Genomic DNA, 102,425 nt, shown 5'->3' with positions numbered 1-102,425 from the left:
CGGCAAGAGCGCGAGCCATCTGGCTCAGTGCTTCCTGATGCTTCTCGTGCTTGATGCTTGCGAAGTTACGCGCAAGTTCCAGGCACATACGCTGACGCGCATTGAGCTCGGTTTCCTGATTGCCTTCCAGGCCTTCATAGAAATAGCTTACCGGAACGCCTAGGACCTGGGAGATCTCATAAAGGCGACCAGCAGAGATGCGGTTAATGCCGCGCTCGTATTTGTGAGCCTGCTGATAGGTAACGCCAATCAGATCCGCCATTTGCTGCTGGGAAAGGCCCAGCATGATGCGACGTTCGCGGATGCGCTGACCAACATAACGGTCAGTGTCTGTGGCGCGGTTTGCGCGTTTCGGTTCTTCGTTTTGAGCATTCTCAGTCATTTTATAATCCGTTATCAACCGCCAGTTATTATTCCCCACTTCGGATGCTGTCGGGTTCGTTGTTTTTCCCGATATGTCACACCCATCGCGGCACCTTTCAGGCACTGCGATTTTGATGACCTGTACCTGAACATTGGTCAGATAATCATTACAGCTTTCCGCCAGAAGCTAGCTATATAGGTCAATCGAGCTGTCTTTGTCTAGTGCAGAAGGCGAAAAAAAGACGTTCGTTTCTACGCTGTCTGGTTTGTGATGAAGCGCATAGCTGGCATGCGCAGACTGAATGACCGGCGGTTGCAAAAGGTTTTCCTGAGGTAGGATCTGACCCAGAAGCTGGGTCCAGAATGCTGCACTGCCCACAAGATCATGGGGTTGCAGCCACGCGCCACCACCCTGCGCAATTTTTTCCACAGGTGAAAATTGCGTCAGTTGCTCGATCCCGATCCCGGCAGGACCATCGGTTCCACTGCTCGCAGTTTCGGTCCTGCGGGCCGGGAGCATGGAAATCGGTGTAATCGCGGTCATGTGTTTTTCGGTTTATTGGGTCATTGTTGCCTGTGTATTTCGGGACTCCGTGGGTTTTGGTGCGCGGTCATGGCATTCACCCGGCAAAAATTGCCGCCTTTCGGCGGTGCCGGGCGTTCTGAAAGTGTTAACGAAAAATTTATGCAGGATTGGTGCCGGACGGCTTGGGTGTTCGACGGGCATTGTTTGCCGCCCGGCCAAACATCTGATGCGGGCATGAAAAAAGGCGAAGTGCGCTATGGCAGCTTCGCCTTTTTGATCTCAGTGCCCGGGATGCGGGCCGGGTGCCTTATTTGCCGGACTTGCCACCGGCAAGATTGTTAAGCTGCGCCTGCATGGCTTCAAGCTGGCTTTTCAGCTCATCAAGCGAAGCATCGGATTTCGCAGCACCGGGTGCTGTTGGCTTTTTCGGGCCTTCGCCGGTCGGCTCACCATTTTCATCCTGCATGAAGGGCGAGAACATCTTCATCGTCTGTTCAAACAGCGCGATGTTCTGTTTGTTCATTTCCTCGAACTGGCCAAACGGGAACATGCCCTGCATGGTGCCCTGCATATATTCGCGCATCTGTTCCTGATTATGGCCAAAGGCGCGCATTGCCTGTTCAAGGTAGCTCGGCACCAGCCCCTGAAGGCTGTCGCCATAAAAACCGATCAATTGGCGCAGGAAGCTGATCGGCAGAAGGTTCTGCCCCTTGTTTTCTTCCTCGACAATAATCTGGGTAAGGACCGGACGGGTGATGTCTTCACCCGATTTCGCGTCATAGACAACAAAGTCGGTATTGTCTTTGACCATCTGCGAAAGGTGATCAAGCGTCACATAGGAACTGGTCGCCGTGTTATAGAGGCGGCGGTTCGCATATTTCTTGATAACGATGCGGTCCTGATCATCTGATTTCTTGTTGGTCATGGCGTCTTTCCTGCTTCCCTGTTTCCCGGACGTATGTCTGGCGAACCTTCTGGTGGTGTCGTTCCACCTGCTTTGCGCCCCGGCAATTCACATTGTTGCGTTTACGATGTTGCGCAGCATTTTCGATTTTGCATTCGCTCAGAAGACTGTGAGAGTGCCGCGAATTTTCCAATGTGTCCAGTATTCAACGCGAAGTGCAGTGCGAAAAACAACTTTGGATACGGTTTGTTGCGCCACAGCACGGGAATTCGTTTTCCCGCGACCCTCAACCTCCTATAGTGGTCGCCAACAGATATGCGTCGCATCTGAACAATACTGGGAACAATAAGGGTATCGCCGATGGCCAAGGCTACGAACGACCCCGACCAATCACAAACCACAGGGTCTTCGTCATCAGACGCCGATGACGAACGGCTTGACCAACTTGCCCGGCAGTTTCTTGAACTCTGGCGCCAACAGGTCGCCGCAACGGCTGATGGCGCCCATGCCGCCAGTGCCATCGGACGTCTTTACGCATCCCTTGGTGCCGATACCACCCGCATGGGCGAAGGCTTTGAAGCCTGGGGCAAGCTGATCGGTCAAATGGCGATGGGCCAACACCCTGCCGCCGGGCCCGGAAATCCAATCAATAACCCGATGGGCGATGCCATGGCGGCCGCCAACCCGTTGCAGGCGATGATGGATCAGATGGCCAAGGCCGCACGCGAACTGCCGGCATCCCCGTTCGCGGGCATGCCGTTTGCGTCCGATATGTCGGCGATGGCCGGTATGGCCGGGATGACACCCAAACCAGACACGGCAAAAGCCGAACCGGATGCTGCCGGTAATGCGGATGGACAGACATCCGATAAAGACAGCGCGCAGACATCCGCCGCCGATGAAGCCAACAAGACTTCCAAAACCAAACGTGCTGCAAAAAATGCTGCAAAGGGGCAGGGGAAGAATGATCAGTCCGCCAAAACAAAAACCGCTTCCGCCAAAACGCGAAAATCAGAGGCGGGCCGGGCCAAGACCGCTTCCGATGCATCTGGCAGTCGAGATGACGAGCTGGCTCAGCTCGCGCGCCGCATTGCCGATCTTTCTGAAACAATTGCTGCCCTGGAAGCCGGAACTGAAGGATCAGGCGGAAAGTCTTCTGGCTGAGCTTGAGGCCTATCACCCTGATGACGTCGCCCAGGCGCTTGACCGGGTCGCCTTTGATCGCCATGCCGGGTTCCATGACGGGGTGCGCGCCTATCAACGCCATCCCTATCGCCGCCCACGCGATCAGGACCGCAAAGATATCCCGACCGTCTGGGAAGAGGGTTCGACGCGGGTGTATGACTATGGCGCAACTTCTGACAACAAGGCGGCGAAAACCGGCGAAGTCGTCCTGCTTGTGCCGTCGCTGGTCAATCGCGGCTATATCCTTGATCTCAATGAAAAGCGAAGCTTTGCGCGCTATCTCGCCAAATGCGGCTATCGTCCGCTTCTGGTCGAGTGGGGCTATCCCGGCATGGATGAAGCTAACTTTGGCCTGGATGATTATGTCGCTGGCCGTCTGGTCACCATCCTTCAGGATGTCGCCGATATCAATGGCGGGCCGGTGCCGGTGGTGGGCTATTGCATGGGCGGAGTTGTTGCCCTTGCGGCGACACTTCTCGATCCGGCACAGGTCTCAAAGCTTGTCCTGCTGGCAACCCCTTGGGACTTCATGGCCGCCGGTCCCACCCAGTCACGCATTGCTGCGGCCTTTGCGCCCTCTTTACCGCAAATGCTGGCAATCCATGACACGCTTCCGGTCGACGTGCTGCAAAGCCTGTTTGCCAGCCTCGATCCCTTCATGATGGGCGAGAAATTCCGGCGTTTTCAGGCCATGGCAATGGACTCAACCAAGGCGCAGGATTTTGTCGCCCTCGAAGACTGGCTGAATGATGGTGTTCCGCTTCCGCGCCGGGTCGCGGTCGATTGCCTGATCGGCTGGTATGTCGAAAACCGCCCGGCCAAGGGCCAGTGGCAGATTGACGGCATTGATATCAACCCGGCGGACTTGTCGTGCCCGGTGCTGGCCGTGATCCCGGAAAATGACCGCATCGTCCCACCCGAAAGCGCGCAGGCGCTTTTTGATGCCTGCCCCGAAGATCTCCGCACTGAACTTCATCCCTCTGCCGGGCATATCGGCATGATGGTCGGATCACGTGCGGAAAAATCCACCTGGAAGCCGGTGGTTGATTGGCTTGCAGGCTAACCCGAAAGCCCGCTTTTAATCGGGGCTTTCGGTTGCAAGTTGGGCGCGCTCTGGCGCCCAGCGCAGGGTCAGGCGCGCCAGAAGGGCGATGATGATCAGGGTCAGGATCACACGTCCGACAAACAACACCCGGGTGATCCGAGTTAAGTGCAAGTCGGTCAATGTAGGTTCACCGCGCAAAGGATAAATTGTCAGTTTGTATTTCTATTCTTGGGTGTGGATGCTGATTTAACTTTATGGGGGCTACATTGATATTGGTTATTCGTCATTGTTTGGCGTGTATGCAAATGCTAATCGAACAAGCTTTGACTATCAAATTTGCCTGAGTGGGCGCATTTTTTATCTAGCGAAGAAAGTGCAAATTTGTTTACACAAGTGGATGTTAAAAAAATGTATTTTTCTGTATCGCTTGCAAAGTGAATTGTTTTCTCTGCGCATGCACTAATTTGGGCAGGGAGCGAAAATTATGAAGGTAACTATAAAGGAAAAGCTGTGAACGGGAAAATCCTTGTAACTGGTGCAGATGGCTTCATTGGTTCCCATCTCGTGGAGGAGCTTGTTCGTCAAGGTCGCGAAGTTAAAGCTCTTGTCCTATACAATTCGTTTGATAGTTGGGGATGGCTGGATCAGGCGCCACAGGAAATTAAGGATGCAATCGAAGTCGTTTCTGGCGACGTTCGTGATCCGATCTGCGTAAGAAATGCGATGACAGGTTGTGGTGCCGTCATGCATTTGGCGGCCTTGATTGCAATTCCATATTCCTACGTTGCTCCACATTCCTATGTTGACGTGAACGTTGTGGGAACGCTTAACGTCGTCCAGGCGGCTCGAGACTTGGGTGTCGAGAAGATTATGCATACTTCAACCAGTGAAGTGTACGGAACAGCCCAGTTTGTCCCAATTACAGAAGAGCACCCACTGGTTGGGCAATCGCCATATTCAGCGAGCAAAATTGGCGCGGACCAAATTGCCATGTCTTATTGGCGCTCGTTCGAAGTTCCGGTGGCTATTGCCCGACCATTCAATACATACGGCCCCCGTCAATCCGCACGTGCGGTAATTCCGACAGTAATTACACAGATCGCTGGTGGCAAAAAAACAATTGAGCTTGGCGCGCTCAGTCCAACCAGGGACTTCAACTTTGTGAAAGATACCGTTCAAGGAATGATTGCTATTCTTGACGGGAAAGCATCTGTCGGCAAAGTTATCAATATCGGTAGTGGCTATGAAATTTCGGTGGGTGATATGGTTGAGCTGGTTGCCGAAATCATGAATGCAGAAGTGGAAATTATTTCCAAGAATGAACGTATTCGTCCGGAAGCGAGTGAAGTAGAGCGTCTGCTTGCGGATGCCTCAGTAGCCAAATCGTTATTGGATTGGGAGCCCAGAATTGGTGGTCGGGAAGGTTTGAAACAGGGACTTGCCGAGACAATTACGTGGTTTTCATCGCCCGAAAATCTCGCACAGTATCGCATTGGTCAATACACAATTTAACGAGGAGATGCGAGTTTGGACACGTCGTTGACAGCTGCAACGATCCAGAAACTGGTCGGTGCTCTGCGTTCAGTGCTGCCCATTGATCAAGAAGTCTTCCCTTTGCATGAGCCGGAATTTCGGGGGCGGGAATGGGAGTATGTCAAGTCTTGCCTAGACGAAGGGTGGGTTTCTTCCGTTGGTGCTTTTGTTGATCGATTTGAGAATGAGCTAGCGGACAGGTGCGGGGTTCGTCATGCGATAGCAACAGTAAATGGTACAGCTGCACTACATGCTGCTTTCATGGCAACAGGTGTTCGTCCAAATGACGAGGTTTTTGTGCCAGCATTGACATTCGTGGCTACTGCTAATGCCGTTTGCCATGCTGGAGCCGTGCCACACTTCGTCGATTGCGATAAAGATCGTCTTGGCGTAGATGTGCAAAAATTGGCAAGATATCTCGAAGAAATAGCAGTAGCGGATGGCGAGGGATCAAATGGCCCAGTATTCCGAAATCGCCAGACAGGGCGGGTGCTGCGTGCCATTGTGCCAATGCACGTATTTGGTATCCCTATGGATATTGAGGCTTTGGTTGATCTTGCTAGTAAATACAATCTGCTCATTATTGAAGATGCAGCAGAGGCGCTGGGATCTAAATATAAAGAAAGACCAGTCGGATCGTTTGGAAATGCAGCAGCGTTAAGTTTTAACGGTAATAAAATCATCACCACCGGTGGTGGTGGGGCTGTCTTAACAAATAGCGACGAGGTTGCTGAGCGCGCCCGCCATCTTTGCACCACGGCGAAGCGTCCCCATCCGTGGCTGTATGAGCATGATTGTGTTGCCTATAACTATCGGCTCCCGAACATCAATGCGGCTTTGGGGTGTGCTCAGCTGGAACAACTGGACACAAGGATAGAGCTAAAAAGGAAGTTGGCTAAGGCTTATGGAAATATCCTGAAAGATGTTTCTGATATCGATTTGTTGGTGGTTCCAGAGGACTCAGTGTCGAACCACTGGTTAAATGCGATCGTTTTGAAACCAGGGACGTCATTTGAGCAGCGAGATGGAGTTCTGGAAGCTCTTAATAAGGCAGGCCTTTGGTGCCGTCCCGTTTGGAATTTGATGCATACATTGCCAATGTTCACTGAGAACCCCCGAATGGATTTATCATGTGCTGAAGACATGGCAGCTCGTGTCATCAATACGCCCAGTAGTTCTTACTTGGCGGAGGGGAGGGATGACATATAAGCGTAAGATTTGCGTTGTCACTGGGACACGAGCTGAGTACGGAATTCTATCTAATTTAATGAGCCAGATAGCTTGCGATGACGAGTTGGCGCTTCAAACGATAGTTACCGGTTCACACCTTTCGGAAGAGTTTGGTTATACCTATCGGTATATTGAAGAAGATGGTTTTCATATTAATGCGAAGGTTGATATGTCGCTGACTGGCGACACGCCCGTAAGTATCACTAAATCGACAGGGAGGGCGGTCATAGGTTTTGCCGATGCATATGACCTGCTGAAGCCAGATATTGTTGTGCTGTTAGGTGATCGATATGAAATTCTTGCTGCTGCTCAGGCGGCAATGTTGATGAAGATACCTCTGGCGCATATTCATGGAGGCGAAACGACAGAGGGCGCCGTTGACGAGAGTATTCGACACGCAGTGACCAAAATGGCGCACCTTCACTTCACCGCTGCCGAGTCTTATCGGCAGAGGGTAATCCAAATGGGGGAAAATCCGAGAAATGTATTTGCGTTTGGTGCACCTGGATTAGATAACTTCGCGGCAATGGATTTACCTGATCGCACTTCTTTGGAGTTAAGCTTAGGTATTGAGCTAAAGGCTCCCTTATTTCTTGTGACATTTCATCCTGAAACCCTCGCAAATCAAGAGCCTAGTGCCGCAGTTCAGCCTTTGCTAGAAGCTTTAGCCGCTTTCGATGACGCAACCTGTATTATCACTAAAGCGAACGCTGATGCTGGAGGGCGAGCTATAAATGCCGAGTTGGATGCTTTTGCAAAAAAATATCCAGATAGAGTTTTGGTTACCACTTCTCTTGGTCAGGCGCGTTATTTGGGGCTGTTGAAGCTTGTCGATGTGGTAATCGGGAATTCCTCAAGTGGTATTATCGAGGCACCAGCTGCAGGTGTTCCCGCCGTCAATATTGGTGATCGCCAGAAAGGTCGCTTGCGCGCCCCATCTGTTTTAGACTGTGTAAACGTACCTCTAGATATAACGAAGACTATAAATATGTGTATGTCGAGAGATTTCCTCGAATCAGTGTTTTCTTCTGAGAATCCATATGGCCAGCCAGGACAGATTTCAAAAAAAATAAAAGAGATTCTTAAAGGTATTAACCTTGATCATATATTGGTTAAACACTTCTTCGACGTAGACGAAGATAAGGAAAATCAGCGGAAATGAATAAAGTTTATATTATAGCTGAAGCTGGAGTTAATCATAACGGATCACTGCAAATTGCTAAAGATTTGGTTGAAGAAGCAGCCAGAGCCGGGGCAGATGCGGTTAAGTTTCAAACTTTCTTTTCAGAAAATTTGGTTACGAAATCAGCTCCTAAGGCGCGTTACCAAGAACGAAATAGCAAGTCAGACAGTTCTCAGTATGACATGTTAAAAGTCCTAGAGTTAAGTCGAGATGCCCATTTTGAACTTAAAGATTATGCCGAAAACGCGGGGATAGAGTTCTTGTCTACTCCCTTCGGCTTGGAGGAACTCGACTTTCTTGTTCGTGACGTAAAGGTTCAAAAACTTAAAATGTCCTCTGGTGAGATAACAAATGGGATGTTGTTGTTAGAGGCTGCGCGTTCTCAGCTACCTATCATTTTCTCGACAGGCATGAGCACGGTAGAAGAAATCTCCGATGCATTGGGGGTTCTCGCATTCGGATATCTTTCATCTCAGGGCGAAAGTCCCAGGATGGAAGCATTTCGAGCCGCCCGTGAAAGCGAGCGCGGGATAGAAATGTTGGAGAAGAAAGTTACAATTCTACACTGCACAACCCAATATCCAACACCTTTTGATCAAGTCAATTTGCGCGCAATGGGGACGCTAGCCAAGCATTTTGGTTTACCTGTTGGGTACTCGGACCACACTGAAGGAATTATGGCATCAATTGCCGCAGCGGCCAATGGAGCAACTGTTATTGAAAAACACTTTACGTTAGACCGTGGGATGGAAGGACCAGACCACGCCGCATCCATTGAGCCTCATGATTTGCAAAAATTAGTTGCTGGGGTTCGTGATGTCGAACGTTTGATGGGACTGCCAACGAAGGTTTGCAACGATGCCGAAGGCGAAAACTTGAACGTTGTTCGTAAAAGCTTAGTGGTAAAACGTAACATAAGGTCAGGTGAAGAATTTACAGCAGCTGATGTTACTGCCAAGCGGCCCGGTGGAGGGCTTTCGCCTATGGCTATCTGGGATATTCTTGGGCGCAAGTCAAACCGTGATTATCTCGAAGATGAGATGATAGATACTTCAGTATTGGAAGACCAAATTTGATGCAGGATATATCAGAAATTGTTTTAGAGCCTGAAGATGAAGTTAAGCTGGCGATCGCGATTTTAGATCGTCACCCTGCAAGAATTGTCCTCATTGTCAGCCCTGAACACGAACTGTTAGGAACTGTTACTGATGGAGATATTAGACGCGCTATTTTGAATGGTATGCCTTTCGATGCTCCGGTCTCACGGGTGATGAACTCTAAGCCAACTACTGCCAACTTGCTTGATGACAAGGAGCACCTCTTGAGCATGATGGTGAGCAGGGTTTTGAGACACGTTCCTATTTTGGGGCCAAACGGAAAATTGGTTGGGCTTGAAACCCTTGATGGACTTTTGAACCAAGAGAAGATTCCAAATACTGCTGTAATTATGGCTGGTGGTCGAGGAAAGAGACTTCGCCCATTTACGGATTCTGTTCCCAAGCCGATGGTTCATGTCGCAGGTAAGCCCATGCTTGAAATCATACTTGATAGACTTGCTAGTGAAGGGTTTGTCAATATTGTAATATCGCTGAATTACAAAGGTGAAATGATTAAAGAGTATTTTGGTGACGGGCAATTCAAAGGATTAAATATTAGTTATGTTGAAGAGAAAATGCCTTTAGGTACTGCAGGGGCTCTTTCTTTGATAAACCAAGACATTAAGGATCCGTTTTTAGTTATGAATGGCGATGTGTTAACGCAGGTTAACACTCGGAACTTGATAGACTTCCATCACACCCATCCTTGTAAAGCGACCATGTGCGTGCGCGAACACTCTTATGAAGTGCCTTTCGGTGTGGTTAATGTCGATGGATACAAAATTTTACAAATTGAAGAAAAACCAACATCAACCTATTTGGTGAATGCGGGAATTTATCTGCTTGAGCCAGATGTTTTGAATTTTGTGAAGCCAAACCAGTATTTGGATATGCCAACTTTATTTGAAATTATCAGGGAGTCGAATTATCCGACTCACGTCTTTCCTATTCTCGAAGCTTGGAGGGATGTTGGTAGACCAGATGATTTAGAGCTCGCGAATGAAGAGTATTCGGATAAGTAAATTTAAGATCTAAGATTTTTGGAAGTCGTACGAGATGATCTCAAAAAGCAAAAAAAGACTAATTGCGCGCTTGGACGTTAAGGCACCGAACTTAATCAAATCTATAAACTTAGAAGGGCTCAGAAAACTGGGAAACCCGGCTTCATTTGCTGAAGAGTACTATAAGCAAGGCGTTGACGAGATCATCTATATGGATGTTGTCGCGAGTCTTTATCAGAGAAATGGTCTTGGCGATATCGTCCGATCTACAACGGAGAATGTTTTTATTCCTATTACAGTTGGAGGGGGGATTCGCTCTGCTGATGATGTCGGGGAAATGTTGCGATGCGGTGCTGATAAAGTAGCTATCAACACTGCCGCTGTGAGACGACCAGATCTGATTTCTGAACTGGCAAACATTTATGGGTCTCAGTGCATCGTTTTGTCAGTTGAGGCAAAGAAAGTGGGCCCAAGGACATGGGAAGCTTACACGGATAACGGCCGTGAGAAAACAGGTTTGGACGTTGTCGAATGGGCGAAAAAAGCAACGGCCCTTGGTGCAGGCGAAGTTCTTATTACTTCTGTTGATAGAGAAGGTACACGCAAAGGATTTGATATTGAGTTGATCCAGGCAGTTTCCTCCACGGTTGATGTTCCAGTTATCGCTAGCGGAGGGATGGGGGATACAAATGACATGATTGCTGCCTTTGAACTAGGAAAGGCTGAGGCGGTCGCTATGGCTGACGTTCTGCACTACAAACGCATGTCGGTTGAAGATGTGCGCGCTAAAGCGTTGGAAGCTGGTATCCCGGTGAGGAAAATTTGATGACTGAACTCTTAATTGTTAATTATGACGCAGGGAATATTCGAAGCGTTGAGAGAGCCGTTTCTGTTTGCGGAGCAACTCCTGTTTTATCAAGTGATCCAGAAGCAATTTTAAATGCGAGGCTGCTGATTCTGCCTGGAGTCGGTGCTTTTGGGAAATGCATTTCTTCGTTGCGTGGAAAGAAACTTGATCTGCCCGTTTTGGAATATATTAAGAGCGGGAAGCCAATTCTGGGTATTTGCGTGGGTATGCAAATGCTCATGGAAGGTAGTTGCGAGTTTGGTTATCATAAAGGCTTGGGGCTGATCCCAGGAGAAGTTCGGAAAATTCCTGATAAAGGGGGCGATGGCTACCCACATCGCGTGCCTCACGTTACCTGGGAAGGACTAGAACCGAAGAAGCAAGCTTGGGAAGGCACTGTATTGGACGGAATCGTTCCAGGTGCTGACTGTTATTTCATCCACTCGTATGCTGCATATCCTGAGAGAGAACAAGATGTTTTAGCCACATGTTCATACAACGGGGTAGAGCTATGCGCTGCAGTGCGCAAAGAAAATCTATATGGGTTGCAGTTTCACCCTGAAAAGAGCGGCCCTATTGGATTGAAAGTTATTTCAAACTTTATTTCCCTGGGCGATCGCTCTTGCTAAGTTCAAACTCTTCTGAAAACTATGAAAATCCATGTGGAGCAGCCGTGAACAGTAAATCTGTCTATTTAGTTGGAGCGGGCCGTATGGGAAGAGCTCACGCTCAGGCCGCTGTAGACCTAGGGATGTCTTTAAAAGCGATTTGTGACACTAGGAAAGAGGTTCGAGACAACCTTGCTGATGACTTTGGTGTCGCTAAATCGAACTGCTTTTCTGATGCTCAAGAGATGTTTGATTCTTTAGGGGGCGCCGAATTAGTTATTGTTGCGACAACAGCTGATACGCATTGCGAATTGGTTTGTCTCGCTGCAAGCTCATCTTCCAAAGCTGTCCTGTGCGAGAAGCCGATGGCTGTCTCGGTGGAGCAATGTGACAGGATGATTGATGCCTGTGAAAAATCAGGAACTGCTCTTGCAGTGAACCACCAGATGCGCTTTATGCCGCAGTATGCATTGGTGAAGAAGGAGCTCGAGCGTGGTGAATTGGGTCTCCTTGCTTCCATGAATGTTGTTGCAGGGTGTTTCGGACTGGCAATGAATGGATCCCATTACATTGAGGCATTCAATTATTTAACCGGGACATGGCCTTCAAGAGTTTCTGGCCATTTCACAGGTGAGCCATTTCAGAATCCTCGAGGCCCTCGTTACTTTGATCAGGCAGGAGAATTTCTTTTTATTTCTGAAAATGGTCAAAGGTTGAAGTTGAGCATAGGTCATGATCAAGGGCACGGAATGACGTCAATGTATGCGACCCAATTTGGTCACGTATTTGTTGATGAGTTGCAGGGCGAGATGATCGTTACAGCGCGCCTCTTGGAGCATCAAAGTCAACCTATGACCCGATACGGGATGCCATGGGATAGAAAAACAATAGCATTCCCGCAGGCAGATAACGTTGGGCCTACCCGTGAGGTTATGTCAGCGTTGTTGCAAGGGGAGAATTATCCGTCCGGTGGGAACGGAAAGAAAATTGTCGCATCTTTAGCCGCAGCTTACGCTTCTGCACAAAAGAGCTCGGTCCTTGTCAGTATCGGGTCAAACGATAACTCTGATGACCAAGTTTTCCCTTGGGCATAGATTTTTGCAAAAGGTGAGTGTTGATTAATTGCCTTAATCTTAAGTGGGCGCTTGAATAATGTTGAATGGGAAAAGGGTCGTTTCTCTCACTCCTGCTAGAGGGGGAAGTAAGTCGATTCCTTACAAGAATCTTTGTGATCTGGGGGGTAAGCCTCTGCTAGCGTGGCCTGTTGATGTTGCTTTTGCCACGCCCGAAATTGATGAAGTGTTTGTTTCCACAGATGACGAGAAAATCGGTACGGTTGCAGCAGATCTAGGAGCAAAGATTCACTGGCGACCGGACGAACTTGCAACGGATTCTGCTCTTGTGGTCGATGCTGTGCGGCATTTCTTTAGTCAGCAGCAGCAAGAGGGTAAAGCTCCCGACATCATTGTGCTGCTCGAAGCGACATCTCCGTTTCGCACTCCTGAGATGATCTTAAATTGCCTGAGAAGAATGCTAGATGAAGAATTAGATTCAATTGCGACTTTTCATAGTGCGGAGATCAATCCGGAAAGATGTTGGAAGATTGAACAAGGTATCCCAAAGCCTTTCATCGATGGTGCAATTCCATGGAAACCCCGTCAGGAACTTTCCGCCGCTTATCAGCTGAACGGTGCTGTTTACGCTTTCCGAGCCGATAGACTTCCGACAAACGGACCCAATATTCTGTTTGGTAAGATCGGGGCTGAGATTATCTCTAAAGACAAAGTGATAGATATTGATGATAGAAAGGATCTTATAATTGCAAACGCCATACTCGAATCCTAAAGAAGCGCGCAGCCTAAACGACCTTTTGTCATTAAAAGGTCGAGATGCGCTAGTTATCGGTGGTGCTGGTCTTCTTGGTGGTGAGATCTCGTACACTCTTGCAGAGCTTGGTGCTCGGGTAATTGTCGCTAGCCGCGACAAGGGAAAGTGTCAGACATTTGTGAAACAGTTGTCTGAGAGGTTCAAGGGTGATCACCAAGCTTTGGGCGTGGATATTACGGATCGAAATTCAATCCGAAAACTTTGTGAAGAGGCGTCGAAGGTTACAGAGGGCGGACTGGATATCTTGGTCAACACCGGGTGGTCAGGTCGCAAGAATACATTTGAGTCGATTTCGGATGAGGATTGGGATCTGGATATCGAAGTATGCTTGAATGGTGTTTTTCGAACTATTAAATCGGCCGTTCCGCTCCTGTCTCCGAGAAGCGGTGTTATCCTGAATATTGCATCGATGTACGGTCACGTCGCACCAGATTATCGGATGTATGACAGTGAACGTTTCGCAAACCCACCAAGTTACGGGGCGGCTAAAGCTGGGGTTATACAGCTTTCTAAATATTTGGCGAGCTTCTTGGCGCCTCAAGGTATCAGGGTCAATTGTATTAGTCCTGGCCCCTTTCCGTTCGAAAGCACGCAGTTAGAAAACCCGGATTTTATCGAGAGGCTTAAAGCAAAAAATCCCATGGGACGTATCGGTATCCCAATTGATATTAAAGGAGCTGCTGGGCTGCTATGCAGTGACGCTGGTGCCTATATTACGGGGCAGAACATATGTGTTGACGGGGGATGGGCAGTATGGTGATCCGTACTGGCATCATTGGCTTCAGCGAGGGAAACGGTCATCCGTTTTCCTTTTCGGCGATCGTAAACGGCTATGATCGCAAAGCATTTTCTGAGGCCGGATGGCCAGTTATTCTTGATTATCTAAGTCGCCAGCCTGCTGACAGGTTTGGGGTTGGCGACGCGAGAATCTGTTGTGCGTGGACGCAGGATCACTCCTTGACTCAGAAGCTATGCGCAGCTTGCAATATTGAGCGGGCAGTTAAAGCGCCTGAAGAAATGCTGGGGCAAATTGACGCTTTAATTATTGCCAGGGACGATTGGCAGACGCATGCGAAATTTGCAATGCCATTCCTAGAAGCTGGTATCCCTGTCTTCATTGATAAACCTTTGAGTCTGGATATTTCAGAACTGGAGGCCTTCCAGCCATATCTCAAGGCTGGCTTGCTGATGTCAACCTCTGGCCTTCGTTATGCGATCGAACTTGAAGAATATACACAGAATAAGGATAAAATTGGCGATATTCGATTTGTATCTGCGACGGTGGTGAATGACCTTGATAAGTACGGCATTCATATCTTGGATGCTCTCTCTGGACTTGGATTCAGTAAGCCGAGATTTATTTCTCGGGCGGATACCGGCTACGAGTCTTATGATATCCGCTACGACAATGACGTTGCGCTTCGCTTGGATTGCCTCGGAAAGGTTGCTAAGACTTTTCGAATAAACATTTACGGAGAAAACGGAAATTTGCACTTGGAGTTAGCCAATAACTTTATGGCATTCCGGCGAACTCTTGAGCGCTTTTTTAATATGGTTGTCGATCGTAAACCTCCAATAGCACCAGACAGCGTTATCGGTACGATGAATTTGATTCGACTGGCAAAATCGATGCCCCCATCTCAGATGCTTGAGGTCTCCAATGCATAAACACTTTGACCTGACGGGAAAAACTGCACTAGTTACGGGCGGTGGAGGTATTTTAGGCAAGGGGTTTTGCAAGGTACTCGCCGAGTATGGTGCTTCAGTAGTGCTTGTCGATATAACCATTGAGCGAGCTAAAAAGGCCTGTGAGGACATTCTCCAAAATGTTCCAGGCGCTCAGATAATGCCTTTGGCATGTGATGTTGCGGACAAGGATAGTGTGACATCAATGGTAAATTCTGCCGTTAGACAATTTAGCTCTATCGATGTTTTATTGAACAATGCAGCAAGTAAAGCAGACGATCTCAATGCCTTTTTTGCTCCGTTCGAAAGCTATGACCTTGATCTTTGGCGTAAGGTGATGTCGATAAACATCGACGGCGCATTTCTGGTCGCTCAGGCCGTAGGCGCACAAATGGTCAAGCAGGGGAACGGGGGGAGTATAATTAATACGTCCTCAATTTACGGTGTATTGGCGCCTGACCAAAGGATTTATGAAGGCTCTGAATACATGGGGGTGGCAATTAACACACCCGCAGTCTATAGCGCCTCAAAAGCAGCCTTGATAGGTCTTTCTAACTATCTCGCAACATATTGGGCAGAAGCAAACATTCGTGTGAACGTTTTGTCTCCGGGAGGAGTTGAAAGTGGGCAAAACGAGACCTTCAAAAAAAAGTACAGCGCACGCATTCCACTAGGGCGTATGGGTAGGGATGACGAACTGCACGGAGCCATTTTGTTCTTAGCGTCAGACGCTTCAAGCTATTTCACCGGCCAAAATGTGATGGTCGATGGAGGTCTATCGGTTTGGTGATTCGTCGCTCTAAAGGTTGGTGTTTAAGGGTAACTTGGGAAACGTCTGCCTTTTTCTTGCCGTCGCTGAGCATTCGATATTACTAGCTCACAAGACTCTGAGCCGCATTGGAGTCCTTTCCCTCCTCATACAGGTTGAAGGTGGCTTCAAAATCAGTTACTGCAGAGCTAAATTTGTACCTATTGGATAGCTTGCCTAATTTAACTCATCATGACCGTCTGCAACCAGATTAGACTGCCGACATCTGAATGATGTTGTTCTGAGTCGTAGCCAAAGTAAAGCCGCGAGAACGCTGCGGCGACTAATGCCTATATAGGTCGCTATGAAGCCCCAAAAAACTGCCCTTTGTAGCGAAACAGTAACAACAGGATAGCATTATGGAACGCATTCCGTACCCAAAGCCCGTAGATTTGTCGCAATACGCCGCAGATGTTTCAGATGCCAAGCCGTTTTATGGCCTGCCATCTAACGTGAAGTTCTGCAAATCGTGTACGTATAGCAACCAGAAGCCAAACTCCGAAAAGGAGTACAAACATACTAGGGCTTCAAACAAGCCGACTGTTGACTTCGACGATGAAGGTGTGTGCGCCGCTTGCAGAATTGCTGAGAAAAAGAAGAATATTGATTGGGTTGAGCGTGAACAACGGCTCCGTGAACTATGTGACAGATATAGACGGAACGACGGCGGATACGATTGTCTTGTGCCCGGGTCGGGAGGCAAGGATAGTTTTTTTGCTGCTCACAAGCTCAAGTATGAATATGGAATGAACCCACTGACTGTTACTTGGGCCCCCCATATATATACTGATTGGGGCTGGCGAAATTTCCAAGCTTGGATGCATGCAGGGTTCGACAACTATCTTTTCACTCCCAATGGACGTGCTCATAGGCTTCTAACGCGTTTGGCGTTGGAGCAGATGTTCCATCCGTTCCAGCCGTTTATTATGGGACAGATGTACTTCCCCCCTAAAATGGCTGCTCAGCTTGGCATCCCGTTGGTGTTTTATGGCGAGAATCCGACGGAATATGGCAATTCGTCTGCTGCCGATGACAAAGCGACAAAAGACTGGGAATTCTTTTCTAGTCCAGACCAATCCCAAATTTACTTGGCGGGAACCTCCGTTGCTGAGCTCAAAAGCTCATTTGGTCTGAGTGAGCACGATTTGAAGCCATATATGCCACCAAATCCAGAGTTACTGAAGCAGGCAAACGTCGACGTGCACTATCTTGGTTATTACATTCCGTGGCACCCGCAAGAATGTTACTACTACTCTGTCGAGCATGGTGGTTTTGAGGCCGCTCCTGAGCGTTCTGCAGGAACCTACAGCAAATATAGCTCCATTGACGATAAGATTGATGACCTGCACTACTATACTACTTTCATCAAGTTTGGTATTGGGCGCGCAACCTATGATTCTTCGCAAGAAATTAGGAATGGCGAAATTGATAGAGATGAAGCAATTAGTCTAGTGCGTCGATTTGATGGGGAATATTCCGAAAGGTTTGAGAAGGAAAACTTCGATTACCTGAGTATTAGCCCAAAAGATTTTCCTGTAGCATCGAAAATGTTTGAGCACCCGGAAATGAATAGAGAATACTTTGATAGGTTAACTAATACTTTTCGTTCACCACACCTTTGGAAGTTTGAAGGGAATCAATGGCAATTAAGGCGCACTGTTTGTGACGACGCCTAGTGAAAAGCTTAAATATGCAGAACGTGACGAGTAGGGTTACATGTCAAAACTGCTAAAACTTCTAAGGCTAACTTTGTCTCCCGTTGGGCTAGACTTTGTGGCAGCTGAAATATCTGTTCGCTGGGCTCAATTTTTTGGCTTTGTCGTTCTAAGCTTTGTTGCTGCACTTATAGAAATGACAGGGGTGGGGTTGGTGTTCCCGCTCCTAGTCGTTATAGTTGCACCTGACAAAATTGCCAATATTCCGTATCTTCCTCAAGTAGTCGACTTTGTTGGAATTGAATCAGACACTACATTGTCGATAGCTATTATTGGACTGATTGGGCTAGTTTTGCTTGGTAAGAACGCTTATATGCTCATGTTCAATTGGATGCAGATGCGTTCTTTAGCGCAATGGAAGGGAGATCTTTCAAAGAGATTGATGAATATTTATCTCTTCTCTGACTATAGCGTTCACTTAGCCAAGTCTAGTTCAGAAATCATTCGAAATATGGCGTTGACGGCCGCTGTATATGATCAATTTATTGCGCCTTTTATTAATTTACTAGTTAATTTCGCAATATTAATTGGGCTTTGTATTCTACTAACTTTTGTTTTGCCTGTAGAAATGTTGCTTAGCTTGTTGCTAATCGCTTTCGTTTCTTGGGCACTTTACGCTTTCATGAGAGGGCCTTTTAAGAAAATCGGGGCTGAGCTGAACGATCTTTTCAAAGTTCGCCAAAGTATAATGCGTCAGTCTATTGGTATGATTAAAGAAACAAAATTAACTGCAAAAGAAAATTTCTTTTTAGATGCATATGCGAAAGTGGAGTTTAGAAACTTTGGAAGGCAAGCCCATTATAACTTCATGGCAACTATTCCTCCTCTGGTAACAGAGGGAGCGGTTATCGTTGGCATATTGTCGGTCGTGACCTATGTGATGTTTTTTAGCACTCAAGAGCAGCCAGGACTAGCTATTTTGGGTCTCCTTGCGGCGTCGTTTTTTCGCCTGACACCGGTAATAAACCGAATTTTAGGTTCGCTACAATTGATGAACATCAGTAACAATGCAGTGGATATAATTGCTGACGAATTCCATCAGCTTGAGCGAGGAATATTTAAGCCTGTAACTGAGCCTGATCCTTTACCCTTCAAGTCAAAAATTACTTTCAAAGATGTTTCATATTGCTACCCAGAATCACAGGCTTGCGCGGTGGAGAGCGCGGATTTTGAGATCTTCAAGGGAGAAACTATTGGGATTACGGGTGCCTCAGGAGCTGGGAAAAGCACTCTAGTTGCCCTTCTTATGGGTTTGGTTGCGCCCAAAAATGGGACAATTTTGGTTGATGATGTGCCTCTTAGCGAGCAAAAAAACTTGCGTGCTTGGCACAAACATATCGGTTTTGTTCCTCAATCGGTTTTTATTATCGAAGATACGGTGGCTCGTAATGTGGCCTTCGGCGAAGCTTCGGAAGATATTGATGAGCAGAAAGTTTGGGAAGCCCTCGAGATAGCTCAAATGAAGGAATTTGTAAGCACCCTCCCAAATGGGATTCACGAGTTCGTAGGAGAGGATGGTTCCCGTTTTTCCGGTGGGCAAAGACAGCGTTTGGGGATTGCCCGCGTGCTTTATGAGAGACCAGATTTTTTGGTTTTTGATGAAGCGACTTCCGGCTTGGACTCGGCTAATGAAAAGGCATTCAGTGATGCCCTTTGTGAAATCAGGAAAAACTCCACAATCATAATGATTGCTCACCGGCTCAGTACATTACGTGATTGCGATAGGATTATTATGCTTGATAGTGGGCGTATACTGCAGACAGGAACGTTTGAACAACTTTATAATGAGTGTCTACAATTCCGATCCCTTGTTGATCTCTCACAAATGGCTCCTTCGAAGTAGTTGGTGAACATGGAAGAAGAAAACGCGAAAGTTGTCGCAATAATACCGGCTCGCGGGGGCTCAAAGGGAATTCTGCGAAAAAATGTAAGATTACTATTGAACAAACCGCTTGTGGTGTACTCAATTGAGGCAGCTTTGAGTGCTAAAGCAATAGACGCAGTCTATGTGTCTACTGACGACATCGAAATAGCTACTTGCGCTGCAGCTGCTGGGGCCAACGTAATTGAAAGGCCTAGTATACTAGCATCAGATACTGCCCAAAATCACGAAGTAGTTATCCACGCATTGCGGACTTTAGATAGTCAGGGTGTTCACCCAGAAACTGTGGTCTTGTTGCAACCGACATCTCCATTGAGGACAGCGGAAAATATTGACGAATGTATTAGCGCGTATGAAAACGCCAACGGGGCTTCGGCAATGAGCATTTGTGAAGTGGCTGTGCATCCCGGGAAAACGGTTCTCATTGAGAATTCAGAAATTCGCCCGTTTACAACTGACCGGGACATGGAAGCGCGCAGACAAAATATGACTGACGTCTACCAGCAGAATGGCGCTATATATGTAGTAAATGCAGACATTTTTAGAGCTGAACAAAGATTCTATTGTAAACCAAGCGTCCCTTATTTGATGAGTAGAATTGATAGCGTGGATATTGACGACGAATTTGATTTCCAGTTGGCTGAACTAATTTTGAAGGCTCGTAAGGAGGCATATTTTGAGTAATGCAACCTACAGAAATCATCAGCATTACATAGATGAAGGTTGGAGTAATGAGCCGAAGGAGACGTTTAAGTCGCTACTAAACATCCTAAAGAAGCGCATTGGTGAGGATTGTTCTAGTGTTTTGGATGTAGGCTGTGCCGCTGGCGAATTACTTGGATTCTTGTCGACGGAATTTAAAGAGTGTGAACTAGTTGGTGTTGATGTAACTCAGAGCCTTTTAGATGTGGGATCAAGGCTTCTCCCTGAGGCGCAATTTACGCGTGCCTCAGCGCTGGAGTTACCCGCCTCTTTGTTTGAAAAATTTGACCTCGTTACCTCAATAGGCTGTATGTCTATTTTTAATGAGTTAGAAATAAATGCGTACTGGGACAATCTCTATCGAGTTACTAAACCGGGGGGGTTAATTGTCGTCTTATCTCCTCTGAACGAGTTTGGTGTTGACGCGATGATACGTCATCGTAAGCGACCTGATGGTTCTCCGGGTTCTTGGGAGACTGGTTGGAATATATTCAGTAGGGAGACCATTGAAGAATTAGTGGCGGACCTGGGGGCAAGGCTCGAGCTACAGCGTTTCCAGATACCGTTCGATATTCCAAGACGGGAGGATCCAATAAGAACTTGGACAATGCAGACGCAATATCGAGATTTGCAGCTAACCAATGGCCTTAAGATTATGATTGATCACTATTTTATGATCGTACACAAGCCCCAAAAATAAGCTATAGCGGTGCGTCTTCTATCCCGACTACGTGCTTTTGCCCTACGTAAAATTAATGGGTGAACTTTAATTTGCCGGGATAATAGCTACCCGAGAGGTGCTGGGATATACTGTTTGTTGTAGCCTCACGATCGCCTTGGTTTAATTTTTTGGATCGATTGTTGAACATGATGTCTTTTGACGTATTTTGTCACCATCGTACGAAATAGCTAGGTTGCGAAAGCTATGTGGTGAATTACGAAGTGTGTTGGTTGAAAGTGCACAAGTGTGATTCTGCGTTTTAATTCGTTTTTGAGAAGGGGTTCCGTCTACTGTAAACTTCTCGAAGAAGTTGTTTAAAACGGAGTATACATTAAGAACGAGCACATTCTCAATCGTACAAAGCAGAAGCTCTGGGGCGTGATGGAAAACGCCCCAAGCGTGGCTTTGCCAAAATTAACTGAATAAAGTCAAGCATCTGATCTCGGCTTTCCAACAGATAAACTAACGTTAAGGGTTATTTCGAATGGTGCATTCTTTTTCGCTGGGCGGATATGAGCTCAACTCGGAAGATAAGCCACCGGTGTTTTTAGCGGAAATCGGGGGTTTTTTTGGTCAAGATGTTGAGTTGGCTTCAGAAATGGTCCAGCGGATAATTGGCATTGGGCAATCAATCGCTGAACAGCCAATGGTACTAAAAACGGAAATTCTCCACGATGCGGAGATATGTTTGCCTGGTGACACACTTGAAACTTATGCATCTAAAGATGGCCGAGTACAGCAGGAAAACTACAGAGATTTAATAGAGCGTAAGGTACTCTCACTCAACAGCTACGAGAAGATCTTGCGTAATTGTAGTGATGCAGGGGCGCCCTTTATTGTATCTGTTTACGACTTCAAAGGAGCAGACTTTGCGCATGAAATAGGAGCTTGCTCCTTAAAGATAGCCTCAGCAAATTTGGTGCATATTCCACTAATTCGGCACTGCGCTACTAAGGGGCTGCCTCTTGTAATAGATACTGGCCGTGCAACTCTCTTGGAAGTCGAAATGGCGGTCAAAGCGGCGAGGGAGGCCGGATGTAATGACATTGTTGTCGAACACAGTCCCGATGGCCATCCAGCATTGCCAAAAGCGCATAACCTGAGGATACTTCAAACCTACAGGGAGAGGTTCAATCTGCCTGTAGGCCTGTCTGATCATCACACCGGCATTGAAATGCTCTATGCAGCAATAGCTCTCGGAGCTGCTGTTGTCGAAAAGGGGGTGCATGTCGATCCTGATGATCTCGATATTGATATTTCACACACCATGGATCTTGATGATCTGCCAGAAGTCCTGCGTTCGGTACATAATGTTTGGTTATCTCTCGGTAATTTCGAACGAGACATAGGGATTCCGATTGAGGGAGTGATAGGAACTTCACAGCGGCAGTGCCTGGTGGCGGCCAAAGATATGAGTGTTGGCGACCCTATTGATTTCGGTAACGTGCGTTTTGCATTTCCGTGTCGCGGCATCCCAGTTCAAGACTGGGATAGTGTTCGCGGTCGGAAACTCTCGAGAAAAGTGTTGGCTGGGCTGCCGATTCAGTGGGCCGATGTCGCCCAGTAACTTTAGTATTCGCCCACCAGCTTGGGAAGGGCTAGAGCCAGCGATACCAGGTTGGGAGGTCGCTTCCAAAGATATCGCTTTCCAAATAGCAAAAGTTGTTGGTTCCGAAGGGAAGTTCTGGGCAGCAAAGTTTGGTGACGTTGTGTCTGATCGAATGTTTAGGCTCGACGAGCCAGACGGCCGGAAATTCATTTTTAAAATATTAGAAGACAGTGAAGTATGTCAATCAGAAGAGGCAGAAAAAGCCAGCGCGTGGCTCGCTTCTAACAAAGTTCCTGTAGTTGTTGCGTCAGGTCAGTACCGACTGCCGAGTGGCGAAGTCATCGTCAAAATGCCCTATCTTGAGGGGCGTCGTGTTGGGTTAGCTGTAGATGAGCTTTTTGCATTTGGTGTTAGCCTTGCTAAGTTGCATAAGGCTCTAAGGAACGTGCCTCATCGTGAACGTTGGAGGCTTAGGACTGCGCAAAGATTAAAGGCCTTATCAAAAACTCGACAATATATTGTGAGTAGTGGAGTGGAACTAGGCCCCTATCCGCAACGTCTTTTAAACTTAGCGAACGACGCAGAACTTGATTTTGAGAGATCTCAATGGTTCACACAGCCTTTGCATGGGGACGTTAACCCCGGTAACGTGCTGATTTTGAACAACACTCCTGTTTTTATGGATTTTGAAGATACTGCTCATAGCGTTCTTCCTGTTGAATACGAGGTTTTATTTGCAATTGAGCGTTTTGTTTTAGTTCGTGTAGACAACGATTTGGAAGCAAGCCGATTAGGAAAGGCGTTCCTGCATGGATATAGATCTCAAATAAAGACAGAACTACAAAGCGTCTATATTGAACCTGTTCAAGTTCTTAGATCCCTCGCACTTCGATCATTGATGGTTCTTGTCAATGGAGAGCTTTCCGGGTCAAAAGTTTTAGAAAGTGAATGGAAAAAATTCTTCTTTCTTGAGAAAATGTCCCGTTATCGCGCTGAAGTGATTCTAAATATTTTTAAGGACTAATATCTTTGAAATACAAAATACTTCTTACAGCAAGAGATCCTGCAGCAGCTCTTCATCTAATCGAAATAGCTAAGTGTTCTAGGAACTTTGATGACCTTCATATCGATATCGTTACGCAGCAGCCGGCGAGCAGGTATTTTGATGAGGCAGGCTTTCTAACCACCGTAGTGGATCTTCCGCCCGCTAAAGAAATGCCTTCGGTTGAAGGGGAAAATCTACTTCAAAAATCGCGGGATCTGATCGATTCTTTGAAGCCAGACGCTGTTTTGAGTGGATTGTCTACTCCATTTGATGGGGGGCTGGATGAAGCAATTACAGCTGTTTTCAAGGGGCCAAAATTCGTTATGCAAGACTTCTGGGGGGAGGCTAACCAGTTTTTTGGGGCCCGAGCTCAGCTATATTTCGCCCTGGACGATGAGGCTGTGCGTCTAAGCGAAAACCGTCATGGGCTTAATGCTGTCAGTGTGGGGTCCCCTCGGCACTCCGCCTACCAAAGCATGGATATTAATGCGATTAGAGAAAAAGAAAGAAGGCGAATTGGTGCATCCAAAGAAACAACTGTCGTTGGGTTTTATGGGCAGGCATTGCACTGGGTTAAAGGATACAGGAATACTTTGAATGCATGGGTCGATGCAATGATCGCTCAAAAGGGAGAATACAAAGCGCTATACCGACCACATCCCAGAGAAGATAAAGGCGATATACGTTGGACCGTTCAGCGTTTTGCGGATGCTGGGATGCCATGTGTTATCTGCCAGGGGCAAGATGTCGAGCACTCTCTTTTGACGTGTGATGTCGTATGTAGCGCATTTTCAAATTGCACCTATGATGTTGCCTATTTGAACTATTTTTCTGAGGTTCCACTTATCACACCGGTCTCCTTGTTTTTTGATCCAGAGATTATCGATTATTTCCACAAGATGGTTAAACTCGATGAATTTCCGTACTTAAAATCGGGCTTGGTCCTGGCAATTAACGACGTTCGAGACCTATCGAGTGTTTTGGCGTTGGCCGGTTCTAAGCGGGTTAAAGAGAAGTATTGGTCTGCAGCAAAGCACTTGCCAAGTCCTATTAAAGCCCCTGAAATCGTTCTTAATCACATTCATAGTTCTCTTGTAGCAACCAATGCACGCTAAGGTACTCCCCAATCCAAGTCACGAAGAGGTAAACTCGCGATTTATTCGTCTAGACAATAATCCTGTAATTCTTGAGACTTCATTCCGCGGTTGGTGGGCATGGCCGATAGTTAAAGAGAGACTATGGCTATACTGTCTCAACAATTCGGTTGCTATTGAAGGGGGGAGCCGGATAGCGTTCTCGGAGGTTGTCCTTAGAATATCTTCAGGCTTATGGCAGGTTGTCGCCAACTTGTCGTACCCCTCTCATAAGAGTGGCGCTGTATTCTATGAGGCGCGGCCTGTATTATTGCCAAGTGGTCAGAAACTTCACCCTCATCTTGGAAATCTTGAGCGAATAGAACGAAATCGATCATGGATACATTATCGCTTTCCTTGGGGGCGTGCAGGAAAGCGGTTTCCTTTTCCCGGGGAAATTGAAGATTATGGAATTAGTTCGGTAGTTGCGGTTTTTGCGAGTGTCCTCAGAAAAAGAGAGAAGGAACAAAAAATTGCTAAGCTTCTATCCGATGAGCTCTTAAAAGAATTCCCACATCTTGATGTGAACGAGGTATTTAATCTAATTTCTGACCAACTAGCTCGCTTTTGCTGTAGATTTTTATTTACTAGGTGCCTTTTGGCTCGTTCTCGGGTCAGTAAGGTCATCGTCTTAGACGCCGACGGAAAAGTTCCCGAACTTGCTGCCGCAAAATCTTTGGGGATCCATGTAACTGAAATCCAGCACGGCATGTTTAGTACAAGGGAGCCAGACTACTCTTGGAGTAAACGCCACAGGTATGTGCCTTTCATGCGGGCGATCCCAGATTCCCAAGTAGTCTTTGGGGAGGTATGGGCAAGGCAATTACGCCAAGCCGGATACTGGTCACCAGAAAACATCCTTGTCGCGCGAAATCCTCTGATTGAAGAGTATCGGCAACTGTGGTCGCAGCAAAGGAAACTTGAAAAACCGGGTGGCCCTAGACCATTAAAGTTACTATTCCCCACTCAAGGTTACGTCCGGAGAGATGCTATTAGTTTCTGGACGAATGTGCTTGAAGGCATGACAAGTGCACAAAGTAACCTGTTCCATTTAAGTATAAAAATTCACCCGCTTGAGCGGCAAAGCGCGCGAGAATACCGCAAATTAGCCAAGAAATATCCCAGCACTGTTTCGGTTGTGCCTGATGACGTTGAGGCTTTCGATGCAATCATAGCCTCAGATGTAGTTGTTGGATACACTTCATTGATGATGGTTGAAGCAATCGGAATCGGGTTGTCGGTAATTGGGCTGCAAGAGCGTAATAGTGGAATGGGGATTGACGAGACCTTTAGAATGCCAGAGTTGGCGGAATTCGTTGTTCCTTGCTTTGACAAAAGCGAATTTTTCCAAATAGTTGGGAAGTTTAACAAAGAGCTTAATAGCGATGTTTCTGATGTTTCCAATTCATATTTGACTGCTAAAGTCGGTATATATAGCGTTGATGCGCCTTCAGTTGAGGATTTAGTGCTTTGAAGATAAACCATAAGGCCTCTTCAGGCAGGGCTCTTCTTGTTTCTCAGAGACCATCAGACTATGTCGAAATGAGGAGATGCGCTAAAACTTTGAAAAATAAAGGTTGGGAAATTCATTTCCTGTATTTTCATGGGGAAACCGGAAGTGATACTGATATCATTGCTTCCATTAAACAAGAGGAGAATGAAGGTGACTTCTCTCACGTTGAGTTACGCCAAATTGGTATGGGAAGGCGTTCTAAAACAGAAGCATCGTCAGATAGATTATCTAGTTTCACAAGATTATATGATTATCTTCTAGCGCTCTCTAAAAGAATTTTTTTGGGAAAAATAAAGGAGTTTTTGACAAAATATACGACTTTATTGATTCTGTATAATTCGGTTAGAATTGTTTGTTTTTATTTATCTGAAAAAAGAGCGTTGAAGGGGGTCGTCAAAACATCAAGTCCAGATGTTATCATCGTTCCTGAAGATGTAGTTGGGTATATATCTCCGCTAATAATTAAAGCTGGGCATGAGTTAAATATACCGACAGTAATAATTCCATACACGATTGCAAATGAACAAGAGGCATTCAAGAGTTTATGTGGAAATGCGCATTATCATTTGAAAGGAATCTGGAACCGCGCAATGGGAAAACTATTCCCGAATTGGGTTATGAGCCAAGATGGGGTATCTTTGGTAAGAATGCCAGCTCCTTATATTCTGGGGCAGATTCTCACTAAAACCTCTCCGCCAAATCCTTGGATGATGAATTCGGGTTTTGCAAACGTGATCGCGGTCGAAAATTTGGCAATGAAACATTATTATCTGCAGTCCGGAATTCCGAAAAAAAAAATAAGAGTGGTTGGGTCAATTTCGGATGATCATCTGGCACAGTTTAAAAATAATAAAGCACAAGAAGTGAGCAGATTGAAGGGCGACCTGCATATCGAGGGGGATAAGCCTATATTGGTTGTTGGGGGATGCCCTGATCAATCCGGTTGTTGTCCTTCCGGTTTCGAATACAGCGACTTCCACCAGTTCATTGTTCGCTTGGGAACTCTCCTTAAACCTCTCACGAATGTTTATGATGTAATTTTCCGCCCGCACCCCAATAATTTGGAAATGGGAATCGGGCTCGAAAAGTATGGGATTATTGTTACTGAATTTGATACAGCTAGGCTAGTAGCTTTGTCTGATGTTTATTTGGCTTTTGCTTCGGCTACGATCAGGTGGGCCATTGCTTGCGAAGTGCCCGTTGTTAACTATGACCTTTTCCACTACGACTATGACGATTTCAAGGGGGTGCCGGGCGTGCTTACCGTTGCCTCAGAGGATAGTTTCAAGAATGCGCTTGAAAGCCTAAGGCCTAATTGTGACAAGTTTCGGGATCTTCAGCGTGATGCAAAGCTGGCCGCCCATCGTTGGGGGATGCTGGATGGGAAGTCTGCAGATCGAATTGTCGCCCTTATTGAAGAAATGTGCGCATACGAGGACGTTGTTAGAGCTTCTGAGTAATGCGGTGTTAGATAGCTGCTGTTAGTTGTGAGAGGTTAAATGATTAATGTGGCAATAGTCGGCGCAGGGTCGATGGCAAAGGAGCACATTCGGGCTTTTAGTGCTCTGAATGGTGTGCAAGTTACCGGGATCTACAGCAGGACCCGTGCGAAAGCCGAAGCTCTGGCACAAGAGCACAACTTTGGCAATGTCTGCGACAACATTGCGGAGCTAAAGGAAAAAAGTGCTGCACATCTGGTGGTAGTTGCTGTTCCTGAGCTCGCAGCAAATGCTGTCGCTAAGGAGGTCTTCGTTCATGATTGGGCCGTTTTACTAGAGAAACCTGCTGGCTACGACTTGAGTGATGCAGAAGATATAGCTGCTGCGGCAAAAGGGCGAGATAAACCTGTTATGGTCGGGTTTAATCGCAGGTTTTACAGCAGCTTGCAAAATATTCTTCTCGATGTTGAACAACGAAATGAGCACCGCTACGTTCATGTTCAGGATCAACAAAATTACGAAGAGGCTCGCTTGCATGGGCATCCTGAAGAGGTTGTGCAGAAATTTATGTATGCCAATTCTATTCACGTCATTGATATGATGCTTTGCCTATGCAGAGGGAAAGTTACAAATGTTCAGCCTGTTATGCCTTGGAAGGGTGCAGATACTGAAGTGGTTCTGGCTCACATAAACTTTGATAGTGGTGATAGCGCTTTATATGAAGGGATTTGGAAGGGGCCTGGGCCATGGGCTTGTGCTTTGAGTACTCCAAGCCGCCGGTGGGTAATGCAACCACTGGAAAAAGCAGCTTACCAAAATGTGAATGAACGCGTTCAAAATCCCGTGGAAATTGATCCGATTGATGTTGAGTTTAAGGCCGGTTTTTTGCGTCAGGCCGAGGCTGTCATCGCTCGGGTGAGGGGGGAGGAAAGTCACGCGGTTAGCCTTGAAGATAGCCTTCATACGATGCGGCTCATCAACCAGATTTTTGGTGTTTGACAGTTGTTTTCGCGGTTTCGCCCGGTCATCAGCCGAGAAACTATCTCGGGAGCGTGTTGTCTCACTGGTTTTGGAAGGCCTTTTGGATTAGCTGCAGATCTGCAGGGAAGATATTACGTTGCAGACATGGATTTGCATTGTATTTTTCGGTTCGATGCGAAACTCGAATATTTTCAGTGGCTAGACAATGTCGCCGGGTGGTCATCCCCAGTCGAAGTGCTAAATGGTCGGGTGCAATCACACAAGCGTCGAAAACCTTTGGACTTTAATGGCCCGCATTCGATTGCAGTTGCGGCTGATGGTGCGATGTTTGTTACCACATATTATGATCCCGGCGTCATTATGCTCTCTTCGGAGGGGAGCCTCCTTAAAGTATGGGGGAGAGGAGAGGATAATGAGCCTACTTTGGCTGGACCCGCCACCGGGGTTTTAGGTGCAAATGGTCTTCTTTGGGTTACTGAGTATCGCTTGAACGCAGTGTTTGCATATGACACTTATACAATGTCACTGAAAGGCGCACTTGGGGGCGGGAGGCCTGGGTTTAGAGAAAGTGAAGGTTTCATGCCTGGAAGTGGTGCTTGTTTCTTTGATCGGCCGCATATGGCAAGAACTGATCATGAAGGAAACCTGATCGTTGTCGATACATGGAATCACCGGTTGCAGAAATTTAGCCCTGACGGCGAATTTATCGGATGTCTTGGAGGTGAGAAAAAGGGGTGGGTACGTACTGCAAAGTCCGTGGAAGCGTCAAAGAGCCTCGGAGCTTTTTACGCACCTGTATCGATAAGTTTCGATAGCCACGCAAACTTAGTCGTTACCGACTGGGGGAACAGTCGATTGCAGTGGTTCGACGCCGAAGGGCGCTTTGTGGCTGATGATTACAGTCTCCCGCTTGAGAACCCATATGATGCACAAATATTTGATGGTAGATGCGTAGTGGCAAACTCAGCAAAAGGCGAAGTTTACGTAAAGAGTTTACTTTAAATGGATAGTCTAGTAGTTGCCGGTGCTTCTGGTCATGCTCGCGTTATTGCATCTGCGGCACAGAAATCCGGGAAATTTTCCGTCCTTGGATACCTTGACAACAACTTACCTGCAGGACTTCTTGTAGACGGGCTGCCCATTCTCGGTGGAGACGATATACTTACAAATCTCAAGAAAAGTATAGCTGATTTAAAGGTGATTGTGGGGATTGGAGATAACGCTTTACGACAATCGGTCGCAGCTAAGATTAGTATAACAGACTTTGCAACCGTAGTTCATCCTAATGCTGTTGTGGCCGACGATGTGCAGATTGGCGATGGTTCGTTCGTTGCTGCCTCCGCAACAATAAATGTAGGTGTCCGGATTGGATGTCATGTCATTGTTAATACAAGCTCATCTATTGATCATGACTGCGATATCGCGGATTTTTCCTCGATATCTCCCGGAGCAATACTGACGGGTGGTGTTTCTTTGCGGCGCGGTGCTATGATTGGCGCGGGCGCAGTAATTTCTCCGAATCTAGAGGTAGGCCAACACGCTGTCGTTGGAGCAGGGACAGTTGTAATCCGATCTCTTCCACAGGATACCTGTTGGGTAGGTGTTCCTGCTCGCCAGATCGCTAAATCCCCTAAACAATAAGGTTTGGAAGATGTGTGGAATTGCTGCGCTTATTTCACAAACTGCAAGAAGCCAAGCACATGACTTGGTGAAAATGTGCGATGCGATCGTTCATCGGGGGCCCGACGGTCAAGGTTATGCTTTTTTCAGTCAAGATGGCCGACAGAAACTTACTTGCACTCGCAAAGAGGCACTTCAACTGAAGTCAGAGAGAACAAGAGTCGCTCTAGGACACAGGCGGTTGGCGATTACTGATGTGTCCAGTGCCGCGAGTCAACCAATGAGTTTTGGATCTCAAAGACGATACTGGATCACATTCAATGGCGAGATATATAACTTCAAGGAACTTCGAGCAGAGTTGGAGGTTAAAGGTTACGGATTCACTTCGGACTCTGATACCGAAGTCCTAATCTGCGCCTACGCTGAATGGGGGAATGATTGCCTACGTCATCTTAACGGCATGTTTTCATTTGTTATATTTGACTCGATTTCCGAAACCATCTTCGCTGCTCGTGACCGATATGGGGTCAAGCCTCTGTACTGGTGGCGTCCGGATGCTCAGTCTCTGGCTCTAGCTTCTGAAATAAAACAATTTACCTTTCTATCCAATTGGGCTCCCAAGTTGGAACGCAAGGCTGCATTCGATTATTTGAACTGGGGTTTAACCGACCATACTTCAAAAACCTTGTTTGAAGGTGTTTGGCAATTGCCTGCGGGCCATTACGTTCAATGCAATATTGATGAAATAGCTTCCGCGTTACCAATAAAGCAGTGGTATGAGTTACCTCAAAAGTGTTGGAGGCAGCCTTATAAAGACTCGGTTGTGAATTTTAGAAACGTCTTCGTTAATGCTGTAAAACTTCGGCTAAATGCAGATGTTGAAGTTGGTGCTGCCTTGTCAGGGGGGCTAGATTCCTCATCTATCGTTTGTGTGGCGGATGTGCTTAATCGAGAAAGCGACGCTAAAACAATGCACACGTTCTCAGCCAGAGCTGTCGACAAACGATTTGATGAAGGCGATTTTATTGATTCTGTCTCATCAAAAACATCAACCGTTCAACATATGATTTATCCTGATAATGATGGCTTGCGGCGTGATTTGGACATGCTTATCTGGCACCATGATGAGCCTTTCGGATCGACCAGTGTCTACGCAGAGTGGAGAGTCTTCAAGGAATCAAAAGAGGCGGGGATAAAGGTCGTGCTTGACGGTCATGGTGCTGACGAAACCCTTGCAGGATATAAGAGTAATGTTGGTTTTTTCCTATCCTCCCTTCTCACCAGAGGAAAATTTGGGCAGTTCTTGAAAGAGTTTTCAGCGCAAAGAAAATATCAGAACAAAGCTCTTCTTTTTCTACTTGTCGAGATACTTGATAACCTGGCTCCTAATTGGTTACGGCAATTTGCTAGAAAATTAAGCGGGCGCTCAGTGTCTTGCCCTTCGTGGATCAACACCGAGTTATTGGGAATTATGCCTGTCGATCCGATGCAGAGCCTTCAAAAGCGACAGGAACCAAATCTCTCAGGTTTGTCTCGCGCTCAGTTAACTGCGACCAGCTTGCCGATGCAGTTAAAGTGGGTGGATCGGGACTCTATGGCGCATTCCATAGAAAGTCGGGCACCGTTTATGGATTATCGTCTTATTGAGTTAGTGCTCAGCATGCCGGATGAATATAAGTTTGATGGTGGGGTATCTAAGAGAATTCTGCGCTCCGCAATGAAGCAGTTGCTGCCGGAAAAGGTTCGAAACCGAAAAGATAAGATGGGGTTTGTAACGCCGGAGGAAATTTGGGTGTGTAAGGACAGTCCTGCCGATTTCAAAAGGATGCTCAAAGATGCCGTAGAAAACTCTCAGGGGATACTGAAAGAAGAAGCGTTCAACATTGGCTCGGCGATGATTGATGGTGATCTTCCATACAATTCTAGGCTGTGGAGAATGATTTGCTTTGGGCTGTGGATGAAACGATTTAAAGTTCGGGTATAGAGATGATTACCGTAGTGAACTGGGGGGCAGGAAATATTGGTTCTATAACCAATATGCTAAACTATCTCGGGATCAAGGCAGAGATAGCGACCGACTGGAAACAGATAAAAACTGCCGAAAAGATTATCCTGCCGGGTGTGGGAGCATTCGATCACGGTATGCGAAGCCTAAACGAGCTTTGCTTCACAGAGGCACTAAATGAAGCTGTTCTGGATCGCAAAGTGCCTGTTCTTGGTATCTGCCTCGGAATGCAATTGTTGTGTGATGGTAGCGATGAAGGCGACCTTGCTGGCTTGGGGTGGATTCATGGCAGGGCAAAGCGTTTTGACCTTCAAGATAATGCTCAAAAACTGCGGGTTCCTCATATGGGGTGGAGCGAGTTGAAACTCGTTCGAGGTGGTCGTCTGTTTGATGACACGGCAGATCAAAACAGATTCTATTTTGTGCATTCTTATCATGTCGTCTGTCATAAGGCTGAAGATGTGATAGGGACTGTGTGGCACGGCTCCGACATAACAGCGGTTGTGGAACGAGGAAACATATTTGGCGCACAGTTCCACCCGGAAAAAAGCCATCGTTTCGGCATGAAGCTTTTTGAGAGGTTTTCAGGGCTTGAAGCAGGATGAAAACTAGAGTGATTCCTTGCCTCCTGATCGCTGATGGAGGACTTGTTAAGACAACGGGCTACAAGAGACCATCTTACGTGGGTGATCCGATTAACGCTGTCCGGATATTTAACAGTAAAGAAGTCGATGAATTAATGGTGCTTGATATATCGGCAAGCAAGCAAGGAAGAGCTCCTGACTTTAATGCCATTGGTGAGATCGTAAGCGAGGCATTTATGCCGGTTGCATATGGAGGAGGTATAACAACCGAGAGGCAGGCTGGTGAGTTGCTTGCCCTGGGAGTGGAGAAAGTCGTTCTCAACAGTATTCTTGCCGATGATCCTGGCTTGGTCAGTATTTTGGCTAAGCGCTTCGGGTCGCAAAGTGTTGTCGTTTCAATCGATGTAAAAAAGCAAGGGATTACGAGGCAATATCATGCGATGACCCATGGTGGCACGCGGAAGACCGGGCAAAAGCCGAAGGACTTCGCACAGGAAATGGTTATGCGCGGAGCAGGGGAAATACTTCTGAATGCAATTGATCAAGATGGAACTCTATCGGGATATGATTTGCAGCTGATTAATGAGGTTGCAAGTTGTGTAGACATTCCGATAGTGGCTTGCGGTGGTGCTAGAGATATCGCAGATTTTGAAAAAGCAACGAAAGCTGGCGCATCTGCCGTGGCTGCCGGAAGCTTCTTCATTTATCACGGCCCTCATCGTGCCGTGCTGATATCGTATCCGAACCGTAGTGAACTTGAGAATGTCTTACCGTAATGAATGATCGCACTTTAGACAGCCAAATTTGTTCGAAATGTGTAATGGACACCTCAGATCCCGAAATTTCGTTTGATCAGTTTGGGGTATGTAACCATTGCAAACAGGCAGAGTTGAGCCTGGCACAGGTTAAACTAACACCAGACGAAACTCGGCAGAAGATCGGTCAACTGGTGGATAGAATTCGCAGCTACTCAGCTGATCGGAAATACGATGCAGTTGTAGGTATGTCTGGCGGGGTAGACTCATCTTACGTTGCATTGCTCGCTCATAAACTTGGTTTGAGAGTCTTGGCGGTGCATTTCGACAATGGATGGAATTCCGAAGTTGCTGTGAAGAATATTAAGACCCTAGTCGATGCTTTCGGATTTGACCTCGAAACCTACGTAATTAATTGGCCTGAATTCAGGGATTTACAACGGAGTTTTATCCGTGCCGGTGTCGTCGACATAGAGATGCTCTCCGACCACGCAATTATGGCGTCAATGTTTGATTTAGCTAAGCGTCATAACGTTCGGTATGTTCTTTCGGGCACCAATATTGCCACAGAACACGGTATGCCTAGAACTTGGGTGTGGAACAAGAATGACCTTACGAATATTGAAGACATCCACAGAAAATTTGGCGAAATTAAGCTAACGTCATTTCCTCGTATGGGTTTATTAAAGAGTACAATTCGGCGAAAATTCCACATGGGGTTCGAGTTTGTCGAAATTCTTAATCTAGTTAATTTTCGCAAAGATGCTGCTATGAAAGTTTTGAGTGAGGAAACTGGATGGACATATTATGGAGGAAAACACTACGAATCGATATTTACGAAATTCTACCAAGCGTACATTTTACCGGTCAAATTTAATATTGATAAACGAAAAGTCCATCTGTCAGCTTTAGTTAGAAATGGTGAGCTCACACGAGCGCAAGCGCTGTTGGAGCTCGAAAAACCTTTGTACCAAGAAGATGAACTTCGCAGAGATCAAGCCTACGTCCTTAAAAAGCTTAATCTAAGCCAGGGAGAGTTTGATACTGTCATGGCGGCAGACCCTGTTCCCCACAGTTGCTACCGCACGGATAAGAATATTCGCATTATAATTAAGGATATAGCGGAAAAATTGGGGCTATGACGCAGGTGGCTACCAAAAAATATCGTCTGGCTTATCTCAGTCCTGAGCCTAACAGAGAGGGCCATGCGTCCTATACGCATGTTCACGAAATTGTTCGCCATCTTAGGGATATAGGGTGGCAGGTTGATCTGTTTTGTCCTGATTATGAGCAGAGTAGGTTGCCCGGGGCTTTGTCTCGGGTGGCGGGGATTGCTCGTAGTTTAACGCTTATTATTTTCAGGAGGCAGCCAGACATTTATTACATGCGCTGGCATTTCGCGGCTTGGCCATTGGCGCTTTGGGCTAAAATAGGCGGTGTTCCAACCGTTGTAGAAGTCAACGGCCCAATAGATGATTTGTTTATCGCCTGGCCACATACAAGAAGATTCAAGGCATTCTTCTCTTGGTTGATGAAGAGTCAACTCAATTGGTCGGATGCTGTGGTGGCTGTTACGCCCGGTCTGGTAAGTCTTTCCAAGAAAATCTGCGGAGAAGAGAAGTTTGTCTCGTTAATCCCAAACGGCGCAAATACAGATGTGTTTTCTCCTGAGGCTGCCAAAGAAGTGAACGGTTTAACAGAAATATTGCCTAGAAGGTTTTTGATTTTTTTTGGCACCATGGCTCGTTGGCAGGGTATTCGAACTATCCTAGAAGCAATCGAAGAACCTGCTTGGCCAGCTGGGATGCATGTGGTTTTTGCGGGTGATGGCGAAGATCGTGAATTTGTCGAAATGGCAGCAGAACGTCTAGACCACGTGCACTATTATGGCCGGGTGCCTTATCAGACATTAGCTACAATTGTTGCGCGCGCGACAGGGGCTTTAGTCTGCCCCGAAAACTTGGAGGGACGGGCAGTCACAGGGTTGGCCCCCCTCAAGTTGTTCGAAAGTTTGTCGTCCGGCGTTCCAGTAATTGCTACCAATCAGCCGTTTCAAGCAGAACTCATACGTGAAGAGAATTGCGGCATAGTTATCGAGCCAGGGCAGCCGGAGGTTTTGGCAAATGCCGTGTCGAAGCTCGTCGAGTCAGAAGATCAGCGCCTGAAATGGTCTGAAAATGCGCGGAGAGTAGTTGTTCAAAGCCATTCTTGGCTAGCTAGGGCTAAGGACACAGATAGTGTTCTTCAGGCCGTTCTTTCATTTAAGGCAACGTAAAATAGATACTACAAAAGTAGCATATCTCATCACTATTTCATAAAGATTCTGGGACTTTCTCGATATGAATAAATTCGCGTTAATCGGAGCTGCCGGATATATCGCGCCACGGCACATGAGGGCGATAAAGGAAGTTCAGGGTGAGCTGGTTGCGGCTTTTGATCCTGCAGACAGCGTTGGGGCTATGGACAGTTATTTTCCAGACGCAAGTTTTTTTACGGAGTTTGAGCGCTTTGACCGTCATATTGATGTCCTATCCCGTTCAGGAAACGGTGTGGACTACATGTGTGTTTGTTCGCCGAACTATTTGCACGATGCGCACTCACGCTTCGGTTTGAGATCCGGGGCAGATGTAATATGTGAAAAGCCGTTGGTGCTGAATCCATGGAACCTTGATGGCTTGCAAGAGATGGAGCAGCATACCGGCAGGACGCTTTACACAATTTTGCAGCTCCGACTCCATCCCGCGATTATGGCTCTAAAACAACGCATTGATGCGGCTCCAATCGATAAGATATTTGAAGTCGACCTGACCTACATTACATCGCGCGGTGCTTGGTACTATGTGTCATGGAAAGGAAATGAAGCGAAATCAGGCGGAATTGCTACGAATATTGGGGTGCATTTTTACGATATGCTTTCATTTGTGTTCGGTGAGTTGCAGTGTAATAATGTGCATGTTCGTGAGCCGAGCCATGCAGCAGGATATCTAGAATTCAAACGTGCGCGTGTCCGCTGGTTCCTCTCAGTCGATCGAAATGACCTTCCAACCCAAACCCCAGATGGTCAAACGACCTATCGATCAATCACCGTCGATGGTGATGAAGTTGAGTTCTCTGGTGGGTTTACAGACCTGCATACGCGGAGTTACCAAGATATTCTTAACGGCGGTGGGTTTGGTATAGATCAGGTGCGTCCATCAATTGAGTTGGTATCGTCAATTCGCAGCAAAGCTTTGGAACCGCAAAAAGGCGATATGCATTCCTTTGTTATAGAGCGAAACTAACGTATGGAAGATTCTCGATCTCGTGCCCCAAATTTTGCCTCGGTGACAGTTCATGAAAGTGCCTATGTGGACATGCCTGTTAGAATTGGCAAGGGAACCAAAATCTGGCATTTCTCGCACGTTTTGCAGAATACGGTAATTGGTGAAAACTGCGTTTTAGGTCAGAATGTTGTTGTTGGCCCGGATGTAACCATCGGTAATCAGGTTAAAATCCAGAACAATGTTAGTGTCTATAAGGGCGTGACGCTGCAGGACGACGTTTTTTGTGGTCCTTCATGTGTATTTACAAATGTGAATAATCCAAGGGCTAATATCGAGCGCAAGGATGAGTTTCGCTCGACCTTAGTCAAGCGAGGTGCGAGCATCGGCGCAAATGCTACAATCGTATGCGGTCATACTTTAGGTGAGTATTGTTTCGTCGCTGCAGGATCCGTTGTAGCAACGGACGTTCCTGACTATGCGCTGATGGTTGGAGTTCCAGCCAAACGTGTTGGTTGGGTTAGTCGTGCCGGTATGAAGCTAGATAAAGACCTCGTATGCCCACATGATGGCTCTCAGTATCAGTTAAACGATTGTGGGACGCTGGAATTTGTAGGCGGCAAACCAGAATGAGTATTCCTTTTATTGATTTGCAGGCCCAAAGAAAAGCTTTGGGGCCGCTTCTAGATGAAGCTATTAAGCGTGTGCTAGAACGTGGAGATTTCATTCAGGGAAAGGAGGTTCAAGAGTTCGAAGAAGCTCTTTCCCTTTTTACCGGTGCAGTTCACTCCTTGACATGTGGTAATGGCACTGATGCGCTCACTTTAGTCGGTATGGCCGAGGGCTTGGGCGCCGGAGATGCTGTATTTGTTCCAGCATTTACATTTGTCGCTACTGCTGAAGCATTCAGCGTTCTCGGTGCAACTCCATATCTGATAGATGTTGACCCTATCACGTTCAACTTGTCAGTGGAGAGCCTGAAACAGGGAATTGCTGACTCAAAATTGGCTGGCCTAAAACCTAAGATGGTGGTCGCTGTTGATTTGTTTGGTCAACCGGCTGACTACAACTCAATAAAAGACGTTTCAGAAGAACATGGTCTGATACTAGTTGCTGACGCAGCGCAAGCATTCGGCGCATCGTTATACGGCAAAAGGGTAGGTACTTTGGCCGATTACACTACGTTGAGTTTCTTCCCGGCCAAACCGTTGGGGTGCTACGGCGATGGTGGTGCGATATTAACAGACTTGGATGGCAAGGCTACACTTATCAGATCATTAATGCAGCATGGTAAGGGGGGTGAAAAGTACGATAATGTTAATATCGGTTTAAACAGCCGCCTTGATACGATCCAAGCTGCTATTCTTCTTGAGAAACTCAAAGTATTCGAAGATGAGCTGAGTTCGCGGAACGAAATAGCGAAAAGATACAGTAAAAGTCTTGAAGAATTTGCTGAAACGCCTTCTTTGATAGAAGGTGCAATTTCAAATTGGGCGCAATATACCATCAAATTAGAGCGAAGAGACGAGGTTCAGTCCAAGCTTAAAGAGGTAGGGGTTCCTACTGCTGTTTACTACCCAAAACCACTGAATCAGCAAAACGCATACATGCATTACCCTGTAGTCTCTAGCGGCGTAACCGTGTCAGAAAAACTCGCTAGCCAAGTACTCAGCTTGCCGATGCACGCATACATGCCTGAAAAGACCCAGCAGCAGATTATAGAGCACGTTATTGATGCCATAACCCAATAAATACCCTGGGTACTAACTTCGCGACAAATCGATTTGGGTTTGTCCCTTGGTAGCAACAAGTTGGGTGGTGCTTCGTCTTTATGCGCCCTGAAATCTAAGTTCTGTAGAACTCATTTAACTGAGCTCTCCGTGGCAAGTTGGGCGCGCTCCGGCGCCCAGCGCAGGGTCAGGCGCGCCAGAAGGGCGATGATGATCAGGGTCAGGATCACCCGCCCGACCAGAACCACCCAGATATCGGCCCCAAGCGCCAGCATGATCGCCGTATCCTCGATCAGGGAATGCGACAGCGACAACCAGCTGAGTGATAGGAAAAGCGTCCTTGGCGGATAGTTGTTCTTGCGCGCCTCATCAATGATCAGCGCCCCGCCATAGGTAATGCCAAGTAGCACACCAATGGTGGTTACCGGTGCTACGTCGCGTGAAATGCCCGATATACGCAGGACCGGCATCATCGCCTGTGTGATGCGCGCCGTGACCCCGGTTTTCTCGAGCAGATCAAGCAGGATCAGCAATCCGACAATCACGCCAAAGGTCACCAGAAGCGATTTGAACATTTGGATCGACCAGTCGATCCAACCGGCCAGTCCACTGGCGGCAGTCGTGGTTTCACTCCCCGCCATCCAGGAAAAATCAACCGGCTCGGAAAGCCATCCGGTGATATCACTCACCCAGGTCACCAGTGCGGCATATCCGATTGCGGCACCGACGCGAAGGGCGGTGGTCGCCCAAAAACTTGCCCCGGCCCGTTTGACAATCGCCTGTTCGACCGGCAGGCCGTGGGCAAACAGCATCATCGCACACAGCGCACTCAGCTGTGCGGCGGTCATATCAAGGTGTGCTGCCAGCCCGACAAACGCACCGACCGCGCCATACATGCTGACCAAAACGCAGGTCGCCCAGATCAGCCCGGCCTCCGGCGGCAGTCCGATCAGCGCCATCACCGGTGCCAGCCAATTGGATACCAGTTCAACCGCCCCGAATTCCTCGGCAATGCGGACAACCACCATCACGGGCAACATCACCTTGATCAGGGTGATGAACAGTTTCTGGCTGCGGTTGATCAGGTCAAAGGCATAGCGATGCATGGGGCGGCAATCCGGTTAGGTATTGAGGGTTTTAATGCTGGTGGTAGGCGCATGTAAGGTCGTTCAAGGCCGCGATCATGCCACGGGTTTTTGATTTTTGTGCAGCGTATTTGCGCATCTTCGTGCAATATGGAAGCGTTATTAAGCTGATTGGCGCGGTGGAGTTGCGTGATATGCCCGAACTGGATCAGATCGATACCAAAATCCTGCGCCAGTTGCAGGAAAACGCCGATATCCCCAATGCGGAATTGGCTGACCGGATCGGCTTGTCGCCGTCGGCCTGTTTGCGGCGCGTGGCCAAGCTGCGTCAATCAGGTGTGATCCGCAAAACCGTCGCGGTGATCGACCCGGCACAGGTCGGACGTCCGCTGGGGGCGGTGATCAATCTTGAATTCCATCGTCACGGCAATCAGTTCCGCCCAGACTTCATCCGCAAGGTCCGCAAACTTGATGCCGTACGCCAATGCCATGTCGTCACCGGCGAAGTCACCGGGGTGATGATTTTGCAGATGCGTGACATGGCGGAATATACCGCCCTTTGCGAAACGCTTTTTGATGCCGACGACAACATCGTCTGGTACCGCACCTATATCATCACCGAAACGCTGAAGGATGAATTCGGACCGGCGATCTAGCTTTCATGTGAATGTCAGTGGTCGATATGATCAAGATCATGGACGCGCCCACCGGTTCGCGATAGTTTTTGGCTTATGAACAAGCTGCTCCATATCTTCATGACACTGTGTTTGCTGAGCGCCTCGGTCGCGGGCATGACACATATATCTGCTTCCGCCTCGGCAATGCCGATCGCAGGGGCCAGCATGTCTCATGGAACCATGGAACAGATGATGGCCGATTGCGATGATTGCGCGGCCTCGCCACAGGTGGCCGATGCCTGCGATATCATCTGTGCTGTCCCGGCCGTGATTGCGCGTAAGGAACCGCTGGCAAACCTCCTTTCGGTCAAACAGCTTCATATCCTGCCCGTGGCCCATCGCGCCGCTGGCATTACGCAACGCCCGGAAATCGCCCCGCCACGCCTTCTTTCCTGACCCGACCCGGTACTTGGCGGCATTGCCCCACAGACCGGCCAAGTGCGCGCGCCCCAATAACGGTGCTGCGCGCCAACCATTCCGGCATGTGCAATGCCGGGAAACTGTCATCTGTCAGGAAAGTCATCCTCATGAAGAACCTTTCCACTTTGCGCCCGTCACGGCGCCGTTTCTTGCAATCGCTGGGTGCCGGTGGCGTCACCGCCGCGGCCCTGTCTGCCGGTTTGCCAGCCATGATTCCGGGCATCGGGCGCGGCATGGCCCACGCCGCCGAGACAGGGGGCGTCCAGCAAGTGACCGCCGCACCCGCCACTGCCCGCCTTCTTCCCGGGGGTGCTGTGCCAACACCGGTATGGGCATTTAACGGCACGGTGCCGGGCTCGCTTCTGCGCGTCAAACAGGGCGAAGACGTCCATGTCCGCTTTGAAAATCAGCTTGCGGAGCCAAGCAGCATCCACTGGCACGGGGTACGTGTTCCCAATGCCATGGATGGGGTACCGGGCCTGACCCAAAAGCCGGTCGCCCCAGGCGACACATTCGATTACCGCTTTAACGCCCGGGATGCCGGAACCTATTGGTATCATCCGCATATCAATTCACCGACCCAGCTTGCCCGTGGCCTCTATGGTGCCCTGATCGTCGAGGAGGCCGAACCGGTCAGCGTCGATCGGGAATTTGTCTGGCTGATCGATGACTGGCGTCTTGGGGAAGATGGCGAAATCGATCCGGTGTTTAACGCCGGGCATGATGTTGGTCATGCCGGGCGTCTGGGCGGGCTTGTCACCATCAATGGTGTGGCAAATCCCGATATTTCGGTACGCCCCGGCGAACGGATCAGGGTGCGCATGATCAACACGGCCAATGCGCGTGTCTTTGCCATCGATTTTGCAGGTTTGTCTCCGCATTTGATTGCCCTTGATGGTCATCCGGTCACACCGCATGTGCCAGACCTGCCGGTCTTTTTGTTTGCACCCGGCATGCGGGCTGATTTTATTGTTGATGTCCCGCCTGATGCCAGTGGCCAGTTTTCCCTGATCGACCGTTTTTATGACGGGCTTGAAAACCCGTTGGCAAACCTCCGGGTCGCGGGGGATCCGGTGCGTGGCGACGTTGCGCAAACCAGCATGACCTTGCCCGATAACCCGTTGCCCGAACCTGATCTGCAAAATGCCCGGCGCGAACAGCTGCTTTATACTGGCGGCATGATGGGCGGTGGTGTGCTGCGTCATCTTGTTGAAACCGCCAAAATTGATGCCGGCTTCCTTGGTGAAGTGCGCGGCATGGCGCAATCGATGATGGGGATGATGACCGGCGGTGGCATCTGGATGGTCAATGGCCGCGATCCCGAACGCGATGATCTCGGCCCGCTATTTTCACTCGGCCGCGGGGAAAGCTGTGTCGTGACCGTCACCAATGCCACGGCCTGGTATCACCCGATCCACTTGCATGGTCATGCCTTCCGGGTGCTTTCACGCGACGGGCAACCAACTCGCTATCAGGAATGGCAGGATACCGTCCTTCTTGCCCCGGCAGAACAGGCCGAAATCGCCTTTGTTGCCGACAATCCCGGCGACTGGATGCTTCATTGTCACATTCTCGAACACAAATTCGGCGGCATGTCCGGCTTCATCCGGACCGCCTGACCGCCGCAAAGCTGCAATCGAAAAACGACAGGATCAAAACCATGAAACGTTTCTTTGCATTTATGCTGACCCTTGGCCTGGCAACGATGAGTTTGTCCGGCCACAGCCACGCCAATCCCTTGCAGGCAAAAGTCTACAAGGATCCCAATTGCGGCTGCTGTGCGATCTATGCCGATTATCTTGTTGCGCGGGACTATGAAGTCGAAGTGATCGAAAGCGATCAGGTTGTTCAGATGTCACGCATGATGGGGATTCCCGAAGAAATGCAGGGCTGCCATCTGACCATGATCGAAGGCTACGCCATTTCCGGTCATGTCCCGTTTGAAACCATCGACCGCATTCTCGCAGAACGGCCTGAGGTCAAGGCATATACCCTGCCAGGCATGCCGATGGGCTCGCCCGGTATGGGCGGGGTCAAGAATGCCCCGTTCGAAGTCTATCAGATCAAGGACAACGCCGCCGAGGTCTACGACGTCCGCTAACCGCCTGTAAGGCCCGGCTCCGGTGAAGGGGCCGGGCCTTATAAGTCGAAATTATGCGTGACATTGCCCTTAAAGTTGCGCACAGGGCTTGCGATCTCGCCGCTATAGGCACACACTCTATGTATCGCCTGCTGGGAGTCCTTTGATGCTCCTCGCTTGCAAGTTGTACATATTCGACTGACCCGAAAGTGGTAGGTATCAGCGCTTGGAAATTTGCTGCGGCGCGGTAAGATCGAGGCTGGATCTGAGCAAGGCTCGTAACGACCTTCGCCCGATCTTTGGAAACGTAATCAGGATTAATCGGAGGATCTCATGACCGACGTCGTAATTGTGGGTGCCGCACGGACACCAATCGGCGCATTCAGTGGCACGCTGGCCAATACACCGGCGCACGATCTGGGTGCTATTGCCATCAAGGCTGCACTCGAACGCGCAGGTGTCGAAGGCGATGCTGTTGACGAAGTGATCCTTGGTCAGGTCCTGACAGGTGGTCAGGGTCAGAACCCGGCACGCCAGGCCGCCATTGGTGCGGGCATTTCTGATCGTACAACCGCGTTTCTGATCAACCAGGTTTGCGGTTCGGGGCTTCGTACCGTTGCCCTTGCGGCACAGCAGATCATGACGGGGGACGCCAACATTGTCGTTGCCGGTGGTCAGGAAAACATGTCGCTTTCAACCCATGTTGCGCATCTGCGCGCCGGGCACAAAATGGGTGATGTCAAATTCATCGACAGCATGATCAAGGATGGCCTGTGGTGTGCGTTCAACGGCTATCACATGGGCAACACCGCTGAAAACATCGCCAAGAAATGGGGTATCTCCCGCGAAGAGCAGGATGAATTCGCCGCCGCCTCTCAGAACAAGGCCGAGGCCGCCCAGAAAGCCGGTCGCTTCAATGATGAAATTGCGCCTGTGACCATCGCGCATCGCAAGGGTGAAACCATCTTTGATGCCGATGAATATCCGCGTCACGGTGCCACCGTCGACGGCATGGCCAAACTCCGCCCGGCCTTCGATAAGGAAGGCACGGTGACCGCTGGTAACGCATCGGGCATCAATGACGGGGCGGCCGCCCTTGTTGTCATGTCGGCGGCTGAGGCATCCAAGCGTGGCCTGACCCCGCTTGCGACGATCAAAAGCTGGGCGACGGCGGGTGTCGATCCGGCGATCATGGGTTCCGGCCCGATCCCAGCTTCGAAAAAGGCACTGGAAAAGGCCGGCTGGTCCGCAGCCGACCTTGACCTGATCGAAGCCAACGAAGCCTTCGCCGCCCAGGCGATTGCGGTTAACCGCGACATGGGCTGGGATACCGATAAGGTTAACGTCAATGGCGGTGCGATTGCACTTGGCCATCCGATCGGCGCATCCGGCGCCCGTGTGTTCACCACATTGCTCCACGAAATGCAGAAACGCGATGCCAAAAAAGGTCTGGCGACGCTCTGCATTGGTGGCGGTATGGGGGTTGCGCTTTGCGTTGAACGCTAAGCGACCTTTTGCCGGCAAATAACATATGCGGGGTGTCCTCTTGATGGGGATGCCCCGTTTGCATTGATGCAGAATTTGCTGCAGTGCGACGAAAGACTAAGCGCTTTTGTAGAATTCGAGGATGGAGAAGTAATAAAGTTACGTATATAACGCAATTTATGGATTAAAGTTACGCAAGTCGTAGAAGGGCAAGCTACGGAAATCGCGATGATGACACGTTTGATGAACGAAGTTTAGGGAGGCGACCATGACAAAAACAGCACTGGTAACCGGTGGAACACGCGGGATCGGCAAGGCAATCAGTCTGTCACTCAAGGACGCGGGCTACACCGTTGTGGCGAACTATGCCGGCAATGACGAGGCCGCCAAGGCCTTCTCTGAGGAAACCGGCATTGCGACCTATAAATGGAGTGTGGCCGACGCCGATGCGTGTGCCGCTGGCATCGCCAAGGTCGAAGCCGAAGTCGGCCCGATTGACATTCTGATCAACAATGCCGGCATCACCCGCGACGGTTTCATGCACAAGATGGAGACCGAGCACTGGAACGCGGTGATCGACACCAACTTAAGCTCGCTCTTTTATATGACCAAACCGGTTCTTGAGGGCATGCGTGCACGCGGCTTTGGCCGTGTCGTCAACATTTCCTCGATCAACGGGCAGGCCGGTCAGTTGGGCCAGACCAACTATTCCGCTGCCAAGGCAGGCGTGCACGGCTTTACCAAGGCACTTGCCCAGGAAGTCGCGCGTAAAGGCATTACGGTCAACACCATCGCGCCTGGCTATATCAATACCGACATGGTGGCCGCCGTTCCGGAAAAGGTCCTTGAAGGCATCATTTCCAAAATCCCGGTCGGCCGTTTGGGCGAAGCAGACGAGATCGCGCAGGCGATCCTCTATCTCTGCGGCCCGAATTCAGGCTTCATCACCGGCTCCTGCCTGTCAATCAATGGCGGTCAGCATATGTTCTGATGCTTTGGCCCATTGGGCGAAACATCACTGATAAAGCAAAACGCCCTGCAGGAATGCGGGGCGTTTTCTTTTAGACATATAATGTGACGGATCAGGAAATCCGCACGCGAATATCGGCTTTCCCGGTCCCGCGTATCACGGTCTGTGCATTGGGAAGATCGTTGCTGGTGGCTTTGTGGGTGGCGGTGGCGTCGTCAAAGCCAAAGCTGCGCCAACGTGCGATCAATCGGGCACGCAGCGTGTCTTCCGGTACATCAAGATAGATCGACAGATCAAACAGGCCGTGAAGTTGGTCCCACGGGGATTGATCGAGAAGTAGGTAATTGCCTTCGACCAGAATGATTTTGTGGTTTGGTGTAATCGCCCGGGCCGACCCACGTGATATTTCAATTGTCCGATCAAACAACGGCACGTAAACGTCATCGTTTGGCGTGTCATGCAGGGCCATCAAGGTGCGCTTGAGCCCACCAACATCAAAGGTTTCCGGCGCACCCTTGCGGGCCAGAAGGCCGCGGTCTTCCAGAATGCCATTGTCAAAATGAAACCCGTCCATAGGCACCACAGCAGCCCCGGCTTTATCACCCCCCAGATGGTGATAAAGCCGGTCGGACAAGGTTGACTTGCCCGAGGCTGGTGCACCGACAATGGCCACAAGAATGCGGCCCTTGTCGGCGTGCTTGGCGCGAATGGCGTCTGCCAACGCGTCGAGATCAGGTGTCATGAAACTATGATTCTCATATCCGGGGTACGATGTTTTATGCGGCGTCTTCTGCCGGGGGCTCTTTGGCCCCCGTCATGAAGGCAACTGCGTCTGACATGCTGTAATCATCGGGTTTGATGGTGCAAAGGCGTTTGCCCAACCGATGCACATGAATGCGATCGGCGACCTCGAACACATGCGGCATGTTATGCGAAATCAGCACAATTGGCATGCCGCGCGCCTTCACATCGGCAATAAGATCCAGCACGCGACGGCTTTCCTTAACGCCCAGGGCGGCGGTCGGTTCATCCATGATCACCACGCGCGATCCGAATGCCGCCGCACGGGCAACCGCAACACCCTGGCGCTGCCCACCCGAAAGGGTTTCAACCGCCTGATTGATGTTCTGAATGGTCATAAGCCCCAGATCCGTGAGCTTTTGGCGCGCCAATCGCTGCATTTCCTTATGGTCCAGCGCCCCGAAATACTTGCCCATAATGCCCTTCTTGCGAAGCTCGCGGCCCATGAACATGTTGTCAGCAATCGAAAGTGCCGGCGAAAGTGCAAGGTTCTGATACACCGTTTCAATGCCGGCTTCGCGGGCCTCCATCGGTGATGTGAACTGGATCGGCTTGCCATCAAGCTCGATACTGCCTTCATCAATGGTCACAGCCCCCGAAAGCGCCTTGATCAGCGATGATTTGCCCGCCCCGTTATCGCCGATCACGGCAAGAACCTCGCCGGGATAAAGATCAAAATCCGCATAGTTAAGGGCGGTGACACGACCATATCGTTTGACGATGCCGCGTGCCTTGAGAACAGGTTGCACAGATTGGGAAGTGTTGCTCATGACGACACCTTTCTGATCCACTGGTCAATGGCGACAGCAATAATGGTCAGCCAGCCGATGGCAAACACCTGCCAAAGAACATCCACCCCCGCAAGGCGAAGGCCGGAATTAAACACGCCAACGATCAACGCCCCGATCAACGGGCCAATGATCGATCCACGCCCGCCAAACAGCGAGATACCCCCGATCACAACGGCGGTAATCGATTGCAGGTTGGCTTCCTGAAAACTCTGTGGCGAAACCGATCCAACACGTCCGATCGATGCCCATGCGCCAATCGCGCAAACCAAACCGGCAAGGCAATAAACCGTAATCAGGGTGCGGTTGGTGCGAATGCCCGAAAGTTCGGCCGCTTCCTTGTCATCGCCAATGGCATAGACATGCCGCCCCCAACTGGTGTGGTTCAGGATGTACCAAAGCACCGCAAAGATCACGAGCATCAGGATCGACCCATAGGTGATCCGGGCCCCGCCAAGCGCGATGCTTTCGCCAAAGAATTTCAAAAGCGGGGCAATTTCATCAAGTGTCTGGCTTCGGATCGACTGCGCGCCCGAAAGCCAAAGGTTGAGCGCAAAGAATATATTCCAGGTGCCGAGCGTCACGATAAACGGTGGCAACTTGATCCGGGTCACCAGGAACCCGTTCAGTCCCCCGGCACAGATCCCGCCGATACAGCCAATGATAATGGCAATCGGCGCCGGAATACCGATGGTGACAGCAAGCTGGCCCATAATGACCGACATCAGAACCATGATCGCACCGACCGAAAGATCAATCCCGGCGGTAAGGATCACAAGGCTTTGCGCCGCGGCCAGAATGCCGATGATCGATACCTGCTGCATGATCAGCGACAGGTTAAAGGGCGAAAAGAATTTACTGCCGGCGACAAAGCCGAAAATGATGATCGAAAATATCAGAACAATCACCGGCACCATGGTCGGGTTGCCATGCAAAAAATGCTGCACGTTGCCGAAAAGACTGCGGTGTTTATGTTCGAATTGCGCGACATTGCGGTCGCTGGATTCAAGCGCGTGCTCGAATTCCTGTTTCTGGCGCGACGATTTGGGTGTCTCGCTCATCGTTTCCTCCGGACCTGGTCGAAAACAGGATCAGGCATTCCTGACCCGTTCGCTGCCTTCCGCCCGGCTCTTGTGGCGGGTTCGGATGACATACCAAGTGTAAAGCAAAGTGGGACAAGGAGGGCAGGGATAATGCTGCCCTCCTTCGAAGCAGGCCAGGATAAGCCCCGGATTAACCCCAGCAGCGATCCATGCCCTCGGCAACGTCAATCGACGGAACGCCGTCTACCGGCTGATCGGTCACAAGGTTGACACCCGTGTTATAGAAGTTAAGGCCCTGGCTGTTCTGCGGTTTTTCACCGCTATCAGCCCATGCCTTGATCGCTTCGATACCCTTGGACGCCATCAGCAACGGATACTGCTGCGAGGTCGCACCAATCACGCCATCCTTGACGTTGGCAACACCCGGGCAACCACCATCGACCGACACGATCAGAACGCCGTCTTCCATGCCGAACGATTTCAGTGCCTCATAGGCACCGGCAGCGGCCGGTTCGTTGATCGTGTAAACCACATTGATGTCGGAATCGCGCTGCATCAGGTTTTCCATCGCAGTACGGCCGCCTTCTTCGTTGCCGTTGGTCACGTCATGGCCAACGATCCGGTCGTCATCCTCGTCCCCGATCTTGTTGGGGTCCTTGATGTCGATCCCGAAACCTTTCAGGAAGCCCTGATCGCGCAGCACATCAACCGACGGCGCACTCGGCGTCAGGTCAAGCAGGGCGATCTTGGCATCTGCTGCCTTGTCACCAAGCTTGGCGGCCGCCCACTGACCAATCAGTTCACCAGCCTTGAAGTTATCGGTGGCAAAGGTCGCATCGGCGGCATCAATCGGCTCAAGCGGCGTGTCGAGTGCAATCACGATCAGGCCAGCATCGCGGGCCTTTTTGACAACCGGCACAATCGCCTTGGTGTCGGATGCGGTCAAAAGGATGCCCTTGGCACCCGATGCGATGCAAGACTCGATGGCCTGGACCTGTGTTTCATGATCGCCATCAATCTTGCCGGCATAGGTCGACAGATTGATGCCAAGTTCTTCGGCCTTGGCAGACGCGCCTTCCTTCATTTTCACAAAGAACGGGTTGATGTCGGTTTTGGTGATCAGGCAGGCGCCGATTTCGTCGGCTTTTGCGGCGTTCGGGGCCGCAGTCATACCCAGTGCAAGCGCACCAAGGGCGGCGCCAAGAAGTGCTTTCTTCATTTGTTTCCTCCCAGGACTGAACCTGAATATTTGGCCATTTTGGCCTGATTTTGCTGTTTTCCAACAGATCGTGACGCACATTTTTTGTCGCGGGTCTTCAATCTGTATGGCCTTACGACACACCAAACCGGCGATCCTGTCAATTAATAAATCCGATTGATTTATTAATTATTCCTGTCACCATGATCCCCAATCGGGCATTAAGGATCCCGAGTGGGAGGAACCAATGACTGACAGCATCTCTGCGAACCCGGACAATATCGGGGCGGATGATCGCAACGCGCGTCCCTTGCATCCGGGCGGGGGCGCAAACCAGTTGCGTGTGCGCGCCTATAACGAACGGCTTGTTTTATCGCTCGTGCGCCGTAACGCCGGTCTTTCAAAGGCCGAAATTGCAAGGCTTTCCGGGCTGTCGGCCCAAACCGTTTCCGTCATCATGCGCGCCCTTGAAAAGGATGGGCTTTTGATGCGCGGCACGCCGGTACGCGGCAATGTTGGCAAGCCAAAGGTGCCGATGGCGCTTAATCCCGACGGGGTTTATTCCTTTGGGCTAAAGATCGGGCGGCGCAGCACGGAACTGATCCTGATGGATTTTGTCGGATCGGTGCGGGCAACCAAACGCGAAGCGTATAAATATCCCACCCCCGATGGCATTCGCCGGTTCGTTCGTGGTGCTGTCGATGACATCCTGACCGGCCTTGATCGCAACCAGATTGATCGCATTGCCGGGGTCGGTATCGCGGCCCCGTTTGAACTTTGGAACTGGGTCGATGAGGTCGGCGCCCCGGTCGAAGACATGAATGCCTGGCGCGAGGTTGATCTGGTCGACGCCATTGCCGCCATCGTGCCGTTCCCGGTCTTTCAGCAAAATGACGCCACCGCGGCCTGTGGGGCAGAACTGGTCTTTGGTCTTGGCCCGAACTATTCCGATTTCGCCTATTTCTTTATCGGGTCGTTTATTGGAGGCGGGGTTGTGCTTAATCAGGCGCTTTATGCCGGGCGGACGGGCAATGCAGGCGCCTTTGGCTCCATGCCGGTCTCCTCGCGCAGCGGCCATCCCAGTCAGCTTATTGATCAGGCCTCGATCTTTGTGCTTGAACAGATGCTGACCCGCGAAGGCGGCGATCCGGCGATGCTGTGGCGCGATCCCGATTACTGGCATGGCCTTGGCAAGACGCTTGATATCTGGATTGAACACACCGCGCGCAGTCTGGCGATTGCCATCACCTCGGTCTGTTCGGTGATTGATTTCGAAGCCGTGATTGTTGATGGCGGCTTCCCGGCCGATGTCTGCGAACGGGTGGTTGCCGCAACCCGTGCTGCGATTTCCGAGCTCGATCTGCAAGGCATCGAACGCCCCCGCATCGAACAGGGCCGGGTGGGCAGTGCCGCACGCGCCATCGGTGCGGCAAGTCTGCCCTTGTTCTCGCGCTATCTGCTTGATCAGAACGTTTTGTTCAAACAGATGGCCTGATCCAACATCAGCTTAGAAATTGTCTTTGCGTTTGCGAATCTCGGTAAAGATCGCAACCGGGCTTTCGCCGCTCATGCCCAGTGCCGCGGCAACCGATGGCTCATCGGCGCGCAGGAACGGATTGGTGGCAAGCTCGACATCCAGACGTGATGGAATGGTCGGCAAGTTGCGTGCGCGAAGCCTGTCAATATCCTGGCACCGTGCAATCAGAATGGCGTTATCGGGCTCGATCGTTTTGGCGAATTTTGCATTGGCCTGGGTATATTCATGGCCGCAATAGACCTGCGTGCTGGGCGGAAGATTGCGAAACTTCTGCAAGGAATGCCACATCTGTTCGGGTGTGCCCTCAAACAAACGCCCGCAGCCCAGTGCAAACAGGCTGTCGCCGGAAAACAGCGCGGTGATGGCCGAGAAATAAAATGCGATATGCCCGCTGGTGTGGCCCGGCACATCAAATACCCGTCCTTCCAGATCCCCGATCAGGACCTGATCGCCCTCGGCACAGGTTTCATCCATGTTGGGGATGCGCGCGGTTTCGGCCGTCGGGCCCAGCAATTTCGCGCCGTATTTCTCGATCAACTCGGCATTGCCGCCGATATGGTCATGGTGGTGATGGGTGTTGATCACCAGATCAAGGTTCCAGTCACGCTCTTCAAGGGCGGCAATCACAGGGGCCGCTTCGCCCGGATCAACGATGGCGGTGACTTCGCTGCGGTGGCAGCGCACCAGATAAGTGTAATTGTCTGAAAGACAGGGAATGACGATGACTTCACCGGCAGCCATGGCGTACCTCAAAATGTAATTTCTATGTTGGGGCAAGACTATCAGGATGTAGGCTCAGGACCTATTAATTTGGTTTGAATGGTTCACCGGGTTTGTGCGGATACGCGAAGCAAAACCGCAGGAAGATATGTATCTTTCAAGGCTTTGCGACAAAGTAGCCCGTGCAAACCCGGTGAATCCAAAGGACAGACGTTATATTTGCAAACTCCTGCGTCAAACCCCTTGGCCGGGATACCAGCCCGCCCGGCGGGCCTTTCCTTGGATTTCACAAATATAACGTCTGCCATTCCAACCAAATTAATAGGTCCTGAGCCTAGTGTCTTGAAACAATCACGCAAAAACATTCCCGTGCTGGATCGGGGATGATAGGCTGATCGCATGCGTCAGGATGTCGTTGATCTTCACCGTTTTTATGCAAGCAGCATCGGACAAGCCGCACGGCGTCTGATCCGCAGGCGTTTGCGCGTCATGTGGTCGGATGTCCGGGGCATGCGCGTCCTTGGTTTTGGCTATGCCACGCCGTACTTGCGCCCCTTTATTGGCGAGGCGGAGCGTGTCATGGCCTTCATGCCAGCCCAGCAGGGCTGCGTTCATTGGCCTGCCGGTGAAGATAACCGTGTGGCGCTGACCGAAGAAACCATGTTGCCGCTGCCTGACAGTTCGGTGGATCGTATTTTGGTTGTGCATCTGGTCGAACATACAGACTCGATGCGTCGCCTGATGCGCGAATGCTGGCGGGTACTGACGCCCAATGGCCGGATTGTCGTGGTGACGCCGAACCGAAGCTCGCTCTGGTCATGGTCGGAAAAAACGCCCTTTGGCTATGGCCATCCCCATAGCGTCTCACAGCTGCAAAACCTGCTGCGTGAAAACATGTTCCTGCCGATCCAGCACAGCCGCGCCCTTTTCATGCCGCCGACCAACATGCGGCTTTTGCTGCGCTGGTCGCAGGTATTTGAAAATATCGGATCGCGCCTGTTCAAGGCCTTTGCCGGTGTCTCGATTGTCGAAGCCGGTAAGCAGCTTTACGCCAGCTCCGGCACGCCACAGCGCAAACGCCGTCTGGTGCATATCCCGGTGACGGTCCCGCCGCTGCGCCCGGCCGATGGCAATCAACAGCACCGTGTGTCGCACGACCAGACGGATGAGTGCCAAAACAACCCGTCGGACGAAGACAAACCAACACAGCCGTCCAAGTTGGACCAGTAAGTCCGCAAAATCACGGCAGGTTTTGTTACATGATGATAATTGACAGGCACGCCATGATTGGCTGCATAATAACGTCATGTCATTCAAATCTGTTTTGCGAAACACAGTCAGGTTTACCGGACGCGCGCTATTTGCCGGTGCGCTGTTTCTGCCATTGCACGCCGTGGCCGAGCCGGTGCAAGACAGCAACATGCCCCGCACCATCACGCTGTACGCCGAAGACAGCAACGCACCCTATGCGTTTCTTGATGGGGTGAGCCCCGAAGGCATTTATGTCCGCATCCTGCAGGAAGCATTTGATCGCCTGCCGGGCTATCGGCTCGATATTGTCAATGTGCCGTTTCGCCGCGGGATGGAGCTGCTCAAGGATGGCAAGATCATGGGGTTCTTTCCGCCTTACGCGCGCGGGGATCGCGACTGGATCGAACGCTATTCCATCCCGATCTTGCGCGAAACCGTCGTGGCAATCTGCAGCAAGGATTACGCGCAAAGCAACGATCTGAAGCGCTTCCCGGATGATTTCAAAGGGGCACGTTTTGCCAACAACGCCGGATATCGTCTGGCTGGGCCTGCATTCTTTGACATGGTCGAGGCGGGCGAGATTACCCTTGAAGAAGCCAATACCACCGCAAGCAACCTGCGTTTCCTGATGGCTGGTCGTGTCGACTGTTATGTCAATGAACGCATGGCCATTCTGGCCGGGATGCGCGAACTGGCCGTCGACAAGGCAGTCGCCCGCCTGTTTGACGAAGCCGCGGTCATCGGGCACGAATTTGGCTACGTGGCCTATGGCCCGGACCCGGAAGGCAAATGGCCCTACCGCGACCAGTTTGTCGGCGCCCTTGATCGCGTGCTGAGTGACATGCTCGCAAGCGGCGAGATCGACCGGCTGGTTGTGTCCTATTTCTCTTATTGATATCGCCCGCCATATGCTTCGGGGTGTTTGAGTAGCGCACAAAAAAACAGGCCACCGAATGTCGGTGGCCTGTTTCAATATCGGGCAGATCAGGACGTCTTAGTGTTCGACGTCGCGCCAGATCTTGCGTTTGACCGCATACAGCATTGCCGTCAGAACCAGCAGGAACAGGATCACTTTCATGCCAAGCGCCTTACGGGCTTCAAGTTCCGGCTGTGCCGTCCAGTTCAGGAAGGCCGTCACATCACGTGCATGCTGTTCCAGGGTCATCGGGGTGCCATCCGTGTACTCGACCGCTTCATCATAAAGCGGCGGTGCCATGGAGATCTGATGACCCGGGAAGTAGTGGTTGTAATATTTCCCGTCCGCAAGGTCGAAGCCCTCTGGTGCTTCTTCCTCATAGCCGGTCAGAAGGCCGAACACATAGTCCGGGCCACCCACACGTGCCTTGTTCATCAACGAAAGATCCGGCGGAATGGCGCCGCCATTGGCAGCCGCAGCCGCCTTTTCGTTGGGGAACGGAGACGGGAAGTAATCCGAAGCAAGACCCGGACGGGTGAACATGTCACCATCGTCATTCGGACCGTCTTCGATGTCATACTCGGCCGCAATCGCCTTGATCTGGTCTTCGTTGAACCCAATGCCTTCAAGGTTACGGAAGGCAATGAAGCGCAGGCTGTGACAGCCGGCACAGATGTTCTTGTAGACCTGGAAGCCACGCTGCAGCTGGGCACGGTCATACGTGCCAAACAGACCCTGCCAGCTCCAATCCTGTGCCTCGGGCACCGGCGCGTCGCCGGCAGCCTTGGCTGCACCACCAGTGAATGCGGTTACCGCGAAGGCGGCAGCAATTGCGGTCAGTGCGAACTTACGCATTTGCACCCTCCTTCAAAACAGATTCGCTGATGCTTGCAGGAAGCGGCTTGGTTCGTTCCATTTTTCCAACCAACGGCATGACCACAAGGAAGTGTGCGAAGTAATACAGCGTCGAAAGCTGACCCATCACGATGACTTTCAGACCCGGAATACCCAGGAAGTAGTCATCCGGTGCCTTCGCCCCGCAATAGCCGAGGATGAAGGTGTCGATCACAAACAGCCAGAAGAACCATTTGTAAACCGGACGGAATTTCGAGCTGCGCACCTTGGAGGTATCAAGCCACGGAATAACGAACAGGATCACGATCGAGGCAAACATCGCCAGCACGCCAAGCAGTTTTGCCGGGATGCCAAAGATGGTGAAGTCGATCGACCGCAGGATCGCATAGAACGGCAGGAAGTACCATTCCGGCACGATGTGCGGCGGTGTGACCAGCGGGTTCGCCGGGATGTAGTTATCCGGGTGGCCCAGGAAGTCAGGTGCAAAGAACACAAACACCGAGAAGAAGATCAGGAACACGCCCATGCCGTACAGATCCTTGATCGTGTAGTACGGATGGAACGGAATGGCATCCGCCGGGGTCTTGATCTCAACACCGGTCGGGTTGTTCGAGCGCACGGTATGCAGTGCCCAGACATGCAGGACAACAAGGCCCAGAATGACGAACGGCATCAGATAGTGCAGCGAGAAGAACCGGTTCAGCGTCGGGTTATCAACCGAGAAACCACCCCAAAGCCAGGTCACCAGCGGATCACCGATGATCGGGAAGGCAGAGAACAGGTTGGTAATAACCGTTGCACCCCAGAAGGACATCTGGCCCCACGGCAGGACATAGCCCATGAACGCGGTTGCCATCATGGCAAGCAGGATCAGGATACCGATCCACCACAGCATCTCGCGCGGTGCTTTGTATGACCCGTAATACAGGCCACGGAAAATGTGAATGAACACAACGATGAAGAACATCGAAGCGCCGTTCATATGGATATAGCGGATCAGCCAGCCATAGTTCACATCACGCATGATGCGCTCGACCGACTCAAAGGCCATATCGGTATGGGGGGTGTAGTTCATCACCAGGAAAATACCGGTGAGGATCATCGTCACCAGAACAAAACCGGCCAGGGAACCGAAGTTCCACATATAGGACAGGTTTTTCGGGGTCGGATATTCGTATGCAGAGTGGTGCAACATGGAGATGACCGGAAGACGGTCGTCAACCCACTTGACCACTTTGTTGTTCCACTGAGGTGCGCTCATAAACCTGCTCCTTACCCGATCCGGACCGACGTGTCGGTCAGGAATTCATATTCCGGAACGACAAGGTTCAACGGCGCGGGGCCGCGGCGGATACGGCCCGACGTATCATAGTGCGAGCCATGGCATGGGCAGTACCAGCCATCATAATCACCACGGGTTTCGCCTGTGGCTGTGCCCATCGGAATGCAGCCCAGATGGGTGCAGACGCCGACGACGACCAGCCACTCTTTCTTTTCGACACGCGCATCGTCGGTCTGCGGATCGACGAGTTCGTTCAATGCGACGTCTTCGGCCTCATTGATTTCGCGTTCGGTACGATGGCGGATGAAGACAGGTTTGCCTCGCCACATGACCTTAATTGCCTGACCAACCGGGATGTTGGCCAGATTAACCTCAACCGAGGCAAGTGCGAGAACGTCCTTGGACGGGTTCATGCTGTCCACGAACGGCAACAACGCGCAACCAACGCCAACGGCGCCAACTGCTGTGGTCGCCAAGGTCAGGAAATCCCTGCGGTTCTCGTCCGGCTGGTGTTCGCCGGAGGAATGCACCGTTTGCGACATAATTAATCCCTCTTTCTGCCCCCAAAACAGGCATGCGGAATGCCAAACCAAGACTTAGGGCATTCATGTTTACATTCCATTGATGAAAATCAAACAATCTTGCCGCTCAAAGCCCTTAGGCCTGTTTGACGGTCCGTATACTAACAAAAATTCGGTTTGTTAAGGAGAACTTGGAGTTGCAAATTGTTTGCATTCAACAAGATCATTGGGTTTTGCGCTGCACAATTCGGTAAAACATAGCGTAATTGCGGGTATCGCGCCCTTTGTGCGCCAAGGACTTGTGGCTTTAGTTCTTCATATTCCAAAAAAGTCTAATAGCGGCGTTAACGGGTAATTATATGTCGCTGATGAACTGATTCGACATTTGTTCACCAACGATTCTAAAAGAAGCCATGAGAATTTGTTTATTCGAACCCGACATCCCGCAAAACACCGGCACCATTCTGCGCATGGCGGCCTGTTTTGGCTTGCCGGTCGATATCATCGAACCGTGCGGCTTTCTTCTGACCTCCGGTGCGCTTAAGCGCGCCGGGATGGATTATCTCGAAAAGGCCGATTATATACGCCATGCCGACTGGCGCGCCTTTGTCGAAGCCCGCCAGGAGGGAACCGTGCCGGGGCGTCTGGTGTTGCTGACGACCAAGGGGGCCGAACCCTATTGCGATTTTGAATTTCGCGCCGATGATATCCTGATGTTGGGCTCCGAAAGCAAAGGGGTGCCTGACAGCGTCCATGATTATGTCGATGCCCGCGTCGTCATTCCCATGAAGCCGCAAATGCGCTCGCTGAATGTCGCCATGGCAACCGCAATGACATTGGGCGAGGCGCTCCGACAGACCGATGGCTTTCCTGCAAGCCGACCGAGTGAATGAACCAAGTGAGTGACGCAATGACGGACGCAAAAATTGCTGCAAAACAGGCAATGAAGACGAGCACCGACCATAAGGTCGAGGATGCCGTGATTGCCAAACGCAAACAGACCGCCCAGGACTGGTTCCGCCAATTGCGTGATGACATTTGCGCCAGTTACGAGGCGCTCGAGGACAGCTACGAAGGTCCGCTTTCCGATCGCGCCCCGGGGCGGTTCGAGCGCACCGTCTGGGAGCGCGGCGAAAACGAGGGCGGCGGCGAGATGTCGGTCATGAAGGGCCGGGTGTTTGAAAAGGTCGGGGTCAATATCTCGGTCGTGCATGGCGAATTTTCCGAAAAATTTCGCAAGGAAATCCCGGGTGCCGATGAAAACCCCAACTTCTGGGCGGCGGGCATTTCACTGGTCGCCCATCCATGCTCGCCCCATGTTCCGGCCGTGCACATGAACACCCGCCACATCGTCACCACCAAGGCATGGTTTGGCGGTGGTGCCGATCTGACCCCGGTCTTCCCGCAGGAAAAGGACACCGCTGATTTCCATGGTGCGCTTAAATCCGCCTGCGATGCCCATGGCGATGACTATTACGACCGCTTCAAAAAATGGTGCGACGAATATTTCTGGCTGCCCCATCGCAACGAGCCGCGTGGCGTTGGCGGGATTTTCTATGATTATCTCGATGCCGACTGGGATGCCGACTTTGCCTTTACCCAAGATGTCGGGCGGGCGTTTCGCGATATCTATCCCGAACTGGTCAAGCGCCACTACAATAAGCCCTGGACCGATGACGAACGCCGCGCCCAACTGATCAAGCGCGGCCGCTATGTCGAGTTCAACCTGCTCCATGACCGTGGCACGCGCTTTGGCCTGATGACCGGCGGCAACACCGAAGCCATCCTGATGTCGCTCCCGCCCGAAGCCAACTGGCCGTAACGCCTTACACCGTCATCCCCGCGCAGGCGGGGATCTCGCCCAGCAGGCTCTTCGGGCTAACCCCTATTTCCGCGCAGCAAAAATCCGCCCGATGGTATTAAGCAATATCTGTGCTGCCAGAATGGCGGTTGTCCCGGTGTGGTCGTAATCCGGCGCGACTTCGACCAGATCAATGCCAACGATATCACCGCGCTTGGCAAGGCCTGCGATGATTTCCAGCACGTCATAATACAGGAACCCGCCATGGCTTGGTGTGCCGGTACCCGGCGCAATGGACGGATCAAACCCGTCAATATCAATCGTCAGGTAATATCGCTTCCCGGCCGGAATGCGTTCCAGCACACCCTCGACACCAAGCTTGCGCACTTGCCGCACGGACAGGATGTCTGATCCCTGCGCGCGAGCATAATCGTATCCCTCCTTGGCGGTCGAGGACACATTGCGAATGCCAAGCTGGGTCATGCCCGTCACCCACGGCTTTTCAATGGCCCGGCGCATCGGGTTGCCATGGCCATTGCGCACCCCGTGGCGCTCATCAACGAAATCGAGATGGGCGTCAAACTGCACGACATGCACCGGTTCTTCGTCGGAAAAGGCATTGATGCAGGGAATGTTGATTGAATGATCGCCGCCCAGAACCACGGGCAGGGCACCGGCCGCCAAAATCTTGCGCACGCCAAACTCGATATTGGCGTGGCTGTTGATCGTGTCGGTATGAATGATATCGGCATCGCCAATATCGACCATCCGAACCCCTTCAAGATAGGTCACGTCATCTTCATGGTCATAGGCCCCGGCATGGCCAAACGCGAACAATGTCGATGCCTCGCGAATGCCGCGCGGCCCAAACCGTGCACCCGATCGCCACTGGGTGCCGAAATCAAACGGTGCACCAAGAATGGCAACATCGGCATCAATCGCATCCCAGTTCTCGACATAGGGGCTTTTGGAAAAAGTCGAAATCCCCACAAAGGGCAGGTTCAACCGCCCGCTGTTATAGCCATGCTCAGACATGAAAAATCCCCTGTCGAAAGTGGTGTGCGCGAAACATCACTCTAGGGAACACTGAACGGCGGATACAGCAAAAGAATTGATTGGTGATTTTGGTTTTCGATCCTTGCAGTCAGTTGGATTTTCGCGTTGGCCGGTGTTGCCTCAATAATACTAATTTTCTTTGTTTTATATGAGAGTGTATCTAATGTAGATTGAGTATTGTTCTTTAAATTGTTCTTTGAGGTTGAGCGCAATGGGGAATTCAGAGGCTAAATTGCATTTGTCGTTGGAAGACGGTGTCTTCGAAATATCTGGGTCCGAGTTATTCGTCTCGCAACAGATTGAGAACTTCAAAGATATTATTTTGGAAGCACTCAGTTCAAAAAGAGAGCGTTTGGACAATAGATCAACGGATGTCGCAATTGCTTCCCCACCGGCAGCGGCGCCTTTGCCTGAAGAAGAGCAGGTAGGCGGTCGCATTGAGCGGAAAAACTATGACCGAGTTTTTCATATCGAAGGAGATCATGTGAGGATAATCAAGAAAATTCCGGGTGCAAATACCGCCAAGAAGACAGTAAATACGGCTCTAGCATATTTGTGGGCCAAGCGATCTGTGGGTGCAGAATCGGTTTCGTCTCAAGAGATACGCGATGTCTGTGAAGAGCAAAGTTGCCTTGATCCATCAAATTTCTCCGCAACTCTCAGGAATGCTAAAGAATATCTGATAGTTGATGGAAAGCGAAATTCATCTGATAAAGTTTGCAAGCTAACTATACCCGGAGTCGAGCAGGCTGAGGCGCTCTTGGAGGGGTTGAATGGAGCATAAAGTTCGCTCGATCCTAGCTGCGGCGTCTAATCAAGAAATATCTGATGTCATCATCGATTCTTATAAGGAAGTAGAGAAAAGCTATTTCCTAAAATCTTGGAAGGCTAGTGAGTTAGATGCTGGCCATTTCGTGGAGGCAGTGAGGCGCTTTATCGAGCTTCAGTTGTTTGGCGCGTATACACCTTTGGGTAAAAACCTTCCCAATTTTAATGACCCAGAAATGAAGAGGTATGAAAGAGCGAAAGGCGAAGAAACCTACAGGATCCACATTCCTCGGTTGCTTCTGGTCATATACGGGATCAGGAATAAACGGGGTGTTGGGCACATATCGTCGATAAGCCCCAATCATATGGATGCAACCTTTGTTCTCTCAGCTGTTAAATGGATTTTGGCGGATCTTGTGCGCGTGAATTCTTCGGTTAGTCCCGATGAAACTTCACAAATTGTCGATCATATTGTTGAACGCGCTGTAGAAGGAATGTGGGAAGAAGGTGACGTTATCAGAATTATCGCAGATGGACTGTCCTTAAAGGAAAAAATACTTTTTTTATTGTACTCGAAAAAATCAATCTCTGATGAGGAAATGTTCAATATTATTGAATACAGTAATAAGTCGTATATGAAGAAAATTCTTCGAGGAATGCACTCGTCTAGGATTCTGGAATACAAAAAAGATGGTGTTTGCGTGTTATCCCCGAAGGGCATCGCTTTGGCTGAAGAGGTGGTTCTTTCCAAAGTCAGTGTTTAACGCTAACCACCGGATTACGTCTCGTTGATCAACCAACTGAGCAGCGTGGTGGTGGTATTGCTGACAGATGCACCCGGCACCACCCAGTATCCGCGATCGGCACGCGCCACTTCGCGTCCGATGGCAACGAGGCTGCCCTGTTCAAGGTGATGATCCACCAATCCGCGCCAGCCCAGTGCCACACCCTGTTCGGCAAGGGCAGCCTGAATAACAAAGCCATAGGTATTCAGCCCAAGATCGCCCTGGGCAGGTTTGCGGGTAATCCCGTGATCGGCAAGCCAGCTTTCCCATGTCAACCAGCGTGACTTGCCTGCGACTTCGAGATGCAAAAGCGGGGCGCGGGCAAACTTGGCCGGATCATCAAACGGACCATAGCGTTCAAGAAAGCCCGGCGTGCAAACCGGTACTACCCGCTCGGGGATCAGCAACTGTGCGGTATCGGGGAAATCGTCCGCCGCCCCGAACAGCATGGCGGCATCGGTTTCGCGCGCCATCGCATCATCAAGGCCCTGGGATGCGATGATATGGACTTCGGCCTCGGGATGCAGACGGCGGAAATCGGTCACGCGTGGCATCAGCCAGAAGGCGGCAAAACCGAAATCGGTAAAGATCCGCACCGCGTGATCCTGCGTGGTGCGCCGGGTGTCGCGCGCAGCCTTGTCGATGCTCTCGACACTGGTTTTCACCGCCTCAAACAGGATTTCGCCAGCATCGGTCAATCGACTGCCGCCTTGGGACCGGTGCAGCAGTGAAACGCCCAGCTGATCCTCGACCCGCTTGATCTGATAGGTCACCGCAGGCTGGCTCAAGCCCAGCTCATTGGCGGCCCGTGTCAGGCTGCCAAGCCGCCCGACCGCTTCAAAAATTCTCAGCCAGCCAATGTCGAGGGGTCTTTGCATTATAAAAATTCTTTATGGAAGTGATTAAAAAACACCGGGTTTCTTTGAAAGTTGATTTATGGATTTAATGTCGGTCACGCGATCAAGGTCAAGCGGATTAACGACAAGACCCGATAAAAGACACCCGAAAAGGGGCAGGAGTTTTGCGCTTGCTTTGTCTCGCACCAAACGACCCAGGGGTGCTTTTGTCGTCAATGCTGCCATCTCGGTGATCGGCGGATTGCACCCTGTGAAGGAGTGCATACTAAATGACGTCCCCGAATATCCTGATCCTGATGGCCGACCAGTTAAACGGGACCCTGTTCCCCGATGGTCCTGCGGATTTCCTTCATACGCCGCATTTGCGCAAACTGGCAAATCGCTCGGCGCGTTTCCGCAATTGCTATACAGGCTCGCCGCTTTGCGCGCCGGGACGTGCATCCTTCATGGCCGGTCAGTTGCCCAATCGCACCCGGGTCTATGACAACGCCGCCGAATTTTCATCAGACATTCCGACCTATGCCCATCACTTGCGCCGCGCGGGATATTATACCTGCCTGTCGGGCAAGATGCATTTCGTTGGCCCCGATCAGTTGCATGGTTTTGAAGAACGCCTGACCACCGATATCTACCCGGCTGATTTCGGCTGGACCCCGGATTACCGCAAACCGGGCGAACGGATTGACTGGTGGTATCATAACCTGGGCTCTGTCACCGGTGCCGGTGTCGCCGAGATTTCCAACCAGATGGAGTATGATGACGAGGTTGCCTATAACGCGACGCATAAGATTTATGACCTGTCGCGCGGTCATGATGAACGCCCGTGGTGCCTGACGGTCAGCTTCACCCATCCGCATGACCCGTATGTCGCGCGCAAGAAATTCTGGGATCTGTATGAAGATTGCCCGGAACTCGAACCCGAAGTCGCACCGTTTGATTTCGAGGATCAGGACCCGCATTCCCAGCGCCTGATGAAGGCCAGTGACTACACCGCCTTTGACATCAAAAAGGAAGATGTCAGACGGTCCCGTCAGGCCTATTTCGCCAACATCTCCTATATCGATGACAAGGTCGGGCAGATCATGGAGGTGCTTGAAACCACCCGTCAGCTCGATAACACCATCATCATCTTTGTCTCTGACCATGGCGATATGCTGGGCGAACGCGGACTGTGGTTCAAAATGAGCTTCTTTGAAGGCTCGGCCCGTGTGCCGTTGATGATGGCCGGACCGGGCATTGCGCCAGGTCTTTATACCGACCCGGTCTCAAGCCTTGATGTCACGCCGACCGTGGCCGATCTTGCCAGCATTTCAATGGATGAAGTCGCCCCTTGGACCGATGGCATGTCGCTGTGTGGCATGCTGGCTGGCAAGGCGCGTACCGAACCGGTCCTGATGGAATATGCCGCCGAAGGGTCCTATGCCCCGCTGGTCTGTATCCGCGAAGGCAAATGGAAATACACCTATTGCACGCTTGATCCCGAACAGCTGTTTGACCTTGACGCCGATCCCAGGGAACTCACCAACCTTGCAACCGATCCGGCGTGCGCCGACCAGCTTGAAGCATTCCGTGCCCAGCGTACTGCGCGCTGGGATCTTAAGGCATTTGATTCCGCAGTCCGCGAAAGTCAGGCACGTCGCTGGATTGTCTATGAGGCGCTGCGCAACGGCTCCTACTTCCCGTGGGATTATCAGCCGCTGCAAAAGGCCTCGGAACGTTACATGCGCAATCACATGGATCTGAACGAACTCGAAGACAAACAGCGCTTCCCGCGAGGGGAGTAAGAAGCAGCGTCGGCCAGCCATGTGGGACGGCGGGTCGGCGCTGCCTCAACTCTTGTAAAGGCGTCAAAAACACATATGCCCAACAACGCAAAACGGACGGATGGTGGCTGCCATCCGTCCGCTGCGTTGAGGGTCTATAAACCGTCCGGCGCGATGTTATGCAGCAAGCTGGTGGTGCGTGCCTTCGCTGACTTCCTCGACGATTTTGCTGACAAAGGCATCAAGGTCCTGCGGCGAACGCGACGTCACAATGCCGTCTTCGCAGACCACAGCCTCATCACGCCACAGCGCACCGGCATTGAGCATATCGGTCTTGATCGATGCAAATGACGTTGCATGACGATCACGCAGTGCGCCAGCCTCGATCAGAAGCCACGGGCCGTGGCAAATGGCGGCAACCGGTTTGCCCGATGCGACGAACTCGCGCACCAGACTGACAGACGCTTCGTCATTGCGCAGCAGGTCCGGGTTGATCTGCCCGCCGGGGATGACCAGCGCGTCATAATCTTTGATATCGACATTTTTGACTTCGACATCGACATCGACCGTATCGCCCCAATCGCTTTTATCCCAGCTTTTGATCGGATCAGATTTGGGCGATGCGATTTTGACGTCGGCCCCGTGGTTTGACAATTTTTCAAGCGGAACACGCAGTTCAGACCGTTCATAGCCATCGGTGGCAAGAATCAGGATCTTTGCGGTATCAATCGCAGGCATAATGTCGCTCCTTTCATTGGTGTCGGGCATTACACCTTACCAACGGCTGTGACCTGCTCTCGTTCCGGATTTCAATGTGATCATTTTGTGGCACGGTCGCAAAGGTGCTGTGAAACACCGCATTGCCTCTGACGCGCTTTTTAATTGTATGAGGATTTATATTCCGCCTTGTCAGCGGTCCGTCTGGCGGCGGGGCAAAGGGCGGCAATCCCGCGTATCCGTCTGAAAAACAAGCGATTTATAATCCTCATACTTAAGGATTGCGGCGTGTTTGCTGCCGGGGCGGGGCCGCTCAGTTTGACGGGACGGTTTTATGGTGCGCGACCTGATCTTCCGTCGGGTTCAGGATGCGCCAATCACGGACCTGTTCATTGATGATGCCGCTATTTGTCAGGCACTGATGAATGAACCCGTTGGCGTGCAGGGCATCGATCCCGGTATTGAGCGCCGCAACAATCTTTTCCGCATTCGGCAATGCGCGCGAAATCATGAAATGCTGGCTGGCGGGCAGGATCACCTTGACGCCGGGCATCGGGTATAACCGTATCCCGTCACTGCTGCGCACCATGCCGGGTCCGCTTGAAAATTCCAGCAAGGTAAAGTCGGCCCGACCGGCATTGATCAGCGCATAGATCTGTTGCTTGGTCGCCGCACTGGTCAGGCTTGCAGGGGCCAGACTTTCAAGCACTTCCCAATCCAGTCGCCAGGTGCGAATGGACACCGCACTCATGTGATGCACATCGGAAACGGGTGTATCACTGCTAAGTGCGAAGGTATCCTGACTGACATAAATGCCTTTCTCAACCTCGCCTCGGCGCAGGATCGGCAGCGATTTCAAGACTTCAGGATCCGCATCGATATTAAAATCCCAGTCTGACTTGATATCGGCAAAGCCTTCGCTGACCATCTTGCGGCTGCGTTCGGAATTGGGCGATGGCACGACCTGTACCCTGGCGGCAAGCCCCCCGGCATTCAGCGCTTCCTGCAAGATGGAATACATCACCAGCGACGCACTGTCGGGGCGATTGGCAAGGCAGGACCGGCAGTCCGGATTGCTGTCATTCTGGCAGGAAAAAACCGTATCAAACTCGCTTTCGCGCACCGGAAAGCGGATGTCGATGGTTTCTGTGGCGTCTGCGCTGATGCTGCCGAAATCGGCAAATGAGTAAAGCGCAGCAATCAGGGCAACAAGCATGCCGGTTCTGGTTCTGTCTGCTGGCCTGTTGGCACCAGTCTGGGGGCTCATGCGGTGGTCCGGTCACGATGTTTTGGTGGTGATTGCCACAATGTGAGGACGCGCACACCCGATTACATCCTTTGCCGGGTAAAATTTTGTCATGCGACAAAATTCAATAAAAAACACCCCGGTGTGAAACATCCGGGGTGTTTTTCAAAAAATGTGAATAATCGATCTGATTATTCAAAAAAATCATTCAGCGGCGACAGCCGTATTTTCGCCGCGCACCAGCGCCATATAGTCTTCCATCATGGTCTTGCAGACCTGACCCGGGGTGAAGGTATATTGCCCGATTTCCGCCACCGGCGTGACCTCGGCCGCGGTGCCAGTCAGGAAGCATTCTTCAAAGCCTTCCATTTCCTCAGGCATGATCGCGCGCTCAATCACCTCATAGCCACGCGCCTTGGCAAGGCCAATGACAGTGCGCCGCGTAATGCCATCCAGGAAACAATCAGGCTTCGGCGTATGGATCTGACCATCCTTGATAAAGAACACATTGGCACCGGTCGCCTCGGCAACCTGACCACGGTAATCAAGCATCAGGGCATCGGCATAGCCTTTGCGCTCTGCCTCGTGCTTTGACAGGGTGCAGATCATGTAAAGACCGGCAGCCTTGGCGTTGGTCGGTGCGGTGTTCGGGGCCGGGCGGGCCCATTTCGACAGATCCAGACGAATGCCTTTCAGGCGTTCTTCCGGCTTGAAATAGCTTGGCCATTCCCAGCAGGCGATGGCGACATTGATGCGCGTGGTCTGGGCCGAAACGCCCATCATCTCGCTGCCGCGCCAGGCGATACGGCGGATATAGCCATCGGTAATGTCGTTGGCCGCCAGCGTTTCGATGACGGCATCATCGAGTTCAGCGGCGCTATAGGGGATTTTCATGTCCAGGATTTCGCCGGACTTGATCAGGCGTTCGCCATGTTCGGCCAGCTTGAAGACCTTGCCGTTATAGGAACGTTCGCCCTCAAAAACCGCACTCCCGTAATGGACAGCGTGGCTCAGCACATGCAAAGTGCTTTCACGCCATGGTTTAAGTTCACCATTATACCAGATATAACCATCACGGTTATCAAAGGTCGGAGCTGTCATTTGCCAAATTCCATTTCAAGAACGTTCCTGGACGTAACTTTATGTCCTTATTTGTCTGGTCGGGGTAACATTCATAGATTAATGTGTCAATATAACTGACATAACGGATAAGCATGGCAGATATCTCTACACGCAAGGTCAACCCTCTTTTCCTGAGGGAAGAAGAGCTTAGGCAAGGCATTGAATTGCTGTTCTATGCCTACCGTGATTTCACCGAGGTCGCGGACCAGATGCTTGCGCAATATAATTTTGGTCGCGCCCACCATCGGGTCATCTATTTCGTGAGCCGTAACCCCGGTATTACGGTCAGTGACCTGTTGTCGATTCTCAAGATCACCAAGCAGTCCTTGTCGCGCGTGCTGGGTCAATTGGTGCGCGAAGGTTTCATCGAACAAAAGACCGGTGTGCAGGACCGGCGCCAGCGTTTGCTGACCCTGACTGAAAAGGGTGAGGCGCTTGAGCGCGAATTGACCGAACAGCAGCGTGCCCTGATTGCGGCGGCCTATCGCGAGGCCGGGGCTGAATCGGTCGAGGGGTTCCGCAAGGTTATGATGGGCATGATGGATGAAAAGGACCGCAAGCGGTTCGAGGATGATGGCCCCGGTGGCCTGCGCCGCCGTGCCGGGTGAGGCGGGTGTGAGATCTGTCATAATTTTGACGTCGTCATGCTTACGCTTTTGAAAGACTTTGCAGCCAAATTGTTCTCCAGCGATCCTGAACCCAGGGAAATCCGATGACCGGTGCTGATCAGCCACATGTACTTGTGGTCGATGATGATGACCGTTTGCGTGACCTTCTTACCCGCTATCTGGGCGAGAACGGCTTTAACGTATCTGCCGCACGTGATGCTGCGAATGCGCGTGCCAGCCTTGCGGGATTGCAGTTTGATCTGATCGTGCTGGACGTTCTGATGCCCGGCGAAAAGGGTGTTGATCTGGCGCGCAGCCTGCGTGAAAGCGGATCAAAGGTTCCGATCCTGCTGCTTACCGCACTGTCCGAGACAGAAGACCGCATCGCAGGTCTTGAAGCCGGGGTGGATGATTATCTGGCCAAACCGTTTGAGCCGCGCGAACTGGTGCTTCGTATCGAGGCAATCCTGCGTCGCTATGGCGAGTTGCCCGAACCGGAGCATGCCGTATCGTCGGACCCATCTGACAATACGGCATCCTTTGGCACGTTCCGGTTTGATATGACACGCATGATCCTGCAACGTGGGGACGAGCATATCTATCTGACGACGGCTGAGCAGGCCTTGCTGGCAGCGCTTGTCAAACGACGCGGGCAGACCACATCGCGCGAGCAACTTCAGGGCATGATCAGCGGCAATGCCACTGATCCTAGCGCGTCGCGCAGCATTGATGTGCAGGTTACCCGCCTTAGGCGCAAATTCGAAGAAGACCCCAAGCAACCAAGATACTTGCAGACAGTACGTGGTCAGGGCTATGTCCTGTATACGGATTGAGGAACGCAAGATGAGCGACCATGAAAACGGACAGGGATAAGCAGCGTGGGTAGCGAACAGAACGGACGGATCAAGTCATTGATGCCGACGGGGCTTTTGGGCCGGTCGCTTCTGATCCTGATGACGCCGATGCTGCTGTTGCAGATCGTGACCGTGCTGATCTTCTTTGAACGGCACTGGGATACGGTTGCCCGGCAACTGAGTCGGGGGCTTGCCGGGGATGTTGTTTTCGTGATCGACTATCTTGGCCAGTATCCTGATCCGGACCATTACGAGTGGATTCAGAACACGGCACGCGCACGCATGGAGCTCGACCTTTTTTTCGAGCGTGACGCGATCCTTGAACGTCAGATTACTGAACCGCCGTTTGGATTGGTGTCCGAGGAATTGTATGTCGCCCTGGATGAACGCCTGCAGCGACCGTTCTTCTTTGACCTTGACATTGATGACCGCAAACTTGAAATCCGCGTCCAACTGAAAGACGGGGTGATGTCGATCATCGCCCCACGCAAGCGCCTGTATAACTCGACCACCTATATCTTCTTTATGTGGATCGCGGGGTCTGCCTTGATCCTGTATGGGGTGGCGGTGATCTTCATGCGCAATCAGGTCCGTCCGATCCGACGTCTGGCCAAGGCGGCTGATCAGTTCGGGCGCGGTGTTGATGTTGATAACTTCAAGCCCGAAGGAGCGGCTGAGGTGCGTATGGCGGCGACGTCGTTTATGTCGATGCGTGATCGCATCGGGCGGCATTTATCTCAGCGCACGGCCTTGCTTGCCGGGGTGTCGCATGATTTGCGTACGCCCTTGACCCGCATGAAGCTTGAACTTGCCATGCAGCAAAGTTCGCCCGGTGTTGATGCCCTGAAACAGGATGTCATCGACATGGAACGCATGGTCGATGCCTATCTGGCATTTGCGCGCGGCGAAGAGGGCGAAAAGGCGGTTCTGACCGATATTGGCAAGCTTCTGACCGATCAGGTTGGCGAGGCATTACGTGACGGGCAGCAGATTGATCTTCATATCGAAGACAGCCTGGAGATGGAGCTGCGCCCGCAATCGATGAAACGTTGTATTGCAAACATCATGTCCAATGCCGGGCGGTATGCGACAAACCTTTCGGTGCGCGCCGGGCGTCGCGGGCAGGATTACGAGATTGTCTTTGACGATGACGGACCGGGCATTCCGGCCGACAAACGCGAAGAGGTCTTCAAGCCGTTTTACCGTCTTGAAGAGTCGCGTAATCAGGCGACCGGCGGAGTTGGCCTTGGCATGACCATCGCACGTGACTCCGCACGTGGTCATGGCGGCGAGGTCTTGCTTGAAGATGCGCCGGGCGGTGGGCTTCGCGTGCGCCTGGTTCTGCCGATCGGGCATTAAGGTCTGCACATTAAATTGCAAAAGCCCCGCCATTGAACGGCGGGGCTTTTTGTTTCAGCGGTGCAGGTTATCAAAAGAAGGTCGCGATTTCCGAGAGGTCCTTTTTCTCGGTCGCGTGGGCGGGGATGGTGGCATCTGGTGCCGGGTAGCCTGTGACCAGCAGGATGTAGGGCTTGTTATGATCCGGGCGACCGCAGATATCGGTCAGGAAGCTCATCGGGTTTGGCGTGTGGGTCAGGGTGGCAAGGCCGGCGCGGTGCAGGGCGGCAATCAGGAACCCCGTGGCGATCGAAACCGATTCCGGTACGTAATAGTTTTTGCGAAGTTTGCCGTCGGCTGATGTGCTTTTGCGTTCACCAAAAATGCAGATCAGCCAGGGGGCGGTTTCCAGAAAGGGTTTGGCGTCATCTGTGCCTAGTGGTTTGAGGGCAGCGAGCCATTCTTCGCCAGCACGGCCTTCGTAGAACGCGCGTTCTTCTTCCTCTGCCGCCAGCCGGATTTTGCGTTTCATCGCCGGATCGCCGATTACCGAAAAATGCCAGGGTTGATGGTTGGCCCCGTTTGGTGCGGTGCCCGCAGCACGGATGCAGGTTTCAATAATGTCGCGTGGCACGGGGCGCTCAGAGAAATCGCGGACGGTATGGCGGGTTTTGATGTCGTCGTAAAATTCTTGCGCGCGGGTGCGCATTTCTTCCACGTCATATTCGCGATAGTCGGGGAGCGGAATGGGAATGAAATCTGTGGTCAGAGGCTTGTTCGACGACATGGCGCTTCCTGATTGTTTTTGTTTATGGATATAGCCTGATCTTATGAAGCGTTGATCTGTGCGACAAGGTCAAACGCCAACAGACACACAGACGTGAGAGACGAGCCATTACCCACCAACATCGCCCGCATTCATTGCGATGTGTCATTGCATCAGGTGGCCAGCGGGCTTATCAAATCGCACAGAGATCAATTGGCGTGAAACCAAATCGTTCTAGGGGCGGGTGGAACGCAAAAGGGTATTTCACACTAAATATACATAAAATTATGTAATTCACACAAAATGACAATAAATTTTGATTGTTTGCTTGCGATATACGCTTGATTGATGTTAAATCGCGGCAACTTGGCATGGAATGCGTGCCGGGATATATACTCCGTGTTTCCCGCCACGGTTCCACACTCAGACAGACGAAACGGATTGATGTAGCGTTATGGCCAGCAATTTAAACGAAGAAACCGTCACCTATGTCCACCACTGGACTGACACTCTCTTCACGTTCAAGACCACCCGTGATCCGGGCTTCCGATTCATCAATGGTCAGTTCGCCATGATCGGCCTCGAAGTTGATGGCAAGCCGCTTTTGCGCGCCTATTCGATGGTCAGTGCGAATTATGATGAAGAACTTGAATTCTTCTCGATCAAGGTGCCGAACGGTCCGCTGACATCACGTTTGCAGCACATCAAGGTTGGCGACAAGATCTTGGTCGGGCGCAAGCCGACCGGAACCCTGATCCATGACAACCTTTTGCCGGGCAAGAACCTGTGGCTGTTGTCGACCGGTACGGGCCTTGCGCCGTTCATGAGCGTGATCCGCGATTACGAGACCTACGAGCGCTATGAGAAGGTGATCCTGGTGCATGGTTGCCGCGAAGTCCGCGAGCTGGCCTATCAGGAATTCATTCACAGCGAACTGCCAAACAACGAATTCTTCGGCGAAGATGTTCAGAACAAGCTTCTGTATTATCCGACCGTCACCCGCGAAGAGTTCAAGCATCAGGGCCGTATCACCGAGCTGATGGAATCGGGCAAGCTTTATGACGACCTTGGTCTGGAAAAGCCGACACTTGAAAACGACCGTTTCATGCTGTGTGGCAACCCGCAGATGATTGCCGATACCCGCAAGATGCTTCTTGAGTGGGGTGGCAAGGAAGGCAACATGAACGAACCGGGCCACTTCGTCATCGAAAAGGCGTTTGTCGAGAAATAAGCATCCAGCCACATTTTGGCCGAAAGATCAGAAGGCAGCATCCGTCGGGTGCTGCCTTTTTTGTTTGGGCGAAATTCGGTAATTATACTATGTAATATACATTGGTATATATACCTCCCCAAATGGGGATGTCGCGTTGGTCATGACGCGGCGATACTCGGCGCATCAAACAGATGATGTTCAGAGTTGTTCCGAGAAGCCGGAGATGTCCATGAATTCGCTGACGTCCATCCCAGTTGAGCCTACCGATATCTTCCCGGGTGTGCCGGGTATGGTCGATGCATCCTTTTCCGTTGTCGAGTTCGACCTTACGGGCAAGGTCGTTCGTGCAAATGCCAATTTCCTGTCATTGACCGGGTATGACGAAGACGAGGTTCTTGGTCAGCACCATTCGATGTTCTTGTCTGACGATGTTGTCGATGCGCCGGAATATGGGCTTTGCTGGGTCGATTTGAAGGCCGGGAAAACCAAACGCGTCATTCTGCCGTGGGTCACCAAGACCGGTCAGCGCAAGTGGGTGGAAGAGAGCATTGGTCCGGTAAAAGATTGCACTGGCAATGTTGTTCGCATTCTCAGGCTTGGTGTTGATGTTACTGAACGCCACGAAAGCCTTGCGGATCTGCAGGGCAAGGTCGATGCAATCGAACATAGCCAGGCCGTGATTGAGTTCGACACCAAGGGCAACATCCTGACGGCCAACTACAACTTCCTTGTTGCTATGGGCTATTGCCTGTCTGAAGTCGTCGGCAAGCATCACAGCATGTTTGTAGATCGCGAATATGCTGCGGGTCCCGAATACCGCGCATTCTGGCGAGCGCTGGCAAAGGGCAAAAACCGGGCCTGCCAGTTCAAGCGTTTTGGCAAGGACGGTCGCGAGGTCTGGTTTGAAGCAAGCTATAGCCCGGTTTACGGTGCGGATGGAAAAGTTTGCAAGGTCGTGAAATTTGCGACCGACATCACCGATCAGGTTACCTCGTTGACCCGGTTGAAAACCACGCTTGAAGCCGGTTGTGACGCGGCAGATCAAAGCGTTGGCAGAATTGATCAAAGTTATGACGATGTGTCGGTTGCATGGCGCAAGGCGTATGCCCACCTCGAAGTCAGTACAATGGTTGGCGCACGGCTTGTCAGCAGTGTCGATGAAACAGCCGAGCGGATGACGGAAATGCGATCAGTTGCCGATCAGGCATTTGATCACGCCATCGAAAGTGATTGTGCGATTGCAGCCCTTGAAGAGGCGGTGGACGTTTTGCGCGATTGTGCCCGCGATGATGCAGCCATCATCAAACAGATCAACATTTTGGAAAAGTGCATCAGTGAAAACGCGCGCATTTCTTCGACCGTTCGAACCGACATCGATTTGATGCGCAGCCGGGTTGCCGTGGTGTCGCTTGCTGTTGCGGAGCAGGCCAACGTGACCAATCAGGTCAGCGGTGAGTTGTGCAGCGTCCAGACCGCCCTTGAATCTTCAGAACATGCGTTCAAGGAGATGGTCAAGGCATCCGAAGACGTTTCCGCAATTGTCGGGCAGACACGAGAAGCATCGGGCATTTTGGCACGCTAACCCTGCCGGGAGCGTGACACGAGCGGGAAAAGGGCGGGTATCGCAATGACGATATCCGTCCTTTTCTTTTGTGCCTAACGCAAGGGTCTCTAAAACAGGCGCGACCCGTTTGGCACGTCCTGATCCGGGCGGATCAGGACAATACCCTTATCGTCATCCCCGTCGGGAAAACCAAGGCAGAGGAATTCCGACATGAAAGGGCCGACCTGTTTTTTGGGGAAATTGACCACACCGGCAACCTGACGGCCGATCAGCTTTTCGGGTGTATAGTGTTTGGTGATCTGGGCCGATGTTTTCTTTGTCCCGATCTCGGGCCCGAAATCGACCCAGAGCTTGAGTGCTGGGCGGCGGGCCTCGGGAAATTCCTGGGCGTCGATCACGGTGCCGACCCGAATGTCGACCTTCAGGAAATCATCAAAACTGATTTCAGTGCTCATAGCTGTCTCCTTAATTTGGAGTCAGCTTAGTAAGATCGAATGTTTCTGGTAAGCCCAAACCATCAACGCGATATGAATTCCGGAGTTTGAGCAAAAACAGTCGTGAAAAAGAACACCGGGCACAAGAAAAATGGCAGGACCATAAGGCCCTGCCATCAAGTAGATTACGGGAATTTAACAGCCAAAGCTGTTATTTCGAAGCTGCGGTCTTTTCGATAGCAGCTTTGAATTCGTCAAGGGATTCGGTAAAGCGAGTCTGCAGAAGAGCAAGCGCTTCTTCCTGTGACTTGGTTACCAGACCTGACAGTTCCTTGGCATTTGCAAGGGCTTCTTCGTAAGCCGTTTTTGCAGCTTCGGTCTGTTTTGCAGCCGAAGCCATCGGGTCGTCAGCGGAAGTAGCAGCGAAATCTTTGCCCTGGGTCTGAACTTTATCCAGCAGCGTTTTGAAGATCTCACTCTGGCGCTGAGCGACAGCCTGGAAACCGTCGAAGGCCACCTTGTTGGCTTTGGTGAGGGCTTCCACGTTTTTACGCTGGAAAGCCATCATTTCGTTCACGTCTACACCCGGAACTTTGAAATCCGCAGTGTATTTGGTGAAGTCGAGATCAAAGAACGGATTGGTTGCCTTTTTTGCGGCGGTCATGGTTTGCACTCCATTAGTTTGCGACAGATATGCAATGAGGCGCTATTGTGCGCCGCACAAATTCAACTGCAATATGCCGGAATGATCGCCCGTCGTCAAGGATTATTTTGCACTGCACAAAAACTTATAGGTTATTGTTTTATGTCAAAATCATAACCTTGGGTGTATAGCGGGTTTTTGCGTTTCAGATCAGGGAATTAGCTGTTGGCCGTGGTTGACGTCGCCTGATCTGATGGTGCATCGGCAGGGCTGTTGTCACCCTTAGACGGTGATTTTTTGATCGAAAAATTCCGGCACCGTTTCCTTATTTTACCACAAATCGATGATGCTTTGCCAAGACCCTTTTCAACCTGACGGTCCCAATTGGCGGCCTTGGAAAGTTCGCGATCAAGGTAGGCCATGGTCGGGCCAAAATCGGTGCTGTCATCATCAAGCCAGTGTTTGAAGGTCTTGGCGTAAACCGCCGTCAAGCCCGCAACCCGCATGCTGCCATGCAGGCCGGCTGTTTGAAAACCGGCGGCCTCCAGCATCCAGCGCATGGCGCCAAAATGGGTCTTGATTGCGCGCAGCCCGTCGGCCGGGCCAAGGTCACCCCCGGCATTGATGATCGATCGAAGGGCCGGGCGGTAATCAGAGAGAATATCAAACCGCGCCATGATCACCGCGATCAGGCGGTCATGACCGGGTTCGTTGAAATCCTCAGAGTCGATATCGGCCAAAACTTCGCGGTCAACGCGTTTGACAAAGCGACGCAGTAGATCGCCCTTGCTGCTGCAATGGTCGTAGCATTCGGCAACCGAAACGCCGGCTTCGGTGGCGATATCAATCAGGGTGACATCATGCCAGTCCTTTTCTGCGGCCAGCTTCAGGGCCGCATCGATCAGGAGATTGGGGATATCCTTTTTGGGTGGCATGATGTTCTCCTTGGGTTGGGTGTCTTGGGTGACGGGCGGTGTTAGCCTGCCAGTTCCTTGGACCGGTCACGGGCGGCGGCAACTGCACGTGTCATCAAATCGGGCAGGCCGGTTTTCGCATCCATCAGAACATTGAGTGCGGCCGCCGTGGTACCGCCGGGGCTTGTGACATTTTCGCGAAGCGTTGCGGCACTTTCTTCGCTGGCATCAAGCAGGAAGCCCGCACCCACCACCGTCTGGCGGGCAAGGGTCATCGCCTGATCGGCCGGAAGGCCGGCAGCCTCGCCCGCCTGCGCCATGGCTTCGACCAGATGGAAGATATAGGCAGGCCCACTGCCCGACAGGCCGGTGACGGCATCCATCAGGCTTTCATCCTCGATCCAGGACACCATGCCGACGGCTTCAAGCAGGGTCTGGCACATGTCGCGCTGGGCGATGCTGACATTTTCGGTCGGGCACATCACGGTCATACCGCGCGACACCGCGGCGGGCGTGTTGGGCATGGCGCGTACGATGCGGGCATGTTCGCCAAGGTGGCTTGCGAAGAAGTCGATGGTTTTGCCTGCGGCGACGGACAAAAAGACCGTTTCGGCACGCACCAGCGGTTTATAGGCGTCGATCAGATCGGGCAGGACCTGTGGCTTGACGGCAAACAGCACAACCTGCGGGATGAAGTCTTCGCGTATGTGGTCTATATCGGGAACGCCATTGATGCCGTATTGCGCTTCAAGCTTTTCAGCCGTTTCGGTCTGTTCAACGATAAAGACGTTCGATGCCTGAAGGCCGCGGGCCAGCCAGCCTTCGAGCATGGCACTGCCCATCTTGCCACAGCCAACCAGCAAAAGACGCGTATTCATAAATTCTGCTCCGCTTTATCCATCGGGTTTGGTTGATCGTGGGGGATCAACGCACATGATGCAATGCCGTAGCGATCTTCTCAAGGTGGGTCAAGTCAGCGCAGAGGGCAAGAGGGGTATGATTGGCGTGTGGTCGGGATTATAGCGAGACAGGCGCAAAAAGCAGTCCTGAAACGACAAAGGACGGCAATGCTGCCGTCCTTTTCAATGCAAGCTTATCAGAGGTTTTCGTATTAAGCCTGACCAGCAGGTTCGAGCATCGCGTGCATCAAGGCTTCGTCCGGGGTTTTCCCCTGGCCAAGGACAAAGTTAAACGCCGGGAAGAAACGTTCGCATTCCGAAAGCGCGATATCAATCAGTTCTTCGAACTGTTCGACCATCGGAGGAACATCGCCACCAAACAGCAGGGTGTGGCGGAACAGCGGCATGTTTTCTTCCAGCCACAGACCGAAATGCCCGATCCAGAGTTGTTCGTTACATTTCGCAACCAGTTCGTAGATGCGCGGGCGCAGCGGTTCGGGCACGAACAGATCAAAGCAGCAAGCGATATGAAGTGCCTCGGCATCTTCACGCCAGGTGAAATAGACCAGATAGGTGCACCAGTGGGCCGGAATTTCGACCACAATCTCGTCCGAGCTGCGGCGTTCCAGATGCCACTGGTTGGTGCGGGCGATATCCTCGACCAGGATCAGCGGGTTTTCATCGCCGATGTCGCCGATATCTTCCATTTGGTCGTTCATTAATACCCAGCCTGTTCAAGCATGTGCGAAAGGGCGCGCACTATATGCCGGTGAACGCTTTGTTTCAACCGCTGCTGCGCGCAGGACAGCAATGAATATTCGGATCATTGTCACTCGGCCTGTTTGCCGGGTCTATCTGATCGACCGTCAAGCGGCCCTGCTTGTGACAGCAAATGTTGGCGCAGGCGCATAAAACGCCCGCGTCATTTCGCATATATGGGAGTTATATGGGGATGGTTGCCCCGATCAGGCGTCTTTTTTTGCCGCCGTTTTGGGGGCAGCCTTGGTCGTGCTGCGTTTGGCGGCCGGTTTCTTGGCGGGCTCAGCTGCATCAAGACGCTTTTCAAGATCGGCAATCTTGGCTTCGAGCGCATCAATGCGTTCAGCGGCACGAACAGCAACATCGTGCACGACGTCATATTCCTCGCGGGTGACCAGATCCATATTGAGGAGGATCTTTTCAAACTGCTGGCGGATCATGGCATCTACTTCGCCTTTGACACCGGTCATGGTGCCCAACGCGGAATTGGTGACACGGGTCAGGTCATCGAGAATGCGGTTGTTGATCTGCATAGTGGTCTCCGGCTTTTTGAATCTGTTGTTGGGCATAATATGGCGCATCATCGGCTCAGGGCAAGCCGCACGTCATGAAGCGGACGTGACGATAGCGTTATTTTGCATGGCTTTTCTTGCTCCAGATCAGGGGCGGTCTTATAAAGTGTCGACAAACGTGATCAGTCGCCTTGGCCCATCGGGGCAGGGCGGCCCCGTCAGGAGAATGCAATGCTTATCGTCACTGGTGGTGCCGGGTTTATCGGTTCCAATATTGTTGCTGCCCTTGAAGAGCGTGGCGAAACCGACATTGTTGTCGTTGATCGCCTGCGCGATGGCATCAAATGGAAAAACATCGCCAAGCGGAACCTGCGTGACATTGTTCATCCCGATGAACTGCCGCATTTCCTTGAAGAGCATGCTGGCAATGTCGAGGCGATTTTCCATATGGGCGCGATTTCCGCGACCACTGAAACCGATGCCGACAAGATCGTCGTCAACAACCTGAAACTGACCGCCTGGCTTTGGGAATGGTGTTCGCGCCACTCATCGCGCCTGATTTATGCATCCTCGGCGGCAACGTACGGCGATGGCAAGCAGGGCTTTGATGACAGCTTTGATGACGCCGATCTGGCGAAACTGGCGCCGCTCAATGCCTATGGCTGGTCCAAGCATGCCACCGACCGCCGGTTCCGCCGTATCCTCGATCAGAACGGTTTCCGGCCCAAACAGTGGGCGGGGCTTAAGTTCTTTAACGTCTATGGCCCGAACGAATATCATAAGGGCGGCATGCGGTCCGTGGTGTCGCAGCTGTTTGACAAACTTTCAAACGGCGAAACCGCGACCCTGTTTAAATCGCATCATCCCGATTACGAAGATGGCGGCCAGTTGCGTGACTTCGTCTGGGTCGGTGATGTGGTTGACATCATCATGTGGCTTTATGACAACCCGCAGGTCAGCGATCTTTTCAATATCGGCACCGGCAAGGCGCGCAGCTTCAAGGATCTGGCACTGGCAGTGTTTAGCGCCATGGGCAAGGAGCCCGATATCAAGTTCGTGCCGACCCCTGAGTCGATCCGCGACAAGTACCAGTATTTCACCGAAGCCAATATGACCAAGCTGCGCGAAGCGGGGTATGGCAAGGAAATGACATCGCTTGAAGAAGGCGTGCGGTCTTATGTGCAGGATTATCTTGCGACCGAGGACCCGTTCCGCTGAGTGCGACCTGCATGGTTCGGGATGGGTTTGCCATGATGCTGCCCCACTCCTTTGCGACCTCAGAGCAAACACCTCGCCGATAAACACCCAATCTGCTGATCCGGAGTATTCCAGATGCTGAGCCTTGCCTTTCCGGCGATAGACCCGATTGCGATTTCCATCGGCCCGATTGCCATTCGCTGGTATGCGCTGGCTTATATTGCCGGTCTGCTGCTGGGTTGGAAATATGTGGTTTATTACTGCACCAAAACGCCCAACATCATGAGCAAACGCGATGTTGATGACTTGCTGTTCTGGGCAACGCTGGGCGTGATCCTTGGCGGGCGGTTGGGTTACATCCTGTTTTACAATCTGGATTATTATCTGGATAACCCGGCCAATATCCTGAAGGTCTGGCAGGGCGGTATGGCGTTCCATGGCGGGTTCATGGGGGTGATTGTTGCGATCATTCTGTTTGCCAGAAAGCGCAATATTTCGATCCTTGCCGTGCTGGACGCCGCAGCCGTGGCCACCCCGATTGGTTTGTTCTTTGGCCGGATTGCCAATTTCATCAATGGCGAATTGTATGGCCGCACCACCGACGTCGCGTGGGGCTTCGTATTCCCCAATGGTGGCCCGGAGCCGCGCCATCCAAGCCAGCTTTATGAAGCAGCGCTTGAAGGTTTGATCCTGTTTGTTGTGCTGTTTATCCTGTCGCGCAAGGCGTTCGTGCGCCATCGTCCGGGGATACTTGGCGGAACGTTTGTGGCGGGTTACGGCATTTCGCGGATCATCGTCGAATTCTTCCGCCAGCCTGATGCGCAACTTGGTTACCTTGCCGGTGGCATCACCATGGGGCAGGTCCTGTCGATCCCGATGGTGCTGGCCGGGATTGGCTGCATTGTCTATGCGTTGAAATCCAAACCGATTGAAACCCGCATTCACCCCAAAGAAGCCGAAAACGCGTAATTATGAGTTCTGCGACCGACAGCCCGCTTTTGGCCCATATCAAACGCCGGATCAATGTATCGGGCCCGATCACCATTGCCGATTTCATGACCGAGGCACTGGCCCATCCGGAGCATGGCTATTACCGCAAGCAGGACCCGTTCGGGCGTGCTGGTGATTTCATCACCGCACCGGAAGTCAGCCAGATGTTTGGCGAACTGATCGGCCTTTGGGCGGCGGTCACCTGGCAACAGATGGGCAGCCCGCCGAAAATCGATCTGATCGAATTGGGGCCGGGGCGCGGAACATTGATGTCGGACGCGCTGCGTGCTGTGCGCAATGTGCCGGGCATTGGCGATGCATTAACCGTGCGGTTTGTTGAAACCAGCCCGGTTTTGCGCACCCATCAACAAACATCGATCATGGCGTACGGCATTCCGGCCACCTGGCATGAAACGTTTGATGACATTCCGACCCGCGCCAACGTCCCGGCGATTGTGATTGGCAATGAGTTCTTTGACGCGCTGCCAATCCGTCAGTTTGAGCGCGGCGAGAAAGGCTGGGCCGAACGTTTGGTCGGGCTTGATGCCAAAACCGGCGAACTTGGTTTTGTCCGGGGTGCCGAAACACCGATTACGGATGCGTTGATCCCGGCCACCATGCGCGGGGCCGCGAAAAAGGGTGATATCTTTGAAAGCTGTGCGCCCGCAATTGCCATTGCCGATCAAATCGCACGGCGTCTGAATGAAACAGGTGGTGGGGCGCTGTTTATTGATTACGGCCATCCCGGTAGTGCATTTGGCGATACGTTCCAGGCACTCAAGGGCCATGAATATCACCCGGTTCTGAGCGATCCGGGCGATGCCGATCTGACCGCGCATGTTGATTTTGCCGCCATCGGGCGGGCGATGAACGAGGCGGGTGCGCGCACCGGTGCAGTCCTGACGCAAGGGACGTTTTTGCGGATGCTGGGCATTGAACAGCGGGCCGAGCATTTGAAAACCAGTGCGGATGATACCCAGAAAACCGCGATTGATCAGGCGTTGTCGCGGTTGATCGATGCCGATCAGATGGGAACGCTTTTTAAAGTTCTGATCGCGTATGGTCGCGATACCACCCCGCCGCCTTGCGTCAGTGGCGTGGCGGGCTAAATTGACCGCAAGCGCAACGCCTTTGGGAACGGAGAAGACCAGCATGACACATCCGATTACCGACGGGATTGAACGCAGCGCCAACGGGCTTAAGTGGTTTGAAGCCGGGAACCTGTCGGGTAAGGACGGCCTGCGCCACGGGTTCCTGAGCCGCAAGGGCGGGGTCAGTGATGGTATCCACGGCGGGCTGAATGTCGGTTTCGGGTCCGATGACGACAAGGACCGTGTGGCTGAAAACCGGGCCCGTGCGGCATCCGCGTTTGATACCAGTCCTGATCGTCTGACGACGGTGTATCAGGTGCACGGCATTGATGTGGCCGTTCTGGACAAGCCGCTTTCGCGGGATGAGGCGCCCAAGGCCGATGCGATGGTCACAGATCGCCCGAACATCATGCTGGGTATTCTGACTGCGGATTGCACGCCGGTTCTGTTTCATGATCCGGTGGCCGGTGTGATCGGGGCTTGTCATTCCGGCTGGCGCGGATCGCATGGCGGGGTATCGGCCAGCACGGTCGATGCAATGGAAAAACTGGGGGCCAAACGCGAAAACATTCACGCCGCTGTTGGGCCATGCATTGCGCGCAAATCCTATGAGGTTGATGGCACGTTCCGCGATACCATCCTTGCCGGACCGGAAGGCCAGGAAGACCTGTTTGATCCGTCGTCGCGCGACGGTCATTTCATGTTTGATTTGCCAGAATATGTCCGGCGGCGGACGATTGCCGCCGGGGTTGCCTCGGTCGAGCTTGTGGCGCGCGATACGTTGGCCGAGGAAGAGCTTTTTTACAGTTATCGCCGCACGACGCTTCGCAAGGAGCCCGATTACGGTCGGCAGCTTTCGGCGATCATGTTGACAGGGGTGTAAGACCATGCCGCATATGATCATGCTGTTCTTTTTTATGATTATCGCGACCATGGTCGGTTGTGTGATGATGTGACGACGAAATTAGCCCCGATGAAGTCTTTCCCACGTCTTGTTGTTTTGGTTATTGGTCTGGCTGGATTGCTTGCGGCCTGTGGCGATTTGCCACGCCCGTTCGAGGGGGCAGGTCGGGCCGGTGATCCGGCATTGCTTGAGCTGCGTGATACCGGCACCGTGCGCGTGGAAAGTACCGAAGACCTGCCCGAAGGCGCATCGGCCCATCTGGCGCGTGCGATGGCGCGTGCCCTTCGTCTGCGTGATATTCCGGCCTATAGCGAATCTGATACGGGCGGGGATTACATCCTGCGTCCGAATGTTCAGGCCAGCCTCAGTGATACCGGTGCCGATCTTGATATCACCTGGGTTCTGATGCGCCCGGATGGGCTTGCGATTGATACTACACGGTCGACTGGCGAACTGGCCGCCGATCAGTGGTTTGCCGATCAACCCACCGGGCCCGAGGAAAGCAACCTCGCCATCCCCAAGGAACTGGTTGATAAAGTCCGCGAACTTGAAGGCAAGGCCGAGGACCCGGTGGCGAAAACCTATGAGGGGCTGGTCGCCGAGCCGGCCGATCAGATTGCCTTCATGATTACCGGTGATCGGTCTTCGTTACGGGCAGCGCCACTTATGAAGGTGGCGCTCATTGATTTTGCCGGGGCGCCGGGCGATGGCAATACAGCCCTGGCACGGTCGGCCGGGGCATTGTTGAAGGCGCGCGGGATCACGGTCGATAACCGCGAGATGGATGAAAACAGTGTCATCCTGTCTGCGACCATTGATGTCAGCCCGGTCGAGGAAGAAACCACCACACCGCTTGATCGTGTATCGATTGAATGGATCATCATGGAAGTCGATGGCACGGAACTGGGTCAGATGAACCAGAACAATGTCGTGCCGCGCGGCCAGCTTGATGAAAGATGGGGGTCGGTGGCGTCCCTTGCTGCGCAGGCGGCGGTTGAAACCCTTGAAGGTGTTCTGGGACAGATCGCAACCAGCAAGAAACTTCAACTGCGTCCCGATAACAGGACAGCTTTGGCGCGTTGATTGCCGTTGTGATCAGTGATGCCAGAGGCCGATGGGCCGGACATGCATGACTGCCTTGTCGTTATTCGGCATTGGGCCCATTTACAGACTGTTAACGGCTGGTTATAAAGCCGCCGCGATCTGCCGGTATGCAGAAGTGTCAGGATTTGGTCTTTGAGTGTCGTGAAGGCGTCGTTGATTGGTCGGGAAATTCCCAGTTTCCGGGCTGTTGGGCGGCAAGGGCAACAAAAGGCTAGGGACGGCTATCTGTTCGGGTCGGAGTCGCAAAAGATTTAGTTATTCGCTTTCCCGGCACCCATTAACCGAGGCCCCGATATGAAGATCCTCGCTGGTAACAGTAACCGCCCGTTGGCTGAGGCAATTGCTGACCATCTTAATCTGCCGCTTACCCGTGCAGATGTTAAGCGTTTCTCTGATGAGGAAATCTGGTGCGAAATACAGGAAAACGTCCGCGGTGAGGACGTTTTTGTCATTCAGAGCACCTCTTATCCCGCAAACGACAACCTGATGGAACTGCTGGTGATGCTTGATGCGCTGCGCCGCGGTTCGGCACGTCGTATCACGGCTGTGATGCCGTATTTCGGCTATGCCCGTCAGGACCGTAAATCGGGCCCCCGTACCCCGATTTCGGCGAAACTGGTTGCCAACCTGATCACGGTTGCCGGTGCAGACCGCGTTCTGACCATGGATCTCCATGCCGGTCAGATTCAGGGCTTCTTTGATATTCCGCTTGATAACCTGTTTGCATCGCCGGTTCTGACCAGCGACATCCGCAACAAGTTTGACGGCCAGAAACTGGTCATCGTCAGCCCGGACGTTGGCGGTGTGGCCCGTGCGCGTTCGGTTGCAAAACGTCTGGATGCGGAACTGGCCATCATCGACAAACGTCGTCCGCAGGCCGGTGTTTCCGAAGTCATGAACGTCATTGGTGACGTCAAGGACGCGGCATGCATCCTGGTCGATGACATCGTTGATTCTGCTGGCACGCTTTGCAATGCGGCCGGTGCGCTGAAAGAACGTGGTGCATCTTCGGTTGCGGCCTATGTTTCGCATGGTGTTCTGTCGGGTCCGGCGGTTGAGCGTATTGCCAACTCCCCGATGACCGAAGTTGTCACCAGTGACTCGATCAAGGCATCCGATGCGGTGCGTGATTGCGGAAAAATCAGACAGCTTCCGATTGCACCGCTGATGGCAGAAGCCATCCGCCGCATTTCGGAAGAAAAATCTGTTTCCGTTCTTTTCGATTGAGGGTATAAGGCCCTCGCTGCGGTGGCACCCCTGGAGGCCACCGCACTTGTTTTCGCAGGCTTTCAGCGGTGATTCTCACCAACCTGCGGGGACAAACTACTTTTAGTTCAAGGAGATTTTCCGATGGCAAATTCTGTTATCACTGCGGAAATCCGTGAACGGGCCGGAAAGGGGGCCGCCCGTGCCGTGCGTCGTGCCGGTATGGTCCCTGGTGTTATCTATGGTGCAAAACAGGAAGCTGTTCTGTTCCAGGTTGACCCGCGTCCGCTTTGGAAACTTCTGCATGCGCCGGGCTTCTATTCCCACGTTCTGACCGTTCAGGTTGGCAAAGAGAAATACGAAGTTCTGCCGCGCGACGTTCAGTTCGACAAAGTATCTGACGAAATTCTGCACGTTGACTTCCTGCGCTTCTCCAAAGGCCAGACGATCAACGTTGAAGTTCCGGTTCGCTTCGTAAACGAAGAGAAATCCCCGGGCCTCAAAAAAGGCGGTGTTCTGAACATCGTTCGTCACGACGTCGAAGTTCTTTGCGCACCGTCTGCAATTCCGGAAGAGCTGGTCTTTGACCTGACCGGTGTTGAAGTTGGTGACTCGATCCACATTTCGGCGATCAAACTGCCGAAAGGTGTCGAGCTTACGATTACCGATCGTGACTTCACGGTCGCAACCGTTGCTGCGCCGTCTGCTCTGCGTTCGGAAGAGAACGAATCTTCTGACGAAGAAGGCGAAGAAGAAGCAGCGACCGAAGAATAAGATCGAGGTCTTACGATGTTTCTGGTGGTTGGATTGGGAAACCCGGGATCGGGATATGCCGCCAATCGTCACAACATTGGCTTCATGGCGGCGGACGAACTCGTCCGCCGCTATTCTTTTGGTCCCTGGCGCAAAAAGTTCCAGGGCCAGATTTCCGAAGGTGAATTGAACGGCCAAAAGGTTCTGGTTCTGAAACCGGAAACCTTCATGAACCTTTCGGGGCAAAGCGTTGGCGAAGTGCTGCGCTTTTACAAGATTCCGGTCGAAGACGTTATTGTCCTGCATGATGAGCTGGACCTGCCACCGGGCAAGCTGCGCGTCAAACGCGGCGGCGGCCATGGTGGTCATAACGGTTTGCGATCGATTGACGCCCATTGTGGCAAGGAATATCGCCGCGTTCGTTTGGGCATTGGTCATCCGGGGGAAAAATCCCGCGTGCATGGTCATGTGCTTGGGGATTTCTCCAAGGCCGAACAGGATGGCTGGCTGATGACGCTTCTGGATGCGGTGGCCGCGGAATTCGGGCGCCTGACCAAGGGCGATGATGGCGGCTTTATGAGCAAGGTTTCCGCCATTGTTTCACCGCCCAAGCCAAAGGCGCCGAAAAAAGACAAACCGGCCGCCGACAAGGACGAGAAAAACAAAGATGCATCAACCGAGCCGCAGGCAGGTGAAGGCATCAATGATCTTTCAGGGGCGGCAAAGGTGCGGCTTGAGCGCGCCGATACCCCGGTAAGTAATGCAGCCTCGGCCATGGCTGAAGCGCTTGCCAAGGCATTTGGCAAAAAGAAATAGTCTGGTTTGCACATGCGCAAACCGATCCTGATAAACAGAAATTCAAGTGACGGAGCCCGGAAAGATGGGATTCAAATGCGGTATTGTCGGTCTGCCCAACGTTGGTAAATCGACCCTTTTTAACGCCCTGACCCAGACGGCAGCAGCCGAGGCAGCAAACTTCCCGTTCTGCACGATTGAGCCCAATACCGGTCGTGTCAGCGTTCCGGACGAGCGCCTTGACAAGATTGCGGCAATCGCAAATTCGGCAAACATCATTCCGACCCAGTTGGAATTTGTTGATATTGCCGGTCTGGTGCGTGGTGCGTCGAAGGGCGAGGGCCTTGGCAACCAGTTCCTTGCCAACATTCGTGAAACCGACGCCATCGTTCACGTGCTGCGCTGTTTTGAAGATGACGACATCACCCATGTCGATAACTCGGTCGATCCGGTCCGTGATGCGGAAACCATCGAAACCGAACTGATGCTGGCCGACATGGAAAGCCTGGAAAAACGTATCCCGGGTCTGCAGAAAAAGGCGCGTTCGAACGACAAGGACGCCAAGCTGGCGATGGATCTGATCGAGCGCGCGCTTGAAGTGCTGCGTGAAGGCAAGCCGGCCCGCGTGGTCGAAATTGACGGCGAAGACGAAGCCAAGGCGTTCCGTATGCTGCAGCTTCTGACCAGCAAGCCGATCCTTTATGTTTGCAACGTCGATGAAGACAGTGCGGCGGAAGGTAACGAACTTTCGGCCAAGGTTGCCGCCATGGCCGAGGCACAGGGTGCACGTTCGGTGGTGATTTCTGCTGCGATTGAGGCGGAAGTTGCCCTGCTTGACAGTGCTGAAGACAAGAAAGAATTCCTTGAAGGTCTTGGTCTTTCGGAAACCGGCCTCGCGCGCATCATCCGCGAAGGCTACAAGCTGCTTAATCTTCTGACCTTCTTTACGGTGGGCCCGAAAGAGGCACGCGCATGGACGGTGTTCAAGGGCGCAACCGCCCCGAATGCGGCCGGTGTCATTCACACCGATTTCGAGCGCGGCTTCATTAAGGCCGAAACCATCGCCTATGACGATTTCATCGAATTTAACGGTGAAGCGGGGGCGCGCGATGCTGGTAAGCTGCGTCAGGAAGGCAAGACCTATATCGTTAAGGACGGCGATATCTTCCACTTCAAATTCAACGTCTAAGCGTCCGCTTTTTCGGAATTATTCCAAAGGCCACCGTAAATTGCGCGGTGGCCTTTTGTTTTGGTCGGGCGGTTTTGGTGACGCGGGGCTTGTCAAAACGGCGTGGTGCGGTCTACCTTCGCTAATGCAGCAATGAGGACCGCATGAACGATCTGAGCCCGAAAAACCGCATTCTACTTGTTTTCAATTCTGCCACCGGACAGCCGGGGCGGTTGGGAACGGTGATGCGCCGCTACGGGTTTGAGTTCGATATTCGCCGTCCCGGCGAAGGGGACCCGCTGCCGACCGATCTTGGCAAATATCATCTGGTTGTCGTGTTTGGCGGCCCGATGAGTGCCAATGACGATCATCTGGATAATGTGCGTGCGATCATGAACTGGCTGCCGCATGTGGTGGCCAGTGATGCGATGTATCTGGGTATATGCCTGGGCGCGCAGATGATGGCGCGCCATCTTGGTGCGGATGTTGTGCCCCATCCCGAAGGCATGACCGAAATCGGTTATTACCCGGTGCAGGCGACAGAAGCAGGCGAGCATCTGTTTCCCGAAGAACTGATGGTTTATCACTGGCACAGTGAAGGGTTTGGCATTCCCGACGGGGCGGAATTGGTCGCGACTGGCCCAACATTCCCCCATCAGGCCTATCACATTGATGAGCGCATCTGGGGCATTCAGTTCCACCCCGAGGTGGATGACGAAGCCCATGAACGCTGGCTTTCGAATGCGGCCGACAAGACCGACCGCCCGAATGCCCAATGCCCCGATACCCAGCGGGCAGGGCGGGCGAAATATGATGCGGCCTTCGGGGCGTGGTTTGAACGCTTTGCCGAGAAGGTGCTGGTCAAGAACCGCATGTCCTGCGATGTCGGGCAAAGCAGCTAACAGCTAACCTCAGACCGCCAGCGTATCTACGCGTGTTTGCGAGAGCCAGTTTTCGATGGCTTGGGTGTTAAGGGCCAGCGCATCGGCATAGCCGCCATGAAAGGCATCCCACGCAGCGCGATATTCATCGCGCACCCCGACCAGAACCGGAATTTCCAGATCCAGCGCGCGTGAAATGACATCACGAAGTCCGCGGCCCTCGGCCTCGCTTCGTCCAAAGCGGGCAATGATCAGGATGTCGGATCCGGCTTCGACATCGCGGGCAAGCTGCGCGGCCAAGGTCGAAAGCGCATCGCCATCAAGCTTGCAGCCCTTGGCCATTTTGCCGCGATTTTTCGTGATCGGCATTTCATCGCCGCTGCGCAGATTGCGGACATGCACCAAGGTTCCGCAATCGGCATCCTTGCGGCGTTTTTGAACATATCCGGCAACCGACTTGCCGTTTGCCAACATGGCATCGGCAATCCCGGCCAGAAGATCATCAATCGGGTCTTTGGGCTCAAAGGCAATACCGGCCAGCATGGATCAGAACCGGTCAATCACGGTGACACCGGTCGAGGAGAAGCTGTCCATATTCATAAGTGCTGTTGCGCCTTCGGCAAGGGTGACGCGATCGGCAATCAGTTTTTGCGGCGCAAGCTTGCCCGACAGGATCATGTCGAGCATCGCGTCATAACGAAATGCCTGCATGCCGTGGCTACCCAGAATTTCAAGTTCATGGGCAACAACGCGATCCATCGGCACCTTGGCATGGGCATGATCACCGGTCATCAGCCCGATCTGAATATGTTTGCCGCGTTTGCGCAGGGATGCGACCGAGTTAAAGCAGGTCACAGCACTTCCAAGTGCATCGACCGACACATGCGCACCACCCCGGGTGATGTCCTTGATCGCGGCCGGGATGTCATCGATTGCGCGTGCATTTAACACCGCATTGGCGCCGATTTCTTTGGCGAAGTCGAGCTTGGCATCATCAATATCGACCGCGATGACATAGGCACCGGCGGCCGCCGCAATCATGATCGCCGACAGGCCAACACCGCCTGCACCGTGGACGGCGACGATTTGACCGGCAGAAACCTTGCCCTGATCAATCACGCCGCGGAAGCTGGTGGCAAAGCGACAGCCGAGGCTTGCGGCGGTCGCGAAATCCATTTCATCGGGCAGGCGGACAAGGTTGGTATCGGCATAATCAATCGCGACATATTCGGCAAAGCTGCCCCAGCCGGTAAAGCCCGGCTGGAATTGATGATCGCAAACCTGATGATTTCCGCTATGGCATTCCGGGCAGTGGCCGCAGCCCGATACGAACGGGACGGTGACACGATCACCTTCCTGCCAGCGTTTGATGTCCTTGCCGACTGCAACGATGGTGCCGGCAAACTCATGGCCGGGTACATGGGGGACTTGTACATCGGAATCATGGCCCATCCAGCCATGCCAGTCACTGCGACACAGGCCGGTGGCTTCGACCTTGATGACCACACCGCCATTTTGCGGGGTCGGATCGGCGACATTCTGAACCTCGATCGGGCCCTGATAGTCGGTGAAGTAGGCTGCGCGCATGACGGTATCCTCCTGGGACGATATTTTTTCTTTGGCCTAAGTATCGTCCTTGTTGCGGTCCGGATGCAAGCGGACAACTTTCGGAACGCCAACCGATGGTTTGGATTTTGGTTTTGGTGACGATTTCGGCTGATAGCGGCCCCACGGGGATGCATCGCGCTCCTCGCCCTCTTTCCCCCACGGCCCACGCTGATCACGGCGCATATTGGCACGCTTGGCGGCGCGCTCTGCCTCATAGGCTGCCGCCCAGGGCGGGATGTTCGATGTGCTGCCACGCGTTTTACGGCCGGGGCGATAGATGCCAAAGGCCGGTGCGGGGGAACCATCATGCCACAGTGGCACATTGCGGTGCTTGAACAGCGGGATCAGGGCGACGCCTGCGACAAAGCCCGCGATATGGGCAACCCATGCAATGCCGCCGCCAGCACCACTGCCGAAATTGATCACCTGAGTGATAAACCAGAAGCCAAGCACGACCACGGCTGGAACATAAAAGATAAACACCCAGAAGAACCAGACCAGCACGCGCGCCTTGGGATAAAGCAGGAAATAGGCGCCGAGCACCCCGGCAAGCGCACCGGATGCGCCGATCATGGGGATTTCCGACTGGGTATCAAGCAACCCGTGCCCAAGGGCGGCGGCAACACCACAGGCGAGATAAAAGATCAAAAAGCGGAAATGACCCATAGAGTCTTCGACATTGTTCCCGAAGATCCAGAGATACAGCATATTGCCGCCCAGATGCATCCAGCCGCCATGCATGAACATTGCCGAAAAGATCGACAGGAACCCGAAACCGGCGGGGAAGGGGGAAAAACCCGGTGGCAGTTCGGCGTGACCAAACAGCACGGCCGGGATCGCACCATATTGCAGGTTCACAAGGATGGCCGCGCGCGGATCAAGGGTGACTGTACCCAGAAACACCACGACATTGATCGCAATGATCGCGTAGGTGACCCATGGCGTGATGGTGGTCGGGTTGTTGTCCTTGATCGGCAGCATTGGCTATGTCTGTTGTCTGTGTCCTAAGTGGTACGGCGGGCAACGGGCTGCCGATCAGGCGACGACGGCCTGATCCCGCGGGGTAAGGCGATCACGCAGGTAGGCCGCCAACTGGCGATATTCCAGCTTGCGGGCCGAACTGCGCCGCCAGACCATGCCAATGCGCCGGATCGGCACCGGATTTTCGAACGGCACGATCTTAAGCAGATCCGGCCGACGGGCTTCGACTTCAAGCGACATTTCCGGCAACAGTGTGGCACCGATGCCGGCCCCGACCATCTGAACCAGGGTTGAGAGACTGTTGGCCTGGAAATCAGCCGACTTGTTCCAGCCCGCCTTCTGACAGACTTCAAGCGCCTGATCGCGCAGGCAATGCCCGTCTTCAAGCAGCAGGAGCTTTTCATCCTTGATGTCGCTGATCTCGAGATACTTTTTATGGGTCAGCGGATTGTTCGGCGCACAGGCAAAGACAAAGCGGTCCTCGAACAATTCGAACTCTTCAAGCCAGTTTTCATCAATCGGCAGCGCGATCAGCGCAAGGTCGAGTTTGCCGGCCATCAGAAGTTCCACCAGCTTGGCGGTTTGGTCTTCGCGCAAAAGCGGCTGCAATTTCGGGAACCCGGCCTTGAGTGCGGCCATCACATCGGGCAACAGATAGGGGCCGATGGTCGGGATGACGCCGATATGGATCGGGCCCGAAAGCGGGTCGGAGGCGGCCTGCGCCATGGTGGTTAATTCATCGACTTCCTGAAGGATATTTCGCGCCCGCGAGACGACCTCTTCACCGAGTGGAGTCATCAGGACCTGACGCTTGTTGCGTTCGACCAGTTGGGCACCCAGAAGGTTCTCGAGCTCGCTTATCGCAGCCGACAAACTTGGCTGCGTAATGAAGCAAGTCTCTGCAGCGCGGCCAAAATGTCCGGTTTCGGACAGCGCAACAAGGTATTTGAGCTGCTTGATGCTTGGTTGGGCAGCCATAAATTTTTCCTATCAAGAATCCAAGTTTTATCTATTTGTCTTAGGTAATGCATTTCTCTACAAATCGCTAGCAAGCAGTGCATTTTTTGCAACTGCACACAAAAGTTTTTGCGGCCTGTCGGGGGCCGCTCGTTGTTTTTACAAACTGGGTTAGGAGTAACCATAATGCTTACCGTTGGTGATACGCTTCCAGAATTCAATCTTACCGGCGTTTCGGGCAAAACCCCGGACAGCTTCGCACCGGTTACCGACAAGTCCTATGAAGGCAAATGGAAGATCCTGTTCTTCTGGCCGAAAGACTTCACCTTTGTTTGCCCGACCGAGATCGTTGGTTACGGCGAACTGAATGGTGACTTCGAAGACCGTGACGCGGTTCTTCTGGGTTGCTCGACCGACACCGACTTCGTGCACGCTGCATGGCGTACCCACCACGAAGACCTGGGCGACAGCCCGTTCGTATGGCTGGCTGACGAGAAAAAAGAACTCTCGACCGCCCTTGGTGTTCTGGCGAAAGACGCCGGTGTTGCCCTGCGTGCGACCTTCATCGTCGACCCGGACAACATCATCCGTCACGTACAGGTCAACGACCTGAACGTTGGTCGTAACCCGCAGGAAGCGCTTCGTATTCTCGACGCCCTGCAGACCGACGAACTTTGCCCGTGCAACTGGAACCAGGGCGACGAAACCCTGTAAGTCCAGTCCGGACCTATTTGTGGGATCGGGCCTTGGCCCGGTCCCGCCTTTCAGCCTGTGACTTTCGCCGACTTGCGCATTGTGCGCCCGACCAAGTGCGGCACTGCCACGGCTGACAATCCCTCCATTCGTTATTGAATTACGCGTTTATCGTTTCAGACAGCTTCAGAGGATTTTTTCCATGACGTCGATCGTTGAAATCAAGGACTCCATGCCGGCCTATGCCAAGGACCTTAAACTGAACCTTTCGAGCATGGCCAACAATCCGGGCATGACCGACCAGCAGGTTTATGGCACCGCCCTTGCGTGTGCCTTTGCATCGCGCAACGCCAAACTGACCAAGGCCGTTGCCGCAGAAGCAAAAGAAAAACTGACGCCTGAGGCGATTGAAGCTGCCAAAGGTGCGGCTGCCATCATGGGCATGAACAACATCTATTACCGGTTCAACCACCTGGTATCGGATGAAGAATACAGCACCATGCCAGCCCGCCTGCGCATGAACATCATCGGCAAGCCGGGTATTGATAAGGCCGACTTCGAACTGTTTTCGATCGCGGTTTCGGCGATCAATGGTTGCGGCATGTGCATCGATTCCCATGACAAGGTGCTGAAGAACGCTGGCGTTAAAAAGGAAACCATCCAGAACGCCATCCGCATCGCATCGGTTATCCATGCGGTTGCGGTCGTGATTGATGCAGAAGACGCACTGGCCGAATAAGCCTAAAATATTCGGGCAATCGCCCAGCAGAAAGCCCCGGTCACCTTATGGTGCCGGGGCTTTTGTTTTGCGTCGATTTGTCGGGGCATCCGTTAAGCTGATGCGGGTTCTGTAATGCCAAGATGGTTGAGGCTGGCTTTGACCACCTGATCGGGTTGATCGAAATGCGGGATGTGGCCGCAATCCTTGATCAGCATTTTGGTCACCGGGCCGCCGGTATGTGCGCAGATGGTGTGGACCTGTTCGTCGCTGCCGAATTGGTCGTCATCGCCCTGAATGACCAGAAGCGGGCAGGTGATGTTGGCAAGCTCATTGACCATGTTCCAGTCACGGAATTCAGGCTGGCGCCAGGTATCGACCCATGCGCGGAAGACATCGTCGGTCTGGGCAAAGTGGTGGCGTTGCAGTTTGGTTTTCCAGTCGGTCTGGGCATAGATTTTGGCCGCCTCGGTGATGCCGGCAACCGTGACATCTTCGACAAACACGTGCGCGGCTTCGGAAATCACGGCGGTTACGTTGTCGGGGAAGCGCGCGGCATACTTAAGCGCAATGGTCGCCCCGTCGCTATGGCCAAACAGGATCGGTTTGGCGAGGCCCAGTTCCGCGATCAGGCCATGCAGATAGACATCGCTTTCGATGTTGTGGAAATCAATCGCGCGCGGAATATCACCAGTCGCGTGCGGATCGGATTTGCCATGGCCGCGCCGTTCATAGACAACCACCGGATGACGGGTCGCGGTCGCCAGTTTGGCCGGGAAATCCCGCCACATGCGGATCGTGCCGAGGGCCTCGTGCAGCATCAGGATGGTTGGTGCATCAGGGCGGACATCCTCGGGGATGATCTGCTGACATGACAAGCTGATACCGTTCACGGTGGCATAGAAATTTTCGATCTTCATGTGAGGGGCAATCTTTGTTGGGGCGTTGTTCGGATGATTTATCGGTAATTCGGTGCGCAATTGTTTAATTGTAATCATGGACAAAAAAACAGGGCCCGGCAAGTGCCGGACCCTGTTTGATACGATTTAATCCCGAAGACCGGGACAGCAGACCTTATTTCAGGGCTGCGCAGGCACGTTTGATGCGTTTGCAAGCTTCGATCAGGGCATCGTCCGAGGTCGCATAGGAAATGCGGAAATACGGTGCCAGACCAAATGCCGAACCCTGAACCGCCGCGACGCCTTCTGCTTCAAGCAGGTAGGTGACGAAGTCGGTGTCGGTTTCGATTTTCTTGCCATCCGGGGTGGTTTTGCCAATCGCGCCCGCGCAGGACGGATAGACATAAAACGCGCCTTCCGGGGTTTTGCATGACAGGCCTTCGCATTCGTTGAGCGCGGCAACCACAAGGTCACGACGCTTTTTGAACACTTCAGCACGTTCTGCCAGGAAGTCCTGCGTACCGTTGAGTGCTTCGACCGAAGCCGCCTGACTGATCGAGGAAGTGTGCGTGCTCGACTGCGACTGAACCTTGTTGATCGCCTTGATCAGGTCTTTTGGGCCTGCAGCATAACCAAGGCGCCAGCCGGTCATGGCATAGGATTTCGACACACCGTTACAGGTCAGCGTGCGGTCTTTCAGCTTCGGCTCGACCTGGGCGATGGTGGTGAATTCGAAACCGTCATAGACAAGGTGCTCATACATGTCGTCAGACATGATGTAGACGTTTTCATGTTTCAGAAGCACGTCGGCAAGCGCGCGCAGTTCAGCGCGCGAATAAGCCGCACCGGTCGGGTTCGACGGCGAGTTCAGAACGACCCATTTGGTTTTTGGCGTGATCGCGGCTTCAAGTTCGGCGGCGGTGATTTTGAAGTCGTTTTCTTCCTGGCATTCAACAATGACCGGGGTGCCTTCGGCCATCAGCGCCATGTCCGGGTAAGATACCCAGTATGGTGCCGGAATGACGACTTCGTCGCCCGGGTTCAGGGTCGCGAAGAACGCGTTGAACAGGGTCTGCTTGCCACCGCAACCGACGGTGATTTCGTCGATGGTGTATTCCAGATCGTTTTCACGCTTGAACTTTTCGACAATCGCCTTGCGAAGCTCCGGCGTGCCGGCGACCGGAGTGTATTTGGTCTTGCCAGCGTCAATCGCGGCTTTGGCAGCTTCTTTGATATTGTCGGGGGTATCGAAATCCGGCTCACCTGCGCCAAGTCCGATCACATCAACGCCAGCAGCCTTGAGTTCGGCAGCCTTGGTGGTGACAGCAATGGTGGGAGAGGGTTTGATACGGCTCAAACGGTCGGCAATGAACGCCATTGGTCTGTTTCCCTGGAATTTATGAGAAGTGAAAAGAATCGTGTTCTTTCGGTTCGGACCCTACGCCTGCCTTAATTCCAATTCAAGGCAGTTTGTGGTCGTAAGTGCGCCTTTTACGGGTTCTTTGGGATGATTTTATCCAATTTTGCAGCCTTTCAGAAGTCCGAGCGGAAAGAACTGTTTTGCAAACGTGCCAAAACACCCGTTGTTCCCGGATTTACATCCTGACGTCTCCTGACACTTCCTGACAGGAACTGTCAGGGCGGGGGCTTGCGGTTGGGCGTATCTGACCTATAACTAGGGTTGGAATAAAAAGGGATCTGCCCGATGAATGCGCTACCGGAATTTTTGACCAAACGTCGCCCGCCTGTTGAAGGATCACGGGAATTCAAACTGGTGACCGAATACGAGCCCGCCGGTGATCAGCCGCAAGCGATTGCCGAGCTGATGGCCGGTATTGATGAGGGCGAGCGCGATCAGGTTTTGCTTGGCGTGACCGGGTCGGGCAAGACGTTTACGATGGCAAACATCATCGCCAAGACGCAGCGGCCCGCCCTTGTTCTGGCGCCCAACAAAACGCTGGCCGCCCAGCTTTATGCCGAGATGAAGTATTTCTTCCCGGATAATGCGGTCGAATATTTCGTATCCTATTACGACTATTACCAGCCCGAAGCCTATATTCCGCGATCCGACACCTATATCGAAAAAGACAGCTCGATCAACGAGCAGATCGACCGGATGCGCCATGCGGCAACGCGTGCGATTCTGGAGCGCAACGACTGTATCATCGTGGCATCGGTGTCGTGCATTTACGGTATCGGGGCGGTGGAAACCTATCTTGAGATGACCCAGCGTATCTCGGTCGGTGACGAGGTTGATCGCAACGACATCATGAAGCGTCTGGTGGAGTTGCAATACACCCGCAATGATGCGGCCTTTTCGCGCGGGACTTTCCGGGTGCGCGGCGATGTTTTGGAAATCTTCCCGGCCCACGCCGAGGACCGGGCATGGCGGGTGTCGATGTTTGGTGACGAGGTCGAGGAACTGGCAGAATTCGACCCGCTGACCGGGCACAAGTTTGCCAGCATGGACTCGGTTACGGTTTATGCAAATTCGCACCACGTCACCCCGCGGCCGACGCTGGTGCAGGCGATGGCCGGCATCAAGCAGGAGCTTAAAGACCGTCTGGCGCAGTTCCAGGCCGAGGGCAAGTTGCTGGCGGCCGAGCGGATCGAACAACGCACGACCTTTGATCTGGAAATGATGGAAACGGTTGGCCACTGCAAAGGCATTGAAAACTATTCCCGCTGGCTTTCGGGCCGTAATCCGGGGGAGCCGCCGCCGACCCTGTTTGAATATTTGCCGGAAAACGCATTGCTGTTTGTCGATGAAAGCCACGTTGCTGTGCCGCAGATCGGCGGCATGTATCGCGGGGACTATAATCGCAAATTTACCCTGGCCGAGCATGGCTTCCGCCTGCCAAGTTGCGTTGACAACCGGCCGCTGAAGTTTGAGGAATGGGAAGCAATGCGCCCGCAAAGCGTGTTTGTTTCCGCAACGCCCGGCAACTGGGAAATGGAACGCACGGGTGGTGTGTTTGCCGAACAGGTTATTCGCCCGACCGGGCTGATTGACCCGGTCTGTATCGTGCGCCCGGTGGAAACCCAGGTCGATGATCTGCTGGGCGAGGCCAAGCAATGTGCCGCCAAGGGACAGCGTGTTCTGGTTACCACCCTGACCAAGCGCATGGCAGAGGATTTGACCGAATACCTGCATGAGCATGGCGTGCGCGTGCGTTATCTGCATTCCGATATTGATACGCTGGAGCGCATCGAGATCATCCGTGACTTGCGGCTTGGCGTGTTTGACGTTTTGGTCGGGATTAACCTTCTGCGAGAGGGGCTTGATATCCCGGAATGTGCACTGGTCGCGATTTTGGATGCGGACAAGGAAGGGTTCCTGCGCTCCAAGACATCGCTGGTTCAGACGATTGGCCGTGCGGCGCGTAACGTTGAAGGTCGCGTGTTGCTTTATGCAGACAAGATGACCGACAGCCTTGAATACGCGATTGGCGAAACCAACCGCCGGCGTGAAAAGCAGATGGCCTATAACAAGGAACATGGCATCACGCCGGAAACCGTGCGGTCGCGAATTAACGACGTCCTCGAAAGTGTCGCCGAACAGGATTACGTCACGGTTGATACCGGGGTGTCGGGCGACATCATGGTCGGCCATAACCTGCGTGCCCATATCGAAGACCTTGAAAAACGCATGCGCGATGCCGCCGGGAATCTTGAGTTCGAGGAAGCAGCCCGTCTGCGTGACGAGATCAAACGCCTTGAGGATCAGGAACTGGGTCTGGCCGAGGCAGGACCGATGGCGCGCACCATTGGAACTGTTGGCCCCGGGTCAAAATCGGCCAATAAACCGAAATACAAAGGGCGCCGTAGAAAAGGAGCCTAGGATATTTAGAAAATTACAAATACAGGTTGCATTCGCCGTTGAGAATATTTGTCGTGATCACATATAACAACAGCAACACAGATTGCTGTGTGATCGCTATGGAGAAGACTTGATGTGGCGTTTGAAAGCCTGGAGTTTGGTCTTCACGGCGTTCCTGATTGGGGCAGGATGGTTTGGCGACGAGGTTGCCGCACGTACATTGATCGTCGCGATCAATGATGCCCCGCCTTATCGTATTGTGACCGAAACAACCGACGAGCCGGTCTATAGCGGCATCTATGTCGATGTCGTGCGCGAAGCTGCGCGACGTGCGGGGATTGACCTTGTGTTTCAGGTGGTGCCGTTCAAACGTGCGCTTTTCCTGATGGAGAGTGGGCAGGCGGACCTGATGCTTGGTCCCAATCGCACCGATGATCGTCTGCAATACATGTATTATTTCGGCGCAGCCCTGCCGAGCGAGCCAAAGGTGATTTATACCGGCGCACTGGATGCCAATGTGATCGAGATCGAGGATCTTGAACACAAATTGACCGGGGTGCTGCGCGGGGCCAGTTATGGCTGGCAGTTTAGCGAGGCGCCCTATATCCGGTTTGTCGAAGCGGCAGATTACGAGACGTTGTTTCGGATGCTTGATCTTGGGCGGATTGATGCGCTGATTGCGCCGGAGCTTCTTGCCATTGCCCATATCCGCAAGTTCGGACCGTTTCGGATCAAACGATCTGATTTGTTGTTACAGGGAAAGCCATCTTTCATTGCGCTATCGCGCCAGTCGGACTTTTTCACCGATGGCAGCTTTACCGTACTTGAAAAACACCTGATCGATATGCGCCAGGACGGCACCTTTGAAGAAATCTATGGCCGGTACGCCAATACGGATTCGTAAAGCGTCCGACGGCCAAGAGAATCGCCAAGAAAAAAGCCGGTGTCGTAAAACACCGGCTTTTGCGTTTGGGCGGAACGGGCGTGCGGGTTACATAAACAGCCGCTCGTTTTCCATGCCCTTGTAGATATCGGCAACATAATCGCCATAGCCGTTATAGATCCGGGTGGGGACGCTTTCACCGTTATTCAGCAGCCGTTCATAGGCCTGCGACCAGCGCGGATGCGGGACTTCCGGATTTACGTTGGCCCAGAAGCCATATTCATCGGCGTTGATGTCTTCCCAGAAGCTTTTGGGGCGCGTGTCGGTAAAGGTGAAACGGACAATCGATTTGATGTTTTTAAAACCGTATTTCCACGGTGTGACCAGACGCAGCGGTGCGCCGTTTTGCTTGGGCAGTTCTTCGCCGTAAATGCCCGTGGCGATCATGGTCAATTCATTGGTGGCCTCGGCCATCGTGAGGCCTTCGATATAGGGCCACGGATACCAGAACTGACGCAGGCCCGGCATGGTGTCCTTTTGGCTGGCGGTTTCCATTTCGACATATTTCGCGCCCGACAGGGGTTTGGCGAATTCAACCAGTGCCTTCATCGGGAACCCGGACCAGGGCACGGTCATTGCCCAAGCTTCGACACAGCGGAACCGATAGACGCGCTCTTCGAGCGGCATCTTGCGCACAAGTTCTTCGAAATCGATCTCGATCGGTTTTTCAACCAACCCGTCGATGACCACGGTCCAGGGGCGGATTCGCATGGCTTGGGCGGCCTGCGAGATCGATTTGTGCGATCCGAATTCATAGAAGTTGTTATAGGTCAGCGCCTTGGACTTTTCGGTCATTTCGCGTTCGACCGTGTAGGCCGGGTTGCGATCCACCGGATAAAGATCGGCAGTTGATCCCGACCCTTGGGCCAATGCAGAGCCCAGCGGGAGGCTTGATGCTGTCGCGCCGATCGATCCGGCGGCGATCCCCTTGAGGAACTGGCGGCGGTTTTTATAGATCGATTCCGGCGTTGCGTCTCGTTCGGGAATTTCCCAACCCTTTTTGCGGCGTATCAGCATGTCGTCCTCCAATTGCGCGGGTTTTCTAAATGTCCTTTGAAAACCGGCTTTGGGCAAGTCACGGCTCGGTGATCAGCGGGTGAAACCCCGATCATTTCCGATTACTACCCGTTTTGTACGGGCGAAATTGCCGATCTGATCCTTGATCAGGCACGGGTGCCATCCTATGACAGTGAAACACAAATGCGCGGGGCGGATCGAATGGGGCCGTCGGATCGCGACAAAACAACAAATCGGGGTGCCAAATGGGTGCAATGATCGACAAGGCCAGACAAGCAATCGACAAGGTCAATCAACTTGGCGAGCTTAAGGACAAGATCTTTACCGAGTTTGACTTTGAGCGGATTTTAAAGGCTGCTGCCGAGGCGGAGCAATATTGCGCGCAAAACCCCGGCGCAGCACTTGCCGGGATGCTGGTATCGGTCAAGGATCTTTATGACGAGGCGGGCATTGTCACCACGGCGGCATCCGAGCTTTTGAAGGGGCGCGCACCGGCCGAGGCCGACAGCGAATGCGTGCGTCGCATCAAGGCTGCTGGGGCCATTCCGTTTGGCCGCACGACGCTGAGCGAATTTGCCTATTCCGGTGTCGGGCTTAATCCGCATTACGGCACGCCGGGCAATATCTTTGATGCAGAGGGTATTCCGGGCGGGTCGACATCGGGCGGTGGATTGACTGTGGCGCACGGGATCGTGGATCTGGCGCTTGGCACGGATACCGGTGGCTCGATCCGCATTCCATCGGCGATCAACGGGCTTTATGGCATCAAGCCAAGCCGCCTTTTGGTGCCGGGCGCGGGTATTCATCCGTTGGCCAAAAGCTTTGACACGCCGGGGCCGTTGGCGGGCGATCTTGAAACCGCCATTCGTGCGTTTGAAGTCCTGACAGACATCACCGTGACACCGCCAGAAGACGCGGCAAAATCGCTTCGCATTGGCGTGCCCATGAACGCGTTTGTCGATGGGCTGGATGACCGGGTGAAGGCAGACTTTGCAATGATCTGTGCAAAGCTGAAAGACGCCGGGCATGAGCTGATCGAGATTGATTTTGCTTTCATCGCCCAGAACGCGATCCTAAATAAGATGCTGGTGTCGTTTGAAGCGCACCGGATCTATGCCAAGGATTTCGCAAAGCTTGAAACCTTGGGCGATCCGCGCGTTTTGTCGCGGATGAAGTTTGCCGACACGCTATCAAGTGATGAGGTGATCGACGCCTATGCCAAGCGAACCGATATCGTGTCAATGTTCGGGGCGGCGATGGCGGATGTTGACGTCATGATCGCCCCGGCTTTGCCGCGCATGGCGCCCAAGATTGCCGAGGTCGAGGCCGACTTTGATAACCTGAATGCGCTGATGCTGCGCAATACCGGTTACCTGAACCTGGTCGATGCCTGCGCGATGTCGATGCCGGTTCAGATCAAGGGCGAGGTTGCACCGGCCGCCCTTATGATCGGGGCGCCACACGGTCATGATCAGGCGGTCCTGGCAGCGGCCCGGTTGATTGATCCGCTTTTTTCCTGAAGAAGCTGACTTAACAAGAAAGCGGCCCGGAACTTCCGGGCCGTTTTCGTTTAGAGATCCAGCGTCAGACGACCGCTGCTTTGCATGCGGGAGACGCAAATACACATCTGATCGTTCTGGGCTTTCTGGCTGTCGCTGAGATAGGCGTCGCGATGCGACAGATCGCCATCATGCGAAATCACAACCGACGTACAGATCCCGCAATTGCCCTTTTTGCAGTCGTAAAGCGGATCGATGCCTTCATCGATCAGGACATCGAGAACTGATTTGCCAACCGGCACTTCGAATGTCTGGCCGCTTTGCGCCAGATGAACTTCGAAACTGGTGTCATCAAGCTGGGCGGCAGGGGTGGTGAAGCGTTCATAATGAACATTCTCCGACGCCCAGCGATTGCGGCGTGCGGTATCAAGCACGGCATCAATCAGGCCGCCCGGGCCACAGACATAAACGTGTTTGCCGGCTTCTGAGGTGCCAAGGAGGCTGGCGAGCGGCATGCTGCGTGACGTGTCGCCGCCGTCGAAATAAAGCGCGCATCGCCCGTCGGCGGCGTCAAGAACCTCGGTCATCAGGGCCATGTCGGCGTGGTTGCGGCTGGCGTAATGCAGGACAAAATCCTTGCTGGCCTGTTGGAGCGCGGTCGCCATCGCAAGGATGGGCGTGATGCCAATGCCGCCGGCAATCAGGATGGTTTTGGCCGCACTTTCAACAAGCGGGAAGTCGTTTTGCGGCAGGTCGATTTCAAGGACATCGCCGGTTTTGACCTTTTGATGCATATACATGGACCCGCCTTCGCCGCCTTCCTCGCGCAGCACGGCGATCCGATAGAGATCAGTCTCTCCCGGATTGATGATCGAATAGGACCGCTTAACAGACTGGCCGGCTGTGTCGGTGACGGTGAGTTTGATATGCGCACCCGGTTCGGCGGGCGGCAGGCTTGTGCCGTTGGCGGCAACAAGATCAAAACCGCGTATGCGGTCGGTCAGGTCATGGACCTGTTGAACGGTAACTTCAGGCATGGCGATTTTCCTTCCCAGGCCCCCGGATTTTCTCCAGGTGTGTTTGTCTGTTGGGCTTGACTGGATCCAGATTAGATCAATTGGATCCAATTTTGTCAAACTTGAAGGGATCGGAAAATGCGGCTCGGGGTGGATTATGCGGTATCTTCGCGTTCGATGACGGTGAAGTTGTCGGGCATATCCTGTGTCGGACCAAGGATTTGCGTATAGCGCAGTGCCGCATTGGCATGTTCACGCATCAGGGCTTCGGCGCGCGCCCCCTGGCCGTTGTCGATGGCATCGAAAATGATGTGATGTTGCATGTGGCTGAAATTGAATCGGCGGAATTCGCCGGTCATGTCATCGCGGTTAAAGGCGATGGACGACACGGATGCAAATGGCAGGTGATCATTGCGTGACAGGGCATCTTCGATGGCGATGTTGCGGCTGGCCTCGATGATGGTGTTGTGAAAGCGCATGTTGAAATCATGATAGATTTCCATGTCTTCATCGGTCAGAAATCCCTTGGAAAACAAGGCGTCACCCGTCGACAGGCATTCAATCAAATGGCTGCGCGCCGGAAGGGAGATACCGCGTTCACTGGCAAGGCGGGCGGCAAGTCCTTCGAGCACGCCGCGCACTTCGATGGCATCGGCTATTTCGGTCGGGGTGATAGCGCGCACCGTGTATCCGCGACGATCCCCTTTGCGCAGCAGGCCTTCCTGTTCGAGGGTTCGAAAGGCAATCCGGACCGGTGTGCGCGATACGCCAAGCCGTTCAGCAATCGGGATTTCCGCAACCCGTTCGCCCGGTGGGAGTTCCCCGTTGGCGATCATTTTCCGCAAGGTGATCAGGACGCGCTGGCCGTGTTTGCTCATGCCGGTTTCCGTTTTTGTGACTGCCGGGCGATCATAGTTCAGATCGAATTGTTTAAAAAGCATCTTGCCAAATTGGATCCAATTTGCTTACGCTTAGAAGCATAACAAGAAATCTTGGTGGTAAAAATTCCACCTGCAAGCAACCTCGATTGGCCTTGCGCCAAGGGAGAGAAACATGTTTCTGCGTAACTTCTGGTACGTCGCAGGCTGGGATGGCGAAATTGGTCGCACCCCCGTCGCGCGCACGATCTGCAATGAAAATGTCGTTTTGTATCGCCGGGCCGACCGGTCACTGGTCGCACTTGAAGACAGCTGCCCGCATCGCCTTCTGCCACTGAGTCAGGGCTATGTCGAAGGTGACCGTCTTGTGTGTGGTTATCACGGGCTGGAATTTGATGGTGACGGTGCATGCGTGCATATGCCCAACCAGCAAAGCATCCACCCGGAAGCCTGTGTTCGGGCCTATCCGGTGGTCGAGAAAGACCGGTTTGTCTGGGTCTGGATCGGCGACAAGGAAAAGGC

The 102,425-nt window shown here is 52.3% G+C and carries 103 protein-coding genes; 69 read left to right on the top strand and 34 right to left on the bottom strand.

Annotated features, from left to right (window positions below; translation table 11 throughout):
• The 3 genes from B2T33_RS09035 to phaR all read right to left on the bottom strand — a co-directional run.
• The coding region (locus B2T33_RS09035) for a helix-turn-helix domain-containing protein (RefSeq protein ID WP_286791715.1) at positions 1-382 on the bottom strand (382 nt) is incomplete at its 3' end.
• A 168-nt stretch (positions 383-550) separates the two neighbouring features.
• Entirely contained in the window at positions 551-907 is a 357-nt protein-coding gene (locus tag B2T33_RS09030; RefSeq protein ID WP_008889413.1) for a hypothetical protein, read from the bottom strand.
• A 289-nt stretch (positions 908-1,196) separates the two neighbouring features.
• Positions 1,197-1,814, bottom strand: coding sequence for a polyhydroxyalkanoate synthesis repressor PhaR (gene phaR / locus B2T33_RS09025; RefSeq protein WP_008889414.1), 618 nt, complete (start codon positions 1,812-1,814; stop codon positions 1,197-1,199).
• A 339-nt stretch (positions 1,815-2,153) separates the two neighbouring features.
• Here phaR and B2T33_RS09020 point away from each other — a divergent pair, with 339 nt between their 5' ends.
• Positions 2,154-2,957, top strand: coding sequence for a hypothetical protein (locus tag B2T33_RS09020; RefSeq protein WP_286791714.1), 804 nt, complete (start codon positions 2,154-2,156; stop codon positions 2,955-2,957).
• Positions 2,854-4,041, top strand: a complete 1,188-nt coding sequence (locus B2T33_RS09015; RefSeq protein WP_081579273.1) for an alpha/beta fold hydrolase — start codon at positions 2,854-2,856, stop codon at positions 4,039-4,041. The genes B2T33_RS09020 and B2T33_RS09015 overlap by 104 nt, the downstream gene beginning before the upstream one ends.
• Before the next feature lie 15 nt (positions 4,042-4,056).
• On the opposite strand, the gene B2T33_RS09010 is transcribed toward B2T33_RS09015, so the two are convergent.
• Positions 4,057-4,203: a hypothetical protein gene (locus tag B2T33_RS09010; protein WP_157097693.1), complete on the bottom strand. Its 147-nt coding sequence runs from the start codon at positions 4,201-4,203 to the stop codon at positions 4,057-4,059.
• Between the two features lie 330 nt (positions 4,204-4,533).
• Between B2T33_RS09010 and B2T33_RS09005 the strand changes: the two genes are divergently transcribed.
• The 32 genes from B2T33_RS09005 (at position 4,534) to B2T33_RS08850 (ending at position 38,558) form a co-directional block, all read left to right on the top strand.
• Positions 4,534-5,535: an NAD-dependent 4,6-dehydratase LegB gene (locus tag B2T33_RS09005; RefSeq protein ID WP_064779759.1), complete on the top strand. Its 1,002-nt coding sequence runs from the start codon at positions 4,534-4,536 to the stop codon at positions 5,533-5,535.
• 15 nt (positions 5,536-5,550) lie between these two features.
• Positions 5,551-6,765: a LegC family aminotransferase gene (locus tag B2T33_RS09000; protein WP_197145886.1), complete on the top strand. Its 1,215-nt coding sequence runs from the start codon at positions 5,551-5,553 to the stop codon at positions 6,763-6,765.
• A complete protein-coding gene (gene neuC, locus B2T33_RS08995) occupies positions 6,755-7,948 on the top strand; it encodes a UDP-N-acetylglucosamine 2-epimerase (RefSeq protein ID WP_064779758.1) in 1,194 nt (397 codons plus the stop codon). Before B2T33_RS09000 ends, neuC begins: the two co-directional genes overlap by 11 nt.
• On the top strand, positions 7,945-9,045 hold the full coding sequence (neuB, locus tag B2T33_RS08990; RefSeq protein ID WP_064779757.1) for an N-acetylneuraminate synthase: 1,101 nt from the start codon (positions 7,945-7,947) through the stop codon (positions 9,043-9,045). The genes neuC and neuB overlap by 4 nt, the downstream gene beginning before the upstream one ends.
• A complete protein-coding gene (locus tag B2T33_RS08985) occupies positions 9,045-10,088 on the top strand; it encodes a nucleotidyltransferase family protein (protein ID WP_064779756.1) in 1,044 nt (347 codons plus the stop codon). The genes neuB and B2T33_RS08985 overlap by 1 nt, the downstream gene beginning before the upstream one ends.
• 34 nt (positions 10,089-10,122) lie before the next feature.
• Positions 10,123-10,893 carry an imidazole glycerol phosphate synthase subunit HisF gene (gene hisF, locus B2T33_RS08980; protein WP_064779755.1) on the top strand — a complete coding sequence of 257 codons (771 nt, stop codon included), beginning with the start codon at positions 10,123-10,125 and terminating at the stop codon, positions 10,891-10,893.
• Positions 10,893-11,543 carry an imidazole glycerol phosphate synthase subunit HisH gene (gene hisH / locus B2T33_RS08975; protein WP_083996942.1) on the top strand — a complete coding sequence of 217 codons (651 nt, stop codon included), beginning with the start codon at positions 10,893-10,895 and terminating at the stop codon, positions 11,541-11,543. The genes hisF and hisH (B2T33_RS08975) overlap by 1 nt, the downstream gene beginning before the upstream one ends.
• A complete protein-coding gene (locus B2T33_RS08970) occupies positions 11,537-12,616 on the top strand; it encodes a Gfo/Idh/MocA family protein (protein WP_157097692.1) in 1,080 nt (359 codons plus the stop codon). The genes hisH (B2T33_RS08975) and B2T33_RS08970 overlap by 7 nt, the downstream gene beginning before the upstream one ends.
• A 58-nt stretch (positions 12,617-12,674) precedes the next feature.
• Positions 12,675-13,367, top strand: a complete 693-nt coding sequence (locus B2T33_RS08965; protein WP_064779752.1) for a cytidylyltransferase domain-containing protein — start codon at positions 12,675-12,677, stop codon at positions 13,365-13,367.
• Positions 13,342-14,169, top strand: coding sequence for an SDR family NAD(P)-dependent oxidoreductase (locus B2T33_RS08960; protein ID WP_197145884.1), 828 nt, complete (start codon positions 13,342-13,344; stop codon positions 14,167-14,169). Before B2T33_RS08965 ends, B2T33_RS08960 begins: the two co-directional genes overlap by 26 nt.
• Positions 14,163-15,077, top strand: coding sequence for a Gfo/Idh/MocA family oxidoreductase (locus B2T33_RS08955; protein WP_167351184.1), 915 nt, complete (start codon positions 14,163-14,165; stop codon positions 15,075-15,077). Before B2T33_RS08960 ends, B2T33_RS08955 begins: the two co-directional genes overlap by 7 nt.
• The gene (locus B2T33_RS08950) at positions 15,070-15,885 is read left to right on the top strand and encodes an SDR family oxidoreductase (RefSeq protein WP_197145882.1); all 816 of its coding nucleotides are present in this window, start codon (positions 15,070-15,072) and stop codon (positions 15,883-15,885) included. Before B2T33_RS08955 ends, B2T33_RS08950 begins: the two co-directional genes overlap by 8 nt.
• Positions 15,886-16,262: 377 nt before the next feature.
• Entirely contained in the window at positions 16,263-17,579 is a 1,317-nt protein-coding gene (locus B2T33_RS08945; protein ID WP_197145880.1) for an N-acetyl sugar amidotransferase, read from the top strand.
• Positions 17,580-17,619: 40 nt separating this feature from the next.
• Positions 17,620-19,461 (top strand): ABC transporter ATP-binding protein, encoded by a 1,842-nt coding sequence (locus tag B2T33_RS08940; RefSeq protein ID WP_197145872.1) that lies wholly within the window; start codon positions 17,620-17,622, stop codon positions 19,459-19,461.
• A gap of 9 nt (positions 19,462-19,470) precedes the next feature.
• The gene (locus B2T33_RS08935) at positions 19,471-20,184 is read left to right on the top strand and encodes a cytidylyltransferase domain-containing protein (RefSeq protein WP_064779746.1); all 714 of its coding nucleotides are present in this window, start codon (positions 19,471-19,473) and stop codon (positions 20,182-20,184) included.
• Positions 20,177-20,902 carry a class I SAM-dependent methyltransferase gene (locus tag B2T33_RS08930; protein ID WP_167351183.1) on the top strand — a complete coding sequence of 242 codons (726 nt, stop codon included), beginning with the start codon at positions 20,177-20,179 and terminating at the stop codon, positions 20,900-20,902. Before B2T33_RS08935 ends, B2T33_RS08930 begins: the two co-directional genes overlap by 8 nt.
• Positions 20,903-21,407: 505 nt before the next feature.
• A complete protein-coding gene (locus B2T33_RS08925; RefSeq protein ID WP_064779744.1) occupies positions 21,408-22,490 on the top strand; it encodes an N-acetylneuraminate synthase family protein in 1,083 nt (360 codons plus the stop codon).
• Entirely contained in the window at positions 22,477-23,496 is a 1,020-nt protein-coding gene (locus B2T33_RS08920) for a phosphotransferase (RefSeq protein ID WP_064779743.1), read from the top strand. The genes B2T33_RS08925 and B2T33_RS08920 overlap by 14 nt, the downstream gene beginning before the upstream one ends.
• A 5-nt stretch (positions 23,497-23,501) precedes the next feature.
• Positions 23,502-24,632, top strand: coding sequence for a hypothetical protein (locus B2T33_RS08915; RefSeq protein WP_064779742.1), 1,131 nt, complete (start codon positions 23,502-23,504; stop codon positions 24,630-24,632).
• A gap of 232 nt (positions 24,633-24,864) precedes the next feature.
• On the top strand, positions 24,865-26,124 hold the full coding sequence (locus B2T33_RS08910; protein WP_157097691.1) for a hypothetical protein: 1,260 nt from the start codon (positions 24,865-24,867) through the stop codon (positions 26,122-26,124).
• Between the two features lie 89 nt (positions 26,125-26,213).
• A complete protein-coding gene (locus tag B2T33_RS08905; protein ID WP_197145868.1) occupies positions 26,214-27,623 on the top strand; it encodes a hypothetical protein in 1,410 nt (469 codons plus the stop codon).
• Positions 27,624-27,662: 39 nt separating this feature from the next.
• A complete protein-coding gene (locus B2T33_RS08900; RefSeq protein WP_209272103.1) occupies positions 27,663-28,601 on the top strand; it encodes a Gfo/Idh/MocA family protein in 939 nt (312 codons plus the stop codon).
• A 126-nt stretch (positions 28,602-28,727) separates the two neighbouring features.
• Positions 28,728-29,585 carry an NHL repeat-containing protein gene (locus tag B2T33_RS08895; protein WP_286791713.1) on the top strand — a complete coding sequence of 286 codons (858 nt, stop codon included), beginning with the start codon at positions 28,728-28,730 and terminating at the stop codon, positions 29,583-29,585.
• Positions 29,586-30,224, top strand: coding sequence for an acetyltransferase (locus B2T33_RS08890; protein WP_064779738.1), 639 nt, complete (start codon positions 29,586-29,588; stop codon positions 30,222-30,224).
• Between the two features lie 10 nt (positions 30,225-30,234).
• A complete protein-coding gene (gene asnB / locus B2T33_RS08885) occupies positions 30,235-32,187 on the top strand; it encodes an asparagine synthase (glutamine-hydrolyzing) (protein WP_064779737.1) in 1,953 nt (650 codons plus the stop codon).
• A 2-nt stretch (positions 32,188-32,189) separates the two neighbouring features.
• The gene (gene hisH, locus B2T33_RS08880) at positions 32,190-32,813 is read left to right on the top strand and encodes an imidazole glycerol phosphate synthase subunit HisH (RefSeq protein ID WP_064779736.1); all 624 of its coding nucleotides are present in this window, start codon (positions 32,190-32,192) and stop codon (positions 32,811-32,813) included.
• A complete protein-coding gene (locus B2T33_RS08875) occupies positions 32,810-33,568 on the top strand; it encodes an AglZ/HisF2 family acetamidino modification protein (RefSeq protein ID WP_064779735.1) in 759 nt (252 codons plus the stop codon). Before hisH (B2T33_RS08880) ends, B2T33_RS08875 begins: the two co-directional genes overlap by 4 nt.
• Positions 33,568-34,689, top strand: a complete 1,122-nt coding sequence (locus tag B2T33_RS08870) for an N-acetyl sugar amidotransferase (protein WP_064779734.1) — start codon at positions 33,568-33,570, stop codon at positions 34,687-34,689. The genes B2T33_RS08875 and B2T33_RS08870 overlap by 1 nt, the downstream gene beginning before the upstream one ends.
• Positions 34,686-35,822, top strand: a complete 1,137-nt coding sequence (locus B2T33_RS08865) for a glycosyltransferase family 4 protein (protein ID WP_064779733.1) — start codon at positions 34,686-34,688, stop codon at positions 35,820-35,822. Before B2T33_RS08870 ends, B2T33_RS08865 begins: the two co-directional genes overlap by 4 nt.
• Before the next feature lie 64 nt (positions 35,823-35,886).
• Entirely contained in the window at positions 35,887-36,828 is a 942-nt protein-coding gene (locus B2T33_RS08860) for a Gfo/Idh/MocA family oxidoreductase (RefSeq protein WP_064779732.1), read from the top strand.
• A gap of 3 nt (positions 36,829-36,831) precedes the next feature.
• Positions 36,832-37,440, top strand: coding sequence for an acyltransferase (locus B2T33_RS08855; RefSeq protein WP_197145862.1), 609 nt, complete (start codon positions 36,832-36,834; stop codon positions 37,438-37,440).
• Positions 37,437-38,558: a DegT/DnrJ/EryC1/StrS family aminotransferase gene (locus B2T33_RS08850; RefSeq protein WP_197145861.1), complete on the top strand. Its 1,122-nt coding sequence runs from the start codon at positions 37,437-37,439 to the stop codon at positions 38,556-38,558. The genes B2T33_RS08855 and B2T33_RS08850 overlap by 4 nt, the downstream gene beginning before the upstream one ends.
• Before the next feature lie 110 nt (positions 38,559-38,668).
• Here the strand turns inward: B2T33_RS08850 and B2T33_RS08845 are convergent, their stop codons facing one another.
• A complete protein-coding gene (locus tag B2T33_RS08845) occupies positions 38,669-39,643 on the bottom strand; it encodes a nucleoside recognition domain-containing protein (protein ID WP_197145859.1) in 975 nt (324 codons plus the stop codon).
• Between the two features lie 173 nt (positions 39,644-39,816).
• On the opposite strand from B2T33_RS08845, the gene B2T33_RS08840 reads away from it, so the two are divergent.
• From B2T33_RS08840 to phbB, 6 genes are all read left to right on the top strand, one after another.
• A complete protein-coding gene (locus B2T33_RS08840; protein WP_197145857.1) occupies positions 39,817-40,278 on the top strand; it encodes an Lrp/AsnC family transcriptional regulator in 462 nt (153 codons plus the stop codon).
• A gap of 186 nt (positions 40,279-40,464) precedes the next feature.
• Complete coding sequence (locus B2T33_RS08835; RefSeq protein WP_147419458.1) at positions 40,465-40,695, top strand: hypothetical protein; 231 nt, start codon at positions 40,465-40,467, stop codon at positions 40,693-40,695.
• A gap of 131 nt (positions 40,696-40,826) precedes the next feature.
• Positions 40,827-42,338 (top strand): multicopper oxidase family protein, encoded by a 1,512-nt coding sequence (locus B2T33_RS08830; protein ID WP_197145855.1) that lies wholly within the window; start codon positions 40,827-40,829, stop codon positions 42,336-42,338.
• 41 nt (positions 42,339-42,379) lie between these two features.
• Positions 42,380-42,820: a DUF411 domain-containing protein gene (locus B2T33_RS08825; protein WP_197145853.1), complete on the top strand. Its 441-nt coding sequence runs from the start codon at positions 42,380-42,382 to the stop codon at positions 42,818-42,820.
• A gap of 312 nt (positions 42,821-43,132) precedes the next feature.
• On the top strand, positions 43,133-44,305 hold the full coding sequence (locus B2T33_RS08820) for an acetyl-CoA C-acetyltransferase (protein ID WP_120224322.1): 1,173 nt from the start codon (positions 43,133-43,135) through the stop codon (positions 44,303-44,305).
• 247 nt (positions 44,306-44,552) lie between these two features.
• Positions 44,553-45,275, top strand: a complete 723-nt coding sequence (phbB, locus tag B2T33_RS08815; protein WP_197145851.1) for an acetoacetyl-CoA reductase — start codon at positions 44,553-44,555, stop codon at positions 45,273-45,275.
• A 91-nt stretch (positions 45,276-45,366) separates the two neighbouring features.
• On the opposite strand, the gene B2T33_RS08810 is transcribed toward phbB, so the two are convergent.
• The 4 genes from B2T33_RS08810 to B2T33_RS08795 form a co-directional block, all read right to left on the bottom strand.
• Positions 45,367-45,996: a nucleoside triphosphate hydrolase gene (locus B2T33_RS08810; protein WP_197145849.1), complete on the bottom strand. Its 630-nt coding sequence runs from the start codon at positions 45,994-45,996 to the stop codon at positions 45,367-45,369.
• 34 nt (positions 45,997-46,030) lie between these two features.
• Entirely contained in the window at positions 46,031-46,825 is a 795-nt protein-coding gene (locus B2T33_RS08805; RefSeq protein WP_286791712.1) for an ATP-binding cassette domain-containing protein, read from the bottom strand.
• Positions 46,822-47,904, bottom strand: a complete 1,083-nt coding sequence (locus tag B2T33_RS08800; protein WP_063088694.1) for an ABC transporter permease — start codon at positions 47,902-47,904, stop codon at positions 46,822-46,824. The genes B2T33_RS08805 and B2T33_RS08800 overlap by 4 nt, the downstream gene beginning before the upstream one ends.
• A gap of 172 nt (positions 47,905-48,076) precedes the next feature.
• A complete protein-coding gene (locus B2T33_RS08795; protein ID WP_063088695.1) occupies positions 48,077-49,105 on the bottom strand; it encodes a sugar ABC transporter substrate-binding protein in 1,029 nt (342 codons plus the stop codon).
• Between the two features lie 226 nt (positions 49,106-49,331).
• Here B2T33_RS08795 and B2T33_RS08790 point away from each other — a divergent pair, with 226 nt between their 5' ends.
• The gene (locus tag B2T33_RS08790) at positions 49,332-50,579 is read left to right on the top strand and encodes an ROK family transcriptional regulator (protein WP_008889437.1); all 1,248 of its coding nucleotides are present in this window, start codon (positions 49,332-49,334) and stop codon (positions 50,577-50,579) included.
• A gap of 12 nt (positions 50,580-50,591) precedes the next feature.
• On the opposite strand, the gene gloB is transcribed toward B2T33_RS08790, so the two are convergent.
• Entirely contained in the window at positions 50,592-51,362 is a 771-nt protein-coding gene (gene gloB / locus B2T33_RS08785) for a hydroxyacylglutathione hydrolase (RefSeq protein ID WP_286791711.1), read from the bottom strand.
• 378 nt (positions 51,363-51,740) lie between these two features.
• Between gloB and B2T33_RS08780 the strand changes: the two genes are divergently transcribed.
• Complete coding sequence (locus tag B2T33_RS08780; RefSeq protein WP_197145845.1) at positions 51,741-52,571, top strand: methyltransferase domain-containing protein; 831 nt, start codon at positions 51,741-51,743, stop codon at positions 52,569-52,571.
• A 76-nt stretch (positions 52,572-52,647) separates the two neighbouring features.
• Complete coding sequence (locus B2T33_RS08775; protein WP_197145843.1) at positions 52,648-53,487, top strand: substrate-binding periplasmic protein; 840 nt, start codon at positions 52,648-52,650, stop codon at positions 53,485-53,487.
• A 99-nt stretch (positions 53,488-53,586) separates the two neighbouring features.
• Here the strand turns inward: B2T33_RS08775 and B2T33_RS08770 are convergent, their stop codons facing one another.
• Genes B2T33_RS08770 through petA form a run of 3 tightly spaced genes read right to left on the bottom strand, consistent with a single transcriptional unit; the run spans position 53,587 to position 56,187 of the window.
• Positions 53,587-54,363 carry a cytochrome c1 gene (locus B2T33_RS08770; RefSeq protein WP_008889441.1) on the bottom strand — a complete coding sequence of 259 codons (777 nt, stop codon included), beginning with the start codon at positions 54,361-54,363 and terminating at the stop codon, positions 53,587-53,589.
• Positions 54,356-55,624: a cytochrome b gene (locus tag B2T33_RS08765; protein ID WP_063088700.1), complete on the bottom strand. Its 1,269-nt coding sequence runs from the start codon at positions 55,622-55,624 to the stop codon at positions 54,356-54,358. The genes B2T33_RS08770 and B2T33_RS08765 overlap by 8 nt, the downstream gene beginning before the upstream one ends.
• 11 nt (positions 55,625-55,635) lie before the next feature.
• Positions 55,636-56,187: a ubiquinol-cytochrome c reductase iron-sulfur subunit gene (gene petA / locus B2T33_RS08760; protein ID WP_008889443.1), complete on the bottom strand. Its 552-nt coding sequence runs from the start codon at positions 56,185-56,187 to the stop codon at positions 55,636-55,638.
• Positions 56,188-56,579: 392 nt separating this feature from the next.
• Here petA and B2T33_RS08755 point away from each other — a divergent pair, with 392 nt between their 5' ends.
• The gene (locus B2T33_RS08755) at positions 56,580-57,059 is read left to right on the top strand and encodes a tRNA (cytidine(34)-2'-O)-methyltransferase (protein ID WP_286791710.1); all 480 of its coding nucleotides are present in this window, start codon (positions 56,580-56,582) and stop codon (positions 57,057-57,059) included.
• A 50-nt stretch (positions 57,060-57,109) separates the two neighbouring features.
• Entirely contained in the window at positions 57,110-57,988 is an 879-nt protein-coding gene (hemF, locus tag B2T33_RS08750; RefSeq protein ID WP_286791709.1) for an oxygen-dependent coproporphyrinogen oxidase, read from the top strand.
• 63 nt (positions 57,989-58,051) lie between these two features.
• On the opposite strand, the gene speB is transcribed toward hemF, so the two are convergent.
• Entirely contained in the window at positions 58,052-59,002 is a 951-nt protein-coding gene (speB, locus tag B2T33_RS08745; protein ID WP_286791708.1) for an agmatinase, read from the bottom strand.
• A 232-nt stretch (positions 59,003-59,234) separates the two neighbouring features.
• On the opposite strand from speB, the gene B2T33_RS08740 reads away from it, so the two are divergent.
• Positions 59,235-59,807: a hypothetical protein gene (locus tag B2T33_RS08740; RefSeq protein WP_286791707.1), complete on the top strand. Its 573-nt coding sequence runs from the start codon at positions 59,235-59,237 to the stop codon at positions 59,805-59,807.
• Positions 59,797-60,555, top strand: a complete 759-nt coding sequence (locus B2T33_RS08735) for a hypothetical protein (RefSeq protein WP_286791706.1) — start codon at positions 59,797-59,799, stop codon at positions 60,553-60,555. Before B2T33_RS08740 ends, B2T33_RS08735 begins: the two co-directional genes overlap by 11 nt.
• A gap of 14 nt (positions 60,556-60,569) precedes the next feature.
• Here the strand turns inward: B2T33_RS08735 and B2T33_RS08730 are convergent, their stop codons facing one another.
• Positions 60,570-61,454: a choline sulfate utilization transcriptional regulator gene (locus tag B2T33_RS08730; RefSeq protein WP_286791705.1), complete on the bottom strand. Its 885-nt coding sequence runs from the start codon at positions 61,452-61,454 to the stop codon at positions 60,570-60,572.
• A 248-nt stretch (positions 61,455-61,702) separates the two neighbouring features.
• Between B2T33_RS08730 and betC the strand changes: the two genes are divergently transcribed.
• Positions 61,703-63,217: a choline-sulfatase gene (gene betC / locus B2T33_RS08725; RefSeq protein WP_286791704.1), complete on the top strand. Its 1,515-nt coding sequence runs from the start codon at positions 61,703-61,705 to the stop codon at positions 63,215-63,217.
• Positions 63,218-63,373: 156 nt separating this feature from the next.
• Here the strand turns inward: betC and B2T33_RS08720 are convergent, their stop codons facing one another.
• From B2T33_RS08720 to B2T33_RS08710, 3 genes are all read right to left on the bottom strand, one after another.
• The gene (locus B2T33_RS08720; protein WP_286791703.1) at positions 63,374-63,934 is read right to left on the bottom strand and encodes a type 1 glutamine amidotransferase domain-containing protein; all 561 of its coding nucleotides are present in this window, start codon (positions 63,932-63,934) and stop codon (positions 63,374-63,376) included.
• Positions 63,935-64,226: 292 nt separating this feature from the next.
• On the bottom strand, positions 64,227-65,180 hold the full coding sequence (locus B2T33_RS08715) for a hypothetical protein (RefSeq protein ID WP_286791702.1): 954 nt from the start codon (positions 65,178-65,180) through the stop codon (positions 64,227-64,229).
• Positions 65,181-65,363: 183 nt separating this feature from the next.
• The gene (locus tag B2T33_RS08710; RefSeq protein ID WP_008889455.1) at positions 65,364-66,260 is read right to left on the bottom strand and encodes a branched-chain amino acid aminotransferase; all 897 of its coding nucleotides are present in this window, start codon (positions 66,258-66,260) and stop codon (positions 65,364-65,366) included.
• Positions 66,261-66,373: 113 nt separating this feature from the next.
• Between B2T33_RS08710 and B2T33_RS08705 the strand changes: the two genes are divergently transcribed.
• The 3 genes from B2T33_RS08705 to B2T33_RS08695 all read left to right on the top strand — a co-directional run bounded on the left by B2T33_RS08705 (position 66,374) and on the right by B2T33_RS08695 (position 69,102).
• Positions 66,374-66,889, top strand: a complete 516-nt coding sequence (locus B2T33_RS08705; protein ID WP_008889456.1) for a MarR family winged helix-turn-helix transcriptional regulator — start codon at positions 66,374-66,376, stop codon at positions 66,887-66,889.
• Positions 66,890-66,993: 104 nt separating this feature from the next.
• Entirely contained in the window at positions 66,994-67,722 is a 729-nt protein-coding gene (locus tag B2T33_RS08700; RefSeq protein ID WP_286791701.1) for a response regulator, read from the top strand.
• 45 nt (positions 67,723-67,767) lie between these two features.
• Positions 67,768-69,102 carry an ATP-binding protein gene (locus B2T33_RS08695; protein WP_286791700.1) on the top strand — a complete coding sequence of 445 codons (1,335 nt, stop codon included), beginning with the start codon at positions 67,768-67,770 and terminating at the stop codon, positions 69,100-69,102.
• Between the two features lie 70 nt (positions 69,103-69,172).
• Here B2T33_RS08695 and B2T33_RS08690 read toward each other — a convergent pair whose 3' ends face one another.
• On the bottom strand, positions 69,173-69,868 hold the full coding sequence (locus B2T33_RS08690; protein WP_286791699.1) for a nitroreductase family protein: 696 nt from the start codon (positions 69,866-69,868) through the stop codon (positions 69,173-69,175).
• Between the two features lie 433 nt (positions 69,869-70,301).
• Between B2T33_RS08690 and B2T33_RS08685 the strand changes: the two genes are divergently transcribed.
• Entirely contained in the window at positions 70,302-71,078 is a 777-nt protein-coding gene (locus B2T33_RS08685; protein ID WP_063088712.1) for a ferredoxin--NADP reductase, read from the top strand.
• A 211-nt stretch (positions 71,079-71,289) separates the two neighbouring features.
• Positions 71,290-72,642, top strand: a complete 1,353-nt coding sequence (locus tag B2T33_RS08680) for a PAS domain S-box protein (protein ID WP_286791698.1) — start codon at positions 71,290-71,292, stop codon at positions 72,640-72,642.
• A gap of 89 nt (positions 72,643-72,731) precedes the next feature.
• Here the strand turns inward: B2T33_RS08680 and B2T33_RS08675 are convergent, their stop codons facing one another.
• From B2T33_RS08675 to B2T33_RS08650, 6 genes are all read right to left on the bottom strand, one after another.
• Positions 72,732-73,079, bottom strand: a complete 348-nt coding sequence (locus B2T33_RS08675; protein WP_063088715.1) for a tRNA-binding protein — start codon at positions 73,077-73,079, stop codon at positions 72,732-72,734.
• Positions 73,080-73,269: 190 nt separating this feature from the next.
• A complete protein-coding gene (locus B2T33_RS08670) occupies positions 73,270-73,722 on the bottom strand; it encodes a phasin family protein (protein WP_063088716.1) in 453 nt (150 codons plus the stop codon).
• Positions 73,723-73,919: 197 nt separating this feature from the next.
• Positions 73,920-74,636, bottom strand: a complete 717-nt coding sequence (locus tag B2T33_RS08665; protein ID WP_286791697.1) for a TetR family transcriptional regulator — start codon at positions 74,634-74,636, stop codon at positions 73,920-73,922.
• A 41-nt stretch (positions 74,637-74,677) separates the two neighbouring features.
• Positions 74,678-75,493 (bottom strand): pyrroline-5-carboxylate reductase, encoded by an 816-nt coding sequence (gene proC / locus B2T33_RS08660; RefSeq protein ID WP_286791696.1) that lies wholly within the window; start codon positions 75,491-75,493, stop codon positions 74,678-74,680.
• 233 nt (positions 75,494-75,726) lie between these two features.
• Positions 75,727-76,233 carry a YbjN domain-containing protein gene (locus B2T33_RS08655; RefSeq protein ID WP_120224348.1) on the bottom strand — a complete coding sequence of 169 codons (507 nt, stop codon included), beginning with the start codon at positions 76,231-76,233 and terminating at the stop codon, positions 75,727-75,729.
• Positions 76,234-76,479: 246 nt separating this feature from the next.
• Complete coding sequence (locus B2T33_RS08650) at positions 76,480-76,806, bottom strand: accessory factor UbiK family protein (protein WP_064787372.1); 327 nt, start codon at positions 76,804-76,806, stop codon at positions 76,480-76,482.
• A 210-nt stretch (positions 76,807-77,016) separates the two neighbouring features.
• Between B2T33_RS08650 and rfaD the strand changes: the two genes are divergently transcribed.
• The 10 genes from rfaD (at position 77,017) to B2T33_RS08600 (ending at position 86,895) form a co-directional block, all read left to right on the top strand.
• On the top strand, positions 77,017-78,003 hold the full coding sequence (rfaD, locus tag B2T33_RS08645) for an ADP-glyceromanno-heptose 6-epimerase (RefSeq protein ID WP_197145818.1): 987 nt from the start codon (positions 77,017-77,019) through the stop codon (positions 78,001-78,003).
• 114 nt (positions 78,004-78,117) lie between these two features.
• Positions 78,118-78,951, top strand: coding sequence for a prolipoprotein diacylglyceryl transferase (gene lgt / locus B2T33_RS08640; protein ID WP_174713872.1), 834 nt, complete (start codon positions 78,118-78,120; stop codon positions 78,949-78,951).
• A 2-nt stretch (positions 78,952-78,953) separates the two neighbouring features.
• Positions 78,954-80,081, top strand: a complete 1,128-nt coding sequence (locus B2T33_RS08635; protein ID WP_286791695.1) for a class I SAM-dependent methyltransferase — start codon at positions 78,954-78,956, stop codon at positions 80,079-80,081.
• Positions 80,082-80,124: 43 nt separating this feature from the next.
• Positions 80,125-80,946: a peptidoglycan editing factor PgeF gene (pgeF, locus tag B2T33_RS08630; RefSeq protein ID WP_286791694.1), complete on the top strand. Its 822-nt coding sequence runs from the start codon at positions 80,125-80,127 to the stop codon at positions 80,944-80,946.
• A gap of 90 nt (positions 80,947-81,036) precedes the next feature.
• On the top strand, positions 81,037-82,050 hold the full coding sequence (locus tag B2T33_RS08625; RefSeq protein ID WP_286791693.1) for a hypothetical protein: 1,014 nt from the start codon (positions 81,037-81,039) through the stop codon (positions 82,048-82,050).
• A gap of 315 nt (positions 82,051-82,365) precedes the next feature.
• Entirely contained in the window at positions 82,366-83,298 is a 933-nt protein-coding gene (locus B2T33_RS08620) for a ribose-phosphate pyrophosphokinase (RefSeq protein ID WP_063088722.1), read from the top strand.
• Between the two features lie 123 nt (positions 83,299-83,421).
• A complete protein-coding gene (locus tag B2T33_RS08615; protein WP_064787368.1) occupies positions 83,422-84,051 on the top strand; it encodes a 50S ribosomal protein L25/general stress protein Ctc in 630 nt (209 codons plus the stop codon).
• A 15-nt stretch (positions 84,052-84,066) separates the two neighbouring features.
• Positions 84,067-84,846 carry an aminoacyl-tRNA hydrolase gene (pth, locus tag B2T33_RS08610; protein ID WP_286791692.1) on the top strand — a complete coding sequence of 260 codons (780 nt, stop codon included), beginning with the start codon at positions 84,067-84,069 and terminating at the stop codon, positions 84,844-84,846.
• A 64-nt stretch (positions 84,847-84,910) separates the two neighbouring features.
• Positions 84,911-86,014: a redox-regulated ATPase YchF gene (ychF, locus tag B2T33_RS08605; RefSeq protein ID WP_063088725.1), complete on the top strand. Its 1,104-nt coding sequence runs from the start codon at positions 84,911-84,913 to the stop codon at positions 86,012-86,014.
• A gap of 143 nt (positions 86,015-86,157) precedes the next feature.
• The gene (locus tag B2T33_RS08600; RefSeq protein WP_286791691.1) at positions 86,158-86,895 is read left to right on the top strand and encodes a glutamine amidotransferase-related protein; all 738 of its coding nucleotides are present in this window, start codon (positions 86,158-86,160) and stop codon (positions 86,893-86,895) included.
• Positions 86,896-86,904: 9 nt separating this feature from the next.
• On the opposite strand, the gene B2T33_RS08595 is transcribed toward B2T33_RS08600, so the two are convergent.
• The 4 genes from B2T33_RS08595 to B2T33_RS08580 are packed head-to-tail and all read right to left on the bottom strand — an operon-like array spanning position 86,905 to position 90,441.
• Positions 86,905-87,417, bottom strand: coding sequence for a DUF2478 domain-containing protein (locus tag B2T33_RS08595; protein WP_286791690.1), 513 nt, complete (start codon positions 87,415-87,417; stop codon positions 86,905-86,907).
• A 3-nt stretch (positions 87,418-87,420) separates the two neighbouring features.
• On the bottom strand, positions 87,421-88,461 hold the full coding sequence (locus B2T33_RS08590; RefSeq protein WP_064779696.1) for a zinc-dependent alcohol dehydrogenase family protein: 1,041 nt from the start codon (positions 88,459-88,461) through the stop codon (positions 87,421-87,423).
• A 36-nt stretch (positions 88,462-88,497) separates the two neighbouring features.
• Positions 88,498-89,463 carry a rhomboid family intramembrane serine protease gene (locus B2T33_RS08585; RefSeq protein ID WP_120224358.1) on the bottom strand — a complete coding sequence of 322 codons (966 nt, stop codon included), beginning with the start codon at positions 89,461-89,463 and terminating at the stop codon, positions 88,498-88,500.
• 54 nt (positions 89,464-89,517) lie between these two features.
• Positions 89,518-90,441, bottom strand: a complete 924-nt coding sequence (locus tag B2T33_RS08580) for a LysR substrate-binding domain-containing protein (RefSeq protein WP_286791689.1) — start codon at positions 90,439-90,441, stop codon at positions 89,518-89,520.
• Between the two features lie 165 nt (positions 90,442-90,606).
• On the opposite strand from B2T33_RS08580, the gene B2T33_RS08575 reads away from it, so the two are divergent.
• Both B2T33_RS08575 and B2T33_RS08570 read left to right on the top strand, forming a co-directional pair.
• Positions 90,607-91,134: a peroxiredoxin gene (locus tag B2T33_RS08575; RefSeq protein ID WP_197145799.1), complete on the top strand. Its 528-nt coding sequence runs from the start codon at positions 90,607-90,609 to the stop codon at positions 91,132-91,134.
• 181 nt (positions 91,135-91,315) lie between these two features.
• Positions 91,316-91,852: a carboxymuconolactone decarboxylase family protein gene (locus B2T33_RS08570; RefSeq protein ID WP_008889484.1), complete on the top strand. Its 537-nt coding sequence runs from the start codon at positions 91,316-91,318 to the stop codon at positions 91,850-91,852.
• Between the two features lie 92 nt (positions 91,853-91,944).
• On the opposite strand, the gene B2T33_RS08565 is transcribed toward B2T33_RS08570, so the two are convergent.
• Positions 91,945-92,751 (bottom strand): alpha/beta fold hydrolase, encoded by an 807-nt coding sequence (locus B2T33_RS08565; RefSeq protein WP_286791688.1) that lies wholly within the window; start codon positions 92,749-92,751, stop codon positions 91,945-91,947.
• 154 nt (positions 92,752-92,905) lie between these two features.
• On the bottom strand, positions 92,906-94,108 hold the full coding sequence (locus tag B2T33_RS08560; RefSeq protein WP_286791687.1) for an aspartate transaminase: 1,203 nt from the start codon (positions 94,106-94,108) through the stop codon (positions 92,906-92,908).
• 327 nt (positions 94,109-94,435) lie between these two features.
• Between B2T33_RS08560 and uvrB the strand changes: the two genes are divergently transcribed.
• Positions 94,436-96,571: an excinuclease ABC subunit UvrB gene (gene uvrB / locus B2T33_RS08555; RefSeq protein ID WP_286791686.1), complete on the top strand. Its 2,136-nt coding sequence runs from the start codon at positions 94,436-94,438 to the stop codon at positions 96,569-96,571.
• 112 nt (positions 96,572-96,683) lie between these two features.
• The gene (locus B2T33_RS08550) at positions 96,684-97,454 is read left to right on the top strand and encodes a substrate-binding periplasmic protein (RefSeq protein ID WP_286791685.1); all 771 of its coding nucleotides are present in this window, start codon (positions 96,684-96,686) and stop codon (positions 97,452-97,454) included.
• An 87-nt stretch (positions 97,455-97,541) separates the two neighbouring features.
• On the opposite strand, the gene msrP is transcribed toward B2T33_RS08550, so the two are convergent.
• On the bottom strand, positions 97,542-98,510 hold the full coding sequence (gene msrP, locus B2T33_RS08545; RefSeq protein ID WP_286791684.1) for a protein-methionine-sulfoxide reductase catalytic subunit MsrP: 969 nt from the start codon (positions 98,508-98,510) through the stop codon (positions 97,542-97,544).
• Positions 98,511-98,755: 245 nt separating this feature from the next.
• Between msrP and B2T33_RS08540 the strand changes: the two genes are divergently transcribed.
• On the top strand, positions 98,756-100,030 hold the full coding sequence (locus tag B2T33_RS08540; protein WP_286791683.1) for an amidase: 1,275 nt from the start codon (positions 98,756-98,758) through the stop codon (positions 100,028-100,030).
• Positions 100,031-100,080: 50 nt separating this feature from the next.
• On the opposite strand, the gene B2T33_RS08535 is transcribed toward B2T33_RS08540, so the two are convergent.
• Positions 100,081-101,046 carry a PDR/VanB family oxidoreductase gene (locus B2T33_RS08535; protein WP_286791682.1) on the bottom strand — a complete coding sequence of 322 codons (966 nt, stop codon included), beginning with the start codon at positions 101,044-101,046 and terminating at the stop codon, positions 100,081-100,083.
• Positions 101,047-101,180: 134 nt separating this feature from the next.
• Complete coding sequence (locus B2T33_RS08530) at positions 101,181-101,903, bottom strand: GntR family transcriptional regulator (RefSeq protein ID WP_040822962.1); 723 nt, start codon at positions 101,901-101,903, stop codon at positions 101,181-101,183.
• Between the two features lie 175 nt (positions 101,904-102,078).
• Here B2T33_RS08530 and B2T33_RS08525 point away from each other — a divergent pair.
• On the top strand, positions 102,079-102,425 hold a 347-nt coding region (locus B2T33_RS08525), incomplete at its 3' end, for a Rieske 2Fe-2S domain-containing protein (protein WP_286791681.1).

The sequence above is a fragment of the Thalassospira sp. UBA4513 genome (assembly GCF_002388495.1).
Lineage (GTDB): Bacteria > Pseudomonadota > Alphaproteobacteria > Rhodospirillales > Thalassospiraceae > Thalassospira > Thalassospira tepidiphila.
This window is presented reverse-complemented; position numbering and strand designations above follow the sequence as displayed.

Coding starts and splice junctions, on each gene's coding strand:
- B2T33_RS09030 (WP_008889413.1), bottom strand. CDS start 907: ATGACCGCGATTACACCGATTTCCATGCTCCCGGCCCGCAGGACCGAA.
- phaR (WP_008889414.1), bottom strand. CDS start 1,814: ATGACCAACAAGAAATCAGATGATCAGGACCGCATCGTTATCAAGAAA.
- B2T33_RS09020 (WP_286791714.1), top strand. CDS start 2,154: ATGGCCAAGGCTACGAACGACCCCGACCAATCACAAACCACAGGGTCT.
- B2T33_RS09015 (WP_081579273.1), top strand. CDS start 2,854: ATGACGAGCTGGCTCAGCTCGCGCGCCGCATTGCCGATCTTTCTGAAA.
- neuC (WP_064779758.1), top strand. CDS start 6,755: ATGACATATAAGCGTAAGATTTGCGTTGTCACTGGGACACGAGCTGAG.
- neuB (WP_064779757.1), top strand. CDS start 7,945: ATGAATAAAGTTTATATTATAGCTGAAGCTGGAGTTAATCATAACGGA.
- B2T33_RS08985 (WP_064779756.1), top strand. CDS start 9,045: ATGCAGGATATATCAGAAATTGTTTTAGAGCCTGAAGATGAAGTTAAG.
- hisF (WP_064779755.1), top strand. CDS start 10,123: ATGATCTCAAAAAGCAAAAAAAGACTAATTGCGCGCTTGGACGTTAAG.
- hisH (WP_083996942.1), top strand. CDS start 10,893: ATGACTGAACTCTTAATTGTTAATTATGACGCAGGGAATATTCGAAGC.
- B2T33_RS08965 (WP_064779752.1), top strand. CDS start 12,675: ATGTTGAATGGGAAAAGGGTCGTTTCTCTCACTCCTGCTAGAGGGGGA.
- B2T33_RS08955 (WP_167351184.1), top strand. CDS start 14,163: ATGGTGATCCGTACTGGCATCATTGGCTTCAGCGAGGGAAACGGTCAT.
- B2T33_RS08950 (WP_197145882.1), top strand. CDS start 15,070: ATGCATAAACACTTTGACCTGACGGGAAAAACTGCACTAGTTACGGGC.
- B2T33_RS08945 (WP_197145880.1), top strand. CDS start 16,263: ATGGAACGCATTCCGTACCCAAAGCCCGTAGATTTGTCGCAATACGCC.
- B2T33_RS08940 (WP_197145872.1), top strand. CDS start 17,620: ATGTCAAAACTGCTAAAACTTCTAAGGCTAACTTTGTCTCCCGTTGGG.
- B2T33_RS08935 (WP_064779746.1), top strand. CDS start 19,471: ATGGAAGAAGAAAACGCGAAAGTTGTCGCAATAATACCGGCTCGCGGG.
- B2T33_RS08925 (WP_064779744.1), top strand. CDS start 21,408: ATGGTGCATTCTTTTTCGCTGGGCGGATATGAGCTCAACTCGGAAGAT.
- B2T33_RS08920 (WP_064779743.1), top strand. CDS start 22,477: ATGTCGCCCAGTAACTTTAGTATTCGCCCACCAGCTTGGGAAGGGCTA.
- B2T33_RS08900 (WP_209272103.1), top strand. CDS start 27,663: ATGATTAATGTGGCAATAGTCGGCGCAGGGTCGATGGCAAAGGAGCAC.
- B2T33_RS08895 (WP_286791713.1), top strand. CDS start 28,728: ATGGATTTGCATTGTATTTTTCGGTTCGATGCGAAACTCGAATATTTT.
- B2T33_RS08890 (WP_064779738.1), top strand. CDS start 29,586: ATGGATAGTCTAGTAGTTGCCGGTGCTTCTGGTCATGCTCGCGTTATT.
- asnB (WP_064779737.1), top strand. CDS start 30,235: ATGTGTGGAATTGCTGCGCTTATTTCACAAACTGCAAGAAGCCAAGCA.
- hisH (WP_064779736.1), top strand. CDS start 32,190: ATGATTACCGTAGTGAACTGGGGGGCAGGAAATATTGGTTCTATAACC.
- B2T33_RS08875 (WP_064779735.1), top strand. CDS start 32,810: ATGAAAACTAGAGTGATTCCTTGCCTCCTGATCGCTGATGGAGGACTT.
- B2T33_RS08870 (WP_064779734.1), top strand. CDS start 33,568: ATGAATGATCGCACTTTAGACAGCCAAATTTGTTCGAAATGTGTAATG.
- B2T33_RS08865 (WP_064779733.1), top strand. CDS start 34,686: ATGACGCAGGTGGCTACCAAAAAATATCGTCTGGCTTATCTCAGTCCT.
- B2T33_RS08860 (WP_064779732.1), top strand. CDS start 35,887: ATGAATAAATTCGCGTTAATCGGAGCTGCCGGATATATCGCGCCACGG.
- B2T33_RS08855 (WP_197145862.1), top strand. CDS start 36,832: ATGGAAGATTCTCGATCTCGTGCCCCAAATTTTGCCTCGGTGACAGTT.
- B2T33_RS08850 (WP_197145861.1), top strand. CDS start 37,437: ATGAGTATTCCTTTTATTGATTTGCAGGCCCAAAGAAAAGCTTTGGGG.
- B2T33_RS08845 (WP_197145859.1), bottom strand. CDS start 39,643: ATGCATCGCTATGCCTTTGACCTGATCAACCGCAGCCAGAAACTGTTC.
- B2T33_RS08840 (WP_197145857.1), top strand. CDS start 39,817: ATGCCCGAACTGGATCAGATCGATACCAAAATCCTGCGCCAGTTGCAG.
- B2T33_RS08835 (WP_147419458.1), top strand. CDS start 40,465: ATGTCTCATGGAACCATGGAACAGATGATGGCCGATTGCGATGATTGC.
- B2T33_RS08830 (WP_197145855.1), top strand. CDS start 40,827: ATGAAGAACCTTTCCACTTTGCGCCCGTCACGGCGCCGTTTCTTGCAA.
- B2T33_RS08825 (WP_197145853.1), top strand. CDS start 42,380: ATGAAACGTTTCTTTGCATTTATGCTGACCCTTGGCCTGGCAACGATG.
- B2T33_RS08820 (WP_120224322.1), top strand. CDS start 43,133: ATGACCGACGTCGTAATTGTGGGTGCCGCACGGACACCAATCGGCGCA.
- phbB (WP_197145851.1), top strand. CDS start 44,553: ATGACAAAAACAGCACTGGTAACCGGTGGAACACGCGGGATCGGCAAG.
- B2T33_RS08810 (WP_197145849.1), bottom strand. CDS start 45,996: ATGACACCTGATCTCGACGCGTTGGCAGACGCCATTCGCGCCAAGCAC.
- B2T33_RS08805 (WP_286791712.1), bottom strand. CDS start 46,825: ATGAGCAACACTTCCCAATCTGTGCAACCTGTTCTCAAGGCACGCGGC.
- B2T33_RS08800 (WP_063088694.1), bottom strand. CDS start 47,904: ATGAGCGAGACACCCAAATCGTCGCGCCAGAAACAGGAATTCGAGCAC.
- B2T33_RS08795 (WP_063088695.1), bottom strand. CDS start 49,105: ATGAAGAAAGCACTTCTTGGCGCCGCCCTTGGTGCGCTTGCACTGGGT.
- B2T33_RS08790 (WP_008889437.1), top strand. CDS start 49,332: ATGACTGACAGCATCTCTGCGAACCCGGACAATATCGGGGCGGATGAT.
- gloB (WP_286791711.1), bottom strand. CDS start 51,362: ATGGCTGCCGGTGAAGTCATCGTCATTCCCTGTCTTTCAGACAATTAC.
- B2T33_RS08780 (WP_197145845.1), top strand. CDS start 51,741: ATGCGTCAGGATGTCGTTGATCTTCACCGTTTTTATGCAAGCAGCATC.
- B2T33_RS08775 (WP_197145843.1), top strand. CDS start 52,648: ATGTCATTCAAATCTGTTTTGCGAAACACAGTCAGGTTTACCGGACGC.
- B2T33_RS08770 (WP_008889441.1), bottom strand. CDS start 54,363: ATGCGTAAGTTCGCACTGACCGCAATTGCTGCCGCCTTCGCGGTAACC.
- B2T33_RS08765 (WP_063088700.1), bottom strand. CDS start 55,624: ATGAGCGCACCTCAGTGGAACAACAAAGTGGTCAAGTGGGTTGACGAC.
- petA (WP_008889443.1), bottom strand. CDS start 56,187: ATGTCGCAAACGGTGCATTCCTCCGGCGAACACCAGCCGGACGAGAAC.
- B2T33_RS08755 (WP_286791710.1), top strand. CDS start 56,580: ATGAGAATTTGTTTATTCGAACCCGACATCCCGCAAAACACCGGCACC.
- hemF (WP_286791709.1), top strand. CDS start 57,110: ATGAAGACGAGCACCGACCATAAGGTCGAGGATGCCGTGATTGCCAAA.
- speB (WP_286791708.1), bottom strand. CDS start 59,002: ATGTCTGAGCATGGCTATAACAGCGGGCGGTTGAACCTGCCCTTTGTG.
- B2T33_RS08740 (WP_286791707.1), top strand. CDS start 59,235: ATGGGGAATTCAGAGGCTAAATTGCATTTGTCGTTGGAAGACGGTGTC.
- B2T33_RS08735 (WP_286791706.1), top strand. CDS start 59,797: ATGGAGCATAAAGTTCGCTCGATCCTAGCTGCGGCGTCTAATCAAGAA.
- B2T33_RS08730 (WP_286791705.1), bottom strand. CDS start 61,454: ATGCAAAGACCCCTCGACATTGGCTGGCTGAGAATTTTTGAAGCGGTC.
- betC (WP_286791704.1), top strand. CDS start 61,703: ATGACGTCCCCGAATATCCTGATCCTGATGGCCGACCAGTTAAACGGG.
- B2T33_RS08720 (WP_286791703.1), bottom strand. CDS start 63,934: ATGCCTGCGATTGATACCGCAAAGATCCTGATTCTTGCCACCGATGGC.
- B2T33_RS08715 (WP_286791702.1), bottom strand. CDS start 65,180: ATGAGCCCCCAGACTGGTGCCAACAGGCCAGCAGACAGAACCAGAACC.
- B2T33_RS08710 (WP_008889455.1), bottom strand. CDS start 66,260: ATGACAGCTCCGACCTTTGATAACCGTGATGGTTATATCTGGTATAAT.
- B2T33_RS08705 (WP_008889456.1), top strand. CDS start 66,374: ATGGCAGATATCTCTACACGCAAGGTCAACCCTCTTTTCCTGAGGGAA.
- B2T33_RS08700 (WP_286791701.1), top strand. CDS start 66,994: ATGACCGGTGCTGATCAGCCACATGTACTTGTGGTCGATGATGATGAC.
- B2T33_RS08690 (WP_286791699.1), bottom strand. CDS start 69,868: ATGTCGTCGAACAAGCCTCTGACCACAGATTTCATTCCCATTCCGCTC.
- B2T33_RS08685 (WP_063088712.1), top strand. CDS start 70,302: ATGGCCAGCAATTTAAACGAAGAAACCGTCACCTATGTCCACCACTGG.
- B2T33_RS08680 (WP_286791698.1), top strand. CDS start 71,290: ATGAATTCGCTGACGTCCATCCCAGTTGAGCCTACCGATATCTTCCCG.
- B2T33_RS08675 (WP_063088715.1), bottom strand. CDS start 73,079: ATGAGCACTGAAATCAGTTTTGATGATTTCCTGAAGGTCGACATTCGG.
- B2T33_RS08670 (WP_063088716.1), bottom strand. CDS start 73,722: ATGACCGCCGCAAAAAAGGCAACCAATCCGTTCTTTGATCTCGACTTC.
- B2T33_RS08665 (WP_286791697.1), bottom strand. CDS start 74,636: ATGCCACCCAAAAAGGATATCCCCAATCTCCTGATCGATGCGGCCCTG.
- proC (WP_286791696.1), bottom strand. CDS start 75,493: ATGAATACGCGTCTTTTGCTGGTTGGCTGTGGCAAGATGGGCAGTGCC.
- B2T33_RS08655 (WP_120224348.1), bottom strand. CDS start 76,233: ATGAACGACCAAATGGAAGATATCGGCGACATCGGCGATGAAAACCCG.
- B2T33_RS08650 (WP_064787372.1), bottom strand. CDS start 76,806: ATGCAGATCAACAACCGCATTCTCGATGACCTGACCCGTGTCACCAAT.
- rfaD (WP_197145818.1), top strand. CDS start 77,017: ATGCTTATCGTCACTGGTGGTGCCGGGTTTATCGGTTCCAATATTGTT.
- lgt (WP_174713872.1), top strand. CDS start 78,118: ATGCTGAGCCTTGCCTTTCCGGCGATAGACCCGATTGCGATTTCCATC.
- B2T33_RS08635 (WP_286791695.1), top strand. CDS start 78,954: ATGAGTTCTGCGACCGACAGCCCGCTTTTGGCCCATATCAAACGCCGG.
- pgeF (WP_286791694.1), top strand. CDS start 80,125: ATGACACATCCGATTACCGACGGGATTGAACGCAGCGCCAACGGGCTT.
- B2T33_RS08625 (WP_286791693.1), top strand. CDS start 81,037: ATGAAGTCTTTCCCACGTCTTGTTGTTTTGGTTATTGGTCTGGCTGGA.
- B2T33_RS08620 (WP_063088722.1), top strand. CDS start 82,366: ATGAAGATCCTCGCTGGTAACAGTAACCGCCCGTTGGCTGAGGCAATT.
- B2T33_RS08615 (WP_064787368.1), top strand. CDS start 83,422: ATGGCAAATTCTGTTATCACTGCGGAAATCCGTGAACGGGCCGGAAAG.
- pth (WP_286791692.1), top strand. CDS start 84,067: ATGTTTCTGGTGGTTGGATTGGGAAACCCGGGATCGGGATATGCCGCC.
- ychF (WP_063088725.1), top strand. CDS start 84,911: ATGGGATTCAAATGCGGTATTGTCGGTCTGCCCAACGTTGGTAAATCG.
- B2T33_RS08600 (WP_286791691.1), top strand. CDS start 86,158: ATGAACGATCTGAGCCCGAAAAACCGCATTCTACTTGTTTTCAATTCT.
- B2T33_RS08595 (WP_286791690.1), bottom strand. CDS start 87,417: ATGCTGGCCGGTATTGCCTTTGAGCCCAAAGACCCGATTGATGATCTT.
- B2T33_RS08590 (WP_064779696.1), bottom strand. CDS start 88,461: ATGCGCGCAGCCTACTTCACCGACTATCAGGGCCCGATCGAGGTTCAG.
- B2T33_RS08585 (WP_120224358.1), bottom strand. CDS start 89,463: ATGCTGCCGATCAAGGACAACAACCCGACCACCATCACGCCATGGGTC.
- B2T33_RS08580 (WP_286791689.1), bottom strand. CDS start 90,441: ATGGCTGCCCAACCAAGCATCAAGCAGCTCAAATACCTTGTTGCGCTG.
- B2T33_RS08575 (WP_197145799.1), top strand. CDS start 90,607: ATGCTTACCGTTGGTGATACGCTTCCAGAATTCAATCTTACCGGCGTT.
- B2T33_RS08570 (WP_008889484.1), top strand. CDS start 91,316: ATGACGTCGATCGTTGAAATCAAGGACTCCATGCCGGCCTATGCCAAG.
- B2T33_RS08565 (WP_286791688.1), bottom strand. CDS start 92,751: ATGAAGATCGAAAATTTCTATGCCACCGTGAACGGTATCAGCTTGTCA.
- B2T33_RS08560 (WP_286791687.1), bottom strand. CDS start 94,108: ATGGCGTTCATTGCCGACCGTTTGAGCCGTATCAAACCCTCTCCCACC.
- uvrB (WP_286791686.1), top strand. CDS start 94,436: ATGAATGCGCTACCGGAATTTTTGACCAAACGTCGCCCGCCTGTTGAA.
- B2T33_RS08550 (WP_286791685.1), top strand. CDS start 96,684: ATGTGGCGTTTGAAAGCCTGGAGTTTGGTCTTCACGGCGTTCCTGATT.
- msrP (WP_286791684.1), bottom strand. CDS start 98,510: ATGCTGATACGCCGCAAAAAGGGTTGGGAAATTCCCGAACGAGACGCA.
- B2T33_RS08540 (WP_286791683.1), top strand. CDS start 98,756: ATGGGTGCAATGATCGACAAGGCCAGACAAGCAATCGACAAGGTCAAT.
- B2T33_RS08535 (WP_286791682.1), bottom strand. CDS start 101,046: ATGCCTGAAGTTACCGTTCAACAGGTCCATGACCTGACCGACCGCATA.
- B2T33_RS08530 (WP_040822962.1), bottom strand. CDS start 101,903: ATGAGCAAACACGGCCAGCGCGTCCTGATCACCTTGCGGAAAATGATC.